This is a genomic window from uncultured Alistipes sp. (assembly GCF_902388705.1).
In the GTDB taxonomy this organism is placed as follows: domain Bacteria; phylum Bacteroidota; class Bacteroidia; order Bacteroidales; family Rikenellaceae; genus Alistipes.
In genome coordinates this window covers 57,672-148,588 of the sequence record NZ_CABMQJ010000004.1, presented here as the reverse complement: position 1 = coordinate 148,588, position 90,917 = coordinate 57,672, and the positions used below count along the sequence as shown (strand labels likewise).

Here is a 90,917-nt window from a genome sequence, read left to right as displayed (position 1 = left end):
CCGAAGACTGGGTTTGCCCCGTCTGCGGCGTCGGCAAAGACCAGTTCGAAGAGGTTGCCGAGTAACACCCGAAAGCGAAGCGCACTTGTAAAAAGGTGCGCTTCGCTGCATTCAGGAGGGATGTTTCAAAAAAATCGGGGGGGGGTATACAGGCTTTCCGAAAAATTGTTATTTTTGTCCGTCGCGCACGGTGTGCGGCTATAATCCAAATCAATACAATGATGAAAAAAATCCTATTCCTGATGGCTGCTACGGCCATAATCTGGGGGGGGGAAATGCTGTAACGGCACAAACCCTCGAACCCGAATTCGAGGGTGAGGTCGTCGGCGTATTCCCCGACGGCTCGTCCAAAAAGCTCGAAAAACACAACGTGCGGATGCGAACGGGCGCCGGCGTCTACATCGCCGGATTCGCAGCCAGCAAATCCAAAACGAAAATTCTCGTCGAAGGCGGCTCGGCCGGCGTGCGGTTCGACGGCACGGCACCGGTCGCACTCATCGTCCGCGCCAGGGACAACAAGGCCGACCCCATGTCCATCATACGCGTATTCCGCATGAAGAGCACCAAAAAGAACCGCTCGGCGGTGATTTCGGCCGTCGGGTCGTTCTCGGTGAGCTCCAACACGATGGACTACCTGCGGTTCTCGGCCGAAAAATACGGCGAAAGCTCCTACCGCCTGACCTTCGACGAACGCCCCGCAGGCGAATACGGCATCATCGTATCGAACCCCAACAACGTGGACGAGAAGATGGTAATCGTTTCGACATTCGCCATCGACGGCGAAGCCGGGACGAAAGAGTGACCCCGAAACCGGATAAAACGGAAGATGCGCCCCGGTACAGGGCGCATCTTTTTGATAAGTATTATCGTCGCAACAATCAGTTGACGTCGGGCAGGAACGAGTACTCTTTCGAATAGCCGAGCATCTGTTCCGTGTAGTTGGCCGGATAGCTGATTTTCACGTCGACCACCTTGCCGTCTTTCTCGACCAGTTCGAACTCGGGGTTCACGAAACCGCCGTAAGGCTCGATATTGAGTGCATAGTACCGGTCGCGCACCTCCTTGTGCAAGGCAGGGTCGACCTCGACGGCATACCGCTCGACAAGCGCCTTTCCAGCCTCGTAGTCGCCCTCCGACTTGATGCGCTGCACCTCGCGGAGCATATCGCCGAACAGCCCGCGCAGCTTCTCGAAGTCGTTGACCACCACGTACGTCTTACCGTTTTGCTCGACCATTTCGATCACCTTGTCGGCCTTGCCGCGCTCGTAGCACCACTCGCAGATCAGTTTGCGGTTGCGCATGTGCGACTCTTCGACGTTCTTGCCCGGCTCGATGCGCGCCAGCTGGGTCATCATGCCGTTCAGGATGTATTTCGCATATCCGGCTTTGGCCACGTCGAACGACGGCACCAGCCCCAGTTCGACCATCTTCGGATCGCCCAGGTAGTAGAGGCCGAACAAATCGGCGCGGGTCTCCTCGAGCGTCGAACTGTAACTCTTCAGCTCGTTGCCCTTGACGCCCGGCGCCAGCTGGCCCGAGCCGTGGCCCAGGCACTCGTGCAAATCGGTATGGAGGTCGTCGGCCAGTTTGCCGTATTTATCCAGGCGCTCGCGGTCGTCGGCGCGCAGCACGAACTCCTCGTTGAAGCCGTTGCCGTGCGCGGCCTGGTCGTACGCGTAGGTGATGTTGTCGATGGTCACCGATTTCGAACCGTACTCCTTGCGAATCCAGTCGGCGTTGGGCAGGTTGATGCCGATCGGCGTCGCGGGATAGCAGTCGCCGCCCAGCATCGCCACGGTGATAACCTTGGCCGACACGCCTTTCACCTTCTCCTTGCGGTAGGCGGGAGCAACGGGCGAATGATCTTCGAACCACTGCGCATTGTCGGAAATCACCTCCGTGCGGTGGCAGGCCTCCTTGTCCATAAAGTTCACGATGCCCTCCCACGACGCCTTGCGGCCGAGCGGATCGCCGTAATCCTCGATGAAGCCGTTCACGAAGTCGACGTTCGACACGGTGTCCTTCACCCAGCCGATGTTGTAACGGTCGAACTGGCGCAGGTCGCCCGTCTTGTAATAGTCGACAAGCGCCGCGATATTGCTTTTCTGCGGTTCGGCGGCTACGGCCTGCGCCTTTTCGAGCCAGTAGACGATTTTCTCGATGGCGGGCGAATACATGCCGCCGATTTTCCAGACGCGCTCTTTCACCACGCCGTCCTCCTTCACCAGCTTGGAGTTCAGGCCGTAGGAAACCGGCTCGGGATTGCCCGCGTCGGCAGCGGCCATGTCGGCGTAGAACTTCTCGACCTCGGCCTGCGTCACGCCCTCGTAATAGTTGTTCGACGAGGTCGCAATCAGGTCTTCGCCGGCCTTCTGGTTCAGGCGCGTGGGATAGAGCGCCGGATCGAAAATCGCCCGGCACACCTCGCCGCGCAGCGGATTCAGGCCGCCGAACTTCTCCTCGGGAATGGTTTCGATAACGTCGAGCAGATACCCCTCGGTAAATTCGGGCACGAACTTGTCGTTCGAATAATGGTGGTGTATACCGTTGGCGAACCACACCTTTTTCAGGTATTTCTCCAGCGCCTTCCACTCGGCCGCCGTGCGGTCGCCCTCATAATTTTCGTACACCGTTTCGAGCGTACGGCGAACGGCGAGGTTATATTTGAAATTCTGGTCGAAAAGGATGTCGCGGCCGCACTTCGTGGCCTCGGCAAGGTAATAAATCAACTCTTTCTCCTCCAGCGGGAGCTGTTCGAAGCCGGGGACTTCGTAACGGATGACCTTGATGTCGTCGAAACGGTCGACGATCCACGGGGCTTCGGTTTTCGACGCCCCGCAGCACGAGGTCAGTGCAACAGCGGTAACAGTCATAGATGTCAGTGTGAATAAATTTTTCATGTCGTTCGGGTTTGAATTTCCCCGAAATATACGGTTTTTTTGCGAATTATCCGCACACGGGCATTTTTACACGGGACCGGAACGCCCTGCCGGGACAGCCCGCCCCGGAAACGGAAGCCGCACGATTTTCCATAAAAACATACCGGTTCGTACCAGTATGCTGAAAATTTAATTATATTTGCAGCAACGAACGTCCTGGCCCCGTTCCGCACTTTAAAATAAAACAACATAAACCCGCACTGATGAAACCTGCAAAAACCCTGCTTCTGGCCCTGCCGTTACTGGCGGCGGGATGCAGTCCGGACAACGGCACTGCAAAAATCCGGCCGCTGGAGGCCGGAACGGTCACCGTCGAAGACACCTTCTGGAGCCCCCGTTTCGAAAAATGGGAGCACGTGACCGTCGGCGACATGCTGGACAAGTTCGAGGGCAACGACCCGGCGCATTTCGCCTGCGGCGTCGACGCATTCGAAAATTTCGACCTCGTGGCCTCGGGGGCCCGCGACATCGGACGCCATGCCGGCCCGCCGTGGTACGACGGACTGGTCTACGAAACGATTCGGGGCATCGCCGACCTGCTGGCACAGCGGCCCGATTCGGCGCTCAAGGCGCGCGTGGACGGCTACATCGCGCGCATCGAAGCGGCGCAGCAGAGCGATTCGGACGGGTTCCTGGGCACCCATACGCAACTCACGGAGGACGGCCACCGCTGGGGTGCGAACGGCGGTTTGCTGCGGATGCAGCACGACGTGTACAACGCAGGCATGCTCGTCGAGGCGGGCGTGCACTACTACAAGGCGACGGGCGATGCGCGCCTGCTGCGCATCGCCACCCGGTTTGCCGACTACATGGTGCGCATCATGGGCCCCTCGCCGAAAAAGAACATCGTTCCGGCGCACTCCGGCCCCGAGGAGGCGCTAATCAAGCTCTACCGGCTCTACCGCGACGAACCGCAGCTGCGCGAACAAACCGGGGCACAGTCCGCGGCCGGCGACTACCTGGCGCTGGCCGAGTTCTGGATCGGCAACCGCGGCGTACATTGCGGACAGCCGCTGTGGGGCACCTGGGGCAATGACAGCGCCGAGCGGTGGATTCATAAGAACCTGTACACCGCGCAGTTCGGCCCCGACGCCCGCCCCACGTGGGGCGACTATGCACAGGACTCGATTCGCGTATTCGAGCAGCCCGCCATCGTCGGACACGCCGTGCGGGCCACGCTGCTGGCGACGGGCATCGCCGCAGCAGCCTGCGAAAACGGCGACGAGCGGTACATCGCCACGGCCAAACGCTGGTGGGACGACATGGCCGGCCGCAAACTTTTCCTCACGGGCGGCGTCGGGGCCGTGCACTTCGACGAGAAATTCGGCCACGACTACTTTCTGCCGACGGACGCCTACCTGGAAACCTGCGCGGCGGTCGGCGTCGGATTCTTCAGCCAGAGCATGAACAGCCTGACGGGCGACGCGAAATACATGGACGAATTCGAACGCGCGCTGTACAACAACGTACTGGCAGGCGTTTCTGCTTCGGGCGACCGCTACACCTACCAGAACCCGCTCAACACCGACCGCAGCGAGCGCTGGGAGTGGCATCCCTGCCCGTGCTGTCCGCCAATGTTCCTGAAAATCGTTTCCGCCACGCCGGGATTCATCTATGCCGAAGACGGCAAGTCGCTTTACGTCAACCTCTTCATCGGCAGCCGCACCGACATCGCACTCGGCGGCACCCGCATAAACGTTCGGCAGCAGACGGGATACCCGGCCGACGGACAGGTCGATCTTACGCTCACGCCCGACAAGGCGAGCCGCTTTGCCGTGAGGATACGCATTCCGGGCTGGGCGCGCGGCGAGGAAAACCCGTTCGGGCTCTACGTTTCCGAAAGTAACGGAAAACCGCAGTTGTCCGTCAACGGAACCCCGGTCGAAATACGCCTCGAGCGGGGATATGCCGTAATCGAGAGGAGATGGCAGCCCGACGACCGCATCTCGCTGCAGCTTCCCGTCGCACCGCGCGTGATTCGCGCACACGAGCAGGCCCGGGAGCTGGACGGCAAGGTCGCGCTCGCAGCCGGCCCCTTCGTATACTGCATCGAACAGGCCGACAACGCGGATTACGACCGGCTCGAGCTCGACACCGCCGGCGGTATGCGGCTCGAATACCGCAGCGACCTGATGGGCGGCACGCCGGTCATCACCGGAACGGCCGTCACCGAAGAAGGCGTGCAGACCCGGTTCACCGCCATCCCCTACCATGCGTTCGGCAACCGCGGCAACGGCGGTTACCGGGTGTGGCTGCCGGCCCTGCGGTAAGGAGCGACAGGACAAAGCGCTAAAGCGCGGCAGAACAAATGCCGGGAGGATGTCTGAACATCCTCCCGGCATTTTTACATTTTGTCCGGACATGGCCGGACGGTTTTTCAGAAGTTGTAACCCAGCGAAATATAGAAGCTGCCGTTCTTGGCCTTGACCTCGTCGCCGTTCTTGAGGATATTCAACAGACCCAGGTCATAACCCAGGCTGACGTTGTAATGCTTCTTGAGCACCACGTTCGCCCCGAAACGCAATCCCAGGTCGGAACGCTTGAAAACCGCCTCTTCCTCGGCACCGTCGCCCAAATCCGTGGATTTGAACAAATCGGCCTTCTCGCCCTTGAACTTCGCCTTGCCGTGGATACCCAGGCCATAGAAAACACCGGCCAGCGGCTGTATCGAAACGCTCTTGATATTGAAGTGCCAGCTCACCGCAACGGGAACCTGCAAATAGAGCATATTGAACTTCACCTTGCCGGACAGCTCCTCGTCGAATCCGAGGTCGAAATCGGCGGCATTGATCGAAGCCCCGCGGCCGGTTACGTAAAGACCCGTTTCGAGATAAAGGGGAAGCATGCGCATGAGCGGCTGCTGGTAAACGAACCCGGCGTTGAACGATGCCCGCGAATCCAGCGAAACGCTCGCACTCCCGGCCGAAAAGTCGATGTTCGTCACGTTCAGACCGGCGCGGACTCCCAACACGCGCCCGCCCTGGCCGAATGCCGCCAGGCAGGCAGCCACAGCAAACACACAGAGAATAAATTTCTTCATAACCAATAAAAATTTTCGCCCCGGTTCCCGGAGGGCGGATTAATTTTACAGGCGAAAATACAGAACCGCCGCATTCCCGTTCCGTAACGGGACGGGAAACGGATACTTCCACCGTTGTTCAACCGGATGTAAATATAAGTGCTTTTTACCGTCCCCGGAAATAAAATCAACGAATATCCTCCTTTTTCGCACAAAAACACGGTTTCAGCGTACGGAAAGCGCATCCAGAAACGGCCCGGGCGCGACTTCGGAGCAGAAGAGGCCGCACACGGCGAAGAGGCCGGGTATTTTTTCCGTTTTTTTTCTTCTTTATGTCTGGGGGAATTTCTACCTTTGCCCCGCACAACTCGCATCAAGTAAGAGATGAAAGTATTTTCAAGTGTCAAAGAGCTTCGCGCCGAACTGGACAAGGCGAAGCAATCGGAAATCGGCTTCGTGCCGACGATGGGCGCCCTGCATGCGGGACACCGTTCGCTCGTCGAGCGCGCGCGGCGGGAAAACGCCGTCGTCGTGGTGAGCGTCTTCGTAAACCCCACGCAATTCAACGACAGGAACGACCTGAAGCACTACCCCCGCACCCCGGAGGCCGACGCACGCCTGCTGGAAGAGGCCGGCGCGGACTTGGTGCTCATGCCCGCCGTCGAAGAGATATACCCCGAGCCCGATACACGGCAGTTCGACTTCGGACTGATCGACAAGGTCATGGAGGGCGCGACGCGCCCCGGACATTTCAACGGGGTGGCGCAGGTCGTCAGCCGCCTGTTCGATATCGTACGCCCCGCACGGGCCTACTTCGGCGAGAAAGATTTCCAGCAAATCGCGGTTATCAAGGCGATGGTACGCCAGTTGGCGCTCCCGGTCGAAATCGTCGAGTGCGAAATCGTCCGCGGCGAGGACGGACTGGCGCTCTCGTCACGCAACACGCTGCTCGATGCGGCGCACCGCGCCGCGGCGCCGCACATTTACGCTGCATTGCGCGCCGCAGCCGGCAAGTCGCAGCAAATGGCTCCCGCCGAGCTGAAAGCATGGGTCACGGCCGAAGTGGAGAGCGACCCGCTGCTGAAAGTCATCTACTACCAGTCGGTCGACGCACGAACGATGCAGGAGGTCGCCGCATGGAGCGACGCCGAGCGTATCCAGGGCTGCATCGCCGTACAGGCCGGAGATATTCGTTTAATCGATAACATTCGTATCCGATAATGAAATTCCAGATTGAAGTCATCAAATCCAAGATCCACCGCGTAACGGTCACACAGGCCGACCTGAATTACGTGGGGAGCATCACCATCGACGAGGCGCTGTTGGAAGCCGCAAACATCATCGAGGGCGAAAAGGTCCAAATCATGGACATCAACAACGGAGAACGTTTCGAAACCTATGTCATCAAGGGCGAACGCGGAAGCGGCTGCATCTGCCTCAACGGCGCTGCGGCACGCAAGGTACAGGTGGGCGACGTCATCATCATCGCATCCTATGCGCTGATGGATTTCGAAGACGCAAAACAGTTCAAGCCGTGGATCGTATTTCCCGACACGGCGACCAACCGGCTCGTGAAGTAGCCCGGAAGGCGGACAAATGAAAAGGCGAACCTCACGGTTCGCCTTTTTCGTTGTTTACCGAGGCTTATTTCTCGTAATCCCAAAGATCGCCGTTGGCGCCGTCCTTGAGTGTCGCCGGGGTGTAAACGTTCTCACGAACGGAACGACCGAGCAGTACCGCCTCGTTACCGGTGCGGAGCCACTCGTCGAACCCGGGCCAGGCCTTGCGGATGTTGCATTTCTCGACCGGATAGCACCACTTCTTCGTCAGCGCGATACCGTAAGGCACCCCTTCGTCGTTTATCATGTTGAACTTCCGGTCGGCGTCGAAATTGGTCGTCGCGGCATAAAGCCGGTCGTCGCCGTTGACGATAAACCAGACCACCGGGAACACAGACTGCGTGGTCGTGCATTCGAACACCGGCTCCAACTTGTTGGAAACCTTTTTCGTCGGCTTCGCAAGGTCGGTATTAATCGGGAACGAGCGGTCGTTGAAAAACAGATCGCGGCGGATGTCTTCGGTCACCATATGCTCTTTGATCTGACCGTCGGCGTCCCGGTAGAGAAACCCGAAACCGACCGTCGCACTGCCGCCCAATGCCACGGGCTGCACCGAAACGGTATGCGTGCACGGCTCCGTCCCCGAATAATACCACGGGACGTCGGATTTCACACGGCAGTGGAGCACTACGTCGTTGTAATCGCAGTCGCCGCTGCGGGTATCCTCGAAAGAGAGGTAGTTCCAGTAGGAGGCGAAACCGAATTCGCCGAAAATTTCTTCGTCGGAATAACTGACCTCGAGCCCACCGGCACGCGTCAGGGCGTATGCCGGAACGGAAATGGTCAGCGGGCTGCGGGTTGCGGCCAGTTGTTCGCCGCCGAGCGAAACCACGGTCGTGAATCCCTCTTTCACAGGGACTTCGTATGCGGTCATCGGTTCCAGCGCAGCGATGTTGACGTTGCGGTTGATGTCGCTTTTTACTTTGTCGACACACGACACGGCGAGCGCAGCGCAGCCGGAAAGCAGGAAAATACGGACAGATTTCATAAAAGGGGATAAGGGTTCATATACAGTGAGCGCACAAAGTAACTCTTTTTTTACCGAAGGTCCAAATAAACCGGGGAAAATCAGCGCCACACGCGGAAAATCGGGCCGTGCGGAGCGCCGGGCCAAAATAAAAGCCCGATTTATTTGCATTTTCACCCCTGCGCCCTTATCTTTGTAAGAGTCATCATCCACAAGACTATGGACATAGCCCTCTCCGTCGCAGCATTCCTGCTCTCGATCGCCGGCATCATCGGCTGTATCGTCCCTGCCCTGCCCGGTGTGGTATTCAGTTATGCGGGCCTGCTCTGCGCCTGGTTCACCTCCTATTCGCACATGTCGGCAGCCTCCCTGTGGATATGGCTGGCAATCACGGTCGCCGTCAGCGTAGCCGACTACTTCCTGCCCGCATGGATGACCCGCCGCTTCGGGGGCTCCCGTTCGGGCGCCATCGGCGCCACAATCGGCGTATTTGCCGGTTTTTTCATCTTCCCGCCCCTCGGCATCATCCTCGGGCCGTTCGCAGGCGCCGTAATCGGCGAACTGTTAAACGACCGGCGCGACTTCCCGAAAGCCGTCCTCGTGGGATTCGGCTCCTTCCTCTCGTTCGTCGTCGGCACCGGAATCAAGCTCGCGGCAGCAATCGGAATGTTCATCCACGTCACGGCGGACACCTATCCGGCCGTACGGGACTGGTTCGTGACAATTTTCTAACCCCAGAGATAATGAAAAAGTTTCTACTCCTTACGGCAGTCATCGTAGCGATGCTGGCCGCGGCTTGTTCCAAGTACAAGTACGAAACGGTAGCGGGCGACCCGTTGAACACCCGCATCTACACGCTCGACAACGGCATGAAGGTCTACATGAGCGTCAATAAGGAAACGCCGCGCATCCAGACCTACATCGCCGTCAAGGTGGGCGGCAAGAACGACCCGGCGGAAACCACGGGCCTGGCCCACTATTTCGAGCACCTGATGTTCAAGGGCACGCAGCAGTTCGGCACCTCGGACTATGCGGCCGAGAAACCGATGCTCGATGAAATCGAGAACCTGTTCGAGGTATACCGCAAAACGACGGACGAGGCCGAGCGCGCCGCCATCTACCACCGAATCGACTCGGTGAGCTACGAGGCATCGAAAATCGCCATTCCCAACGAGTACGACAAACTGATGTCTGCCATCGGCGCCAACGGCACCAACGCCTTTACGTCGCAGGACATGACGGTTTACGTCGAGGACATTCCCTCGAACCAAATCGACAACTGGGCCAAAATCCAGTCCGACCGTTTCAGGAATCCCGTAATCCGCGGCTTCCACACCGAGCTGGAAACCATTTACGAGGAGAAGAACATGTCGCTGACCCAGGACAGCCGCAAGGTATGGGAAGCCATGGACGCCGCACTCTTCCCCCACCATCCCTACGGCACGCAGACCGTGCTGGGCACGCAGGAGCACCTGAAAAACCCGTCGATCACCAACGTCAGGAATTACCACAAGACCTATTACGTGCCGAACAACATGGCCGTCTGCGTGTCGGGCGACTTCGATCCGGACGAGATGGTCGCCACAATCGAAAAATACTTCGGCGACATGCAGCCCAATCCCGATCTGCCCAAACTGCATTTCGAACCCGAACAGCCGATTACCTCGCCCGTCGTGAAAGAGGTTTACGGCCTGGAGGCCGCCAACGTGATGCTGGGATGGCGCCTGCCGGGCGCGACCGATAAATCGACCGATGTCAGCGACATCGTCGGCTCGGTGCTCTACAACGGACAGGCAGGCCTGATCGACCTCGACCTCAACCAGCAGCAGAAAGTGCTGTCGGCCTACGGCTACGCATCGACGCAGCCCGACTACGGCACGTTCCTCGTAGCCGGCCGCCCGAAAGCCGGGCAGTCGCTGGACGAAGTGCGCGACCTGCTCCTGGCGGAAATCGCCAAGCTGCGGAACGGGGACTTCGACGAAAAGCTCATCGAGGCGACCATCAACAACTACAAACTGGATCGGATGCGCTCGTTAGAGGACAACGGCAACCGCGCAATAACCTACGTTTATTCGTTCATCTACGGCAACGACTGGGCCGACGACGTACAGCAGCTCGACCGCATGTCGAAAATCACCAAGCAGGACGTCGTGGACTGGGCCAACAAGTACCTCGGCCCCGAAAGCTACGCCATCGTCTACAAGCGCGAAGGCAAAGACCCCAACGAACAGAAAATCGCAGCCCCGAAAATCACGCCGATCGTGACCAACCGCGACAACAAGAGCGAGTTCCTCGCCGAAGTGCAGAACACGCAGGTCGAACCGATCGAACCGGTATTCGTCGACTACAAGAAAGACATGTCGCAGTTCCCGGCGCAGAAGGGCGTGGACGTGCTCTACAAGAAGAACGACACCAACGACATCTTCACCCTGATTTACGTGTTCAACACCGGCACGGAGAACGATCCGGCGCTGAACCTGGCCTTCAACTACCTCGGCTACCTCGGCACCGACAAGATGACCGCCGAGCAGATTGCATCGGAAATGTACGACAACGCCTGCTCGTTCTACCTGAACGCCGGACCCAACCAGAGCTGGATACAGATACAGGGATTGAGCGAGAACATGGGTAAAGCCATGGAGATTGTCGAGGGATTGATTGCCGGGGCCAAACCCGACGAAGCCATCCTGCAGAACCTCAAGGGCGACATGATCAAGAGCCGTGCCGACGCCAAGCTCAACCAGGGCCGCTGCTTCAGCGCCCTCCAGCGCTACCTGTTCTACGGCAGCGACTTCATCCGCCGCACCACCCTCCCCAACCCCGAACTGCAGGGGCTGACATCGGAGCAGCTGCTCGCCAAGATCAGCGACCTGACGGGCAATCAGCATGAGGTGCTCTACTACGGGCCGATGGACGAAAAAGAGGTGAAAGAGGCATTGGCCGAGCACCACAAGGCAGCCGCCGACCTGAAGCCGCTGGAGAAGAAATTCAGCGTCCAGCAGCCTACCGACCAGAACAAGGTCGTACTGGCGCAATACGACGCCAAGCAGCTCTATTACCTCCAGTATTCGAACCGCGGCGAAAAACTGGAATTGGCGGCCGATCCCGAAATTTCCCTCTACAACGAGTATTTCGGCGGCGGCATGAACAGCATCGTATTCCAGGAGATGCGCGAAGCCCGCGGCCTGGCGTATTCGGCGTGGGCCACCCTCGCAACGCCCTCGAACGCCAAAGGCGACTACTTCTTCTACGCGTTCATCGCAACGCAGAACGACAAGCTGCAAAAGGCCGTCGAGGCATTCGACGACATCATCAACAACATGCCCGAATCGGAGGCTGCGTTCAACATCGCCAAGGAGGCGCTCATCACACGCCTGCGCACCGACCGCACGGTGAAGAGCGACGTGCTGTGGAGTTACCTCAGCGCCCGCGACCTCGGACTGACGGAACCGCGCGCCAAACAGATTTTCGAAAAGGCGCAGGAAATGACGCTCGCCGATGTCAAGGCGGCACAGGAAAAATGGATTAAGGGCCGCAAATACGTATACGGCATCCTGGGCGACATTCAGGATCTCGATTTGAACTACCTCAAGACGCTCGGGCCGATCCAGACCGTGTCGCAGGAGGAAATATTCGGATATTGACCCCTGCAGGGCAAAGCCCCGGCCCGGCCAAACGCCGGTATGGAAAACCCCGCTGTCTTTCGACAGCGGGGTTTTCATGCATTCCGGGTTCAGTCGCGGCGCACCCCGGCCGTCACAGACCGCAGCGGCGGGATTATGCGTATCGTCGCCTTCCGGGCAACTTCCTTCCCGGACACGACAACGGAAACGGAAGCCCCGCCATCCGGCAAAGCTTCCGTTCGCATGGGAAAGACACCCCGGATACGGGGAATCAATAGCGGTAATGTTCGGCTTTGTAGGGGCCGTCGGGATTCACGCCGATGTAGTCGGCCTGTTTCTTCGTAAGGTGCGTGAGCTCCACGCCGAGGTTGTCCAGGTGCAGGCGCGCAACCTCCTCGTCGAGGTGCTTCGGCAGGCGGTAAACCCCCACTTCGAGCTTCTCCTGCCACAACTCCATCTGTGCGAGGCACTGGTTCGTAAAGGAGTTCGACATCACGAACGAGGGATGTCCCGTGGCACAGCCGAGATTCACCAGGCGGCCTTCGGCCAGTACGAAAATCGAATGGCCGTCGGGGAAGGTGAACTTGTCGACCTGCGGTTTGATATTGGTCTTGACAGCCCCCGATTTCTCGAGGCGCGCCATCTGGATTTCGTTGTCGAAATGGCCGATGTTGCAGACAATCGCCTGGTCGCGCATCTTCTCCATATGTTCGAGCGTGATGATGTCGCAGTTACCCGTGCAGGTGACGAAGATATTCCCCTCCGCCAGGGCGCTTTCGACGGTCTTCACTTCGAAGCCCTCCATTGCCGCCTGCAGAGCGCAAATAGGGTCGATTTCGGTCACGATGACACGGGCGCCGTACGAACGCATCGAAGCCGCACAGCCCTTGCCTACGTCGCCGTAGCCGCAGACCACGACCACCTTGCCCGCAATCATCACGTCGGTGGCGCGCTTGATGCCGTCGGCCAGCGACTCGCGGCAGCCGTACAGGTTGTCGAACTTCGACTTGGTGCAGGAGTCGTTGACGTTGATGGCCGGAACGAGCAGTTCGCCGGCCTCCTGCATCTGGTAGAGGCGGTGCACGCCCGTCGTGGTTTCCTCGCTCACGCCTTTCCAGTCGGCTACCGTGCGGTGCCATTTGTCCTTATCCTCGCCAAGGATCGTTTTGAGCGTGTCCAGAATCACCTCCTCCTCGTAGGACGAGGGGGCGTAGTCGAGCGTCGAAGCATCCCCTTCGGCCTTGTATCCCTTGTGAATCAGCAGCGTGGCGTCGCCGCCGTCGTCCACAATCAGCTGGGGGCCCTTGCCGCCCGGGAACGAAAGCGCCATGGCGGTACACCACCAGTATTCGGGCAGCGTTTCGCCTTTCCACGCGAAGACCGGAACGCCCGCTTCGGCGATAGCCGCGGCGGCATGATCCTGCGTCGAGAAGATGTTGCACGAGCACCAGCGCACGTCGGCGCCCAGCTCGACGAGCGTTTCGATCAGCACGGCGGTCTGGATGGTCATGTGCAGCGAGCCCATGACGCGTACGCCTTTCAGCGGTTTCTGCGGGCCGTATTTGCGGCGCACGGCCATCAGTCCGGGCATCTCGTGCTCGGCGATTTCAATCTCTTTGCGTCCCCATTCGGCCAGCGACATGTCGGCGACCTTATAGGGCATAGTCAAATCCAAAAACATAGGTTGTTATTTTTTTAATTTCAAGATATATTCCTTGTCCCTTGCCAACTGCTCACGCAACTCTTCGATTGTAGCGAAGCGACGCTCGTCGCGGATTCTGCAAACCAGCACGACGCGCAGCGTACGGCCGTACAACGATCCGCCAAATCCGAAAATATGCGTTTCGAGATGCCGCTCCGAACCGCCGACCGACGGGTTGCGGCCCAGGTTGGACATGGCGTCGTAGCACGCTCCGTCGATTTCGACACGGGAGTAATAGACTCCGTCCGCAGCGCCGACGGAATCGGGAACAGCCATATTGGCCGTCGGAAATCCCAGTTCGCGCCCGAGGCGGCGTCCGTGTTCCACAACGCCCTCTATCGTCACACCCTCCATCAGATTTTTTCGGTTAACTTACGCACCAGCCGGAACTGGGAGAAAAACTCCTTGGCGAAAACGCGCAGCACGGTATACGACGGAATGGCCAGCAGCATGCCGAGGATTCCGGCCAGCGAACCGGCAATCAGAATTACGAGGAAAATTTCGAGCGGGTGCGCCTTGACGCGCTCGGAATAGAGCGTCGGCTGGAGGACGAAATCGTCGAGCCCCTTGAGAACCAGCAGCGAGCCGGCGATAACGAACGCCGTATGTCCCACGCTCATGCCCTCGATAGGGGTCACGATGCCCACGAACACCGACACCACGCCGCCGATCAGCGGCCCGGCGTAGGGCACCACGTTCATCACGCCCATCACGAGGCCGATGAACGCCGCGTCGGCGGCCTTCATGCCGAAGGCCATCATCGTCAGCGACACCGCCACCATCAGCATCAGGCTCTCCGAAAGAATCCCCGTGAAATAGCGGGCCAGCAGCAGCGTGACCGAATCGAGCGCCCGGGTGATATTCTCGTGGTAGCGGTCGGGGAACATCGCCGTAATCATGGAGTAGAACAGTCCCTCGTCCCGCAGGAAGAAGAAGGTAATGAACGTGATGGAGAAAATGGCGATGACCGAGGAGAGTACGACGTTGACAATCGACGAAAAGATGGTGTTGAGCGATTCGATGTCGATCACCTGCTTCAGGGCGGAGGCGAGCGCCTCCGAAAGCGACAGGGAACTCTCGGGCATGGCGAAGAACTCGTGCAGGTAATTCTGCGCCCGGGCTACCGGCTCCTCGATACTGCCCACCACCGTAGCGAAATCGACATTCGAGAATTGGTATATCTTGTTGAAAACGAGCGGCACGAACAGGGAGCAGAGCGTGGCCAGCACCACCCAGATAACAATCAGCGTCGCCAGCGCAGCCAGCCAGCGGGGAATACGCCACCCTTTGACATGCAGCGCGGCGAGGCGTTTCACGAGCGGATTGCCCATGACGGCCAGCACCGCAGAAATCAGGACATAAACGACAATCGAACGGAAATACCAGACCAGGAAGAGGATGGCCGCAGCAATCGCCGCGCCCACGATAAACTTCAGGATAGTCTGGGGAGTCGTCTGCATAGCCGCCGGAGTTTAGGCCCTGTGCAGGCGTGCAATCGGAGTCTGCGAACCCACGACGGGATCGCCGATTTCGACCAGCAGTTCACTGTCTTTCGGCACCAGCACGTCGACGCGCGAGCCGAATTTGATAAAGCCGCAGACGCTGTTCTGCTCCACGGGCTCCCCGACTTTCATGTAGGAGATGATGCGCCGGGCAATCAGGCCCGCAATCTGGCGGAAGAGCACTTTGCGGCCCGAGTCCATCCGCACCACAGTCGTCGTACGCTCGTTCTCGGTCGACGACTTGGGATGCCAGGCAACGAGGAAACGCCCCGGATGGTATTTGAAATATTCGACCGTACCCCCCACGGGAACCCAGTTCATATGGACGTTCGTCACGGACATGAAAATCGAGATTTGCAGCATCTCCTCGTCGAGGTACTCATTCTCGCGGACAACCTCCGTCACGACCACACGGCCGTCACAGGGCGAGAAAACCAAATCGGCATCGTGTATGCGCACACGACGCGGCTCCCGGAAAAACGCCACGATAAAAAACCAGAACAGCAACAGCAGTACCGCGCTTACCCACAGCAGCGAGACACTCGAATCGCTGACAAGCAGGTGGTAAATCAGCCAAAACAAAAGCACACAGACAGCGCCCGAGATACCGATGATTTTATAGCCTTCCTTATTTATTCTCATAACTTAATTAGGTTTGCAGTTACATCACAAAAAGCATATAGACGAACACGAACGGCGCAGAAAGCAACATGGCGTCGAAGCGGTCCAGCATCCCGCCGTGGCCGGGAATCAGCTTCCCGGAATCCTTGACGCCCGCGGCGCGCTTGAACATCGACTCCACCAAATCGCCCAGCACGCCCGAAACGGCTGCGACCAGCGCCAGGCCGGCCCACACCCAGACGTGGGCGTCGAGCACTTTCGCGGCGACTACGCCCATGACGACAGCGCCGGCCAGGCCGCCGAAGAATCCCTCCCACGACTTTTTGGGGGAGAGGCGCTCGCACAGGCGGTGGCGTCCGACAGACATACCGACCAGGTAGGCGAAAACGTCGTTGGCCCAGATGATGAAGATGTATGCGATCATCACCCACGGGTTCCACGTATCGCTGCCGACCATCGGAATGTAGCACATCAGCGACAGCGGCAGCGCCACGTAGCACACGCCCATCATCGTCGTTCCGATTCCGGCGGCCGGATTTTCATTCCGGCGGTAAAGCTCGCAGATGAACATGGCGGGCAGCAGCAACAGCAGGAACGCAAGGCCGCAGCCGTACGCCTGCCGGGCACTGCCCAGTATCTCGATGTCTTCCGACACGAAAGCGAAGTTGAGTACGAAAAGTACGATGCCCGCCACGAGTCCCACGATTTTCTGCGGGGAATTGCCCTGTTTCCCGGCAAGCGCGTAGAATTCGTGCATCCCGACCGCAAGCAGCACCAGCAGCAGTGCGCCGAAACTCCATTGCGACCAGGCAATGGCCCCCAGCACCACCGCGGCGAGGACAAGGCCGCTCATCGTGCGTACTGCGAGGTTCTTCATTTTTTCACTCATCAGCTATTCAAGCAGGTTAGGTTCGTTTATTCGGGTTCGGCGCTCGCGGCGGCAGTGCTGCCCGCAGGCGCTTCTTCGGCGGCCGTCTGCGCGACGGCGGAAGCGGCGGACGGTTCGGAACTCTGCGCCGCAGCAGAGGATGCAGGCGCCGCGCCCGGCACGTCTGCGGCATTTCCGGCGGCTTTGGCTTCGGCCTCTTTCCGCTCACGCAGGATGTCCTTCTTGCGTTTGCCGAAAATGCGCTCCACGTCTTCGGTGAAGACCACTTCGCGCTCCAGCAGCAGTTCGGCCAGCTCCTTGAGCCCGTCGGCATGCGCCTTGAGCACGTTCTCGGCCATCGCGTACGCTTTTTCGATAACCTGTTTGGCCTCGGAGTCGATCTGCTGCGCCGTGAGTTCCGAATAGGGTTTGGTGAAGGCCATGTCGCTCTGGCCCGTCGAATCGTAGAAACTCAACGTGCCGACGTTCTCGCTCATGCCGTAATAGGCCACCATGGCGTAAGCCTGCTTGGTGACCCGCTCCAGGTCGTTGAGCGCCCCGGTCGAAACCTCGCCGAAGGTCAGCTGCTCGGAAACCCGTCCGCCGAGCGTGGCGGCCAGTTCGTCCATCATCTGCTCGCGCGTGGTAATCTGCCGCTCCTCGGGCAGGTACCACGCCGCGCCGAGGGCCTTGCCGCGCGGGATGATCGTCACCTTAATCAGCGGACTGGCGTTCTCGAGAATCCAGCTTACCGTGGCGTGCCCCGCCTCGTGGTAGGCGATTACGCGCTTCTCTTCGTCGGTGATGATTTTATTCTTGCGTTCGAGGCCCCCCACGATGCGGTCGATGGCCGCGAGGAAATCCTCTTTCGAAACGAATTTCTTATTGTGACGCGCCGCAATCAGGGCCGCCTCGTTGCAGACATTGGCGATGTCGGCGCCCGAGAAACCGGGAGTCTGGCGCGCAAGGAACGAACGGTCGAGCTTCGGATCGAGTTTCAGCGGGCGCAGGTGGACGTTGAAAATCTCCTCGCGCTCCTTGACGTCGGGCAGCCCCACCTCGATCTGGCGGTCGAAACGCCCGGCGCGCATCAGCGCCTTGTCGAGGATGTCGGCGCGGTTCGTGGCCGCGAGCACGATGACACCCGCATTGGTCTGGAAACCGTCCATCTCCGTCAGGAGCTGGTTCAGCGTATTTTCGCGCTCGTCGTTGCCCGAGAACCCGGCATTCTTGCCGCGGGCACGGCCGATGGCGTCGATCTCGTCGATGAAGACGATGCAGGGAGCTTTCTGCTTGGCCTGTTCGAACAGGTCGCGGACACGCGAAGCGCCCACGCCCACGAACATTTCCACGAAATCCGAGCCCGAAATCGAGAGGAAAGGCACGTTGGCCTCGCCGGCGACGGCTTTGGCCAGCAGCGTTTTACCCGTTCCCGGAGGGCCTACGAGCAGCGCCCCTTTGGGGATTTTAGCGCCCAGTTCCCGGTATTTGTCGGATTTCTTGAGGAAGTCGACGATTTCCATAATCTCGACCTTGGCCTCCTCCAGGCCGGCCACGTCCTTGAACGTCACGCGTTTGGTATTGTCCTTGTCGAACACCTGCGCCTTGGCTTTGCCCACGTTCATGATGCCGCCGCCCGCACCGCCTCCGGCGCCGCGCGACATCGACCGCATGACGAAAATCCACACGCCGATAATCAGCACCCAGGGCAGCAGGTTGATAAGCACGTTCGTCCAGCCGTTTTCCTTGTTTTCGTAAACGACGGGCACCGTCTGTCCCGACTGCTGCTCGGCGGCTTTGAGGTCTTCGCGGAACGAATCGACCGAGCCGATCGTGAAGATGAGCTGCACGCCCGTTTCAGGCATCCGGCGGAAACGCTTGTCCACCGAATCCCTGCGGTATTGCTCGGCGGCCTCCTTCCTGAGGAATACCTGCGCCTGGTCGCGGTTGACAATCTGGATTTTCTCCACGTCGCCTTTCTCGACCATCTGCTGGACGGTAGTCCAGTCGCTGCTGACCGGCGTGTCGTTGACATCGCCGAACACGTACCAGCCGATGATGAAGGCGCCGATCAGTCCCCAAATCCACATCATCGAGGGCCGCGGCATGTTCATATTCAGCTTATTATTGTTCTTACCCTGTTTTGCCATATCAAAATTACTCTTCGTATTCGTATTTGGTCATGGGCGCATCGGCCCACAACTCCTCGAGTTTGTAAAAGCCGCGCAGCTCGGTCTGGAAAATATGAACCACCACGTCCACATAGTCCATCGCAATCCAGACGGCGTTCTGCTGCCCCTCGATGCGCCAGACCTTCTCGCCCAGCACCTCGAGCACTTTCTCTTCGATGCCTGCGGCGATAGCGCCAACCTGCGTCGTGGAATCGGCATTGCACACAATGAAACGGGAGCATATCGCCCCGTCGAATCCCGAGAGGTCTAACGATACAATATTCTTACCCTTTTTATCTTCAATCGCATGAACGATAGTTTCGATCAGTTTATCCATAAATTATCAATAGGTGTCTATAACCTTGCAAAGGTACGAAAAGAGAATGATATTTGAAAATTAAGCCCGGTAAAAAAGCAGGCGCACCGCGAGATAGGTTCCGCCGGGCACTCCCCGGCAACGACGGCCTCAAGGCACCGGACCGCGCAGACGGCACCGGCGCTCAATCCGGGCGGGGCGTCCGCTGACCGCTGCGGCAGAAAGTCACAACGGACGGCAGCGGGGCGACACAGCGGGCGGCAGCGGGACGACACAGCGGGCGGCGAAAAAAGCCGAAAACAGGACGGCGGCCGCAACTGTGCTGCGACAATCCGGGCAAAAGACAGAACGGAATACCGACGGGAACACAGGTAAATGCAGGCAGAAAAAGCAGGCAGGGGTGCAAGTAACATAATACAGAAACACAGGCAGATACCGGCGAAACACAGGCAGGAATACGGACAGAAGCGCGGGCGAATGCAGGCAGAAAAAGCAGGCAGGGGTGCAAGTAACATAACACAGAAATACAGGAGGATACCGGCAAAACACAGGCAGGAGAAACGGGCAAAAATGCAGGCAGGAATACGGACAGAAGCGCAGTCACGCGGGCAGGGGCAGTCACGCGGGCAGGGGCAGAAACGCGGGCAGAGGCAGACAGGGGCAGGCAGAGGCAGACAGGGGCAGGCAGGGGCAGGCAGAAAACGAAACGCCCGGCGAAACGGTTTCGCCGGGCGCGCTTCCGGAAAAAGACCGGAATCCTTAATTCTTAACCGGCGGGACACTGGCCATAATCGTGTCGGTCAAAGCCTTGATAATCGAACTTTTGACGTAGGTGCGGCGCACGGCCACGGCGATTTTGCGCGACGTGGCGCCCTTGGAGAGCATTTTGAGCCGGTCGCGGCGGTCGGAGGGAATATATTCGACGGCCATCTCGGGGATAATCGTCAGGCACGACGTGCAGTCGACGATGCGCATCAGCGTGTCGAGCGAGCCCGACTCGAACGAATAGTGCGAGGGCATGTCGCGTTTGGCCTGGCACAACTCGATAATCTGGTCGCGCATACAGTTACCGGCGCTCAAAATCACCAACTCCCGCAGGTCGATGTCCTCGATGCGGATATTCGAGCGCTCGTAAAGCTGGTTCTCGGGAGAAACATAGGCGTAGAAACGGTCGTTGAAGAGCTCCTGCTCGAGGATGCCGTCGCCGCACGTGCCGCTGGCGACCAGCGCCGCGTCGATGCGGTCGCGCTTGAGCGCATCGACGATGTCGGAAGTTATCATCTCCGAAATTTCCAGTTCGACTTTCGGATAGTCGCGCACGAAAGCGGGGATGAATTTGTGCAGCAGATAGGGCGCGATGGTCGGGATAACGCCCAGGCGCAGTTTGCCCGAGGTTTCGCCCTTGAGTTCGGCCACCGACTCGCGGATATTGTTGTAGGCGCGCAGTGTTTCGCGGGCGCGGTCGAGCACCACTTCGCCCGCCTCGGTCGGAATCACGGGTTTCTTCGAACGGTCGAGCAGCACGACGCCCAGCTCCTCCTCGAGCGCCTTGACCTGCATGCTCAACGACGGCTGGGTCACGAAACAATGTTCGGCGGCAAGCGAAAAACTGCCGCAGTTGGCTACGGCCAACAGGTATTCAAGCTGAACTATAGTCATAGCAGGCGATTATTTCAATATGCAAAAATATAAAAAAAATCTATATCCGGCAACTTTATTAGGTCACGCGCGCGGTTTTTCGTATGTTTGTCCGCAAAATACACAATAATTTCTATGGGAAAGATCATTCTTACCGGCGACCGTCCCACGGGCCGGCTCCACCTGGGACACTACGTGGGTTCGCTGCGCCGCCGCGTCGAACTGCAGGAGTCGGGCGAGTTCGAGCGCATTTTCATCATGATAGCCGATGCACAGGCTCTTACCGACAATGCGGACAACCCCGAAAAAGTACGCCAGAACATCATAGAGGTGGCGCTCGACTACCTCTCGGTCGGCCTCGACCCGAAGAAATCGACCCTGTTCATCCAGTCGCAGATTCCAGAACTGTGCGAACTGGCGTTCTACTACATGAACCTCGTCACGGTACAGCGCCTGCAGCGCAACCCGACCGTAAAGGCCGAAATACAACTGCGCGGCTTCGCCGAGAACAACGCCGAATGCGACACGCAGCGCCAGGGTATTCCGGTCGGGTTCTTCACCTACCCCATCAGCCAGGCGGCCGACATCACGGCCTTCAAGGCCACGACCGTCCCCGCGGGCGAAGACCAGGAGCCGATGCTCGAGCAGACGCGCGAAATCGTGCACAAGTTCAACACGGTATACGGCCCGGCACTCGTCGAACCGGAAATCCTGCTGCCGGAGAACGCCGTCTGCCTGCGCCTGCCCGGCACCGACGGCAAGGCCAAAATGTCGAAATCGCTCTGCAACTGCATCTACCTTTCGGACACCGCCGAGGAGGTGAAGAAGAAAGTCATGGGCATGTATACCGATCCCGACCACCTGCGCGTCGAAGACCCGGGCAAGGTCGAGGGCAACACGGTATTCACGTACCTCGACGCATTCAGCCGTCCCGAGCATTTCCCGAAATACCTGCCGGACTACCCGTCGCTGGAGGAGCTGAAAGCCCACTACCGCCGCGGCGGCCTGGGCGACGTAAAGGTCAAGAAATTCCTGATTGCCGTGCTCAACGAAACGCTGGAACCGTTCCGCGAGCGCCGCAAATACTACGAAGGACGCATCGGGGAGGTTTACGAGATACTCCGCGACGGTTCCGCAGTGGCCCGCGAAATGGCCGCACGGACCCTCGACGACGTGAAAAGCGCCATGAAAATCAACTACTTCGACGACAAGGAGCTGATTGCGGCGCAGGCTGCGCAGTTCGCGCAGAAACAATAAGCGATGCATTTCCGCGCCGACCATATTTACCGCACGTTCCTCCGCCTCACCCGGCGGTTGAGCAACAGCCAGATCATGATGGTGCTGGCTGTCGTGGTCGGCATCCTCGCAGGAGTGGGCACCTACCTGTTCGAAATCCTGCTGCACGGCATCAAGAGCGGACTGATACGCTGGTTCCCGGTGGACAGCGCCCACGTCCTGTTCCTGATATACCCCGCCATCGGTATCATCCTCGCCACGCTGTTCGTCAAGTACATCGTGCGGGACAACATTTCGGAGGGCGTGACGCGCGTGCTCTACGCCATGTCGAGCCGCAACTCGCGCATCCCGGCGCACAACTGCTGGACCTCCATCGTAGGCGGCGCCACGACCATCGGATTCGGCGGCTCGGTCGGCCCCGAGGCCCCCATCGTGTTGACGGGGGCCGCCATCGGCTCGAACGTCGGGAAACTGGCGCGCCTCAACTACAAGCACACCACGCTACTGCTCTGCTGCGGCGCGGGTGCTGCGCTGGCGGCCATCTTCAAGGCTCCGATCACGGGCGTGGTGTTCGTGCTGGAGATACTGATGCTCGACATTACGGCCGGCTCGGTCATTCCGCTGCTGATCGCCTCGATCACGGCCACGACGATGGCTTTCATGCTGCGCGGTTTCGACCCGATACTGGCCGTGACGCTGCAGCCGCAGGATGCGTTCGAGCTCTGGCAGATACCGCTCTTCATCCTGCTGGGCGTATGCTGCGGGCTGATGTCGTGGTATTTCACGGCAACGAACCTGCGCGTCGGGACGTTTTTCCGGAAAATCGACAAGCAATACAAAAAGTGGATTGTCGGCGGCGCCGTGCTGGGCATCCTGATTTTCATCTTCCCGCCGCTATACGGCGAGGGTTACGAGGGATTCATGTCGCTGATGCACGGCCATACGGAAGAGTTGTTCGACAATTCACTCTTCTACCGCTTCAGCGACATCGACTGGGTGGTGATCCTGTTCGTCATCGCCACGATGTTCTTCAAGGTCATCGCCATGGCTTCGACCAATGCCGCAGGCGGCGTGGGCGGAACGTTCGCGCCGTCGCTGTTCGTCGGGGCGTTCACGGGCGCTTCGATCGCCCTGGTGTGCAACGCCTTTTTCGACTGGGACGTATCGGTCGTATCGTTCACGCTGGTCGGCATGGCGGGTGTGATGTCGGGCGTGATGAAAGCGCCGCTGACCTCGATTTTCCTCATTGCCGAGCTCTCGAACGGCTACGGGCTGTTCATTCCGCTGATGATTACGGCCTGCATCTCGTTCGCCGTCGATTACTACCTCGACCCCGATTCGATTTACACCAAACAACTGCGCCAGCGCGGCGAATTGCTGACGCACGACAAAGACCAGTCGGTATTCGTCTTCCTGAAACTCGACGAGCTGATGGAAACCGATTTCCTGCGCATCAAGGAGAATTTCACGCTGGGCGACATCGTGCACATCATCTCGACGGCGCGCCGCAACATCTTCCCCATGATCGACAATTTCGGACGGCTGCTGGGCGTAGTACAGTTGGACGACCTGCGCGAGGACATGTTCAAACGCGAAAAATACGGGCATCCCATCTCGGACTACATGATTCAGCCGCCCGACCGGATTCTGGAGCACGAAGCCATCCAGAGCGTCATCCAGAAATTCGAAGACAAGCACACCTGGATGCTGCCCGTCGTCGACAAACAGAACCGCTACCTGGGCTTCATCTCCAAATCACGCATCCTGAACGCCTACCGCGAGCAGTTGGTGAAAATACAGCAGTAAACACGATTTACCGCAATACGTTCACCCTCTCGTCAAACATATTTTGAAAACAGGGAGATTTTCTTTCCCCGGCAAACCTTACGAATCGTATGACAACAGCCAATACTTTCCCCTGGGCCGACGAACTGAACTGCGCGGTTACCGTGTGCGACACGGAAGGGACGGTACTTTACCAGAACATCCGCTCGACACAGGTCAACGGCGATATGCGCGGGCAATCGCTCATCCCCTGCCACAACGAACGTTCGCGTCAGATTATCAGGCGTTTGCTCGCGGAAGGAGGCACCAACGCATACACCATCGAAAAACGGGGCATCCGCAAACAGATATACCAGACGGTATGGCGGGCGGACGGCGAAGTGCGCGGGCTGGTCGAACTGTCGATGGAGATTCCCGCCGATATGCCGCATTACATCCGGGGCTGATACGACGTAAAGCCGGCCCGGCGCAGCAACGGCGACCGGCGCCAAGCCTCGGACGGCCGGTATCCGGTAGCAATACCCGTGTCTGTGTCCGGCATCCGGGGAAGGGCGAAAACGGTTCCCGAAAAGCACTCGGCGGAAATCTGTTTCCGGAACACATGCAGCGAACGGCCAACAACAGGCAGTGACCGCCAAACCGCGAATACCCGGCAGTGAACAATAAGCAGCGAACAAAAACCGGTAAACAGGATGCTGGGATAGGGAAATGCGAACCGGTGACACCGGGCCGAATCCGGATTCAGCCGGGTAGACCCGGAAATTGCGAAGAAGATTTTTAGAGGGCCTTTTAGGCCCTCTAATTTTTTTCTGCCCGAAAATTATGTCGTGTTTGTTTGCTAAAATGTAAACTAAACTTTACATTTGCAATAGTCGAACCCTAAAACAATTGTTCAATGAAAAAAGACTATTTACTGCCCGTCGGTTTTAAGAAAATCGGATGGATAGTGCTGCTCCCCTCCTTTCTGCTCGGCTGCTACATGCTTTTCCTGCAGGAGGAGCTGAACTGGTTCAGCGGCGTGAACGAGCACCTGCTCAACAATGCGGCGCTTATCGGCACGGCCGTCGGCCTGCTCCTCACCGGTCTCTCCCGCGAGCGCAACGAGGACGAGATGATCACGTCCCTGCGGCTGAACAGCCTGCTCATCTCCGTATACGTCAACTACGCGCTGCTGATTCTGCTGGCGTTGTGCTTCTACGATTTCGAGTTCCTGACCTGCATGTTCGTGCTGTTATACACCCTCCCGGCCATTTACTGCCTGCTTTTCCGCCTGGCCATGTACCGGCTGGACAAAACGCTCCGCGATGAAGAATAGAATACGCGTACAGCGCGCCGAGATACGCATGACCCAACAACAGCTGGCCGACGCCATCGGTGTGAGCCGCCAGACGGTGAACGCCATCGAAACCGGCCGTTTCGTCCCCTCGACCGTGTTGGCGCTCAAAATCGCGCGGCTGTTCGGAAAGCCCGTCGAACAGGTTTTCCAGCTCGAAGAGGGCGAGTGACCGCCCCATCCGTAACAGATGCCAAGCGATGCAGAAATCTGCATCGCCCGGCATCTATTTTCGGGAGTACCCTGCCCGGAGGCACGGCACAGGATAACCGCGCCCGTGCGGGGATTGCGGACACCTGTTTTACAGTTTGATGTCGTAAATCTGGATTACGCCCTGCAGTTTGCCGGCTTTATCGGTAACGAGCAGCGAGGTAACCTTGTTTCTGGTCATCATCTTCTCGGCCTCGATCAGTTTCTCACCCGCGGAAATGGTCTTGGGATTGGGTGTGGCGATGTCTGCGGCCCTGATATTGAAGAACTCGGCTCGGCGGCGCTCCATGGCGCGGCGCACGTCGCCGTCGGTGACGATGCCCTCGATCTTATCGCCGTCGCAGATGATGATAAGCCCCAGTCCGCCCTTGCTGATGGCGTGGATCATATCCGTCGCCGAGCAGTCGGGCGCCACCACCGGCAGGTCGTGCGAACGCATCACGTTGCCCACGGTCATCAGCAGGCGCCGCCCGAGGCTGCCGCCCGGATGCAGGCGTGCGAAATCGACGCTCGTGAAGCCCCGCATCTGCATGAGCGACACGGCCAGCGCATCGCCCATGGCAATCTGGGCCGTAGTCGACGAAGTGGGCGCGAGATGCAGGATGCAGGCTTCCTCCTTCACACTCACGTCGAGGTGTATGTCGGAGTTTTTGGCCAGCGCCGACTCGGGATTGCCCGACATCGAAATCAGCTTGTTGCCGTTGGAATGGATAAAGGGGACGATTTTCAGGATTTCGTCGGTTTCGCCCGAATAGGAGAGCGCCAGCACCACGTCGTCTTTCGAAATCATACCCAAATCGCCGTGGAAAGCTTCGCCCGGATGGAGGAAGAAACTGGGCGTACCGGTCGAGGCGAGCGTCGCGGCAATCTTGCGGCCCACGAGGCCCGATTTGCCCATACCGGTGACGATGCACTTGCCGTGTCCCGCCAGAATCAGTTCCACGGCGTCGGCGAAGTTGTCGCCGAGGTTTTCTTTCATGCGCCCGAGCGCCAGCATCTCGGTGTCGATGGCCTTGCGGGCAAGGTCGAGTATCTGCGCTTTCGTTGTATCGGTCATTATAGCAGGGTTTTGATGAGATTCTCCAAATCGTCGAGTTGCAGCATGTTGGGGCCGTCGCTCAAGGCGCAGTCGGGACAGGGATGCACCTCGAAGAAAAAGCCGTTGGCGCCGAACGCCCTGGCGGCCTGCGCCATGGCAGGCACGAATTCGCGGTTGCCGCCCGTCTTGCCCCCCGCGGCACCGGGACGCTGCACAGAGTGGGTGCAGTCCATCACCACGGTCGGCGCGATGCGCAGCATGTCGGGGATATTGCGGAAGTCGACCACGAGGTTGTTGTAGCCGTAGATATTGCCCCGCTCGGTAAGCCATATCTCCGCAGCGCCCGCCTCGTGCGCCTTTTCATACGGGAATTGCATGTCGGCGCCCGAAAGGAACTGCGCCTTTTTGATGTTCACGGTTTTGCCCGTCTTGGCCGCAGCCACCAGCAGGTCGGTCTGACGGCAGAGGAACGCCGGAATCTGAATTACGTCGACCACCTCGCCCACGGGTGCGGCCTGCCACGACTCGTGGATGTCGGTCAGCAGCTTCAGCCCCCATTTCGATTGCACGTCGGCAAGCATCTGCAGCCCTTTTTCGAGCCCCGGCCCCCGGAACGAGGAAATCGAGGTGCGGTTGGCCTTGTCGAACGACGCCTTGAAGATGATATCCGTACCGAGGGCCCGGTTAATCGCCGCGAGGCGTCCGGCCACGGTGTCGAGCAGTTCGGCCGATTCGATGACGCACGGCCCGGCGATGAATTTCATAGCTGTCATTTTTTGAATTCGGGATGGTGTAACAAAAACGCCTCGGCCTTTTCGAGGTCGCCGGGCGTGTCGATACCGATGGTTTCGACGTCGGTGACGCCTACGCCGATCCGGTAACCGTTCTCCAGCCAGCGCAGCTGTTCGAGCGACTCGGCTTTTTCGAGCGGCGACTGCGGCAGCGCCGTGACGGCGCGCAGCACCTCCGTGCGGAAAGCGTAGAGGCCGATATGTTTGTAAAACGTATGGCGGGCGAGCCACTCCGAACGGTCGACGCCCCGCAGGTAGGGAATCACCGAACGCGAAAAATAGATGGCCCGCGACTGTGCGTCGAGCACCACTTTCGGGGAGTTGGGATTTTCCAGCGCCGCGAGCCCGTCCGCCTCGGCAAAAGGTTTCACGAGCGTGGCGATATCGGTCGCAGGATCGTCGAAGCACCGTTTGACGGCCTCCAGCTGCGACGCCCGGATAAACGGTTCGTCGCCCTGCACGTTGACCACCGCATCGTACTTCCTCCCCTGCTTGAGGTAGGCCTCCCAGCAGCGGTCGGTGCCGCTCTTGTGGTCGGGCGAAGTCATCTCCGCCCTGCCGCCGAACGCGAGCACGGCATCATAGATACGCTCGTCGTCGGTAGCCACCACGGCATCGTCCAGCACACCCGCCACCTGCTCGTAAACGCGCCGGATAACGGGTTTGCCGCCCAGCATCGCCAGCGGCTTGGCCGGGAAGCGGGTCGAAGCGTAGCGCGCCGGTATGATTGCGATAAATTTCATGGTCGGTCGGATTTATACGTAAAAGTAAAAAGTAAAAGGTGAAAATCAAAACTTTTCACCTTTCATCTTTCACTTTATGCCAGCGCCAGTTTCAGCACGTCGTCGTTCGTCCTTACGTAATGGAACGTCAGGCCCTGCACATATTCGGGTTTGATTTCGGCGATGTCCTTGCGGTTCTCGTCCGAGAGAATCAACTCGGTGATGCCGGCGCGCTTGGCGGCCAGGATTTTCTCCTTGACGCCGCCCACGGGCATCACACGGCCGCGGAGGGTCGTTTCGCCCGTCATGGCGATACGCTCCTTGACCGTGCGTCCGGTGTAGGTCGATACAATCGAGGTCACCATCGTGATTCCGGCCGAAGGCCCGTCCTTCGGAATCGCCCCCTCGGGAACGTGGATGTTGATGTCGTTTTTCTCGAACAGCGACGGGTCGATGCCCAGCTCCTCGTGGTGGGCCATCACCCACTCGTGGGCTATCGTCGCCGACTCTTTCATCACGTCGCCCAGGTTACCCGTCAGGCTGACCTTGCCCTTGCCGGGCGTCAGCACCGACTCGATGTAGAGGATGTCGCCGCCGACCTCCGTCCATGCCAGGCCGGTAACCACGCCCGTCATGCCGCCCACCTCGTACTCCTCCTTGAGGAACTTGGGCATGCCGAGAATTTTCTCGACGTCGCGGGCCGAAACCTCGGGAGCGAACGCCTCGTCGAAAGCAATCTGTTTGGCGCGGGCGCGGGCGATTTTCGCCAGATGCTTGTCCAGCGAACGCACGCCCGACTCGCGGGTATAGCCGGCGACGATCTCCTCGACCACGCCGGGTGTGAGCGTCAGCTCCTGTTCCTTGATGCCGTGCGCCTCGCGCTGCTTGGGAAGCAGGTGGTCGAGCGCGATGCGTACCTTCTCCTCGAGCAGGTAGCCCGGGATATTGATCATCTCCATGCGGTCGCGGAGCGCCGGGGCGATGTTGGCGATGTTGTTGGCCGTGGCGATGAACAGCACCTTCGACAGGTCGTATTCCATGTCGATGTAATTGTCGTGGAAGGTGGTGTTCTGCTCCGGGTCGAGCACCTCCAGCAGGGCACTCGACGGGTCGCCGTGGTTCGAAACGGTCACCTTGTCCACCTCGTCGAGGATGATGACCGGATTCGACGAACCGCACCGTTTGATGGTCTGGATAATCCGGCCCGGCATGGCGCCGATGTAGGTGCGGCGGTGTCCGCGTATCTCCGACTCATCGTGCAGGCCGCCGAGCGAAATCCGACCGAACTTGCGGCCCAGCGCCGCGGCGACCGACTTGCCCAGCGAGGTTTTACCCACGCCCGGAGGACCGTAGAGGCAGAGAATCGGGGACTTGAGGTCGCCCTTGAGTTTGATGACGGCCAGGTGCTCCAGGATACGCTCCTTGACCTCGTCCAGGCCGAAATGGTCGTGGTCGAGTTGTTCGCGGGCGCACTTGAGGTCGAGGTTGTCTTTGGTGACCTCGTTCCACGGCAGCTCCAGCAGCAGCTGCAGGTAGGTCATCTGCACCGAGTACTCGGCGACGGCGGGATTCAGCCGCTCGACTTTCTGCAACTCTTTCTCGAACGTTTCGCCGACCTCCTTGGGCCAGTTCTTCTTCCGCGCCTCCTCGCGCATCTTCTCCAAGTCGGCGTCGGCGCCGTCGCCCAGCTCGTCCTGAATCGTGCGCATCTGCTGCTGCAGGTAGTAGTCGCGCTGCTGTTTGTCGATTTCCTGTTTGACGCGCTCCTGAATCTGGTTCTTCAGTTCGGCCAGCTGCTGCTCGCGAATCAGTATCTCGAGCAGTTTGCGGGCGCGGGCCAGCAGGCCGGGAGCCTCCAGCAGCGACTGGCGGTCTTCGTCCGTGAGCTCCATATTCGAGCAGATGAAGTTGATGATGCCGCGTTTGGAGTCGATGTTCTTGATGGCGAACGCGGCCTCCTTGGGCATCGACGGCGAAACGTTGATGATGTTGAGCGCCACGTCGCGAATCGAATCCACGAGGGCTTCGAACTCGATGCTTTTCAGGTCGGGCGTCGTGTCGCGCAGCGCCGTCACCCGGGCCCGGAAATAGGGCTCGGTCGAGATGTATTCGCGAATTTCGACCTTCTCGAGCCCGTTCAGGATGACCGTGAGGTTGCCGTTGGGCATTTCGAGTATCTTGATGATGCGCGCCGCGGTGCCGACCTTGTACATGTCGTCCGGCGCAGGGTCTTCGACGTCGCTTTCGCGCTGCAGCACGGCGCCCAGGATGCCGCCCTCGGCATTGACGGCGCGCACGAGGCTGATGCTCTTGTCGCGGCCGACGGTAATCGGGGTGATGGCGCCGGGGAAGAGCACGGAGCTGCGCAGCGTGAGAATCGGGATAATCTCCGGCACCTCGACCTCCTCGACGACTTCGTCGCCGCCGGTCACGATGGGAATTACCCGGTGCTTGCCGTCAAGCAAATCGGGCAGCAGGTTCACGTCTTCGACTTCGATAGTTTCAATGATTTTATCTTTTTTACTCATAGTTTACCAATATATAATGCTGCAAAGGTAACGATTTTTAGCGATATTTATTTTATCTTTGACAGAATGTTAATAACTTTGCGGGTCAAACAACAAAGCAAAAACACTCACCCTATGCAAATCGCAGACAAATATTCGCCGCAGGACATCGAGGCAAAATGGTACGAATACTGGATCGGCCACCGGCTGTTCCATTCGGAACCCGATAAGCGCGAACCCTATACAATCGTCATTCCGCCCCCCAACGTGACCGGCATGCTCCACATGGGACACATGCTCAACAACACGCTGCAGGACGTGCTGATTCGCCGCGCCCGCATGTCGGGCAAGAACGCCTGCTGGGTGCCGGGCATGGACCACGCCTCGATTGCCACGGAAGCCAAAGTCGTGGCGATGCTGCATGAAAAGGGCATCGAGAAATCGTCGCTCTCGCGCGAAAAATTCCTCGAATACGCCTGGGAGTGGAAAGAGAAATACGGCGGCATGATTCTCAAGCAGCTGCGCAAGCTGGGCGCCTCGTGCGACTGGGAACGCACCTGCTTCACGATGGACGAACCCCGCACCGAAAGCGTCATCAAGGTCTTCTGCGACCTCTACGAGAAAGGCAAGATTTACCGCGGCGTACGCATGGTCAACTGGGATCCCGCGGCGCAGACGGCCCTTTCGGACGAGGAGGTAATCTTCAAGGAGTCGCACGGCAAGCTCTACTACCTGCGCTACAAGGTCGAGGGCACCGACAAGGCAATCATCGTCGCCACGACGCGCCCCGAAACAATCCTGGGCGACACGGCGCTGTGCGTCAACCCCAACGATGTGCGCTACGACTGGCTGCCGGCCGGGGCGCGCGTCGTCGTGCCGCTGGTGAACCGCTCAATCCCCGTGATACGCGACGAATACGTCGACATCGAATTCGGCACGGGCGCCCTGAAAGTAACTCCGGCGCACGACGTGAACGACTACATGCTGGGTGAGAAATACAACCTCGAAACAATCGACATCTTCAACGACGACGGCACGATCAACGACAAGGTGGGGCTGTACGTCGGCATGGATCGTTTCGACGTCCGCAAAAAAATCGAAACCGACCTGGCGGACGCCGGCCTGCTGGAGAAAACCGAGGACTACACCAACAACGTGGGTTACTCGGAGCGCACGGGCGTGGCAATCGAACCGAAACTCTCGATGCAGTGGTTCCTCTCGATGGAGCAGCTGGCCGGGCCCGCGACCAAAGCCGTCATGGAGGACACGATTCGCTTCGTACCCGAGAAATACAAGAACACCTACCGCCACTGGATGGAAAACATCAAGGACTGGTGCATCTCGCGCCAGCTGTGGTGGGGGCAGCGCATCCCGGCCTGGTACCTGCCGAAAGGCGGCTTCGTGGTGGCCCCGACCGCCGAAGAGGCGCTCGAGAAAGCGCGCGCCAAGAGCGGCGACGCCTCGCTGCAGCTGTCCGACATCCGGCAGGACGAAGACGTACTGGACACGTGGTTCTCGTCGTGGCTGTGGCCGATTTCGGTCTTCGACGGCATACGCCGCCCGGACAATGCGGAAATCAGCTACTACTACCCCACCAACGACCTGGTGACGGGCCCGGACATCATCTTCTTCTGGGTGGCGCGCATGATTATGGCGGGCTACGAATACCGCGGCGAAAAGCCGTTCGGCAACGTCTACTTCACGGGCATCGTCCGCGACAAAATCGGCCGCAAGATGTCCAAGCAGCTGGGCAACTCGCCCGACCCGCTCGACCTGATCGCCAAATACGGCGCCGACGGCATGCGCATGGCGATGCTCATCTCCTCGTCGGCGGGCAACGACGTGATGTTCGACGAAGCGCTCTGCGAGCAGGGCCGCAATTTCGGCAACAAGATATGGAACGCCTACCGCCTGGTGAACGGCTGGTCGGCGGACGACAAGGCCGCGCAGGACGAAAACAACCGCCTGGCCGTGGAGTGGTTCCGCCAGACGCTGGGCCGCGCGCTGCGCGAAATCGACGAGGACTTCAAGTCCTACCGCATCTCGGAGGCGTTCAAAGTGGCCTACAAACTTTTCTGGGACGACTTCAGCGGCCTCTACCTCGAAATGGTGAAACCGGCCTACGGACAGCCGATCGATGCGACAACGTTCGACGCGACCCGCTCGTTCTTCGACGAGCTGATGCGCGTACTGCATCCTTTCATGCCGTTCGTGACGGAGGAGATCTGGCAGGATCTCGCGCCCCGCAGCGAAGGCGAGTCGATTACCGTGGCCCCGATGCCGCAGCCGGCGGAAGCCGACGAGAAACTGCTGGCGCGTTTCGAACTGGCAAAAGAGGTTATCTCCTCGGTGCGCAACGTCCGCAACCAGAAGAACCTGCCGCAGAAGGAAGCGCTCACGCTCAAGGTAATAGCCGACGAGAACTACCCTGCGGAATACGCCCCCGTGATGCGGAAAATGGCCAACCTGACGGCCATAGAAACCGTGACGGAGAAAGACCCGGCGGCCGCGGCGTTCATTGTCAAAACGACGCAGTATTTCGTGCCGATGGCCGGCAAAATCGACGCAGAAGCCGAGCGCAGGAAGCTGACGGACGAACTGGCCTACCAGCAGGGATTCCTCGCCAGCGTCATGAAGAAGCTCTCGAACGAGCGCTTCGTGCAGTCGGCCCCTGAAAAGGTGGTTGCCAACGAGCGCGCCAAGCAGGCCGACGCAGAAGCCAAAATCGCGGCTATCAAAGCGCAGCTGGAGGCACTCTCCTAAAACCGACACACACGCCTGTTCCTGCTCCCTGCGGGGCGCGGGAACAGGTATTTTTCATACGGCAGCAGGAAATGCTGCGGCCGCACGAAAGCAAACCCCTAACACGACGCAATTTGCCTGCAATAACCATATACACCGACGGCTCGGCGCTGGGCAACCCCGGCCCCGGCGGCTACGGCGCGGTGCTCCTCTCGGGGCACCACCGCAAGGAGTTGTCGCAGGGTTTCCGCCTGACGACCAACAACCGCATGGAGCTCACGGCCGTCTGTGCGGCGCTGGAAACGCTCAAGTTCGAAGGGTCGGACGTGACGGTGTACTCCGACTCGAAATACGTCGTGGACGCCGTGACGAAAGGCTGGGTATTCGGCTGGGAGAAGAAGCGGTTCGCAGGCAAGAAGAACCCCGACCTGTGGATGCGGTTCCTGCGCGTATACCGGCACCACAACGTGCGCTTCGTGTGGGTCAAGGGACACGCCGACACGGTGGAGAACAACCGCTGCGACCAGTTGGCGGTGGCCGCAGCCAACGACCGGGCGCACCTGCTGGAAGACACGGGTTACGAGCCGGAAGAAAAATAGGAGGAGGGGCGAACGGAACTGTTCGCCCCTCCTCCTTTTAGGACATTAATTATCCGGAAGTTCGCACTTTTGGCAGTGGATGTCCGAATTTTACATTATTATTTCTATCTTTGTCCCGATTATCACATAACCTGCAAATAATCCGCCCGTAATGTTCAAAACATACATGAGGCTCCTGGGTTTCGCCCGGCCTATCCGCAAATACGCCGTCCCTTACTTCTTCTACTCGCTGCTGTACGCACTGTTCAACTCGCTCACGTTCCTGCTGATCATGCCGATCCTCAAAACGATGTTCGACGCGGACTACACGTTCGTCTATGTGGAGAAGCTGCCCCCGCTGGCATTCAACCAGGAGTACCTGACGGCCCTGTTCAACTTCACCTATTCGCACCTGTTCAACGAATACAACCCCGAAAACGTACTGCTCCTGCTGGCCGTGGTAACCGTTTTCGTGAGCCTGTTGAGCAACCTGTTCCGCTACCTGGGTTCGTGGACGGTGGAAAACATGCGCACCCGCACGCTGCAACGCATGCGTGACGAAATGTTCTCGAAAGTGGTGGACATGCATGTCGGCTATTTCAGCGACCAGCGCAAGGGCGACATCATCTCGAAAATCACCTCCGACGTAGGCGTCGTGCAGTTCTGCATCACCAATACGCTGCAGGTGGCCTTCCGCGAACCGTTCCTGATTATCGGCTACACCGTCATGATGGTGGCCATTTCGTGGGAGCTGGCCGTCTTCTCGGTGCTGTTCCTGCCCGTGGTGGCACTAATCATCGGCAGCATCGTCAAGCGCCTGCGCCACCCGGCCCGCACGAGCCAGAAACGCATGGGCGAACTGGTTTCGACGCTCGACGAATCGCTTTCGGGCGTCAAGGTCATCAAGAGTTACAACGCAACCGGCTATATCAAACAGAAATTCTACGACCTGAACGCCGACCTGGCCCGGCTGACCCTCTCGATGGCCCGCCGCCAGCAGCTGGCGTCACCGATGAGCGAATTTCTCGGCATTTCGGCCGTCGGCGTGATCCTCGTATTCGGCGGGTCGCTCGTATTCAAGGGCTCGTTGAGTCCCGAAGGATTCATCGCTTTCGTGGCGATGTTCTCGCAAATCACACGCCCCGTGCGCACGTTCATCGACCAGTTCGCCAACATCAACCAGGGTATCGCCGCCGGGGAGCGTATCTTCACGATTATCGACGCACGGAGCGAAATCCAGGACAAACCCGGCGCACAGGAGCTCACCGGGCTGAAAGACAAAATCGAATTCCGCGACATCCATTTCTCCTACGACGGCAGCCGGGAGGTAATCGACGGTATTTCGTTCGACATCCGTCGCGGGCAAACCGTGGCGCTGGTAGGCCCCTCGGGCGGCGGAAAATCGACATTGAGCGAACTCATACCGCGTTTTTACGACGTTACGGCAGGCGACATCCTAATCGACGGCGTTTCGATCCGCGACTACAAACAGGACAGCCTGCGCGCCCACATGAGCGTCGTAGGACAGGACACCGTGCTTTTCAACGACACCATCGAGGGCAACATCGCCATGGGCAAGGCGGGAGCCTCGCACGAGGAGATTGTCGAAGCGGCGAAAATCGCCAACGCCGACTGTTTCATCACCGAGGCGCCCGAAGGTTACCAGACCAATATCGGCGACCGGGGCGTGAAACTCTCGGGCGGCCAGCGCCAGCGGCTGTCGATTGCCCGTGCCGTGCTGAAAAACCCCGACATCCTGATTCTCGACGAGGCGACTTCGGCGCTCGACACGGAGAGTGAAAAACTCGTGCAGGACGCCCTCAACAAACTGCTCGAGGGACGCACGTCGGTAGTCATCGCCCACCGCCTGTCGACGATCCACAACGCCGACAAAATCATCGTCGTCGACCACGGGCGCATCGCCGAACAGGGCACCCACAACGAATTAATAGCAAAGAACGGCATCTACGCCAAACTGATTGAAATGCAGTCATTCGAATAAGACACATGGATTGCAGCCATGAAAAGCGGGCAACAAGAGGTACATGCGGGCGCACGACTCGCCCGAAAGGAAACGGTGCTGACGGCCGTCAGTAACCTTGACACATGTTCCCCGAACCGCTCCCAATACCGCGATTGCAGCAACACCCGGTGCGCCACGCACATCCGTGGCGCGATCATTGGAGCCCGGAGAGTCGCCGGACGGGACGCTCCCGCAGATTTCGCAGCGCCAGGCAACCCTGTCCGCATCATTCAATAAATCCCGAAGCCATGTTTACCCCCAACGCTCCCGATTTCCCCTCTTTGATGCTGATGCTCGACGCCGCCCAAATGGGCTGGTGGAAAGCGAGTTTCCGGACCGAAGAGCTCTATGTATCCGATTACATAGTCAGGCTGCTCGGGCTGGAAGGCGACAGAATTCCCATCGGCCGGCTGACAGCACTGATCCGGGAAGATTACCGGACGCTGATACACAGCGAATTCATGGCCCTGAAGGTCGGGGACAAATTCGACAGGACGTTTCCCGTCGAACTCCCCGACGGCGAAGTGTGGCTCCATGCGCAGCTCGTCGGCAGGCAGGCCGACCCGGAAACGGGCACGCACCTGTTCGGCTACATCCAGCGCGTCCCCGTCCGCAACAGGGGCGAAGCCGAAATACTGACGCTCGAGAGCAACTACCACGCCGTGCTGAAAGAGAACAAGCACATGGACAGCCTGCTCGACCACCTGCCAATCGGCTACTTCCGCATCCGGTTGCTATACGACAGCCAGGGAAACGCCATCGATTACATGTTTCTTTCGATTAACCGTGCGGCACTGCAAATCGTGGGGATAAACGCGGAAAACTACATCGACAAAACGGCGCACGAGGCCGGCGTACCGGTCGACAGCCACATCGACATGCTCGCGCATATCCGCCTGGGCGACTACAGGACGAGCGAATGGTTCGCGAGAAACACGAACCGCTACTGCCGGAGCTTCCTGTACAACACGCCCAACGACGAAACGGAAATCGTAATCCTGATTCTCGACATCACCGATGCGGTCACGGCGCACACGGCGCTCGACGAGCAGGAAAAACTGCTGCGCAACATCGTCCAGAATGCCCCGGTCGGCATCGAGATTTACAACCGCCAGGGACAGCTCATCGACATCAACGTCCGCGACCTGGAGATGTTCGGCGTAAGGCATCCCGAAAAGATACACGGGTTGAGCATCTTCGACAACCCCAACTTCCCGGAGGAAATCAAGGCCGCCGTACGCGAGGGCAGGGGCGCGGATTTCACCTCCTGCTACGACTTCTCCAAAGTAGGCGGTTATTACGAGAGCAGCCGGCCGGGGAGTTTCGACTGGACGGCCCGCATCCGCTGCCTCTACAACGACCGGGGCGAGGTGACCCACTACCTGCTCATCAACATCGACAACACGGAGCTCAAGCAGGCCCAGAGCCGGCTTTCGGAGTTCGAGGCGCTGTTCCACCTGATTTCAGAATACGCGCAGGTGGGATATGCCAACTACAACCTCTGCACCGCGGAGGGATATGCACAGAAAGTCTGGCTGCGCAACTACGGGGAGCCGGAAACGTCCACAATCGGCAACACCATCGGCCATTACGACCACCTGCATCCCGACGACCGGCAGGTGCTGCTGGAAAGCCTCGCACGTTTCAGGTCGGGGGAAATCAGTTCGAAAACCGCAATCTGCCGCACCCTGCACGGCGACGGAAGCGTCAAGTGGGTCAAAACCCACCTTATATGCCGCGACTACCGCCCGCAGGAGGGGGTTATCGACATGCTCGGAATCAACTACGACATCACGGCCCTGAAAGAGACCGAACAGGAGCTGACCGCCGCCAAAGAGCGCGCCGAGGAGGCCAACAAGCTCAAAACGGCATTCCTGGCCAACATGAGCCACGAAATACGCACGCCGCTGAACGCCATCGTGGGGTTCTCGGAACTGCTGGCCACGGAGGAGGATCCTGCACAGCGCAAGGAGTTCGCCGGCCTCATTTCGCTCAACAACGGGCTGCTGCTGCAAATCATCTCCGACGTGCTCGACCTCTCGCGCATCGAATCGGGACGGCTCGACATCGTCCGCACGCAGTTCGACGCCCGGGAGCTCTGCCGCGAAGTGGCCGAAACATTCCGCCTGCAAGCTTCGGACAAGGTCGCAGTGCGCACGGCCGACGGACTGCCCTCCCTGCGCATCTGCGAATACAAGCAGGGATTGCAGCAAATCCTCGGAAACTTCATGCGCAACGCTGTGAAATTCACCTCCGAGGGGACGATAACCGTCGGATTCGCACAGCTTCCCGGCTGGCTGCGCTTTTACGTCTGCGACACGGGAATCGGCATCCCGGAGGAGAAGACGGAACACATCTTCGAGCGGTTCTACAAAGTGGATACGTTCACCCAGGGAACGGGGCTCGGCCTGCCGATATGCAAAAGCATCGCGGAGCGGATGGGAGGCCGTGTCGGCGTCGATTCGACCGTCGGCAAGGGGTCGTGCTTCCGGGTCGAAATCCCGGCTTCGGAATAACGCGCGTCCGTTCGGCGCACAATAAACGGAACAGACGAATTTTGCGCGCTTTTCAAATCTTTTTTATATCTTTGCTGCTTGTCGGAAAACGCGTGGCCTTTCCGGCATTTCAGGCCTCTGTGCCGACGCATAACCCGAACGAATAAAATATACACAATACCATGAAATTCAAAGAGTATAAAGGCCTCGACCTGGCGCAAACGGCTGCCGACGTGCTCGGCGAGTGGGACACCAACGACACATTCCACAAAAGCATCACCACGCGTGAGGGACATCCCGCGTTCGTGTTCTACGAAGGGCCCCCGTCGGCCAACGGCATGCCGGGAATCCACCACGTCATGGCCCGTACGATCAAGGACGTATTCTGCCGCTACAAGACGCAGCAGGGGTATCTCGTACACCGCAAAGCCGGTTGGGACACGCACGGACTTCCCGTGGAGCTGGGCGTAGAGAAGAAACTCGGCATCACCAAAGAGGACATCGGCAAGACGATTTCAATCGAAGAGTACAACCGCACCTGCCGCGAAGCCGTCATGGAATTCACCGGCGCGTGGGAAGACCTGACGCGCAAGATGGGCTACTGGGTCAACATGGACGACCCGTACATCACCTACGACAACAAGTATATCGAAACCCTGTGGTGGCTGCTCAAACAGCTTTTCGACAAGGGGCTGCTCTATAAGGGCTACACCATCCAGCCCTACTCGCCGGCGGCGGGCACCGGCCTCTCGACCCACGAACTGAACCAGCCGGGCTGCTACCGCGACGTGAAAGACACGACCTGCACGGCGCAGTTCAAGGTCGTGCGCGACGAAAAGAGCGAGAAGCTCTTCGGCGACGTCGAGGGAACGCTCTACTTCCTGGCATGGACGACAACGCCGTGGACGCTGCCGTCGAACACGGCGCTGGCCGTAGGCCCCTCGATCGAATACGTGAAGGTCAAGTGCCGCAACCCCTACACCGACCAGCCGCAGACGGTCATCCTCGCACGCGACCTCGTACCCGCCTACTTCACCAAGAAAATGGAGGGCACGTACGAATTGACGGGCGAAAGCTGGAAAGGCCCCGAACTGGAGGGCATCCGCTACGAGCAGCTAATCCCGTGGGTCAAACCGATGGGCGATGCGTTCCGCGTCATCATCGGCGACTACGTGACCACCTCCGACGGTACGGGTATCGTGCACATCGCCCCGACGTTCGGCGCCGACGACGACCGCGTGGGACGCGCTGCGGGCATCGCACCGCTGTTCATGGTCGACAAGGCCGGCAAGAACCAGCCGATGGTCGACAAACAGGGCAAGTTCTTCCTCGTGGAGGAACTCGATCCGGAATTCGTAAAGAACAACATCGACATCGAAAAATACAAGGAGTACGCAGGCCGCTACGTCAAGAACGCCTACGACCCGAATATCGCCTGCGACGCCGAAACAACGCTCGACATCGACATCGCGGTGATGCTCAAGGCCGAAAACAAGGCTTTCAAGATTGAAAAGCACACCCACTCCTACCCCCACTGCTGGCGTACCGACAAGCCGGTGCTCTACTACCCGCTCGACTCGTGGTTCATCCGCACCACGGCGCTGCGCGAGCGGATGATCGAACTGAACCGGACAATCCGCTGGAAACCCGAATCGACCGGATCGGGCCGCTTCGGCAAGTGGCTCGAGGGGCTGGTGGACTGGAACCTTTCGCGTTCGCGCTTCTGGGGAACGCCCCTGCCGGTATGGGCCACGGAGGATTACTCGGAAGTGAAGTGCATCGGTTCCATCGAAGAGCTGATGGCGGAAATCGAGAAATCGATCGCCGCGGGCTTCATGCAGGAAAACCCCTACAAGAACTTCAAGGTGGGCGACATGTCGAAAGAAAACTATTCGACCGGGAACATCGACCTGCACCGCCCCTATGTGGACAAAATCGTACTCGTATCGTCGAAAGGCGAGCCGATGAAGCGCGAGAGCGACCTGATCGACGTGTGGTTCGACTCGGGCGCCATGCCCTATGCGCAGCTGCACTATCCGTTCGAGAACGGCGGCGACTACTTCAAGTCGGTCTATCCGGCGGACTTCATCGCCGAGGGCGTCGACCAGACGCGCGGCTGGTTCTTCACGCTGCACGCCATCGCTTCGATGCTCTTCGACTCGGTCGCTTTCAAGAACATCATTTCGAACGGGCTGGTGCTCGACAAGAACGGCAACAAAATGTCGAAACGACTGGGCAACGGCGTCGATCCGTTCGAAGTGCTCGCGACCTACGGCGCCGACGCCACGCGCTGGTACATGATCTCCAACTCGCAGCCCTGGGACAACCTCAAGTTCGACAAGGATGGCGTGGACGAAGTGCGCCGCAAGTTCTTCGGCACGCTCTACAACACCTATTCGTTCTTCGCGCTCTACGCCAACGTCGATGGGTTCACGGGCAAGGAGCCGGAAGTTCCCGTCGAGAAACGGCCGGAAATCGACCGCTGGATTATCTCGCTGCTCAATACGCTGGTCAAGGACGTAACGCGCTCGCTCGAAGAGTACGACCCGACCCCCGCGGCACGCGCCATCCAGGAGTTCGTGGGCGAAAACCTCTCGAACTGGTACGTGCGCCTGAACCGCAAACGTTTCTGGGGCGGCGGCATGAGCGAGGACAAGTTAGCGGCATACCAGACGTTATACACCTGCCTGGAAACCGTGTCGATGCTCTCGGCGCCGTTCGCACCGTTCATCTCGGATCGCATCTTCCGCGATTTGAACGCCGTAACCGGCCGCCATACGGACGAGTCGGTACACCTCTCGACATTCCCGAAGGCCGACGAAAAACGAATCGACGCCGGCCTGGAGGAGATGATGTCGCTGGCACAGCGCGTTTCGTCGATGGTGCTGGCCCTGCGCCGCAAAGTATCCATCAAGGTGCGCCAGCCGCTCACCAAGATACTCATCCCGGTACTCGACCCGGCCACGGCCGCGCATATTGCGGCCGTGAAGAACCTCATCCTGAACGAGGTGAACGTCAAGGAAATCGAACTGATCGAAAAGACCACGGGCATCATCACCAAGCGCATCAAGCCCAACTTCAAGACCCTGGGCCCGCGCTACGGCAAATACATGAAGCAAATCGCCGCCATGACCGCGGAGTTCTCGCAGGAGCGCATCGCCCAAATCGAAGCCGCGCCGGAAACCGTGCTCGACCTCGGAGCCGAACGAATCACCGTGACTCCCGCAGACTTCGAAATCACCTCGGAGGACATGCCGGGCTGGCTGGTAGCATCGGAGGGCAAACTTACCGTGGCGCTGGACATTACGGTAACGGACGAGCTCCGCGCGGAGGGTGTGGCACGCGAGTTGATAAACCGCATCCAGAATATCCGCAAGGATTCGGGATTCGAGGTGACGGACAAAATCCGCGTCGAAATCGAGCAGAAAGAGCTCGTGGCCGACGCCGTCGCCAAATACGCAGGTTACATCGCATCGCAGACGCTGGCCGTGGAGGTCAGGGCTGCGGCACAGCCCGCAGGCGGTGTGGTCGTCGACTCGGAAGTCGACGACGAGCCGGTGCGGATCGCCGTAACACGCATCTGACGCCCTTACGCCTGCCGCGGAAAGTCCGTCCCGGAGTGCCGGAAACAGTGGAGAGGAGCATGTGGAGAAAGACGCACGGACACAGTCCGGACGATATTGTATATAACGATGTAAAATTTGGTATTCTCGGAAATATTATTTAATTTTACATAAAACCAATTAAGACGACTATGGCAGACGAAAGAACCAGATATAGCGACGCCGAACTCGAGGAGTTCAAGCAGCTTATCCTGAAAAAGCTGGAAAACGCGCGCGCGGACTACGAGCTGCTGCGCGCCACGATCACCCACACGGCAGACAACGATACGGAGGATACGTCCCCGACGTTCAAGGTTCTCGAAGAGGGTGCGGCAACGCTTTCGAAAGAGGAGAGCGGACGCTTGGCGGCCCATCAGATGAAGTTCATACGCAACCTGGAAATGGCCCTCGTGCGTATCGAAAATAAAACCTACGGCATCTGTAAAACCACAGGCAAGCTGATTCCCAAGGAGCGCCTGATGAAAGTTCCGCACGCCACCGAGTGCATCGAGGCCAAAGAGGGTCGCAGATAGCGCCGCAGAAGCAGCGGGATCCGCAGCAAGCCGTAACGAAATGGCAAAAACGCAGCAGGAGAGCCCCGGCAGAGGAACCTACGGGTGCCGGCCTCTCCCGGAAACCGGGAAAATGCATCACAGCGGCTCGAAAAATTTCCGCACGACACGGCTGCAGAACCTCCACAATGTGTGTAATTTGTAAAAAAGACGACCTCTGCGGGTCGTCTTTTTCGCGTCTCCAGCCGCAGCAGCGTACGTTTTGCCGAAAAAATACGTTATCTTTGAGAATATGTTTCGACGGATCTGTATACTCCTCGTGCTGATTCTCCTCGCCGCCATGAACGTTTGTTCCGCCCGAACGGTCGGCCCCGGCATGCATTATCCCGACAAGCATTCCCCGGGACGGTATTCCCCCGACGGGCCCAACATATCCTCCCACGACGGCTTCAGGCCCGACAGCCTGAATACGGCGACTTCGGAGCGCAACCAACGGCTCTACGACAGCATCCAGTCCAAGACCAACCGGCGCGCCGTACCGCGCATGCTGTACAGAATGCTTTTCGTAAAACCTGTCCTCGACACCACCCTCAACGGCCGCGTATTGGACGAAAGCCGCCTCATGGAGCCCTACGCTGGCAAAACCGTGGGCGAAATCACCATCGAGCGGCAGTTGCCGTTCGATACAGACGGCAACTGGCTCGAACGCTCGGGTAACAAGATGCACATGTTAACCCGCGAACGGGTCGTACGCCGCGACCTGCTCTTCAAACCGGGCGACAAGTTCGATCCGCAGCTGGCCGTACGCAACAAACAACTGCTGCGTTCGCGCCCCTACATCTCCGACACCGAATTCGTCATCGTGCCCGATACACTCGACACCACGCGCATAAACCTCGTCATCCGCACGCGCGACAGCTGGACGATCAGCGTCGATGCGGGTATCCACAGCCAGGGGCGCACCATGGCCGGGCTCTCCGACGCCAATATCTTCGGCACGGGAAACACCCTGAAATTCAAGACCAACTTCAGCCGAAAGGATTTCTCCTACGGCGGCAACATCGTCGAATACTCCATCCCCAATGTTCTGGGAACCTTCTATACGGCGGACTTCTCGGCCGGCCGCGATTTCTACAACTCGGAACTCAACCTCGGGCTGCGCAAGGAATTCATCCGTCCGACGGACTACGAAATCGGTCTTACGTACAGCGACATCAAGTCCAAACGCTACATGATAGACCTCGACACCTCGCTGTTGGTGAAAGTCCGCAACCTCGACGCATGGGGCGGACGCTCGCGCTACATCCGTTCCATCAACTCGAGCGTCTATTTCACGGGCCGCTACAGCTACGCCCGGTTCAGCCGGCGCCCCGCCGTTACGCCCACCTACAACCCGGCGCTGCACGACTACGACGCCATGCTCTTCGGAGCGGGCCTCTACCGCGAGAAATTCTTCACGGCGAACATGATTTACGGGTTCGGTACGAAAGAGTACCTCGCAACGGGCTACAAGGCGGAGCTGGTCAGCGGCTATTCGTGGGGCGAGTTCAACGACGAGATGTACCTCGGCATGTCCTACCAGACCGGCGGATTCCGGGGCCTGGGCTACATCATGGGCGGCATTACGCTGGGAAGCTACATCGACCTCGACAACGGCAAGTGGAACCACAGTGCCGTGGACGTCGACCTGAAATGGTTCTCGAACCTCTTCCTGCTGCGGCGCAGCCGCATCCGCCAGTTCCTGGCTTTCAACTACACACAGGGATGGAACCGCGGCTTCGGCAGCGACGAGATGATACGCTTCACCCGGGAAAACGGGTTGCAGGCGCTCAAAGAGCACGTCACCGGCACCAACCGCATGCTCCTCAATACGGAAACGGTCATCTTCACGCCCTACCAGCCCCTCGGGTTCCGAATCGCCTTTTTCGGCTTCGCCGACTTCGGGCTAATCGGCTACTCGGCCAATATTTTCCAAAACGATTTTTTCACCTCGTTCGGTGTGGGCATACGCCTCCGGAACGAACGGCTGGTATTCAACACGGTGCAGATTCGCCTGGGAGTCGCGTTCGGCAAACGGGGGCTTGTCGAAAGCGAATATTTCCGGCTGTCGAACTCGACCCGCATCGAACAGTACCGCTACCGCCCGACACGCCCCGAAATCGTGGGATTCAAATAGGCGTCCCCACAGAGGAAGCGGACGCAACCGTCGAAAAAACGGTACCGCCAAACACAGGAAACCACCGAAAATGCAAACAGCAGAAACGGGAGCAGCAAAAGCCGGAAAACAACGAAGACAGGAAAAGCGGAAAACGGAACCGGCCGGAACGGGAGCGGCAAGGGACGGGAGCGGCAAGGGACGGGAAGCACCGAAGATACGACCGGCAGAGCGGAAGCGGCGCAAACGCCGAAACCGGGGAGATGCGAAAGATGCAGGGTGCATGAAAAACGGAGGCATTCGGCCTCCGTTTTTCATGCACCCTCGTCGTTTACGATCCGGCCCTTGTCGTCGATTATCAGCACCCGGTCGTACTGCTTGACCCGTGCCCTGAAATCATGGAAATCCTCCGCCTCCTGGTATTTGCAGGGCACGACCTCCTCGCCCTTGCGGTCGATGTAGCCGTACCCGAGTCCCTTGACGAAAACACGGGCCAGGCCGCAGCTGAACGGATAGGCCTCGTGGTACTTGAACGGCACGACCAGCTGGCCGTTCGTCGCGATATATCCCCACCGGGCGTCGTAGAAATCCTCGGAATCGATGCCGAAGCGCATGACGGCGGCCCGCATCTCGCTGAACTCGGCGGCATCGTCCCATTTGGCGGGAAGCACTTCCCGCCCCTCGGTATCGATATAGCCGCAGCGGGGTTCCATGCCCTGGAAATTCATGCCGTAAAGGTCGGTGTTGAAAGGCGCCAGGCCGTCGTTGAACTTGCCGATGCGCTTATAGCGGAACGAGCTGATTTCAGAGCCGTTGCGGTCTACCAGCCCGAAGTTGACATTGTTGTAGCTGACCACCGCCACACCGTTCGAAAAAGGCCGGGCGACCGCAAAGCGCGGCGATATGGCCACGTTGCCCTTCACGTCGACATAGCCGTAGTTGCCGAACTGTTCGAGCCTGAACGCCGCAAGCCCCTCGCCGGGAGCGGCGAGGTCGTAATAGCGGCAGGGGATGGTTTCGCGCCCCAGCGTGTCGATAAGGCCCCACTGCCCGCCGTAGGGTTCGTCGCGCAGCGCCATGCTGCCCCCGTAATTCGTACGGGCATAGCCGTCCTTGAACTCGGAGATATAGCTGAAGAAACAAGGCAGGGCCTCGCGTCCGTCACTGTCGAGGAAGCCGTGCTTGCCCTCGTTCGTCACGGGAATCAACCCGTAGGCATTCGGTTCGCCGATCCGGTCGTAGGCACACGGTACGGCGACTTCGCCCGTTTCGCGCAGGCAGCCCCACTTGCCGTCGCGCCGCACACGCATCCAGCCGCGCTGGTCGGGTTCGCCGATCTCGGTATAGAGGCAAGGAATGACGACCTTTCCCGTATTGTCGATACGGCCCCAGCGTTCGCCGCCGGCCTGCACCCACGCCATGCCGCCGTCGAATTCCCCGGCCACGGTATACTGCGGCGCAACGACCGTCCGGCCTGCGGTGTCGATATACCCCCACAGCCCCTCGATCTCCTGCACGGCAGCCAGGCCGTCGGAGAATTTCCCGGCGCCGGCATAGCGGCACTCGACGGCAAGCCGTCCCGCACCGTCGACATACCCCCAGCGGCCCACGCCTTCGTTGATGTCGAGCACCGCGGCGCGGTTGTCGCTCACGGGCCCCACCTCGGCATATTTGGACGTGCGCTGCTCGAATGTCCGGCCGCATGCAGCAAGCATGACAACTGACAGAAATAATAGCTGGCGTTTCATAACCTCTGTTTTGTGTTTCTCGTGCAAAGATAACTTTTTCAGATAAAAATTCTGCAACATTCGCGCCTGCATTGCGGGCATAATAAAAAACCCGGGGCGGCAGAACCGTCCCGGGCGCGAACTTTTTATGCTTATGGTTGGTTTTCTTTTCAACGAAAGGCGGTTGCGGCATAACGTGTCCGCCGCCCGCCGCCGGGAACATCCGGGCCGGAATTCCCGGGTTAGCGGCGCGTGGTAATCCGTACCACGCCCTCGACGTCTGCACCGTATTGCTTGCAGTTCTCCCTGCCGCGCAGCAACTCCATGCGTTTGATTTTCTTGGGTGCAATCCGGCGCACGTCCGCTTTGGAGGCTTTTTCGCCGTTGATGAAAATCAGGTAGTCGTCCGGTATCTCCAACGAATTATGCAGGGTAACCTGCCCCGAGAAAGTGGTTTTTCCCGTTTTGGTCATCGAATGATCCACGCGTGTAGTTCCCAGGCCGGTCGTCACGTGCCAATCCTGCGACTTCTTTGCATCGGGGCCCGACTCCTCTCCGGCAGTGCGGGATTGGGACATTCCGTCGTTCCCCTGCGTCCCGTTCCAAGCGTCGCCAGCGGTATGGATGTGCACGGCCTCCAACTGTTCCCGCGCGGCGGCGAGCTCCGCGGCGGAAGTCCTGCGTGCCGTCGCCAGTTCTTTCTGCGCTTTATCCAGCTCGGCCTGCGCCTGTTTCCACTCTTTCCCGGGCATGTATTTACGGGCCATTTCCAGCCCTGCACGGGCGGCCTTGAGTCCCTCTTCCGCGGCCTGCAGGCTGGCCTCGGTCACGGATGCCGTTCTTTCGCCGGCGTCTGCGCCGACGGACGTCACCGTTACCGACGCGGCTCGCCGGCCCTTCGCAGCGGCTCCGGCCTTTTTGGTCGTAATTTCAATCACACCGTCGAACCCGCGGCCGGCATACTTCTCCGCGGCGGATGCCCCCTTAAGCACCCGGATGGACGCAATCCGGTCGGGATCCAGATCACCGTCGCCCGGCGCGGCGATTTCCTTGCCGTCGACAATCCAAAGGATATTCGCCGCTTCATCCCCGCCGGCAGCAGAACGGGATGTCGTAACCGACCGTATTTTATAACGGGTCGTATCATTGGCCGGAAAAGCGGAATCCGTCAAGGTAATCGACACCCTGTCCCCGTCGCTGTCGAGCGTGTAACGCCGCGTATCGTCGCTTCGGGTTTCACTCCCCGAAGTTCCGGGCAGTTCGGCCACGTTCCGGACAACGGTTTCCCCGGCAGGGTCTTCCGCCTCCCGGGCCCGGGTCGAAAAGCCGACAACCCGGACGTCGGACATCTTTCCGGCGCCCCGCACCACGACCCGGATCGACTCCCCGTCGACAGCGGTCTGCCCGTCGGCATCGGCCTGCGCGTCGGCATCTGCCTGCGCGTCTTTCGTGGACACGAGAATCACACCGTTGACACCCCGCGTACCGTAAATCGCTGTCGCAGAGGCGTCTTTCAACACACTCACCGAGGCAATCCGTTCGTTGTCGAGCGAGTCGAGCGAAGCGATTTCCCGACCGTCGACCAGAATCAGCGGTTTATTATCGGAAATCTCCACGGAAGATTTTGTGATGGTAATTCTATTTTTCGTACCTTTGTCTTCCGGAAAGACATAGGCGGTGCGGGCGAACGCCCCGAGGGCGATTCCCGTGAGGGGCAGCAAGAGAAGCGTTTTAGCTCCGGCCCACCGCGACGATTTTTTACGTAACATCATGGTAATACGGTTTTTAAGTTTACTATGATTAAAGCTGTTGGCAATCGAGTACCACCTCCCGCCGGCAGCTTTCCTTATTAATAACAACTGATAGTGCTTTGCATCGACGCCGCTCGCAAGCACCGCTTCGTCGGCTTCGTATTCGTGGATGGCCCGCAGTTCACGGCGCAGCAGCCACATCGCAGGATTGAACCACTGCAGGCAGCCGGCAATGTCAATCACAAGTAAATCGAGCGAATGCCGCAGCCTCAGGTGGGCTCTCTCGTGCCGGATGATCGCCTCGCCGTTTTCCGCCAGGTCTTTTTCCGAAAGGACGATATAACGCCACCAGCTGAAAGGCGTAACGGGCCGGTCGGTGCGCACCAGTACCGAACCTGCGTCCAGCCGCTCGCGGCGGCCCCGGCGAATCATGCGTCCCACACCGATTACCGAACAGAGCGTCCACAGGAGCGTCGCACCGGCGCCGGTCAGGAAGGCCACGGCAACTACCTTATCCCACGGAAAGGGATCGGGCTGCGGTCGGGCCGGAGTTTCGTACATCACCGGAGATACAGGCTGTTCGGGCAACACAGGCAGTTCGCGGTAGATTGTAATGACGCACAGGGGCAGCACGAACGACAGCACCATGACGGCGAGCAGCACGACGCGGTTCAGGCGGTGAAAAGTTTCACGGCTCAACAGCAACTTGAAAAACAAGTAGAAAACCGCCAGGCAGGCCCCGACTTTCAGGCTGTATATCATCAGGCCGTACATGGCTAACGGCGGTTTTGATGCTCGATACGGTCGATCAGCTCCCGCAGCTCGCCGACCGAAATTTTCTCCTCCTCGACCAGCGCCGACACGGCGCCGAGGTAGGAATTTTCGAAATATTTGCTGATTACACCGCCCAGCGTACGGCGCGAGAACTCCTCCTCGGTCACCACCGGATAGTACTGGTAGGTGCTGCCGAACGTATTGTGGGCTACGTACCCTTTGGCTTCGAGCGCACGTACCATCGTCGAAAGCGTGTTGAAATGGGGTTTGGGCTCCCCGGCAAGCGCCACCAGTTCGCGCACGAACAACGGGCCGTGTTCCCAGAAGCAGCGCATCAGCTCCTCTTCCCTGCGTGTCAGTTTTTCCATCGTATCGTTTTTTCACGCCGCAACGACAATTCGCCGCGGCTTACGGAAACAAAGGTAACTAAAAAAATTTCACACACAACTATTTCATGTAGTTTTTTAACTATATTTTTTAGTTATCACAATACTACCTATGTATAAAATGGGGAAAACAGCCGCAGGAATATGCAACAACCGTTTTCGGGGGGGGGTAAATGGACAGGCGGACAAACGGGCGAATGCGAAAGCATGGGGATAAGGACGAATGCTGTTTGCAAAGCAACTGACTGTGCGGCAGCAGACTATATGGATGCAGGGGACAACTGCGGGAGGTATGACTGCGGGCTGCATAACCGCGGGGACGGCGGTGCGGACGAACAAGAATAGCCGGCAGAAAGGCAAAAAAAGCCCCGGAACTTTTGCAGTTCCGGGGTATATGGGCTGAACGCCGTGAGGATTATTCCTCGTCGCGGTACATATGTTCCACGTAAACAGCGTGCTGCATCGCCTCGCGCTTCGCAATCGAAGGTTTGGTGAAGTACTGGCGACGGCGAAGCTCCTTCAGGACGCCCGTGCGCTCGTATTTACGTTTGAACTTTTTCAGGGCGCGCTCGATGTTTTCGCCCTCTTTTACCGGCATGATAATCATAATATTTTCTTTTTTTATTGTTTTAATAATTCGTTCGTTTACTTAAGGTTTTCGGGGCGCATATCTTCCGATAGCCCTCCCCGCAGGACATGCGTTTACTCGTCGTCAGATCCGCTTCGGGTACCGAACCGCAGGTAGGGAGCCAGCCGTGCTGCCTCCTCGCGGGTCAATATTTTATCTTCGATCAATTCCTCTGCGGTACTCCAACCTCCTTTCAACTGTCTTTTTTTAAGTAACTTCCGAAGCGTCTGCGGCGGGATGTAAGGATGCCGTCCAAGTGCTTTCGGGGTTGCAAAGTTAACATCAATTTTCCGAATTTCACAACTATCGCAGCAAATTTGTTTCAAAATTTTCTCATAATTGCGTTCCGTGACCCCCGGAACCTCTGCAAGTTGCTCCACGCAAACGAATCCGCCGAGGCGGCCGCGGTAATTCAGAATCGAAACGACGGTGCGCTCCCCGATTCCGACGACGCTGCGCAGCGCGGCCGAATCGGCCGTGTTAATCTCTACGGGTTCGTCGATCGGTGCGGTCTGCCGCTCGGGAAAAATAATGTAGGGCTCGAGTGCCGCGGCCACCGAATCGCTCACGACATAACAGGCGCGCAGCTCCTCCATATCGTAAATGCCGCTCAAATCGCGCCAGCGAATAAAAGCCTCGGCCTGCCGTTTCGACAGTGCGCCGATAGCACGCAGGTAGCGGGCGCTCACGGTATCGAGGCGGAAACGCGAGGGCGGCATCGGCTCGGCGACGACACGCCCCCTGCGAAACTCCTGCGGGGCAATAGCATATTTGCGCCCGATACGCACATAAGGCTCGAGCCGGCGGAAGAGCGAATCGTCGATGCCGTAGCAGAGGGTCAGGTCTTCGGGGATGCGGAAAATCTTGCCCGCGGCGCGGTACTTCAGCAGGCTCACGGCCTCGTGCTTCGACAGCCCCAGCCGCCGCAGTCCGTCGTAGTCGACGGTATTGGGATCGAACGGCCGCATGACGAGCGTATCCGCCCGCTCCTCCATTTCGGCCTCGGCCCGCAGGGCAGCCGCAGGATCGGCTTTCGGCCGCACGAGGACGACACCGAGCACCAACAGTCCGGCCAGCGGCAGGAAAACCGCAATGGCACGAATCTCACGCTCTGAAAAGAATTTCGCCATACACAGAAGTTGTTTACACATCTATCGGACCAGCCGCCCGCACTACCACTGCGCCCCGCCGGAGAGCAGCAGGCGGCGGTAGCGCCGCGACGGCGATTCCACGAACGCCCCCAGCCCGTATTCCGCCCAGCGGCAATCGACCAGTGCGACGGTCTGCTCCGATGCCGTAACGACATTCGGGAAACGGGCGGGGTTCTCCCCCGCTCCGGGACGTTTGCTCCGGGCGTCGATTACGAGCGCCGTGCCCTCCGCCCGCACATCGCGCCGCGGGTCGGTATTGGCAGCCGCAAGCCACAAAAGCTCCCGGGCAGTAAGTTCGGCAGCGGCGGAATCGAACACCGCAAGGTATTTCACGCCCCCGGGCACCCGCACACACGCCCCGGGCTCGGCAAACGCGAGCGCAACGCCCCACTTTTCGAGCAGGTCGGTGCGAAATCCCTCCGGCAAGGCCGGGATGTCCGGCACCGGAGCACCGGGATCGACGGCCGTAGCGTCCAATGCAATTTTACCGCCGAAACCGGGCGTCGCCGTCGCGTGGTCGAGCACGTCGAGGATTCCCTCGCTGCGGACAACGTCACGCACCGGGTCGAGGCGCCGTACGAATCGCGCCAGCGCATCGGCATCGCGCACATCGGTACCGGACGGCACGACGAGCATGTATTTGTTGAACATCATCTGCCCCGCACCCCACAGCGACTGGGCCACTTTCACGGCCTGCCCCCCGTAACGGCGGTCAATCGAAACGACAGCGATATTGTGCGCCGTACCGGCCTCGGGCATCGACAGGTCGCGGACTTCGGGCTGCAGGGCCATGCGTATCGGCGCCAGGAAGATGCGCTCCGTCGCCCGGGCGATACAGGCGTCCTCCTGCGGGGGAATGCCGACGATTGTGGCCGGATAAACCGCATCCCGGCGATGCGTGACGGCTGTAACGTGGAAAAGCGGATAGCGGTCTTCGAGCGAATAGAAACCCGTATGGTCGCCGAAAGGCCCTTCGACGCCCTTCGCCTCGGCCGGGTCGACATACCCCTCGATTACGAAGTCGCAGTCGGCCGGGACATAGATGTCGTTGGTAATGCATTTTACGAGTTTCACCGGACGGCGCCGCAGAAAACCGGCCAGCAGGTACTCGTCCATGTTGTCGGGCATCGGGGCCGTTGCGGCATAGGTGTAGGCGGGATCGCCGCCCAAGGCGATTGAAACGGGCATCCGCCGTCCCAGGCGCTTGCAGGCATCGTAATGCCGGGCGCCCGTCTTATGGATATGCCAGTGCATGCCCGTCGTACGGTCGTCGAAGAGCTGCATGCGGTACATGCCGACATTGCGCACGCCCGTTTCGGGGTCGACGGTATTGACCATCGGCAGGGTCACGAAACGGCCGCCGTCGGCAGGCCAGCATTTCAGGACCGGAAGCGCGGCCAGCGACGCTTCGCCGCCGGTATGCACGACCTGCTGGCATGCGCCCCGGCCCGAGGCGGTACGCGGAAACCAGCGGGCCATTTCGGCCAGCATGGGCAGGGCGCGCAGCTTGTCCGTCAGGGAAGTGCGCGGAGCGGCGGCCTCTTTCAGCAGGCCGTCGATACGGGCGGAGAGTTCACCGAGCGACCCGACGCCCAAGGCCAGCGCCATGCGGCGCTCCGAGCCGAACATATTGGTCAGCACGGGGAACTCCGTGCCGGTATTTTCGAAAAGGAGGGCTTTGCCGCCGCCCGGCATTTTGGAGATGCGGTCGGTAATCTCCGCAATCTCCTCGACGGGCGACACGGGGGCGCCGATGCGCACCAACTCCCCCTCGTGCTCCAGCAGGGCGATATACTCATTCAGGCTGCGGTACATGTTCCAGTGCCTTTTTCACCGAACCGTATCGCAGCAGCAATTCGCGGGACTCTTTTTCGGGCAGGCCCGAAGCCTCGGCCACCATGCGGGTGCCGCGGTCCACGAGTTTGTCGTTGGTAAGCTGCATGTTGACCATGCGGTTGCCCTCGACACGTCCCAGCCGAATCATCACGGACGTAGAGAGCATATTGAGCATCAGCTTCTGCGCCGTACCCGCTTTCATGCGGGTCGATCCCGTCACGAACTCGGGCCCCACGACCGCTTCGAGCGCATACTCCGCCTCGGCAGCCACGGGCGACGCGGGATTGCACGTGACGGCGCCCGTCAACAGGCCGTGCTGCCGCGCCGTGCGCAGGCCGCCGATCACATAAGGCGTCGTACCCGACGCCGCAATGCCGATCAGCACGTCTTTATCGGTCGGGCCGTAAGGCGCCATGTCGCGCCAGGCACCCTCGGTATCGTCCTCGGCGTTCTCCACGGCGCGCCGCAGGGCTCCGTCGCCGCCCGCAATCAGGCCGATGACCAAATCGAACGGCACGCCGTAGGTCGGAGGAAGCTCCGAAGCGTCCGTCACACCGAGCCGGCCGCTGGTGCCGGCGCCGATGTAAAACATCCGCCCGCCGCGCTCCATGCGCTCCACGATGCGCTCCACAAGTTTTTCCATCACGGGAATGGTCTGCCGCACGGCTTCATGCACCCGCGCATCCTCCCGGTTTATTCCAGTCAGGATGTCGTGTACCGACATCCGCTGCAAATCATCATAGGCCGAGGCCTGTTCCGTAATTCTATTTTCCATAATGATATTCGATAAGTCCCGCCGCAGGCGATGCGACGATTTGTCCGACCTGGTAACCGCATTGTGCGAGGGCCGCGCGCAGCAGGTCGGCAAAACCAGCAGCCACACCGCCGACGCAGCCGACGGGAAGATGTGCCGGATAGCGGCTCAAATTGCGCTCGGCAAAATCCGCAAAGGTTTTCAGCACCATCGCCCGCACCTCGGGACAATCCAGATGCGCATGGACGAAAGGTGCGAACGACGCCAGGAAACGGTTGGCATACGGCTCGCTGTAAACCCGGCGGATAATCTCCTCGTAGGTCAGGCCGTGCGCCGCCAGAAACGCTTCGCGCAGGGGAATGTGCCCCTTGAAAATGCCGTTCACGAGGTTGCGGCCCATCGCCGATCCGCTGCCCTCGTCGCCCAGGACGTATCCCAGCGGAGGCACGTTCTCGACAATCTCCCCGCCGCGGCACCAGCACGAATTGGAACCCGTGCCGAGGATACAGGCGACACCCTCGCCGCGGCCGAACAGGGCCCGGGCAGCACCCAGCAAATCCGATTCGGCCTCGATATGATCCGCGCCGAAATGTTCGCGCAGCGCCCGCACCATTTTGGCCGTCGCCTCGGGGAACGTGCGGCCGCATCCCGCGCCGTAAAAATAGATAGCCTCCGGTTTTTCACAGGGAGGAAGTTCGGCGAGCGCTTCGCGTATCAGCTCCGGGGAGTTCTGCACGGCATTGATACCCCGCGTACGCAGCTCCGTCGTATGCACGCCGTCGGTCATCAACCAGGTACATTTGGTCGATCCGCTGTCTGCAATGATTTTCATACGGACAAAGATAAAAAAAATAATCCGGGTATGAAAACCCGGACTATTCCCTTAAATACTATATATACCATGCTGCGCTGTCAGCGCAGGAAAAGCAGTTCGCGGTATTTGGGCAGCGGCCACATCTGGTCGTCGACAATCTCCTCCAGTTTGTCGATATGGCGGCGGATTTCGTCGAAGCAGACGGCGACGGTATCGTGGTAGGCGATGGCTTTCTCGCGCTGGTCTTCGAGCTTATTGGCCACCTTGCGGGCCGCAATCATATCGCCCGTGAGTTTCTGTATCTCGGCGGTATGGTACTGAATCTTCTTGATGAGTTCGATGTCGGCCGAAGCGTTCAGCCCGGGAATCTGCGACATTTTGTACACCTTGTCGAGCAGCAGCGCCTCGTACTTCGAAGCAATCGGCACGATATGGTTCATCGCCAGATCGCCCAGCACACGCCCCTCGATTTGGATTTTCTTGGTGTAGGTTTCCCACTTCACCTCGGTACGGGCTTCGAGCTCCACCTCCGAGAATACGCCCGTCCGGCCGAACATTTCCTTGGTCTGCGCGTCGAGGTAGCGGTCGAAAATCAGCGGCGTCGAGGTTTCGCAGTCCAGTCCGCGCTTCCTGGCCTCGGCCTTCCATTCGTCGGAATAGCCGTTGCCGTCGAAGCGCACGGCTTTGCAGGCCTTAATCATCTGTTTCAGCACTTCGTAAATCGCCTTCTCCTTCTTCATGCCGGACTCGATTTTGGCATCGACGTTCTGCCGGAACTCCGTCAGCTCGTGCGCCATAGCCGCATTGAGTACGATCATCGCCTCGGCGCAGTTGTCCGACGAGCCCACGGCGCGGAACTCGAAGCGGTTGCCCGTGAATGCGAAGGGCGAAGTGCGGTTGCGGTCGGTATTGTCGAGCAGCAGCGTCGGGATATGCGAAATACCGCTCATCTTGAAGACGTTCTTGGCATCGAAACGGATGGCGTCGCCGCCTTTGCTGGCGGCCAGCTTGTCCAGCACGGCCGACACCTGCGTGCCCAGGAACGTCGAGATGATTGCGGGCGGCGCCTCGTTGGCGCCCAAACGGTGCGCGTTCGTGGCGCTCATAATCGACGCTTTGAGCAGGCCGTTATGCTTGTAGACAGCCGAAATGGCATTCACGAGGAACGTGATGAACTGCAGGTTTTCGGACGCGGTCTTGCCGGGGCCCAGCAGGTTCACGCCCGTATCGGTTCCCAGCGACCAGTTGTTGTGCTTACCCGAGCCGTTGATACCCTTGAACGGCTTCTCGTGCAGCAGCACGCGGAACTTGTGGCGGCGTGCGATTTTGTCCATCACGGTCATCAGCAGCTGGTTGTGGTCGTTGGCGAGGTTGGCCTCCTCGTAAACCGGCGCCAGCTCGAACTGGTTGGGCGCCACCTCGTTGTGGCGGGTTTTGACCGGAATGCCCAGTTTCAGGCACTCGTATTCGAGGTCTTTCATAAAGGCCATCACGCGGGTCGGAATGGCACCGAAATAGTGGTCTTCCAACTGCTGGTTCTTGGCCGACTCGTGGCCCATGAGCGTGCGGCCCGTAAGCATCAAATCGGGACGTACGGCCCAGAGGCTCTCGTCCACCAGGAAATACTCCTGCTCCCAGCCCAGGTACGAAACGACCCGCTGCACGTTCTTGTCGAAATAGTGGCACACCTCCGTCGCGGCCTTGTCCACGGCCGTAATCGAACGCAGCAGGGGCACCTTGTAATCCAATGCCTCGCCCGTATAGGCGATGAAGACGGTCGGGATACAGAGCGTCGTATCGACGATGAACGCCGGCGAAGTGGGATCCCACGCCGAATAGCCGCGGGCCTCGAACGTATTGCGGATACCGCCGTTGGGGAACGATGACGCGTCGGGCTCCTGCTGTACGAGCAGCTTACCCGAGAACTCCTCCAGCACACCGCCGCAGCCGTCCGGCTCGGCAAAGGCATCGTGCTTCTCGGCCGTACCGCCCGTCAGGGGCTGGAACCAGTGGGTATAGTGGTCGGCGCCGTGCTCCAGCGCCCACTGGCGCATACCTGCGGCAATGCTGTCGGCCACCTCGCGCGTAAGGCGCGTCCCGTGCTCCATCGTATCGAGCAGGGCCTCGTAAGTAGCCTTGTTGAGGTACTTACGCATGGCCGTACGTCCGAACACCTGCTTCCCGAAGTAGTCCGACGGACGTCCTTCGGGGGCTTTCACCTCGACGGCGGTGTGGTTTATCGCCGCATCGACCATCTTGAATCTCAATAATGATGACATAGATTTAAGTTTGGATTAATATTCCGAAGAACATACGCGCAGGGGAGGAAACCGAATAATTGCTGAACTAAAACCTAACCTGAATTTTCAACGGACAACTGCCTCGCGGCAGGCTGTGTCCCATCTAACTACCCCGCGGCTTCTCCCCTGCCGCCGTATGTATTATTCTCGGCTACAAATGTAATTATTTTTTCGTTACGCCGGTTATGCAAAAACCACTATTTTTCGAAAAACACCCTATTTTTTTTCGATATTTCCCGAAAAATAAGGGTATTTTTTCAGCATTACGTCGATTTTTCACCCTATTTTTCAGAAAACAGCCCGAAATTTTCACCAAAATCCCAAAAATCGTAAATTTTGGTTTTTCGCAATTTCAGAGGGTATAATGACCAATTTTAAACCAATACGCCACAATAACAGGTATCCCCGCATCCTATGAACGAAACCAAACGAAATAATCCTATATTATAAAAAGAAATTATATAGTGTTATTTTATTAACAATTTCTTGTTACAATCGCTAATAATTTTATACCTTTACGTGCAATTTTGAAACAACACTTATACTAATCTCTAAATAGTTATGGCAAATACCAAACGTGAAAAGCTGTTCACCGAGTTCCCGCCGGTTCCGACCGAGAAGTGGGAGGAGGTGATTACAGCCGACCTGAAAGGTGCTGATTACGAGCGCAAACTGGTATGGAGAACAGGCGAAGGTTTCAACGTCCGTCCCTATTACCGCGCCGAGAACCTCGAAGGGGTCAAGTTCCTGGGCTCGCAGGCAGGCGAGTTCCCTTACGTACGCGGTACGCACGCACACAACCGCTGGCGCGTACACCAGACCGTGAGCGTCGTATGCCCCAAAGAGGCAAACGCCGAGGCCCTGAAAATCCTCAATGCAGGCGTCGACTCGCTCGGTTTCTGCATCGCATCGGCGGATTTCTCCGCCGCTGACCTCGACACGCTGCTCGAGGGCATCTGCATCCAGGCCGTCGAGCTGACGTTCTGCGGCCAGAAAACGGCCGACGTGGCCGGACTCGTACTGGCGAAAATCGAAAAGGAGGGCATCGCCAAAGAGGATGTCCGCATCGCATTCTGCATCGACCCGCTCGTCAAAGGCCTTTCGCAGAAAGGCGACTTCTGCTCGCCCGACGGCGAAAAGTGCTTCGCACGCATCGCGGAACTTATTGAAAAGACCCGGGAATACAAACATATCCGCGTCGTAACCGTTTCGGGCCGGATTTTCGGCAACGCGGGTTCGACCATCGTCGAGGAGCTGGCATTCACCCTTTCGGCCGGCCATGACTACCTCGTGCGCCTGACCGACGCGGGGCTGCCCGTCGACGTTGCGGCGCGCAAACTGCGTTTCGCATTCTCGGTAAGCTCCAACTACTTCATGGAGATCGCCAAGTTCCGTGCGGCACGCATGCTGTGGGCCAACATCGTCAAGGGTTACAACCCCGAAAAGAACTGCGCTGCAAAAATGCAGATTCACGCAGAAACCTCGAGGTGGAACCAGACCGTATACGACCCCTACGTGAACATGCTGCGCGGCACGACCGAAGCCATGTCGGCCGCAATCGGCGGCGTGCATTCGCTGGAGGTCACTCCGTTCGACGCATCGTTCGAAAACCCGACCGAGTTCTCGAAGCGCATCGCCCGCAACGTCGAACTGCTGCTCAAGCACGAGTCGCACTTCGACCAGGTCGTAGACCCGGCCGGCGGTTCGTACTACATCGAGAACCTCACGCAGTCGATTGCAGCAGAAGCCTGGAAACTCTTCCTCGAAATCGAGGAGAAAGGCGGCTACACCGCAGCTTACAAAGCCGGCTTCATCGCCGAGCGCATCAAGGCTTCGGCCGCAGCCAAGGACAAGAACATCGCAACGCGCCGCCAGACGCTGCTCGGTGCCAACCAGTTCCCCAACTTCACCGAGGTAGCGCCCAGGGAGATCACCGCCGAAGCCGTAACGCGCAAGCAGGCCGAGGGCAACGTACTCGTACCCTACCGCGGCGCCATGGCTTTCGAAGAGATGCGCCTGCATGTAGACCGCAGCGGCAAGGAGCCCAAGGCGTTCATGCTGACGTGCGGCAACCTGGGAATGGCCCGCGCCCGCGCACAGTTCTCGTGCAACTTCTTCGCATGCGCCGGCATCAAGGTTATCGACAATACGTTCTTCAAGTCGGTCGAAGAGGGTGTGAAAGCCGCACTGGAATCGAAGGCCCAGATCGTAGTGGTCTGCGCGAGCGACGACGACTACGCGGAGGCAGCCCCGAAAGTCAAGGAGCTGCTCGGCGGCAAGGCGATCCTCGTGGTTGCCGGAGCACCGGCCTGCACGCCCGAACTGGAGGCACAGGGCATCACGAACTTCATCAACGTGAAGTCGAACGTCTTGGAAACACTTAAGTTCTACCTTAAAGAGATGGGAATCTAATCATGAGAGCTAAATTTTCAGAACTGACATATGACGCAGGCCAGCAGAAGAGTTGCTGCGCCTCGAAAGGCTGCGGACAGGTCGAGCCGTGGCTGACGGCCGAAGGTATTCCCGTCAAGGGCGCCTATACCGCCGAAGACCTCGAAGGCATGGAGCACCTGAACTACGCGGCAGGCATCGCCCCGTTCCTGCGCGGCCCCTACTCGACGATGTACGTGATGCGTCCGTGGACAATCCGCCAGTATGCGGGTTTCTCGACCGCCGAGGAGTCCAACGCATTCTACCGCCGCAACCTCGCCGCCGGACAGAAAGGCCTGTCGGTGGCTTTCGACCTGGCAACGCACCGCGGTTATGACGCCGACCACCCGCGCGTAGTGGGCGACGTGGGCAAGGCCGGCGTGTCGATCTGCTCGGTAGAGGACATGAAAGTGCTGTTCAACGGCATTCCGCTCGACAAGATGTCGGTATCGATGACCATGAACGGCGCCGTGCTGCCCGTGCTGGCGTTCTACATCGTGACCGGACTGGAGCAGGGCTGCACGCTCGACCAGCTGGCAGGTACGATTCAGAACGACATCCTCAAGGAGTTCATGGTGCGCAACACTTATATTTATCCGCCCGAGTTCTCGATGCGCATCATCGCAGACATCTTCGAGTACACCTCGAAGAACATGCCCAAATTCAACTCGATTTCGATTTCGGGCTACCACATGCAGGAGGCGGGCGCCACGGCCGACATCGAGCTGGCTTACACGCTGGCCGACGGTCTGGAATACCTGCGCGCAGGTATCAACGCCGGCATGTCAGTGGACGCTTTCGCACCCCGCCTGTCGTTCTTCTGGGCCATCGGCATGAACCACTTCATGGAGATCGCCAAGATGCGCGCGGCACGTATGCTGTGGGCCAAAATCGTCAAACAGTTCGAGCCCAAGAATCCCAAGTCGCTGGCGCTGCGTACTCACTCGCAGACCTCGGGCTGGTCGCTTACCGAGCAGGATCCGTTCAACAACGTGGCCCGTACGGCTATCGAGGCCATGGGCGCGGCACTGGGACACACCCAATCGCTGCACACCAATGCCCTGGACGAGGCTATCGCCCTGCCCACCGACTTCTCGGCGCGTATCGCACGTAACACGCAGATTTACATTCAGGAGGAAACCAACATCTGCCGCGAGGTAGACCCGTGGGCAGGCTCCTACTACGTGGAATCGCTGACGCAGGAGATCGCCGACAAGGCCTGGGAACGCATTCAGGAGGTCGAGAAGCTGGGCGGCATGGCCAAGGCTATCGAAACCGGTATTCCGAAGATGCGTATCGAGGAGGCTTCGGCCCGCAAGCAGGCACGTATCGACTCCGGCATGGAGAAGATTATCGGTATCAACGAATACCGCCTGGAGAAAGAGGCGCCGATCGACATTCTCGCCGTGGACAACACCGCCGTGCGCGAAAGCCAGATCAAGCGTCTGCAGGAGTTGCGTGCGAACCGCGACGAAGCAGCCGTGAAGAAAGCGCTCGCCGCCATCACCGAGTGCGTGAAGACCAAGCAGGGCAACCTGCTGGAGCTGGCCGTGGAGGCTGCCAAGGTACGCGCGTCGCTGGGCGAGATTTCCGACGCCTGCGAAGTGGTCGTAGGCCGCTACAAGGCTGTTATACGTTCAATTTCAGGAGTATATAGTTCAGAAGTGAAAAACGACCAACAGTTCGAACGCGCCAAGGAGTTGTGCGCTGAATTCGCCAAAAAAGAGGGCCGTCAGCCCCGCGTCATGATTGCCAAGATGGGACAGGACGGCCACGACCGCGGAGCCAAAGTGGTTGCCACGGGATACGCAGACATCGGTTTCGACGTTGACATGGGCCCGTTGTTCCAGACTCCGGAGGAGGCCGCCAAGCAGGCTGTGGAGAATGACGTGCACGTCATCGGCGTTTCGTCGCTCGCCGCAGGCCACCTGACCCTCGTACCGCAGTTGATTGCCGAGCTCAAGAAGTTGGGCCGCGAGGACATCATCGTCATCGTCGGCGGCGTAATTCCCGCACAGGATTACGACGAGTTGTACCGCGACGGCGCCGCCGCCATCTTCGGCCCCGGCACCCCGATTGCTACCGCAGCTATCAAAATGCTCGAAATACTGCTCGCAGACTAAACCGGCAGTAATTATTGCAGAAAAATCCCCGGAGTTAAACTCCGGGGATTTTTGCATGTTCAGAAAATCCAGTTCAAAAAGGTTCGGGGATAAATTCGTGCACGCAGCCGATCGTCGGATTTGCGACCTGCAACGGCGGAACCTTTCCTGCGACCCGACAATCAGCGAATTGCAGAAGGCCCCACCCAGACAAGACGCTTCGGAATTCACAAACCGGATGCGAAGGCTTACAACGCCGCTTCGAGGATCCTGCGGGCCATTGCACCGTCGACATTCTGCGCCTCGCCGAATTTCACGCCCGCGGCATTGAAACGGCGCTCGATTTCGGCAATGGTCGCCTCGCCGATTCCCTCCTCTGCAAGGTGCGTCGAAAGGCCCAGCGAACGGAAGAACTCCTCGTTGGCCGCAATCGTACGGTCGATACGTTCCTCTTCCGAACCGCCGGTGATGCCCCAGATGCGTTCGCCGTACTGCAACAACTTGCCGCGTTTCTGTTCCCGCAGCACACGCAGGGTGCCGTTGATGACGATAGCCAGCGTAGCGCCGTGCGTCAGTCCGTGCAGGGCCGTCAGTTCATGGCCGATCATGTGCGTCGCCCAATCCTGCGTGACGCCCATGCGAATCATGTCGTTGAGCGCCAGCGTCGCAGCAAGCATATATTCGGACATCACGGCATAATCGTGCTGGTTCTCCCGGATTTTCGGGGCGATTTCAATCACCGTGTGCAGGATGCCCTCGGCCCAGCGATCCATCAGGCGCGACTGTGCGGGCGTGGTCATATACTGCTCCAGCACATGGACATACGTATCGGCCAGGCCGTAGGCAATCTGCTTCTGCGGCAGCGAGAAAAGCGTTTCGGGATCGAGAATCGAGAAGAGCGGATAATCGCCGTAGAAAGCGAACTTCTCTTTGGTTTCCTGCCGCGAAATCACGGCTCCGGAGTTCATCTCGGAACCCGTGGCCGACATCGTGAGCACGGTGCCGAGGGGAACGGTCTTGCCGGCCTTCCCCTCGAGGACAATCTCCCACGGGTCGCCGTCGTAGAGCAGCCCCGCGGCAATGAGTTTCGTGCCGTCGATGACCGAACCGCCGCCTACGGCCAGCAGGAAATCGGATTTGTTTTCACGTCCCAGGGCGATGGCTTCCCGCACCGTTTCGACCGACGGGTTGGGCTCGATACCCCAGAATTCGACCCAGTCGCGGCCCTCGAGGGCTTTGACGACCTGATCGTAGACGCCGTTGCGGCGCACGCTGCCGCCGCCGAATGTAATCATAATCCTTTTATCGGCCGGAATCAGGTTGGCGAGTTTGGCAATCTGCCCCTTGCCGAAGACCAATTTTGTCGGATTGTGGAAAATGAAGTTATTCATAATTTTATGCGATAAGTTTATGTTCACCCACTAAATATACACAAAAATAACAAAAAGAACGCCGGAGTATTCCGGCGTTCTTTACAGGAACGAAATTATTTCGCGGTTTAGAAATATTTGCCGCGCAAATCCTGGATTTTCGCCATCTGCTGGATAGCCTGCACAGAGAACTGCTGCGCCATGCTTTCGGCCATAGCCTGCGCACGCACCCGCTCGCCCTCCTCGGTCTGCTTGTCCGAAGTCTGGATGTCGTCCACTTCGAAGACATAGACGCCCGACATGCCTTTCACCGGTGCCGAAACGGCGCCTTTCCCGGACGAAGCAATCGCACCGACCAGACGGGGCTCCACGCCCGGGCCGTTGACATAGAACGAACTGAAAGTCACGCCGTCGAAATCGGCAACCTCCGAGCCGAGGCTCGCAGCCTGCTCGTCGAGCGTCGTACCGGCGAGTTCCCTGACGATATAGTCGTACTTCTTGTCGCGGAGCACCTGTGCACGAACCTGTGCGGCAACCTGCTCCAGCGGAGCGTATTCGTTGTCGTCGATATCGGTCAGCGTAGCTATCACATAGTCGTCGCCCACGGTGAAGATTTCCGAAACGTCGCCTTCCTTCGCGCCGTAAGCCCAACGGGTAACCTCACGCGAATCCTCCAGACCGCGAATCGTACGCTCGCCCTGTGTAATCGATGCCACGCGGGGAGTCACAGCCGCTCCGGAAGCAGCGTCGTTGAAAGCCTCGATCGAGCCCTTGGCATTCACCGAGAACGTACCGGCCTGGTTGTGTATATCACGGCGCGTTGCGGCCGAAGCCTCGACGGGATAGGTAATCGTAGCCACCTGCACGTGTTTCGAGGGTTTGTCGGCACGGTAAACCTGCATCAGCTGAACGGCATCGCCCGAAGCGACTTTCACCACGTCGCCCTGTTTGGCATTGGAAAGCGCAGCGGCGAACTCGCCGGTGAAAGCCGAGAAAGGCATCACGCCGACCTCGCCGCCATTGGCTGCCGTAGCGTCGTAAACCGAATACTGCGCTGCGAGCTGCCTGAAATCGGCACCGCCCTTGAGCACGGTCAGCAGGCTGTCGGCCAGCGCCTCCTGCGTATAGGGGAGTACGATATGGCGGATCCCCAGCGAATCGGGAACCATCTTCGAATCCAGCACGCGGGCCATCGTCCACTCGTTGTTTTTCAGCACGGGGCCGTACGTCTGGCCGGCCATCAGGGCCTTGGCCTCGTCGTCCGAAAGCTGTGCCGCCGAAACATACGTATCCGCGATTTTACCGTTGCGGTTGGCGCGGACGAACGACTTCAACTCCTCGGTCGCGGCAAATTGCGCACCGACCTCGGCAACGCTCTTCTCGAGCGCCAGCATGTCGTCGTCCGTAGGAGCAACCTCGAATACGACATACGAAATCGTACGCGACGGCAGCTGCTTGAACATATCTTTATGGCTGTTGTAGTAAGCCTTGATGTCGCCCGACTTCACCTGAATCAGCGAATCGGGAACGGCGGAGTATTTCTTACCCGCCCATTTGCCGGAATAGGTGTTATTCGCGGCTTTCACACCATTGGCGACCTCGAGCGAATTGACATACACGCCGCCCTTGACCAGGCCGAGGTACTTTGCGACCTGGCGCTCCATGCGGGCCTGCTCGTTGAGCTGCGCCCACGCCTGCTGCGCCTGCGGGTTGCTCTCGGCTTCGGTGAGGAACTGTCCGACGGCTGCGACGTTGTATTCGCCCGTGCGGGGATCGGCAAAAGCATTGTAGAACACCTGCGAAGGATGCTGGCCGCTGACCATCGACAGACGCTCGGGCTCCGTCACGCGCAGGCCCATCTTCGCGAATCCGGGAGTCAGCACGTGTTTGCCGATCAGCGCCTGCCATGCAGCGTTGGCGAGCATGGCCGACTGCTGTTCGTCGCTCTCCTGGGCGCCGCTCTGCGCCTTGATCTGCTCGTACTGGTCGTAATACTCCGAATAGTTGATCTTTTCACCGTCGATAACACCGACCCGGGGATCGTTGCCCGAGAAACCCATCTCGGTCTTCAGAGAGAGAATGAAAGCCAAGAGGGCGCCTGCGATAACAATCGACAGCACAATGCCGAACTTGGTGCGTAAGGTGTTTAAACTTGCCATATAAATTGTAAATTATCGTATTGTTTCAAATTAGCAGTCAAAGGTAGTAATTTTATTCGGAAAAGACCCCTATTATACTATAAAAATTCTCATAACTTCCTGACCCGGGCCAACTCGATACGCGATCGTGTCGTGCGGAGTATCCGCAGCTGCAGGCTGCCGATGAAAACCGTCTCCCCAGCCGTCGGTATTCCCTCGTAGTTGAAGATGATGAAACCCGCCAGCGTGTCGTACTCCTTGCTCTCCTCGATGCCCAGCCCGTATTTCTCATTGAGGTACTTCACCTCCAGGCGGCACGAAAGGACGTATTCGTCGGGGCCGACCTGTTTTTCGGTCAGATCCGGTACGTCGTGCTCGTCCTCAATCTCCCCGAATATCTGCTCCAGCACATCCTCGAGCGAAATCACGCCCGCCGTACCGCCGAACTCGTCGATCACCACGGCGATGTTGCTGCGGTGCTTGATGAAGTTCTGCAGGACCAGTTGCAGCGGCATGGTTTCAGGCACGAAATTGACCTGCATCATCACGTCGGCAATATTCGCAGGACGCGTGAAGAGGCTTTTCGAATTGACATAGCCGATAATGTTGTCGATACTTTTGCGCCAGACGAAGATACGCGAGTATTTCGAATCGACGAACCGCTCCGTAAGCTGCTCAATCGAGGTCTCTTCGATGTCCACGGCCTCGACGTCGACACGCGGCACCATGCAGTCGCGCACGCGCAGGTCGGCGAAGTCCAGCGCATTCTGGAAAAGCTTGAGCTCGTTGTCCGGCTCGGGCCGCGGCTCGGAATTGTTCGTGTCGAGCAGCGAGGCGAGGTCTTCGCGGTCGAAGATATGCGGCACGTTCTTTTCCACGACACGGCGTCCCATCAGGCGCAGGATGCCGTGCGAAATGAGCGTCGTAAACCGCGCGAGCGGATAAAGCAGCAGGTAGAAAAAGTAAATCACCGGTGCCAGCGCACGGTAATAGAAATTCGGATTGTTGCGGAAGATCGACTTGGGCAGGAACTCCGCGGCAAAGATGATGATAACGGTCGAAACGGCGGTTTCCAGGGCCACCGAACCGTTTTGTGCGATACTCTCCCACCCCAATGCATAGAAAATGCCGCGCAGCAGCAGCGACATATAGAGCGAGTAGACCACCAGCGCAATGTTGTTGCCCACGAGAATGGTGGTGATGTACTGCCCCGGATGGCGGGAGAAAATATCCGCGATGTAATCGAACATGCGGCTCTGCTTGCGGTCGATTTCCAGTTTCAGGCGGTTCTTGCTCGTAAAGGCGATCTCCATGCCCGAAAAAAATGCCGACAGCAGCAGCATTACGACAATCAGTATGATTGAAGTCAACATCGTAATCCCTTATTTGGTTTGTCCGTCCCTGTCGCCCAGCTCCGCCCGGACCGTCTGGCGGTGGCGGAGCGGCTCATCCAGCGTTTCGGCCTGCGCCTCGGGTTGTTGGGCCTGCGGATGCGAAGGCACGGCCGCAACAGGTGCAGGCACGGATGCAGCAGGCGCTTCACTGCGCACCGCAGCCGAGGGGCGGGCAGGCCGCGCAGGCGCATCGCGCCTTACGGCAGTTTCACCTTCCCGGGCCGGTGACGCGCCACGCTCCACAGAATGTGTTACAGCGGTAGAATCGGCGGTTGAATCGGCCCGGCCGGCCGGGTCGACTTCGACCTCCATGCGGCCTTTCATCCGGCGGAAACGCCAGTCCTTGAACTCCTCGTCAGACTCGAAACCCTCGCCGATAAATACGTCGCGGCCGTCGTTCTGGACGATCTTCGAGTCTACGTTCGAATAGATTTTTTTGGTGCGCGCATTCCAGAACAGTTGCTGCGTATAGAGGGTTTTGCCATCCGATTTTTCGACGACGACATTGCCCTTGGCCTCCCACAGTTCGCGGTTCTCGTAATAAATCGCATAATTGGCCGTCAGCACGGCGTCGACCGTCGACAGCGAATCGTCCTTGTAGGTCGTCATTTCGACGCCCTTGCGGAACTCCCGGTAGGGCTCGCGTGCCAGCGAGTAGCCCTCGACCAGCGGGGCCTTGAAGTGGTAGGAGCGGCGCCCGTTCTGCGACATGACGACCGACAGGTTCTCGCTGTACTCGGTCATCATCGTCTCTTTCGAGGCCTCCGTTTCCCCCTCCCCGGCATTATCGCAGGAGAATAGCAAGATAGCACTCCCCACGACGGAGAGTGCTACCATGGCATATCTTACGATGAGCCGATTCATTTATTAACGTGCACGCACGGTAGTCGCAATACCAGCCGCCGTACCGCAGTTTACGGTATAGCGCGCGCCTTCCTTCAATTCGTTGAAGAAGCACTCCTCCGAAGTCGGGAAACGGCTGCGGTAGGAAGCCAGCGCTTTTTTGGCGTGCTCGAGGTACTCCGAATCGCTCGACAGCAGCTCGACAGCCTTGGCCATCGTATCGTAAGCGGCCCAGAAAGTCGCCTGTCCGGCAAAGCCCGAGCAGTGTGCGGCCGAAAGGGCGTAGCACTGTGCCAGCACGAAATAGGGCACACCGTCCTCGGGATTCAAATCGCGGGCCTGGCGTGCAGCGGCAGCGGCACCCTGAATATCGTTCGAAACCAGGTCGACGAGTGCGATGCGCACCAGCAGGGCTTCACGCTCGGCGGGATCCTGCTCGACGGCCAGCGCCTCGTTGAGGTATTTGGTAGCCTTGTCGTAATCGCCCTTGGTCTGGAATGCCTGCGCCAGGAACATGGCGGTCTCCGACGAAGGTTTGACCGTATAGTATTTCTCGGCAATCGAGAAGTAGAAATCGCCGTCGCAATTGGCGCGCGACATCAAGCCCACGGCCTGTGCCAGCAGCGTCTCGTCGTCGGGATTGGCTTCGAGCTTGCCGCGGAAAAGCTTCTCGAGGTTCTCGCAGCTGGCGGCACCGCTCAAACCGAACGCAGCGTCGAACTGCGACTTGAACTCGGCGGCATCCGGACGCTTCTCGAAGAAGGGAATCAGCCGGTCGTACTCGGCGATAATCTCGTCGGGCATTACCTCGTCCGTATTCTTGTAATCCTCGCAGAGGTTGCTGAAATAGACCACGACGGTCGCGGGATCGGTGTTGTCGCCGCCGGCCTCGATGGCAGCACGGAACGCGTCGCGAATCCCCTTGCGGTCGTTGGGTTTGTAAGTCAGGTACTCGCGCGCCTTCTGGTCGAGGATGAAAGCCGTCTTGCCCGGCTTGACATTGTCGCCGAAATACTGGACACGCATATCGTACATGAGCATCAGCGAATCGATGAACACATTCTTCTCGGCTACGCTCTTGGCACGGTTGATTTTGTTCTTGTAAAGCACGGCACCGCGCTGGTAAATCGACTCGGCCACCCCGGGAACCTTGTCGATAAGTTCTTTGAGGTAGTGTGCGGCCGCGTCGTAATTGCGGTTGTCGCACGATTCTTTCAGGAAGTTGCTGTTGAGAATGTTCTGTTCTCGCTCTTCGGGCGTAGCACCCCACTTCGCATACTGCGGAGCGCTGAAGTCCTGAGCCAGAGCCGCCGAGGCCAAAAACACCAGAACGGCGGAAAGCAGAAATTTAACGTTTTTCATCGGTCAGAGATTAATTTTTGTATAATAATATTTGTATGTTCCCGTCTGTATAATCGCCCGGATGAGGCTGCAATTTACTACTAATTCGTTAGAAGTGCAATTTTTTCCGGACTGAAAATTAATCGTACTTGGGCCGCGTGAACCAGTACTCCCCGTTCTCCCGGCTGTTGGCAAAGAGCGAAAAGCCGATTGCGAATTTGAAATACTGCTGCCGCACGAGCCCGAGGTTCTCGGCGAGGTTGTACCCGCGGCGGCCGTATTCGACACCCACGTCGATGGACGAACTGCCGAGGAATTTCACCGGCACCCCGATACCCAGTGTAACGGCATACTCCGCAAGTTTATTGCCGTTGTAGGTCTGGTTATAGGTTCCGTAACGGAAACCCGCACGGTACGACCAGCGTTTCATGAATTTACGCACGTCGTAATAGTTGGGCGTATACTCTACGCCGACCTTCACCGTGCTCGTATTGGTATAGGCTACCTCGTAGTAGGAATTGCCCTGCCCGCTGATGCCGGTCAACTCCGTGCCCTTGTTGCGGCCGCCCCAGTTCTGGTAAACATAGTCGAGGCCCAGCGTCCACTTGGCGGTCTGGTAATAGGTTCCCACCGAAAGCTGGCGCGGCAATACGAGTGCCAGATGCGTCGTATCGCCTTTTACGGTGGAGCTGTACAGGTCGCCGACGTAAATCCTCTTGGTCACTTCGGGGTTCAAATCGCCGCCGAAGTCGTACGTAGCGCCGAGGGTCAGCATCCGTTTCTGGTTCATGATGGCGTTCCACTGTACACCGACCTGGCCCTTGATGCTCGAGATGCTGTAATTATCGCTGCCCACCGTCGACGAATAGGTGCCGTTGCCCGTGATCGGCGTCGGGGTCATCACGAAACTGCGGTCGATGTCGCCCCAGTAATACTGGGCTGCGAGGCCCAGCGAGAAGTTCTTGAACAACTCCCAGCCGAGGCCTACCTTGACCTCCGTCACGTCGCCCTCGCCCTGGTAGACATACTGCACGCGGCCCACATTGCCCCAGACCGGGTCGGTGGGTTTGTAATCGTGCGTATATTTGGTGCGGTAGCCCACCGAGCTGTAAGGGGTGAGGCTGAACCCGAGTCCGAGTTTCCTGGCAATCGGCATCTGGAACGCAATGTCGTGGAAGTTGAACGTATTGTAAGCCGTCCGTTTCGAGATGCCGTCCGCTTTCTGCGAGTTGTAATAGTTCTGGCCCTCCAGTCCGAAGCTGAAAAGGAAACTCTTCTGCGGAACGGTGCTGAAAGCCGCCGGGTTGAGCAGGTTGAGCCTGCCGGGAGTGCGCATGGCAACCCCCACGCCGCCCATCGAGCGCATCTGAAGCGTACCGGGCGTGTTCAACTCGCCGATGCCGTACATCGTATAGGGAGAGAATGCGTTAATACTGCTTGTCTGGGCCGATACGGCATAAGGAAGCATCACGGCTGCCGCGACAACCAGTTTAATCAAGGTGTTCTTCACTTGCATTGTACTCTAAAATTCTATTCAATCCGCAAAAGACCAGATTACAATTTGCAAATATCGTATTTTTAATTCGTTTAACAAAGAATTTCGCGTCCCCGCCGGTAAAAATTACACATAAATCGTCGATTTTTTCCCGCATGCGGGCCATGTAGCCCTCGATCTCGAAAGTAATTCCGTTCATCACGCCCAACTCGATGGCCTGCCCGGTCGTGAGTCCCGAAAGGGCTTCGTCCCCGGTCGCGGTGCACAGCGGCAGTTTGGCGGTATAGTCGTGCAGCGACCGGAAACGGGTCTTCATACCCGGCGAGATACAGCCGCCGCGGAAAACGCCGTCGGACGTCACCAAATCGACGGTCACCGCCGTGCCGAAATCGACAATCAGCACATTGCGCCCGGGGTAAAGCACCGTGGCGCCGACAGCGGCGGCCAGCCTGTCGCGGCCCAGCGTGTCGGGCGTGAGGTAGGCATTGCCGATCGGCACGGGGGTCTGCGACGAAAATTCCAGCAGGTATTCCACCTGCGGGCGCAGCAGCTCGGCTATTTCATCCACTTCGCCGCGCGTCGAGGCCACCACGGCCTGCCGCACGGGCCATGCCGCGAGCAGCTCCCCGAGCATCGAGGGATGCAGCCGCTCCACGCAGTGCTGCGCGACAATCTCCCCGCGGTCGAAAACAGCGAGTTTGACGAGGGTGTTTCCGATATCTACGATTAAATTCAAAGTTGCTGCAGCGTTTTATATGCGTCCTCAATGTCTTTGACATTCCTAACGGTCATCGCCAGACGATTATTGTGCTGTTTGAGCACAAATCTGCCGGGATTTTGCGTCACCTTGCGGAGCAGTTCCATAAACGTGTCGCTCTTGTAGTAAGGCGAATTCTCCTCGCCGACGAAATGGGCGATCATCAGTCCGTTCTTGACCTTCACGCGCTCGAGGCCCAGGCGGATTGCCTCCCAGCGCAGGCGCACGACGTTGAGCAGCTCCTTCGTTTCGCGCGGCAGCGGCCCGAAGCGGTCGGCGAGGCGGCTTTCGAACGCCAGCAGCGCCTCTTCGTCCTTGGTCGAGTCGAGCTCGCGGTAGAGTTTGAGGCGCTCCGCCTGCTGCGCCACATAGGAATCGGGCAGCCCCGCGTCGACCTCGATTTCGATATGCGCGTCGTCGATATAGCGCATCTGCTCCACGACATCCTGCTCCGAGTCGCTCAACCCGGCGACATGGAGCCCTTCGGCACGCAGCTCGGCAATCGCTTCGTTCATAATCTTCTGGTAGGTCTCGAAGCCGATGTCGGCGATGAAACCGCTCTGCTCGGCCCCCAGCAGGTTGCCCGCACCGCGGATGTCCAGATCCTGCATGGCGATATTAAAGCCCGAACCCAGGTCGGAGAACTCCTCGATGGCCCGCAGGCGGCGCCGCGCATCGGACGACAGCATCTCTTCGGGCGGGGAAAGCAGGTAACAGTAGGCTTTCTGGTTGCTGCGCCCCACGCGGCCGCGAAGCTGGTGCAGGTCGCTCAACCCGAAATTCTGGGCGTTGTCGACGATAATCGTATTGGCGTTGGGAATGTCGATGCCGTTCTCGACGATGGTCGTCGAAACCAGCACATCGAACTCCCCGTAGATAAAGTCCATGATGAGTTTCTCGAGCTTCTCGGCCGGCATTTTGCCATGCCCGACGGCCACACGCGCCTTGGGGCAGATACGCGTGATAAGGCCCTGCAGGGTCATCAGGTCTTCGACGCGGTTGTGGACGAAGTACACCTGTCCGCCGCGCGCGAGCTCCGCCTCGACGGCGTCGCGGATAATCTCCTCGGAAAAGACATGCGACTCGGTGACAATCGGCTGGCGGTTGGGCGGCGGAGTCGAAATGACCGACAGGTCGCGCGACCCCATCAGCGAGAATTGCAGCGTACGCGGAATCGGCGTGGCCGTAAGGGTCAGCGTATCGACGTTGACGGCCAGCTGCGTGAGCTTTTCCTTGGCCGCGACGCCGAACTTCTGCTCCTCGTCGATGACCAGCAGCCCCAGGTCGCGGAAGACAATCTGTTTGCCCAGTATCTTGTGCGTGCCGATCAGGATGTCGATGCGTCCCGCCTCCAGGTCGGCGCGAATCTGGTTCACCTCCTTCGCGGTCTTGGTGCGGTTGAGGTACTCGACCCGCACGGGGAAGTTGCGCAGGCGCTCGGAGAAGGAGCGGTAATGCTGCAGGGCGAGAATCGTCGTGGGCACCAGCACGGCCACCTGCTTGCCGTCCACGGCGGCCTTGAACGCCGCACGCACGGCAACCTCGGTTTTGCCGAAGCCCACGTCGCCGCAGACCAGGCGGTCCATCGGCTGGTCGGATTCCATATCTTTCTTGACGGCCGCGACGGTCGTCTGCTGGTCGGGGGTATCCTCCCACTGGAACGAAGCCTCCAGCTCATGCTGCAGGTAGCTGTCGGGCGAGAATGCGAACCCCTTGCTCGCCTTGCGTTTGGCATAAAGCGCAATCAGCTCGCGCGAAATGTCCTTGACGGCCTTCTTGGTGGCGTTCTTCAACTTCTGCCATGCCCCGTTGCCGAGCTTGTAGACCTTGGGCGGCTCGCCGTCGCCGGATTTATAGCGCGAAATGCGGTGGAGCGAGTGGACGTTCACGAACAGCACGTCGCCGTCCTTGTAAACCAGTTTGATAGCCTCGTGCGACTTGCCGTTCTCGTTGATTTTCACCAGTCCGTCGAAACGCCCCACGCCGTGGTCGATATGCACCACATAGTCGCCCGGGCGGAGCTGGTTCAGCTCGGCGACAGTCATCTGCTCGTCGCGCTTGATTTCGCCGTTGATGCGGTAGCGCTGGTAGCGGTCGAATATTTGGTGGTCGGTATAGAGGCACAGCTTCAGGTCGTTGTCCACGAAGCCCTCGTGCATCGTGATCGAGAGAGGGCGCACGACGGCCTGTCCGCGGCCGATCTGGTGGAAAATATTTTCGAGGCGCTCGACCTGCACCTTGTTCTCCGAGAGGATATAGGTCGTATAGCCGCGCAGCGAATTGCGAATCATGTCGTCGGCCAGCATCTCGAAGTTCTTGTTGAACTTGGGCTGCGGAGCGGTATCGAATTCGACGGCGGCAGTGGCGGGACGCTCCGGCAGGTTGTCGCGCAGGGCAAGCAGCCGGCAGCCGGACAAATCGCCCAACAGCACGTTGCGGCTGGTCAGCAGCCGGTCGATTTGTTCGGGATGCTCCAAATCGGCGAGTACCTTGCGGCGCAGGTCGTTGATACGGCGCAGCACATAGTCGGCGTCATAGAACCAGTAGGCCGCGGCGCTGCCCGCGAACTGCACGAACGACACTTTGGGTGCATCCCCGGCATTGAGGTTGGGGATGATTTCCACGCAATCGAGCTTATCGGCCGACAACTGGCTCGAAATGTTGAAGCGGCGAATCGAGTCGATTTCGTCACCGAAAAAGTCAACGCGGTAGGGCTTGCTCTCCGAATAGGAAAAGACGTCGACGATACCGCCGCGGACGGAGTATTGTCCCGGCTCGTAGACGAAATCGACACGCGTGAAATTCGCATCGACGAGGGCATCCTCCAGCACCGCAATCGAAATTTTGTCGCCCCGCTTCACGGCAATCGTATCGCGCCGCAGGGTCTCTGCGTCGGCAACCCGCTCGGCCAGCGCCTCGGGGTAGGTGCAGACGACCAGGTAGCCTTTCGCGAAACTCCGCACAGCGTTCATTGCCGCCGTACGCTGTACCACGCCCTGGGCATCTTCGGTGCCATAGGCCACGGAACGTTTGTACGACGAGGGGAAGAAGTAAACCCGCTCCTCGTCCAGCAGGTTATAGAAGTCGTTCAGCAGGTAGGCCGCGGCGTCGCGGTCTTCGGCGACAAAGACATGCACACCGCCTGTTTTCACGACGGCCGCGGCAGCATAAAACGAAAGAGCACCGCCGACCAGCTCTTTCAGGTGGACGGTTGCGCTCTCTTTTTTATATTCGCGGCACAGTTGCGACAGGGCTTTCGACCCGCCGGCGAACTGCGCCAGCTGCTCGCGGGCAGTCATAGCGTCACTTGTTAATCAGGTCGTTATCCTTGCGGTCGTGGTAATGTACCTCGACGATGCCGAGGCTCTGGTCTCCGGTAATATGCAGGCGGACTTTGTATTTCCACTCCCAGCGGCGGTGCAGCGACAAGAGGCCTTTGTTGAGGAAAGCCTCCACATAGGGGCTGACGACCAGTTTGATGTACTTGTGGCCGCGATCCTGCGTGAGGAACGAAATCTGGTTCTCGATTTTCTTGTCCAGCAGCACCGTAGGTTCGATCTTGCCCGAGCCGTTGCAGGTCGGGCAGACGTCCGACACCTCCTCGACGGCCACGGGGCGCACCCGCTGGCGGGTAATCTGCATCAGGCCGAACTTCGTAAGCGGCAGCACCGTGTGCTTGGCCTTGTCGGTGGACATCAGCTTCACCATCTCGTCGAACAGCGCCTGCCGGTTCTGCGCCTTGTGCAGGTCGATGAAGTCGATAATCACGATACCGCCCAGGTCGCGCAGGCGCAGCTGCCGGGCAATCTCCTTCGCGGCGGCCAGGTTGACGTCCATGGCCGTCTGCTCCTGGTTGTCCTCGGCTTTGGTGCGGTTGCCCGAGTTCACGTCGATGACGTTCATCGCCTCCGTATGCTCGATAATCAGGTAGGCGCCGCGGCGCAGCGACACGTACTTGGCGAAGAGCGACTTAATCTGCTTCGAGATGTCGAAGTTGTCGAAAATGGGGACGTTGCCGCGGTAGAGTTTGACAATCTTCTCCTTTTCGGGTTCTATTTGCCTGATATAACTGCGGATGTCGTTGTACATCGCCTCGTCGTCGACGGCAATCTGCGAGAACGAGCCGTTCAGCGAATCGCGGATAATCGTGTTGGCCCGGTTCATCTCGCTCATCAGCTGCGCGGGAGCCGTATTCTTTTTAATCGCCGCACAGGTCTTGCGCCAGCGGTCGATCTGGGTCTGGATGTCGTGCTCGATATCCTCGTCCTTGGCCTCCATGGCTGCGGTGCGGATGATGACCCCGAAGTTTTTGGGAAGCACGGCGGCGGCGATGCGCTTCAGGCGCTTTTTCTCATCCGCTGAACGGATTTTCTGCGACAGGAAAACTTTCGAGGAGAACGGTACCAGCACCACGTTGCGGCCCGCCAGCGAAATGTCGGCGGTCAGGCGCGGTCCTTTGGTCGAGATGGCCTCCTTGGCGATCTGCACCATGATGTTCTGGCCCACCTGCAGGTAATTGGCGATTTTCCCGGTCTTCTCGACGGGGGATTCGAGCTTCATGCTCTCGACGCGCATGCCCCGTTTGCCGGGCTGCTGCGAAGAAACCAGCTTCTGCAACGAGGGGAACTGGCTTCCCAAATCGAGGTAGTGGATAAAAGCGTCCTTTTCGTGTCCTATGTTGACGAATGCCGCGTTGAGCCCCGGCATGATCTTACGTACTTTCCCGAGGTATATATCTCCTACAGCGAAACCCGTCTGGCACTGTTCCTTGTTGAGTTCGACAAGCACCTTGTCCTCACACAGCGCGATGGAAATTTCGGTCGGGTTGACGTTTACAATTAATTCTCTGTTCATTTATATCGTGTGTCGCGCCCCGGATCCGGGAACGCGGAATACTGAAATCGGTTAGGCCGCATTTTGGTCTGAAGTGGCGGCGAACTCCAAAAGAAATAAATTGTCCGGCCCGCAGTCCGGAGAAAATCTCCGGGAAAGTACTGTCCGGATTTTGCGGCATTTCGCCGGGGAAGCCCTGTTACACGCCCCGTAAAGGCCGGGGCAGCAAGGGTTTACACCCGTTTCAGGCGGTTTCGCACGGCACACCGGGCGCCGTAAGCGGAAAGCTGCCGCGAAAAGCCGCAGAAAATAGGTAAAGCTAAAAGAGCCTCGGGCTCCTTTAGCTTTATCTATCGTTTAGCACAAAGGTGCTACCCTACTTTTTCTTGTGGCGATTCTTGCGCAGACGTTTTTTGCGCTTGTGGGTAGCCATCTTGTGACGCTTATGCTTCTTTCCGTTTGGCATAGTCCTTAAATTTTTGAGGTTCTTGTTAAACTGAATTATTTCACCTTCGCTGCGAAGCTCTTGGCGGGCTTGAAAGCAGGGATGTTGTGTTCGGGAATGGTAATGGTCGTGTTCTTCGAGATATTGCGGGCCACCTTCTTGGCGCGCTTCTTCACGATAAAGCTGCCGAAGCCGCGGAGATACACGTTATTCTTGTTGGTCAGCGACGTCTTGATGCTATCCATAAAAGCCTCGACGATTGCCTGAACCTGCACCTTCTCAACGCCGGTGCTTTTAGCGATTTCGCTTACGATATCTGCCTTTGTCATATCTATATAGTATTAAATTATTAAGTTCGTGTGAAGACATTCGGACTGCAAATATACGCTTTATTTACATTTTAGCCAATAAACCGTATATTTTTTTCATTATTTTTCCCACAGTACCCTACCTGTCACTATAACAACACGATAACAAATATCGGGCAAAACTCTGCGGAAAATTAAAATATTATGTGTCAGCCAATTATTCCCCGGAGGGACGTTCCGTCCCTCAAAACACATAATGCAATGAATGTCAAACAACTAACATCCGGAGCATCCATTCTGTCCGACCTTTTCCCGGCATCAATACGCCCGAAGCGAATCCGGGGCGGCGGAGCGGCTCCCGCGCCGGCAAAGAACCCGTTCTGGCCGGCGCGTCGGAACACCTATCCAACACTGTGCCAATCACAACGCCCGCAGCGAAAATCGCCGCCGCAAATCCGCCCGAATCTTTATTTCTGCGGAAATCGTCGGCGACTCAATAAACGTCCGGTTTTTGCGTTTGATAATAAAATAACTAATTTTGCAAACTAAATCCGATAACGGCATGGTCAAAATATTATGGGTGGACGACGAGGTCGAGCTCTTGAAGCCCCACGTCCTGTTCCTCAAGCAGAAAGGCTACGAAGTAGACACCTGCAACAACGGCTACGACGCCATCGACATGGCCTCCGAAGGCTCTTACGACCTGATTATCCTCGACGAGATGATGCCCGGCATGACGGGGCTCGAAACCCTCCCCAAAATCAAGGAGGTGCGCCCCACCACGCCTGTCATCATGGTGACCAAGAGCGAGGAGGAGAACATCATGGACAAGGCCGTCGGCTCGAAAATCGCCGACTACCTCATCAAGCCCGTCAACCCCAACCAGGTGCTGCTCTCGATTAAGAAAAACGTACACCAGCAGCAGCTCGTCACCGAGCAGACCACGGCCGACTACCGCTCGGAATTCGGTCGGATTTCCTCGTCGCTGCAGATGGCCGAAACGTTCGCCGACTGGTGCTCGCTCTACCGCAAGCTCACCAACTGGGAGGTCGATCTTTCGGAATCCTCCGACCAGAGCATCAAGGAGGTGCTGGCCTACCAGAAAAGCGAAGCCAACCAGGAGTTCTGCAAATTCGTGCGCCGCAACTATTACAACTGGATTAACAAGCGTTCGGACGACACCCCCGTGATGTCGCACACGCTCATGCGCACCAACGTCTTCCCGGTGGCCGACGAGAACCCCAAGACCACGCTGCTGCTGATCGACAACTTCCGTTACGACCAGTGGCGTTCGATCTCTTCGCTGCTGCGGGGCTTCTACGACGTGGTGCAGGACGAATTCTACTGCGCCATCCTGCCTACGGCGACCCAGTACGCCCGCAATGCCGTTTTCGCAGGCCTCATGCCGCTGGCCATCGACAAGCTGATGCCCAACAAGTGGCTCAACGACAACGAGGAGGGCGGCAAGAACCAGTACGAGGAGGAGTTCCTCAAACGGCTGATGGCCCAGAACGGCAAGAACTGGAAATTTTCGTTCGACAAACTCGTGCGCCCGGAGCAGGGGCGCAAGCTGGTCGACAACATCCAAAAGGTCTACGACGCCGATTTTTCGGTAATCGTCTACAATTTCCTCGACATCCTTTCGCACGCCCGCACCGAAACCGACATCATCCGCGAGTTGACGGAGGACGACGCGGCGTTCCGCTCACTGACGCGCTCATGGTTCGAACACTCCGACCTTTACACCATCCTCAAACTCCTCTCGGAGCGGGGACACACCGTCGTGATTACCTCCGACCACGGCACCATTCGCGTGGACAATCCCGTCAAGGTGACGGGCGACCGGGAAACCTCGGCCAACCTGCGCTACAAGACGGGCCGCAACCTGGCGTACAACTCCCGCGAGGTGTACGAGATACTCAAACCCGAGGACGTCCAGCTGCCGTCGAGCAACCTCACGTCGAGCTATATCTTCGCCTACAACTCGGATTTCCTGGTTTACAACAACGATGCGAACCGACATATCCGCTACTACCGCAACACGTTCCAGCACGGCGGCATCTCGATGGAGGAGATGATCGTGCCCTACATTGTCTTAAAACCCAAACAGTAATATGAAAACCATCCATATCACTTCACAGGACGAACTGCCGGACGTCGCCGAGGCGGTCGTCGAAGCCCTCGGCCGCCGCACGGTGGTCGCGTTCCGCGGAGAAATGGGAGCGGGGAAAACCACCCTGATCCGCGAAATCGCAGCGCAGCTCGGAGCCACGGACACCGTGACCAGCCCGACGTTCGCTATCGTCAACCAGTACAAGGGCAAAGGCAACCGCCGCATCCACCACTTCGATTTCTACCGCATCAACGACATCCGCGAAGCCTACGACTTCGGCTACGAGGAGTACTTCTTCTCGGGCGACCTCTGCCTGGTCGAATGGCCCGAAAAAATCGAGCAGCTGCTGCCCGACAACGTGATGACCGTACGCATTACCGTGGACAGCGACACGGCGCGCACGTTCGAAATCGACTGATACGCCCGGAATAGACCTGCGGGGCACGGCTTTCGGTCGTGCCCCGCAGTTTTTCACACAGCACAGGGAGTGCCTTCATGCAAAAGTCCGCATCGGGCCGCCGGGCCGCCGGGCCGCCGGGCGAAAAGCCTCTTTCGGGTACGGCCATCGCAGCGGGCGCCCGTTCCCTTTTCCGGCCTGCGCCCGGACAACCGGGTCGCACAATGAAATTTTCACTATCTTTGCCCTAAAGCCGCCTTGCATTTACAGTCAATCGAACCGCAAAAATGACAAAGGGAATCCATACGTTGCGTTATTCGGATATTTTTTTTGCGATGTACATCGACAACGGGACGAGTTGCCTGCACCGGAACCACTCCCACGTGCTGGTCTACCTGCACTCCGGCGAACTGGAAATCAACGAACGGGGCAAAATCACCCGTTTGCACAAAGGGGATTGCGCTTTCATCCGCAAGGATTTCAGCGTACAGATGATTAAACAGGCATATGGCGGCGAGCAGTTCAAGGCCGTTTTCCTGTTGTTTACCGCAAAATTCCTGCGCGACTTCTACAACCGGCTGGACAGGAGCACAATCCCCCGGGAGGTGAAACGGGATAAGCCAAGCCTCTACAAACTGCCGTCCAACCGGCCCGATATCGTAAGCCTGTTCGAATCCATGACGCCCTATTTCGATTCCGACATTCAGCCCACCGACGAATTGCTGCAACTGAAGATGGTCGAAGGCGTCTATGTGCTGCTCCATACCGACAAAAACCTCTATGCTTCGCTTTTCGACTTTGCCGAGCCGTGGAAAATCGACTTGCTGGAATTCATGGAGCGGAATTACATGAACGACCTCTCGATGGAAGAAATCGCCAACTACACGGGACGCAGCCTCTCCACATTCAAACGCGATTTCAAAAGGGCCAGCGACCTCACCCCGCAGAAATGGCTGATAAAACGACGCCTCGAAGCCGCGCACGAACTGCTACGCAAAGGCGGATGCAAAGTTTCCGACGTTTGCCTCGACGTGGGGTTCAAGAACCTTTCTCATTTTTCGAAGGCGTATAAGCAAACCTACGGAACGGCCCCGACGAAGATCCGATGAAATCGGAATAAGCCGCACCCACGAACCTTGCAGTGCACCCCATTGCAAGGTTTTTTATTTTTGGCTTTCTCGACAAAGCACATTGAACCGCACAGCAAAATCCATGTGCCGCACTCCCCGTATCTTTGCAACGGAACAGTAAAAACAAAAAAGTCATGAAGGATATTTTTGCAAAAGATTCGAGCGGTGAAATGGTTTCGCCCCACGAACCGGGTTACGACGCCCTGATTGCGGACATTTTCGCCACAATCAAAACAGCAACGGAAATGAACACGGGTTACCGCACGCCCGAAGAGGTGCATGAATACATGGGACGCATCCTCGGGAAAGAGCTGGATGCAACCACCACCGTGCTGCCGCCGCTCTACATAGACTACGGAAAGCCCGTCACCATCGGCAGGGGATGCTTTATCCAGCAATGCTGCACGTTTTTCGGACGAGGCGGCATCACGATAGGCAACGATGTGTTTATCGGGCCGAAAGTCAACCTGATTACAATCAACCACGACCCGAACCCGGAGAACCGCAGCGCCACGTACGGCCGCCCTATATTAATCGAGGACAAGGTTTGGATCGGTATCAATTCCACGATACTGCCGGGCGTCAGAATCGGCTACGGAGCCATTGTGGGAGCCGGCAGCGTCGTAACAAAAGACGTACCGGCGATGACCGTCGTAGCGGGCAATCCGGCACGGGTGGTCAGAAAGATAACGACGCCCGGGCAACAATAACGGCGCACAGACGTTTCTCCGCGTTTCGAAGTTCCCGGGCCGCCGGCAGCGCATCCGCAAGCAAACCGCAAGGCACGCATGGCAATTTTCACCGTGCGTTTCAGCGCACACGGACGGCAGAAGAGAGATATTCTCGTTTTTTATCCTTACCTTTGCGCGTAATAACGAATAGGCCTCCTATGAAAAAAACGTTTAAAATCGTCGGGATTGTCCTGGCATCGCTCGCCGGACTGCTGCTGATCGCCATCCTGCTGGCCCGGTTCGTCTTCCGCGACCAGCTCGCCGGAATACTCAACGACGAGCTCAAAGAACAGCGCGTCGAACTGCTGCGCAGGGCGGCTCCCTATGCCGCCGACACTGTGCAGTTCGGTTTCGCCTACAAGCAGGACACCGTGCGCGCCCGCGAAATCCGCGACTATTTCCGCCTCGACACGCTGCTGCGCGGCGATGCCACGACCTGGGAGAATACGCTGGCGCTGGCGAAATTCGTCGCACGCAACATCCCGCACGCCAACCAGAAAATCCAGCCCGAAAAACGCAACGCCATCGCCCTGTGGGAATACAGCCGCAGCGTCGAACCCGCTTTCAACTGCCGCCTGCACTCGATCACGCTGCACGAAATGCTGCTGGCTTCGGGCATCGCCAACCGGTTCGTCACCTGCCTTCCGGCCGACTCGCTGGATAACGACTGCCATGTCGTGAACATCGTATGGCTGCCCGAGCGGCAGAAATGGGCGATGGTCGACTCGGACATGCAGGCGTTCATCACCGATCCGGCGGGCACGCCCCTTTCGCTCGAAGAGATGCGCCGGTGCTACATTGCCGGCGAGCCGATGCAAATACACCCGCTGCTGGACGAAGAAAACGATGATTATTACGCCGCCTACTGGGCCAAAAACCTCTACTGGTTCGCCTGCTGGGAGCAGACCGGATACGACAAGGAGCCGAAAAGCGAGGGACGCATGATTGTCCTGCTCCCGCCGGGATTCGACGGATTCCAGCTCGACGGTTCGGCCGTGCGGACTTCCGACCCAACACGTTTCTGGGCCGCCCCCGAATGCGCACTCGACATCTGACAAACAACAAGTTCCACAAGTAATGCAAGAATACATTTCCAAACAGCAACAAATCCTGCGTCCCGCAGAACAGATTTACACCGTAATCAGCCGCTTCGACAACCTCACGCCCGCTTTGGCGGACAAGGTCGAAGAGTGGCAGGCCACCGAGGACACCTGCTCGTTCAAGGCCAAGGGCTTTACCGTAAAACTCCGCATGGAGGAGCGTGAAGAGCCCAAATATATCAAAATCGTCGGCGACGACGGAGGCGTCCCGATGGACTTCGCATTCTGGATTCAACTGCACAAGGTGTCCGACACGGACACCCGCCTGCGGCTGGTGCTGCACATCGACCTGAACATGATGATGAAGATGATGATCGGGAACAAGCTGCAGGGGGCGCTGGACCAGATTGCCGAGGGTCTCGCCAACGCGATGAACGCCGCGCCGCAGGTTTAGGCAAATGCCCGCCGCAGGTGAAAGCGGCACGAAACAGCGGGCCCGTGCACATGCAGGCCCGTATGTCCGGAACGCGATTCCCGAAAGGGAAAGGTGTTTGCTGCGCCGCCGCAGGGAACATGCCGCCAGAAGCGGTGTAAGACGACAACCCGGCCCGGCGGGAACGGCTCGACGCAGGGATTCGCCGGCGGATTGGAAATATCTCCGACCGGCCCCGACGACGCGCAACCGGCGTAACAGGCAAACCGGATTGGGCCCCGTTGCCGGATTTACGGTCATGCGGGTGCGAAAAGTCCCGGGGAGAAACCGGGATGCATGCCGGAGGAGGGGCCTTTCGGGAAACCCCGGCACGACACATGCGACTATGAAACCGACAACCTATATATCCGCCTTGCTCGGGGCACAGCAGTCCTCCGACGGGAAACGCCCTGCATGCGACTTCGACCTCATAAGCCGCTATTTCTACAACCGGTCGACCGAAGAGCAAACCTGCCAGCACATCGACGCCGAAACCACGTCCGACCTCGACCTCAACGCCGTCTTCGAGCGCATCGACCGCACCACCTCCAAAGTCGGGCAACAGTACCTCTACGACCGCCTGCGCACCCTCCGGGGTACGCAAGACGCCGAAGCTTTCGGGAGCGACACGGACTGTTTCGCCGCGAACGGCGAACTCACGGCAAACTGCATGAAATCCCTCGCACGGCTGTCGGACGACGAGGTGTACGGTTTGCAGAACCTGATTTTCGACACCCCGGCAAAGGTGCGGTACATCGCATGGGTTTACCCGCTCACGGCACTGGCCGCAGCATCCCTGCTGATAAGTCCGTTCTATCCGCTGTTCCTGCTGCTCTTCATGGCTGTTTTCGCCGCAAACCTCTACATCCATTACAGCAACAAACTCAATGTTTCGCTCTACGGCTCGGCTGTGAAACAGCTTTCGCGGGCCCTGCGCACGGCACGCGAACTGGCTGTCGAAGAGGTTCCCGGCACGGAAGCGGCCACGGAACAGATACGGCAGGTAGCCGAGGTCGAACGCCGCAGCCGGGTGGTGGGCACGCAGGGCGACAGCGCCAACGAACTGGCGGCCGCCGCATGGCTGCTCATCGAGCTGGTCAAGGTCGCTCTAAACATCGAGGTGATTCTTTTCCACCGCTTTATCGGCAGCATCACGGCGCGGCGCGGCGCAATCCACAACGTATTCCGCTTTATCGGCAGAACCGATGCGGCGATTTCGGTCGCACGGCTGCGCAGCGAAACCGCGACCTGCCGTCCGCAATTCATCGACGGCAAATACCTCAAGGCCGTGCAGGTCGCGCATCCGCTAATCGACGGCTGCGTGGCCAATACGCTCGAACTCGACGGCACGGGACTGCTGCTCACGGGCTCCAACATGTCGGGCAAGACGACTTTCATCCGCACGCTGGTTCTCAACGCCCTGCTGGGCGAAACGCTCGACATCTGCTTCGCGGCATCCTACACGGCGCCCTACATGAAACTGTACAGTTCGATCCGCATCTCCGACGACATTACCGAGGGTACGAGCTACTACCTGCAGGAGGTATTGACCGTCAAGCGTTTCCTCGATGCGGCGCAAGGGGCGGCGCCCTGCCTGTTCGCCCTCGACGAACTGTTCAAGGGCACGAACACGACCGAGCGGATCGCCGCCGGGAAAGCCGTGCTGGCCCATCTCAACCGCGGCCCGCATATCGTGCTGGTATCGACGCACGACATCGAACTGGCCGAACTGCTGTACCGCGACGGCTACGAGCTGCACCATTTCCGCGAGGAGGTGGTCGACGGCAAACTGATTTTCGACTACCAGCTCCACACGGGGCCGTTGACGACCCGCAACGCCATACGCATCCTGGAACTGTACGACTATCCGTCCGAACTGATTGCGGAGGCCTACGAGGTACAGGAAAAACTGTCGGGACAACCGGACGGGCGGGAATAAAAAGCGGCAGCCCGTGAGGGCCGCCGCTTCGGGATTCTGCGCCGGATTGGATTGCAGCATTCAGATTTTCGGTTTCTGGAGCATCCGGATAACCAGCGACGCCCCGTAAATGAGCATGCCGTACATAATCGAGATAAACGACACTTTGAATCCGCCGAGCAGCAACGACAGCGAAATATCGCCCGCCTGCTGGATAACGCCAAAGGCATGATACATGCCCAAAATCTGGAGGAAGATACCGGTTACCAGGGCCAGCAGGCCAATCTCCTTCACCCACGCAGGGGCTTTCCATGCGGCGAACAACATGCAAATCAATTCGACGGTCAGCAACGACATCTGATAGGAGCCGCCTTGCAAGAACAAATCAAACATAACGGTTGAATTTTAAACGGTCAAGGGATTATTCCCATTGGCAAAGATAAGCCGCTTGCGCCCGAAACGGTGCAAAACCGGGCTGCCGAATCCCGTCGTCATCCGGTCGAATCCCGCTGTCGGGCTCCCGGCCCCGTCTGCGGCGGTTTTGGCCGTCATGCGAACGATTTATTTACCTATATTTGTAGAAAAGGATTCCGCATGAAACATTTTCTTCCCGTCGCATGGTGGCTCGCAGCCACGGTCGTAATCGCCCTCGTATTGGTCAGCCTGGGATACCGTTTCGGGGAAGCCCTGCAACTGGGCGTACCGTTCCTGCCGGGCATGCTCGCAGCCCGTTATTTCGTGCCGCAACTATCGTTCGCCGATCGCCGGAAAGGCATCTTCGACGCGGTCTACCTCACACTGGCGATACTCTGCATCGAATACCTGTCGCTGATTCTGACCGGACGTTACATCCTCGACATCTACCCCTCCGAAATGCCGGATATCCTGCTCAATCCGGTTTTCCTGCTGCTGGTTCCGGCCGCTTTCGTGACGCCCGAAATAATGCTCGAAAACTACATCGCCGCACGCCATCCCTACGACAAAACGATTCGCTTCGTATCCGACCGGCGGAGAATCACGCTCGACCCGGCGGAGATACTCTACGTCGAATCGAACGACAGCGAAGTCTGGCTGCACACCGCCGACGGCGCAGCCTACCGCACCAAGACACGCATTTCGCAATGGGAGTCGCAGCTGGACAGGCGGTTTCTGCGCATCCACCGGTCGTACATCGTCAACACCGGACACATCGACGAGTACCACTCCGCACGCGTGACGGTCGGCGGACAAAGCATCGAAATATCCCGCAAATACAAGGAAGAGGCGCGGCAGCGGCTCGGCACCCCCTCCGCAAGCGTTCCCGAGCGCACCGATTCGGCCCAACGGGAATAATTGCCAACAACCGCGGCACTCCGGCCATTGTCCGGGAGCAGGAAAGTCGTGATATTTGCATTGGAAAACATATCCCGGCAAACGGCGCTGTGCACCGCACGACGGAGTACTAAAAAACAAGTTATGAAAAAGTATGATGCTGTCATTATCGGCTTCGGCAAAGCAGGCAAGACCCTCGCTTCGGAGCTGGCAGGGCATGGCTGGAGCGTCGCCATGATCGAACGCTCGGACACAATGTACGGGGGAACCTGCATCAACATCGGCTGCATACCGACCAAGGCCCTGATTCACAGCGCCGGAATGGCGGCAGCCGGGCATCCGCAGACTTTCGAACAACGGCGCGACTATTACAGGCAGGCCGTCGCCTCGAAAACTACACTGGTCGATTTGCTGCGGGACAAGAACTACCACAAGCTGGCCGACAACGGCCGTATCGACGTGCTGACGGGCCAGGGCGGTTTCCTGTCGCCGGAAGTCGTAGCCGTGAAAACCGCGGCGGGGACGCAGGAGGTAACCGGCAAATACATCTTCATCAACACCGGCGCAGAAACGGCGCTGCCGCCCATAGACGGCATCGCGCAGAGCAAACGGGTCTACACGAGCACCTCGATTATGGAGCTCGAAGAGCTGCCGCGGCACCTGGTTATCGTAGGCGGAGGATATATCGGGCTGGAATTCGCCTCGATGTACGCCTCGTTCGGCTCGAAAGTCACCGTACTCGAAGGATTCGCGGAACTGATTCCGCGCGAAGACCGCGACGTCGCGGCCGCCGTGCAGCAGGTGCTGGAAAAGCGAGGCATCGCATTCCGCATGCAGGCCAAAGTCGGCCCTGTACGCGACACCGCACAGGGCGTAAGCGTCACGGTCACCGATGGACAGACCGGCGGGAATTACGAAATTACAGCCGATGCGGTACTGCTCGCCACGGGACGCAGGCCTGCGACGGAGGGGCTGAACCTTGCAGCGGCAGGCGTGGAAACGACCGAACGGGGCGCAATCAAAGTCGACGGGCACCTGCACACGACAGCGCCCCGCATCTATGCCGTAGGCGACGTAACGGGCGGCCTGCAGTTCACCTACGTTTCGCTCGACGACTACCGGATCGTACGGGACGAACTGTTCGGCCGCGGCGAGCGGACGACCGCCAACCGGGGCCCAGTACCCTATTCGGTCTTCATCGATCCGCCCCTCTCGCACGTAGGCATGCACGAGGAGGAGGCCCGCAAAGCAGGGCTCGACATCCGCGTCAACACGATTGCCGTCGCCTCGTTCCCGCGTTCGCGGATACTGGGCTCGGCAGAGGGCGTGCTCAAAGCCGTAATCGATGCGAAAACCGATCTGATACTGGGCTGCACGCTCTTCGGGCCCGAATCGAGCGAAGTCATCAATACCGTCGCCATGGCCATGAAACACGGCATCACGGCACGCGAGGTGAGCAATTCGATCTACACGCACCCGAGCATGAGCGAGTCGCTCAACGACCTGTTCGCCTGAAACACAGAAGTGCTTCCCGCAGCACGGACTATCCGGCAGGGGAGAGCAAAAGGGCCGGAGCAATGCTCCGGCCCTTTTATTCTGCCGTTACAGCGAATCGCATCCAGCCCGGCCGCCCACGCTGCGGCATTGCTTTCGCCCTATCGCCGCACGCACGGTTCCGCCATGGCCGCCGCCACACAACGTATCGTGGGAAAAGCATCGCGCAGGTGGTCGGCGACCTCGGCGGGCGTACACCACGCGACACACTCGATTCCCTCCTCGGTCTGGGGCGTAAGACTGTCGCATCCCGCCGTGTGCAGTTCGTACCAATGGGTGCGTTTCAGCTCCCAGCGCCCGGTCTTCGGGAAGTAATAGGCGTGCAGCGTATCGCAGAGCGGGCGCACCACTTCGGAGTTGACGCCCGTCTCCTCCTCCACCTCGCGGGCGGCACACTCTTCCATCCGCTCGCCGCATTCGAGATGGCCTTTCGGCAAGTCCCAGCGGCCGTTGCGGCGCATCATCAGCCACTCGCCGCGGTCGTTGACAACCACGCCGCCCGCCGCCTCGACCGGCGTGAACCCTTCGGCAAAGGCTGCGAACGCCCGCTCGGGGTCGGGCGCGACGACCGCCACACAGTTGTGCGATTCGAGAATTTTCGTTACCTTCGCTCGTGATACGTCCCCGCCGCTCCCGGACACGACGGCACAACACCCGTCACCGGGAGTTTCCGCGGTGAAAATCACGACTTTATCTGCAAAATATACGGTACGGTCCATGCATGTTTGATTTGAACGCAAAAATACGAATAAATAGAAGAAACCCGGACTGAAATGAAAAAATTATTCCTTTTTATGGCTATTGCAGCTGTGGGACTGGGCGCATGCGACGATAAGCGTCCGCAGCCCCTTCCAATCGACAACGCCCTGACGGCCGACGAAATCGCCGCAGGCAGGCTCACCCCCGAGGTGATGTGGAAAATGAGCCGCGCAGGCTCCTCGTCGCTCTCGCCCGACGGCAAAACGCTCCTCTATGCGCAGACCGACTACAACATGGCCCAGAACCGCGGCGTGACGACCATACGGGTACAGGACATGGCCTCGGGCGCCGTGACGCGCCTCACCGACACGGCATCGAACAACGCCGACCCCAAATGGAGTGCCGACGGACAGAAAATCTACTTTCTCTCCGACCGCAGCGGCTCGATGCAGGTGTGGCGGATGAACGCCGCGGGCGGCGATGCGGCCCAGATAACGGGCAGCGGCAAAAGCGAGGGTGTTCCCGAGGTCGAAGGCTTCGGTGTCAGCCCCGATGAAAAGCACATCTGGTGGGTGCAGGCCGTGCAGACGGCACGGCGCAAATCGTCGGACGTCTACGAAGACATGCCGAAATCGAAAGCCCGCATCTACGACGATTTGATGGCCCGCCACTGGAACTACTGGGATGAAGGCTCCTACCGCCACATCTTCATCGGCGAACTGGGCAAGGGCCTCGTGACGGGAGGCACGGACATCATGCCCGACGCACAGTGGGACGCTCCGCTGGCCCCCTATTTCGACATGGCCGAAATCGCGTGGAACAATGCCGGAACGATGCTGGCCTACACCTGCAAACCGCTCACCGGAACCCAATACGCCGAATCGACCGACTCGGATATCTTCGTCTATGTACTCGAAAGCGGCCTGACGCAGAATATCTGCAAACCGGTCAACGTCAACACCGGGGAGCCAATCGTATCGGACATGGCCGTCATGGCCGGCTACGACAAATACCCCGTCTGGTCGCCCGACGACACGAAAATCGCATTCCTCTCGCAGCGCCGGGCCGGCAACGAGTCGGACAAGGCCCGCCTGTTCCTGTACGATTGCCGTACGGGTGACCTGCAAGACCTGACCGAGGATTTCGACTACAACGCCATGAACGTCGTCTGGGACGGCAACGACCTGATTTACTTCATCGCCCCGATCGAGGCGACGCACCAGATATGCCGCATCGCCCCCTCGGTGGGCGAAGTGGAGGTGGTGACGCGCGGCGACCACGACATCAACGCTTTCTCGAAAGCCGGGGATAAAATCGTCGCCGAAATGTGCACGATTTCGATGGCCACGGAGTTCTTCGGCATCGACCCCGCAGACGGCAAGCTGACACAGCTCTCGGCCATCAACAAACCGGTTTACGACAACATCAAAATGGGCGAGGTGCAGAAGCGCTGGGTCAAGACTACCGACGGCAAACAGATGCTGACGTGGGTGATCCTGCCGCCCGACTTCGACCCTGCGAAGAAATACCCCACCCTGCTCTACTGCCAGGGAGGCCCGCAGAGCGTCGTGTCACAGTTCTGGAGCTACCGCTGGAACTTCCAGTTGATGGCCGCGCAGGGTTACGTCGTCGTGGCGCCCAACCGCCGCGGCCTGCCCTCGTTCGGACAGGAGTGGCTCGACCAAATTTCGGGCGACTACTCGGGCCAAAACATCCGCGACTACCTCTCGGCCATCGACGACGTTGCCAAAGAGCCGTGGGCCGACGAAACCCGCATGGGCTGCGTAGGCGCTTCGTACGGCGGATATTCGGTCTATTTCCTCGCAGGATGCCACCAGAAGCGTTTCAAGGCGTTCATCTCGCACTGCGGCATTTTCAACTTCGAGTCGATGTACGGCCAAACCGAAGAACTGTTCTTCATCAACAACGACTACGGAGGCCCCTACTGGGACGAGTCGAACAAGGTAGCGCAGCGCTCCTACGCCAACTCGCCGCACAAGTTCGTCGAGAAATGGGACACGCCGATTCTGATTATCACGGGCGAATACGATTTCCGCATCCCCTACACGCAGTCGCTGGAGGCTTTCACCGCCGCACGCGTACGGGGTATTCCAGCCCGCCTGGTCGAGTTCGAAAACGAGGCGCACCAGGTCTTCAAACCCCAGAACTCGCTCGTCTGGAACCGCGAGTTCTTCGGCTGGCTCGACAAATACGTGAAATAGCCCTCCTGCCTCCGCAGTATGCGGCCGCCCGGGATTCCGGGCGGCCGTTTTTGTGTATCACGTAAACCCTTCCGCTCTTTTTCAAACCGTTTCAGCCCTATTGCCGCCTGTCAAATCAATCGGTTCGTTGAAAAAATCCGCCGGTTCGTTGAATTTATTTTCATCCGCCCTCCGGGAATCCTATTTTTGCTCTCGACGCATTTAACAGATTTGACTATGAAGAAAGTAACCACCCATCGGGAGGGAAGGCCGTGCTATGTCGCGCCCCTGCTCGAACAGATCGATGTGCAGACCGAGAAAGGGTTTGCAACCTCCTATCCAGGCGGCGACGTGGAGCCCGTAAGTGTCGGCACACAGAGCTACGACGACTTTTATACGAATTACGAATAAAGCGCCGCAGCCATGAAAAACATCGACAAGACATTATCCATCCTTGCTGCGGCTGCCATGCTGGCAGGTTGCAGCAGCTACGATGAAACGAACGATCTGGCGCCCGCGGGCAACGGCACGTACGTGCAACTCCTCGCCGAGGTTACCGCCCAACCCGAATCCCGGGCCGGAATCATCGTCGACGGGACCACTTTCACCGGCGTGTGGGAAAACGAAGACGCCATGGGCGTATTCCCGTCCATCCCCGGAACAGAAGCGTATTCGCCCCTCCAGCGGTTCGTCTACAACAGCAGCGAATTCGCATTCGAGGGCTCGCTCCCCTCTTCCGAATCGGGCGACTGGAGCTACCTCGCATTCTATCCGCACACCACCGTGAACGGCAAGACGGTCAGCGTGCCGTTCGGCAACCTGCGGACACAGCAGGGCAACGCATTCAATTGCGCCTACGACGCACTGGCCGGCGAACTGGCATCATTCCAGAACGCCGCCCCGGGCAAGACCGACGAGGGCGAAACCGTACGTTTCAACCTCCACCGCCTCACCTCGATTCTCAACCTGGAGTCGAAAAGCGGCGGCGTCAGCGACAAGGTGCGCTACGTTCTGCTCACCTCGGAGAACAAGGCACAGCCCATCTCGGCGGCAAGCCTC

Annotated in this window: 70 protein-coding genes (1 of these 70 only partly in view); 34 read left to right on the top strand and 36 right to left on the bottom strand. The window is 58.7% G+C overall.

What is annotated here, in order from left to right; all coding sequences use genetic code 11:
- On the top strand, positions 1–65 hold a 65-nt coding region (locus QZT71_RS12490), incomplete at its 5' end, for a rubredoxin (RefSeq protein WP_367112539.1).
- A gap of 311 nt (positions 66–376) precedes the next feature.
- Positions 377–802, top strand: coding sequence for a hypothetical protein (locus tag QZT71_RS02775; protein ID WP_295912130.1), 426 nt, complete (start codon positions 377–379; stop codon positions 800–802).
- A gap of 76 nt (positions 803–878) precedes the next feature.
- On the opposite strand, the gene QZT71_RS02770 is transcribed toward QZT71_RS02775, so the two are convergent.
- Positions 879–2,873 (bottom strand): dihydrofolate reductase, encoded by a 1,995-nt coding sequence (locus QZT71_RS02770; RefSeq protein ID WP_295912142.1) that lies wholly within the window; start codon positions 2,871–2,873, stop codon positions 879–881.
- 269 nt (positions 2,874–3,142) lie between these two features.
- Between QZT71_RS02770 and QZT71_RS02765 the strand changes: the two genes are divergently transcribed.
- Positions 3,143–5,209, top strand: coding sequence for a beta-L-arabinofuranosidase domain-containing protein (locus tag QZT71_RS02765; protein WP_295912128.1), 2,067 nt, complete (start codon positions 3,143–3,145; stop codon positions 5,207–5,209).
- 107 nt (positions 5,210–5,316) lie between these two features.
- On the opposite strand, the gene QZT71_RS02760 is transcribed toward QZT71_RS02765, so the two are convergent.
- Positions 5,317–5,979, bottom strand: a complete 663-nt coding sequence (locus QZT71_RS02760; protein WP_295912126.1) for a porin family protein — start codon at positions 5,977–5,979, stop codon at positions 5,317–5,319.
- A gap of 363 nt (positions 5,980–6,342) precedes the next feature.
- On the opposite strand from QZT71_RS02760, the gene panC reads away from it, so the two are divergent.
- Both panC and panD read left to right on the top strand, forming a co-directional pair.
- Positions 6,343–7,179 (top strand): pantoate--beta-alanine ligase, encoded by an 837-nt coding sequence (gene panC, locus QZT71_RS02755; RefSeq protein ID WP_295912124.1) that lies wholly within the window; start codon positions 6,343–6,345, stop codon positions 7,177–7,179.
- Positions 7,179–7,538 carry an aspartate 1-decarboxylase gene (panD, locus tag QZT71_RS02750; protein ID WP_295912120.1) on the top strand — a complete coding sequence of 120 codons (360 nt, stop codon included), beginning with the start codon at positions 7,179–7,181 and terminating at the stop codon, positions 7,536–7,538. Before panC ends, panD begins: the two co-directional genes overlap by 1 nt.
- Positions 7,539–7,602: 64 nt before the next feature.
- Here the strand turns inward: panD and QZT71_RS02745 are convergent, their stop codons facing one another.
- The gene (locus QZT71_RS02745) at positions 7,603–8,565 is read right to left on the bottom strand and encodes a DUF4842 domain-containing protein (RefSeq protein WP_295912117.1); all 963 of its coding nucleotides are present in this window, start codon (positions 8,563–8,565) and stop codon (positions 7,603–7,605) included.
- 198 nt (positions 8,566–8,763) lie between these two features.
- Here QZT71_RS02745 and QZT71_RS02740 point away from each other — a divergent pair, with 198 nt between their 5' ends.
- A complete protein-coding gene (locus QZT71_RS02740; protein WP_295912114.1) occupies positions 8,764–9,276 on the top strand; it encodes a DUF456 domain-containing protein in 513 nt (170 codons plus the stop codon).
- Between the two features lie 50 nt (positions 9,277–9,326).
- Entirely contained in the window at positions 9,327–12,188 is a 2,862-nt protein-coding gene (locus tag QZT71_RS02735) for an insulinase family protein (RefSeq protein ID WP_295912137.1), read from the top strand.
- A 250-nt stretch (positions 12,189–12,438) separates the two neighbouring features.
- Here the strand turns inward: QZT71_RS02735 and ahcY are convergent, their stop codons facing one another.
- The 8 genes from ahcY to QZT71_RS02695 form a co-directional block, all read right to left on the bottom strand.
- Positions 12,439–13,848, bottom strand: a complete 1,410-nt coding sequence (gene ahcY / locus QZT71_RS02730; protein ID WP_295912112.1) for an adenosylhomocysteinase — start codon at positions 13,846–13,848, stop codon at positions 12,439–12,441.
- Positions 13,849–13,854: 6 nt separating this feature from the next.
- Positions 13,855–14,223, bottom strand: a complete 369-nt coding sequence (locus tag QZT71_RS02725; protein ID WP_295912110.1) for a riboflavin kinase — start codon at positions 14,221–14,223, stop codon at positions 13,855–13,857.
- Positions 14,223–15,329, bottom strand: coding sequence for an AI-2E family transporter (locus tag QZT71_RS02720; RefSeq protein WP_295912107.1), 1,107 nt, complete (start codon positions 15,327–15,329; stop codon positions 14,223–14,225). The genes QZT71_RS02725 and QZT71_RS02720 overlap by 1 nt, the downstream gene beginning before the upstream one ends.
- A 12-nt stretch (positions 15,330–15,341) precedes the next feature.
- Positions 15,342–16,013 carry a phosphatidylserine decarboxylase family protein gene (locus tag QZT71_RS02715; protein WP_295912105.1) on the bottom strand — a complete coding sequence of 224 codons (672 nt, stop codon included), beginning with the start codon at positions 16,011–16,013 and terminating at the stop codon, positions 15,342–15,344.
- A 19-nt stretch (positions 16,014–16,032) separates the two neighbouring features.
- A complete protein-coding gene (locus QZT71_RS02710) occupies positions 16,033–16,881 on the bottom strand; it encodes a phosphatidate cytidylyltransferase (RefSeq protein ID WP_295912102.1) in 849 nt (282 codons plus the stop codon).
- Between the two features lie 26 nt (positions 16,882–16,907).
- Positions 16,908–19,010 carry an ATP-dependent zinc metalloprotease FtsH gene (gene ftsH, locus QZT71_RS02705; RefSeq protein ID WP_295912099.1) on the bottom strand — a complete coding sequence of 701 codons (2,103 nt, stop codon included), beginning with the start codon at positions 19,008–19,010 and terminating at the stop codon, positions 16,908–16,910.
- Between the two features lie 7 nt (positions 19,011–19,017).
- The gene (gene rsfS / locus QZT71_RS02700; RefSeq protein WP_295912097.1) at positions 19,018–19,368 is read right to left on the bottom strand and encodes a ribosome silencing factor; all 351 of its coding nucleotides are present in this window, start codon (positions 19,366–19,368) and stop codon (positions 19,018–19,020) included.
- Positions 19,369–20,106: 738 nt separating this feature from the next.
- Complete coding sequence (locus tag QZT71_RS02695; protein WP_295912095.1) at positions 20,107–21,006, bottom strand: hydrogen peroxide-inducible genes activator; 900 nt, start codon at positions 21,004–21,006, stop codon at positions 20,107–20,109.
- Between the two features lie 114 nt (positions 21,007–21,120).
- Between QZT71_RS02695 and trpS the strand changes: the two genes are divergently transcribed.
- The 5 genes from trpS (at position 21,121) to QZT71_RS02670 (ending at position 25,511) form a co-directional block, all read left to right on the top strand.
- Complete coding sequence (trpS, locus tag QZT71_RS02690; RefSeq protein ID WP_295912094.1) at positions 21,121–22,242, top strand: tryptophan--tRNA ligase; 1,122 nt, start codon at positions 21,121–21,123, stop codon at positions 22,240–22,242.
- Between the two features lie 3 nt (positions 22,243–22,245).
- Positions 22,246–24,027, top strand: coding sequence for a chloride channel protein (locus tag QZT71_RS02685; protein WP_295912091.1), 1,782 nt, complete (start codon positions 22,246–22,248; stop codon positions 24,025–24,027).
- 89 nt (positions 24,028–24,116) lie between these two features.
- Complete coding sequence (locus QZT71_RS02680) at positions 24,117–24,452, top strand: PAS sensor protein (RefSeq protein ID WP_295912089.1); 336 nt, start codon at positions 24,117–24,119, stop codon at positions 24,450–24,452.
- 449 nt (positions 24,453–24,901) lie between these two features.
- Complete coding sequence (locus QZT71_RS02675) at positions 24,902–25,321, top strand: hypothetical protein (RefSeq protein WP_295912087.1); 420 nt, start codon at positions 24,902–24,904, stop codon at positions 25,319–25,321.
- Positions 25,311–25,511, top strand: a complete 201-nt coding sequence (locus tag QZT71_RS02670) for a helix-turn-helix transcriptional regulator (RefSeq protein WP_295912084.1) — start codon at positions 25,311–25,313, stop codon at positions 25,509–25,511. Before QZT71_RS02675 ends, QZT71_RS02670 begins: the two co-directional genes overlap by 11 nt.
- 129 nt (positions 25,512–25,640) lie before the next feature.
- Here QZT71_RS02670 and QZT71_RS02665 read toward each other — a convergent pair whose 3' ends face one another.
- From QZT71_RS02665 to lon, 4 genes are all read right to left on the bottom strand, one after another.
- Entirely contained in the window at positions 25,641–26,606 is a 966-nt protein-coding gene (locus QZT71_RS02665) for a KpsF/GutQ family sugar-phosphate isomerase (RefSeq protein WP_295912080.1), read from the bottom strand.
- Positions 26,606–27,352 carry a 3-deoxy-8-phosphooctulonate synthase gene (gene kdsA, locus QZT71_RS02660; RefSeq protein ID WP_295912078.1) on the bottom strand — a complete coding sequence of 249 codons (747 nt, stop codon included), beginning with the start codon at positions 27,350–27,352 and terminating at the stop codon, positions 26,606–26,608. The genes QZT71_RS02665 and kdsA overlap by 1 nt, the downstream gene beginning before the upstream one ends.
- A 5-nt stretch (positions 27,353–27,357) precedes the next feature.
- Complete coding sequence (kdsB, locus tag QZT71_RS02655) at positions 27,358–28,122, bottom strand: 3-deoxy-manno-octulosonate cytidylyltransferase (RefSeq protein WP_295912075.1); 765 nt, start codon at positions 28,120–28,122, stop codon at positions 27,358–27,360.
- A gap of 74 nt (positions 28,123–28,196) precedes the next feature.
- Positions 28,197–30,629: an endopeptidase La gene (gene lon / locus QZT71_RS02650; protein WP_295912072.1), complete on the bottom strand. Its 2,433-nt coding sequence runs from the start codon at positions 30,627–30,629 to the stop codon at positions 28,197–28,199.
- Between the two features lie 114 nt (positions 30,630–30,743).
- On the opposite strand from lon, the gene QZT71_RS02645 reads away from it, so the two are divergent.
- The 7 genes from QZT71_RS02645 to QZT71_RS02615 all read left to right on the top strand — a co-directional run bounded on the left by QZT71_RS02645 (position 30,744) and on the right by QZT71_RS02615 (position 44,736).
- Positions 30,744–33,371, top strand: coding sequence for a valine--tRNA ligase (locus tag QZT71_RS02645; RefSeq protein WP_295912070.1), 2,628 nt, complete (start codon positions 30,744–30,746; stop codon positions 33,369–33,371).
- 113 nt (positions 33,372–33,484) lie between these two features.
- The gene (gene rnhA, locus QZT71_RS02640; protein ID WP_295912067.1) at positions 33,485–33,949 is read left to right on the top strand and encodes a ribonuclease HI; all 465 of its coding nucleotides are present in this window, start codon (positions 33,485–33,487) and stop codon (positions 33,947–33,949) included.
- Positions 33,950–34,100: 151 nt separating this feature from the next.
- Positions 34,101–35,930 (top strand): ABC transporter ATP-binding protein, encoded by a 1,830-nt coding sequence (locus QZT71_RS02635; RefSeq protein ID WP_295912064.1) that lies wholly within the window; start codon positions 34,101–34,103, stop codon positions 35,928–35,930.
- 269 nt (positions 35,931–36,199) lie between these two features.
- Positions 36,200–38,467, top strand: coding sequence for an ATP-binding protein (locus QZT71_RS02630; RefSeq protein WP_295912062.1), 2,268 nt, complete (start codon positions 36,200–36,202; stop codon positions 38,465–38,467).
- A 161-nt stretch (positions 38,468–38,628) separates the two neighbouring features.
- Positions 38,629–42,030, top strand: a complete 3,402-nt coding sequence (ileS, locus tag QZT71_RS02625; protein ID WP_295912059.1) for an isoleucine--tRNA ligase — start codon at positions 38,629–38,631, stop codon at positions 42,028–42,030.
- Between the two features lie 170 nt (positions 42,031–42,200).
- Positions 42,201–42,581 (top strand): TraR/DksA C4-type zinc finger protein, encoded by a 381-nt coding sequence (locus QZT71_RS02620; protein WP_009598700.1) that lies wholly within the window; start codon positions 42,201–42,203, stop codon positions 42,579–42,581.
- A gap of 271 nt (positions 42,582–42,852) precedes the next feature.
- Positions 42,853–44,736, top strand: coding sequence for a hypothetical protein (locus tag QZT71_RS02615; RefSeq protein WP_295912049.1), 1,884 nt, complete (start codon positions 42,853–42,855; stop codon positions 44,734–44,736).
- Between the two features lie 293 nt (positions 44,737–45,029).
- On the opposite strand, the gene QZT71_RS02610 is transcribed toward QZT71_RS02615, so the two are convergent.
- The 9 genes from QZT71_RS02610 to QZT71_RS02570 form a co-directional block, all read right to left on the bottom strand.
- Positions 45,030–46,463 (bottom strand): WG repeat-containing protein, encoded by a 1,434-nt coding sequence (locus tag QZT71_RS02610; protein WP_295912047.1) that lies wholly within the window; start codon positions 46,461–46,463, stop codon positions 45,030–45,032.
- A gap of 221 nt (positions 46,464–46,684) precedes the next feature.
- On the bottom strand, positions 46,685–48,967 hold the full coding sequence (locus QZT71_RS02605; RefSeq protein WP_295912045.1) for a M56 family metallopeptidase: 2,283 nt from the start codon (positions 48,965–48,967) through the stop codon (positions 46,685–46,687).
- 2 nt (positions 48,968–48,969) lie between these two features.
- Positions 48,970–49,335, bottom strand: a complete 366-nt coding sequence (locus tag QZT71_RS02600) for a BlaI/MecI/CopY family transcriptional regulator (RefSeq protein WP_295912042.1) — start codon at positions 49,333–49,335, stop codon at positions 48,970–48,972.
- 433 nt (positions 49,336–49,768) lie between these two features.
- Positions 49,769–49,960: a 30S ribosomal protein S21 gene (rpsU, locus tag QZT71_RS02595; RefSeq protein ID WP_010263190.1), complete on the bottom strand. Its 192-nt coding sequence runs from the start codon at positions 49,958–49,960 to the stop codon at positions 49,769–49,771.
- A gap of 95 nt (positions 49,961–50,055) precedes the next feature.
- Positions 50,056–51,111, bottom strand: coding sequence for a helix-hairpin-helix domain-containing protein (locus QZT71_RS02590; RefSeq protein ID WP_295912034.1), 1,056 nt, complete (start codon positions 51,109–51,111; stop codon positions 50,056–50,058).
- A gap of 42 nt (positions 51,112–51,153) precedes the next feature.
- The gene (locus QZT71_RS02585; RefSeq protein ID WP_295912032.1) at positions 51,154–52,947 is read right to left on the bottom strand and encodes a menaquinone biosynthesis decarboxylase; all 1,794 of its coding nucleotides are present in this window, start codon (positions 52,945–52,947) and stop codon (positions 51,154–51,156) included.
- Positions 52,928–53,743, bottom strand: coding sequence for an N-acetylmuramic acid 6-phosphate etherase (locus QZT71_RS02580; protein WP_295912030.1), 816 nt, complete (start codon positions 53,741–53,743; stop codon positions 52,928–52,930). Before QZT71_RS02580 ends, QZT71_RS02585 begins: the two co-directional genes overlap by 20 nt.
- On the bottom strand, positions 53,733–54,554 hold the full coding sequence (locus QZT71_RS02575) for an ATPase (RefSeq protein WP_295912029.1): 822 nt from the start codon (positions 54,552–54,554) through the stop codon (positions 53,733–53,735). The genes QZT71_RS02580 and QZT71_RS02575 overlap by 11 nt, the downstream gene beginning before the upstream one ends.
- A gap of 80 nt (positions 54,555–54,634) precedes the next feature.
- A complete protein-coding gene (locus QZT71_RS02570) occupies positions 54,635–56,791 on the bottom strand; it encodes a glutamine synthetase III (RefSeq protein ID WP_295912133.1) in 2,157 nt (718 codons plus the stop codon).
- 606 nt (positions 56,792–57,397) lie between these two features.
- On the opposite strand from QZT71_RS02570, the gene QZT71_RS02565 reads away from it, so the two are divergent.
- Both QZT71_RS02565 and scpA read left to right on the top strand, forming a co-directional pair.
- A complete protein-coding gene (locus QZT71_RS02565) occupies positions 57,398–59,248 on the top strand; it encodes a methylmalonyl-CoA mutase family protein (RefSeq protein ID WP_295912027.1) in 1,851 nt (616 codons plus the stop codon).
- Between the two features lie 2 nt (positions 59,249–59,250).
- Positions 59,251–61,389, top strand: coding sequence for a methylmalonyl-CoA mutase (gene scpA, locus QZT71_RS02560; RefSeq protein ID WP_295912024.1), 2,139 nt, complete (start codon positions 59,251–59,253; stop codon positions 61,387–61,389).
- 227 nt (positions 61,390–61,616) lie between these two features.
- Here the strand turns inward: scpA and QZT71_RS02555 are convergent, their stop codons facing one another.
- From QZT71_RS02555 to QZT71_RS02510, 10 genes are all read right to left on the bottom strand, one after another.
- Positions 61,617–62,759: an iron-containing alcohol dehydrogenase gene (locus QZT71_RS02555; RefSeq protein WP_295912021.1), complete on the bottom strand. Its 1,143-nt coding sequence runs from the start codon at positions 62,757–62,759 to the stop codon at positions 61,617–61,619.
- A 107-nt stretch (positions 62,760–62,866) separates the two neighbouring features.
- On the bottom strand, positions 62,867–64,897 hold the full coding sequence (locus QZT71_RS02550; protein WP_295912018.1) for a peptidylprolyl isomerase: 2,031 nt from the start codon (positions 64,895–64,897) through the stop codon (positions 62,867–62,869).
- Between the two features lie 89 nt (positions 64,898–64,986).
- The gene (locus QZT71_RS02545; protein WP_295912015.1) at positions 64,987–66,249 is read right to left on the bottom strand and encodes a hemolysin family protein; all 1,263 of its coding nucleotides are present in this window, start codon (positions 66,247–66,249) and stop codon (positions 64,987–64,989) included.
- A gap of 9 nt (positions 66,250–66,258) precedes the next feature.
- Positions 66,259–67,134 carry an LPS export ABC transporter periplasmic protein LptC gene (gene lptC / locus QZT71_RS02540; protein ID WP_295912012.1) on the bottom strand — a complete coding sequence of 292 codons (876 nt, stop codon included), beginning with the start codon at positions 67,132–67,134 and terminating at the stop codon, positions 66,259–66,261.
- Positions 67,135–67,137: 3 nt separating this feature from the next.
- On the bottom strand, positions 67,138–68,475 hold the full coding sequence (locus tag QZT71_RS02535) for an enzyme of heme biosynthesis (RefSeq protein ID WP_295912008.1): 1,338 nt from the start codon (positions 68,473–68,475) through the stop codon (positions 67,138–67,140).
- 118 nt (positions 68,476–68,593) lie between these two features.
- A complete protein-coding gene (locus tag QZT71_RS02530) occupies positions 68,594–69,970 on the bottom strand; it encodes a hypothetical protein (protein ID WP_295912005.1) in 1,377 nt (458 codons plus the stop codon).
- Positions 69,945–70,685 (bottom strand): type III pantothenate kinase, encoded by a 741-nt coding sequence (locus tag QZT71_RS02525; RefSeq protein ID WP_295912002.1) that lies wholly within the window; start codon positions 70,683–70,685, stop codon positions 69,945–69,947. Before QZT71_RS02525 ends, QZT71_RS02530 begins: the two co-directional genes overlap by 26 nt.
- A complete protein-coding gene (mfd, locus tag QZT71_RS02520; RefSeq protein ID WP_295911999.1) occupies positions 70,682–74,005 on the bottom strand; it encodes a transcription-repair coupling factor in 3,324 nt (1,107 codons plus the stop codon). Before mfd ends, QZT71_RS02525 begins: the two co-directional genes overlap by 4 nt.
- 4 nt (positions 74,006–74,009) lie before the next feature.
- Entirely contained in the window at positions 74,010–75,560 is a 1,551-nt protein-coding gene (locus tag QZT71_RS02515) for an Rne/Rng family ribonuclease (protein ID WP_295911997.1), read from the bottom strand.
- A gap of 480 nt (positions 75,561–76,040) precedes the next feature.
- Positions 76,041–76,313, bottom strand: coding sequence for an HU family DNA-binding protein (locus QZT71_RS02510; protein ID WP_009596092.1), 273 nt, complete (start codon positions 76,311–76,313; stop codon positions 76,041–76,043).
- Positions 76,314–76,553: 240 nt separating this feature from the next.
- Between QZT71_RS02510 and QZT71_RS02505 the strand changes: the two genes are divergently transcribed.
- The 8 genes from QZT71_RS02505 (at position 76,554) to QZT71_RS02470 (ending at position 84,114) form a co-directional block, all read left to right on the top strand.
- Positions 76,554–76,841, top strand: coding sequence for a hypothetical protein (locus QZT71_RS02505; protein ID WP_295911964.1), 288 nt, complete (start codon positions 76,554–76,556; stop codon positions 76,839–76,841).
- Between the two features lie 13 nt (positions 76,842–76,854).
- Positions 76,855–78,405 carry a response regulator gene (locus QZT71_RS02500; protein ID WP_295911962.1) on the top strand — a complete coding sequence of 517 codons (1,551 nt, stop codon included), beginning with the start codon at positions 76,855–76,857 and terminating at the stop codon, positions 78,403–78,405.
- Position 78,406: 1 nt separating this feature from the next.
- Complete coding sequence (gene tsaE, locus QZT71_RS02495; RefSeq protein WP_295911960.1) at positions 78,407–78,823, top strand: tRNA (adenosine(37)-N6)-threonylcarbamoyltransferase complex ATPase subunit type 1 TsaE; 417 nt, start codon at positions 78,407–78,409, stop codon at positions 78,821–78,823.
- A gap of 266 nt (positions 78,824–79,089) precedes the next feature.
- Positions 79,090–79,911 (top strand): AraC family transcriptional regulator, encoded by an 822-nt coding sequence (locus QZT71_RS02490; RefSeq protein ID WP_295911958.1) that lies wholly within the window; start codon positions 79,090–79,092, stop codon positions 79,909–79,911.
- Positions 79,912–80,066: 155 nt separating this feature from the next.
- The gene (locus QZT71_RS02485; protein ID WP_295911956.1) at positions 80,067–80,642 is read left to right on the top strand and encodes a DapH/DapD/GlmU-related protein; all 576 of its coding nucleotides are present in this window, start codon (positions 80,067–80,069) and stop codon (positions 80,640–80,642) included.
- A gap of 179 nt (positions 80,643–80,821) precedes the next feature.
- The gene (locus tag QZT71_RS02480) at positions 80,822–81,718 is read left to right on the top strand and encodes a transglutaminase domain-containing protein (protein WP_295911954.1); all 897 of its coding nucleotides are present in this window, start codon (positions 80,822–80,824) and stop codon (positions 81,716–81,718) included.
- Positions 81,719–81,740: 22 nt separating this feature from the next.
- Entirely contained in the window at positions 81,741–82,157 is a 417-nt protein-coding gene (locus QZT71_RS02475) for an SRPBCC domain-containing protein (RefSeq protein ID WP_295911951.1), read from the top strand.
- A 364-nt stretch (positions 82,158–82,521) separates the two neighbouring features.
- Entirely contained in the window at positions 82,522–84,114 is a 1,593-nt protein-coding gene (locus QZT71_RS02470) for a DNA mismatch repair protein MutS (protein WP_295911948.1), read from the top strand.
- A 60-nt stretch (positions 84,115–84,174) separates the two neighbouring features.
- Here the strand turns inward: QZT71_RS02470 and QZT71_RS02465 are convergent, their stop codons facing one another.
- Positions 84,175–84,486, bottom strand: a complete 312-nt coding sequence (locus QZT71_RS02465) for a hypothetical protein (RefSeq protein WP_295911945.1) — start codon at positions 84,484–84,486, stop codon at positions 84,175–84,177.
- Positions 84,487–84,687: 201 nt separating this feature from the next.
- On the opposite strand from QZT71_RS02465, the gene QZT71_RS02460 reads away from it, so the two are divergent.
- Positions 84,688–85,425, top strand: coding sequence for a LytTR family DNA-binding domain-containing protein (locus QZT71_RS02460; protein WP_295911943.1), 738 nt, complete (start codon positions 84,688–84,690; stop codon positions 85,423–85,425).
- A gap of 123 nt (positions 85,426–85,548) precedes the next feature.
- Positions 85,549–86,919, top strand: coding sequence for an FAD-dependent oxidoreductase (locus tag QZT71_RS02455; RefSeq protein ID WP_295911940.1), 1,371 nt, complete (start codon positions 85,549–85,551; stop codon positions 86,917–86,919).
- A gap of 140 nt (positions 86,920–87,059) precedes the next feature.
- Here QZT71_RS02455 and QZT71_RS02450 read toward each other — a convergent pair whose 3' ends face one another.
- Positions 87,060–87,677 carry an NUDIX domain-containing protein gene (locus QZT71_RS02450; RefSeq protein ID WP_295911939.1) on the bottom strand — a complete coding sequence of 206 codons (618 nt, stop codon included), beginning with the start codon at positions 87,675–87,677 and terminating at the stop codon, positions 87,060–87,062.
- Between the two features lie 75 nt (positions 87,678–87,752).
- Here QZT71_RS02450 and QZT71_RS02445 point away from each other — a divergent pair, with 75 nt between their 5' ends.
- The 3 genes from QZT71_RS02445 to QZT71_RS02435 form a co-directional block, all read left to right on the top strand.
- Positions 87,753–89,879 (top strand): S9 family peptidase, encoded by a 2,127-nt coding sequence (locus QZT71_RS02445; protein WP_295911937.1) that lies wholly within the window; start codon positions 87,753–87,755, stop codon positions 89,877–89,879.
- Positions 89,880–90,095: 216 nt separating this feature from the next.
- Positions 90,096–90,269: a hypothetical protein gene (locus QZT71_RS02440; protein ID WP_295911936.1), complete on the top strand. Its 174-nt coding sequence runs from the start codon at positions 90,096–90,098 to the stop codon at positions 90,267–90,269.
- Between the two features lie 12 nt (positions 90,270–90,281).
- A protein-coding gene (locus QZT71_RS02435; RefSeq protein ID WP_295911933.1) for a PCMD domain-containing protein crosses the window boundary here: on the top strand, positions 90,282–90,917 show its start. 1,797 nt of this gene lie beyond the right edge of the window; 636 of the gene's 2,433 nt are visible here — the first part of the coding sequence; the start codon lies at positions 90,282–90,284; its stop codon lies off the right edge, out of view.

Excerpts from the sequence above, each read along its gene's own strand:
- lptC (WP_295912012.1), bottom strand. The coding sequence starts at position 67,134 with ATGAATCGGCTCATCGTAAGATATGCCATGGTAGCACTCTCCGTCGTG.
- QZT71_RS02565 (WP_295912027.1), top strand. The coding sequence starts at position 57,398 with ATGGCAAATACCAAACGTGAAAAGCTGTTCACCGAGTTCCCGCCGGTT.
- QZT71_RS02675 (WP_295912087.1), top strand. The coding sequence starts at position 24,902 with ATGAAAAAAGACTATTTACTGCCCGTCGGTTTTAAGAAAATCGGATGG.
- QZT71_RS02530 (WP_295912005.1), bottom strand. The coding sequence starts at position 69,970 with ATGCAAGTGAAGAACACCTTGATTAAACTGGTTGTCGCGGCAGCCGTG.
- QZT71_RS02450 (WP_295911939.1), bottom strand. The coding sequence starts at position 87,677 with ATGGACCGTACCGTATATTTTGCAGATAAAGTCGTGATTTTCACCGCG.
- QZT71_RS02445 (WP_295911937.1), top strand. The coding sequence starts at position 87,753 with ATGGCTATTGCAGCTGTGGGACTGGGCGCATGCGACGATAAGCGTCCG.
- QZT71_RS02550 (WP_295912018.1), bottom strand. The coding sequence starts at position 64,897 with ATGGCAAGTTTAAACACCTTACGCACCAAGTTCGGCATTGTGCTGTCG.
- QZT71_RS02465 (WP_295911945.1), bottom strand. The coding sequence starts at position 84,486 with ATGTTTGATTTGTTCTTGCAAGGCGGCTCCTATCAGATGTCGTTGCTG.
- panC (WP_295912124.1), top strand. The coding sequence starts at position 6,343 with ATGAAAGTATTTTCAAGTGTCAAAGAGCTTCGCGCCGAACTGGACAAG.
- QZT71_RS02590 (WP_295912034.1), bottom strand. The coding sequence starts at position 51,111 with ATGGCGAAATTCTTTTCAGAGCGTGAGATTCGTGCCATTGCGGTTTTC.
- rpsU (WP_010263190.1), bottom strand. The coding sequence starts at position 49,960 with ATGATTATCATGCCGGTAAAAGAGGGCGAAAACATCGAGCGCGCCCTG.
- QZT71_RS02455 (WP_295911940.1), top strand. The coding sequence starts at position 85,549 with ATGAAAAAGTATGATGCTGTCATTATCGGCTTCGGCAAAGCAGGCAAG.
- QZT71_RS02575 (WP_295912029.1), bottom strand. The coding sequence starts at position 54,554 with ATGAAAATCATTGCAGACAGCGGATCGACCAAATGTACCTGGTTGATG.
- mfd (WP_295911999.1), bottom strand. The coding sequence starts at position 74,005 with ATGACTGCCCGCGAGCAGCTGGCGCAGTTCGCCGGCGGGTCGAAAGCC.
- rsfS (WP_295912097.1), bottom strand. The coding sequence starts at position 19,368 with ATGGATAAACTGATCGAAACTATCGTTCATGCGATTGAAGATAAAAAG.
- lon (WP_295912072.1), bottom strand. The coding sequence starts at position 30,629 with ATGAGTAAAAAAGATAAAATCATTGAAACTATCGAAGTCGAAGACGTG.
- QZT71_RS02605 (WP_295912045.1), bottom strand. The coding sequence starts at position 48,967 with ATGTACGGCCTGATGATATACAGCCTGAAAGTCGGGGCCTGCCTGGCG.
- QZT71_RS02695 (WP_295912095.1), bottom strand. The coding sequence starts at position 21,006 with ATGACTATAGTTCAGCTTGAATACCTGTTGGCCGTAGCCAACTGCGGC.
- ftsH (WP_295912099.1), bottom strand. The coding sequence starts at position 19,010 with ATGGCAAAACAGGGTAAGAACAATAATAAGCTGAATATGAACATGCCG.
- QZT71_RS02460 (WP_295911943.1), top strand. The coding sequence starts at position 84,688 with ATGAAACATTTTCTTCCCGTCGCATGGTGGCTCGCAGCCACGGTCGTA.
- kdsA (WP_295912078.1), bottom strand. The coding sequence starts at position 27,352 with ATGAAATTCATCGCCGGGCCGTGCGTCATCGAATCGGCCGAACTGCTC.
- QZT71_RS02725 (WP_295912110.1), bottom strand. The coding sequence starts at position 14,223 with ATGGAGGGTGTGACGATAGAGGGCGTTGTGGAACACGGACGCCGCCTC.
- QZT71_RS02745 (WP_295912117.1), bottom strand. The coding sequence starts at position 8,565 with ATGAAATCTGTCCGTATTTTCCTGCTTTCCGGCTGCGCTGCGCTCGCC.
- tsaE (WP_295911960.1), top strand. The coding sequence starts at position 78,407 with ATGAAAACCATCCATATCACTTCACAGGACGAACTGCCGGACGTCGCC.
- QZT71_RS02600 (WP_295912042.1), bottom strand. The coding sequence starts at position 49,335 with ATGGAAAAACTGACACGCAGGGAAGAGGAGCTGATGCGCTGCTTCTGG.
- QZT71_RS02480 (WP_295911954.1), top strand. The coding sequence starts at position 80,822 with ATGAAAAAAACGTTTAAAATCGTCGGGATTGTCCTGGCATCGCTCGCC.
- QZT71_RS02555 (WP_295912021.1), bottom strand. The coding sequence starts at position 62,759 with ATGAATAACTTCATTTTCCACAATCCGACAAAATTGGTCTTCGGCAAG.
- QZT71_RS02510 (WP_009596092.1), bottom strand. The coding sequence starts at position 76,313 with ATGACAAAGGCAGATATCGTAAGCGAAATCGCTAAAAGCACCGGCGTT.
- QZT71_RS02735 (WP_295912137.1), top strand. The coding sequence starts at position 9,327 with ATGCTGGCCGCGGCTTGTTCCAAGTACAAGTACGAAACGGTAGCGGGC.
- trpS (WP_295912094.1), top strand. The coding sequence starts at position 21,121 with ATGGGAAAGATCATTCTTACCGGCGACCGTCCCACGGGCCGGCTCCAC.
- QZT71_RS02670 (WP_295912084.1), top strand. The coding sequence starts at position 25,311 with ATGAAGAATAGAATACGCGTACAGCGCGCCGAGATACGCATGACCCAA.
- QZT71_RS02680 (WP_295912089.1), top strand. The coding sequence starts at position 24,117 with ATGACAACAGCCAATACTTTCCCCTGGGCCGACGAACTGAACTGCGCG.
- QZT71_RS02585 (WP_295912032.1), bottom strand. The coding sequence starts at position 52,947 with ATGTACCGCAGCCTGAATGAGTATATCGCCCTGCTGGAGCACGAGGGG.
- QZT71_RS02740 (WP_295912114.1), top strand. The coding sequence starts at position 8,764 with ATGGACATAGCCCTCTCCGTCGCAGCATTCCTGCTCTCGATCGCCGGC.
- QZT71_RS02630 (WP_295912062.1), top strand. The coding sequence starts at position 36,200 with ATGTTTACCCCCAACGCTCCCGATTTCCCCTCTTTGATGCTGATGCTC.
- QZT71_RS02475 (WP_295911951.1), top strand. The coding sequence starts at position 81,741 with ATGCAAGAATACATTTCCAAACAGCAACAAATCCTGCGTCCCGCAGAA.
- ahcY (WP_295912112.1), bottom strand. The coding sequence starts at position 13,848 with ATGTTTTTGGATTTGACTATGCCCTATAAGGTCGCCGACATGTCGCTG.
- QZT71_RS02620 (WP_009598700.1), top strand. The coding sequence starts at position 42,201 with ATGGCAGACGAAAGAACCAGATATAGCGACGCCGAACTCGAGGAGTTC.
- QZT71_RS02535 (WP_295912008.1), bottom strand. The coding sequence starts at position 68,475 with ATGAAAAACGTTAAATTTCTGCTTTCCGCCGTTCTGGTGTTTTTGGCC.
- ileS (WP_295912059.1), top strand. The coding sequence starts at position 38,629 with ATGAAATTCAAAGAGTATAAAGGCCTCGACCTGGCGCAAACGGCTGCC.
- QZT71_RS02470 (WP_295911948.1), top strand. The coding sequence starts at position 82,522 with ATGAAACCGACAACCTATATATCCGCCTTGCTCGGGGCACAGCAGTCC.
- QZT71_RS02765 (WP_295912128.1), top strand. The coding sequence starts at position 3,143 with ATGAAACCTGCAAAAACCCTGCTTCTGGCCCTGCCGTTACTGGCGGCG.
- QZT71_RS02635 (WP_295912064.1), top strand. The coding sequence starts at position 34,101 with ATGTTCAAAACATACATGAGGCTCCTGGGTTTCGCCCGGCCTATCCGC.
- QZT71_RS02665 (WP_295912080.1), bottom strand. The coding sequence starts at position 26,606 with ATGACCGATACAACGAAAGCGCAGATACTCGACCTTGCCCGCAAGGCC.
- scpA (WP_295912024.1), top strand. The coding sequence starts at position 59,251 with ATGAGAGCTAAATTTTCAGAACTGACATATGACGCAGGCCAGCAGAAG.
- QZT71_RS02760 (WP_295912126.1), bottom strand. The coding sequence starts at position 5,979 with ATGAAGAAATTTATTCTCTGTGTGTTTGCTGTGGCTGCCTGCCTGGCG.
- QZT71_RS02710 (WP_295912102.1), bottom strand. The coding sequence starts at position 16,881 with ATGAGTGAAAAAATGAAGAACCTCGCAGTACGCACGATGAGCGGCCTT.
- kdsB (WP_295912075.1), bottom strand. The coding sequence starts at position 28,122 with ATGAAATTTATCGCAATCATACCGGCGCGCTACGCTTCGACCCGCTTC.
- QZT71_RS02515 (WP_295911997.1), bottom strand. The coding sequence starts at position 75,560 with ATGAACAGAGAATTAATTGTAAACGTCAACCCGACCGAAATTTCCATC.
- QZT71_RS02720 (WP_295912107.1), bottom strand. The coding sequence starts at position 15,329 with ATGCAGACGACTCCCCAGACTATCCTGAAGTTTATCGTGGGCGCGGCG.
- QZT71_RS02770 (WP_295912142.1), bottom strand. The coding sequence starts at position 2,873 with ATGACTGTTACCGCTGTTGCACTGACCTCGTGCTGCGGGGCGTCGAAA.
- QZT71_RS02610 (WP_295912047.1), bottom strand. The coding sequence starts at position 46,463 with ATGAAACGCCAGCTATTATTTCTGTCAGTTGTCATGCTTGCTGCATGC.
- QZT71_RS02570 (WP_295912133.1), bottom strand. The coding sequence starts at position 56,791 with ATGGTCGATGCGGCGATAAACCACACCGCCGTCGAGGTGAAAGCCCCC.
- QZT71_RS02580 (WP_295912030.1), bottom strand. The coding sequence starts at position 53,743 with ATGGAAAATAGAATTACGGAACAGGCCTCGGCCTATGATGATTTGCAG.
- QZT71_RS02505 (WP_295911964.1), top strand. The coding sequence starts at position 76,554 with ATGAATGTCAAACAACTAACATCCGGAGCATCCATTCTGTCCGACCTT.
- QZT71_RS02500 (WP_295911962.1), top strand. The coding sequence starts at position 76,855 with ATGGTCAAAATATTATGGGTGGACGACGAGGTCGAGCTCTTGAAGCCC.
- QZT71_RS02485 (WP_295911956.1), top strand. The coding sequence starts at position 80,067 with ATGAAGGATATTTTTGCAAAAGATTCGAGCGGTGAAATGGTTTCGCCC.
- QZT71_RS02685 (WP_295912091.1), top strand. The coding sequence starts at position 22,246 with ATGCATTTCCGCGCCGACCATATTTACCGCACGTTCCTCCGCCTCACC.
- QZT71_RS02615 (WP_295912049.1), top strand. The coding sequence starts at position 42,853 with ATGTTTCGACGGATCTGTATACTCCTCGTGCTGATTCTCCTCGCCGCC.
- QZT71_RS02440 (WP_295911936.1), top strand. The coding sequence starts at position 90,096 with ATGAAGAAAGTAACCACCCATCGGGAGGGAAGGCCGTGCTATGTCGCG.
- QZT71_RS02490 (WP_295911958.1), top strand. The coding sequence starts at position 79,090 with ATGACAAAGGGAATCCATACGTTGCGTTATTCGGATATTTTTTTTGCG.
- QZT71_RS02545 (WP_295912015.1), bottom strand. The coding sequence starts at position 66,249 with ATGTTGACTTCAATCATACTGATTGTCGTAATGCTGCTGCTGTCGGCA.
- panD (WP_295912120.1), top strand. The coding sequence starts at position 7,179 with ATGAAATTCCAGATTGAAGTCATCAAATCCAAGATCCACCGCGTAACG.
- QZT71_RS02715 (WP_295912105.1), bottom strand. The coding sequence starts at position 16,013 with ATGAGAATAAATAAGGAAGGCTATAAAATCATCGGTATCTCGGGCGCT.
- QZT71_RS02645 (WP_295912070.1), top strand. The coding sequence starts at position 30,744 with ATGCAAATCGCAGACAAATATTCGCCGCAGGACATCGAGGCAAAATGG.
- QZT71_RS02775 (WP_295912130.1), top strand. The coding sequence starts at position 377 with ATGCGAACGGGCGCCGGCGTCTACATCGCCGGATTCGCAGCCAGCAAA.